Here is a 112,662-nt window from a genome sequence, read left to right as displayed (position 1 = left end):
ATGATGCCTGGTCGCTCAACGAGCTCGGCTGGATCACGGTAGATACCCTCAGCGCCGGGCGCACCATCACGACCCGTGCCCGGCAAGTGTCCGATACGGTGTTTCTGGGGCGATTTGCGGGTAACCCGAACGAGTTTCTCCTGATCGAGAATCGACAGGCTGTGCTTTCGGACACGGCCATGTTCAACCCGACGTTGCCGGAGGTGACCAATACGGGGCAGCCGTGCCGGCAGCGGTGTCCCAAGCTGCCCGGACTGCTGCTGTGGCACATCGACGTCGGGCAGATCAATACCTGGCGACCGCTCAATCGGATCAACTCCGGTACGACCCGGCCGCACGGTGTTGCCCTGGTCCAGGCGGACGGTCTCAATAACCTCCGGGTTCAGAGCAGCGCCCGAAACCGTGGCGATCGCGGCGATTCGTACCCGGGTCAGACGGGAAACACCCGCTGGTCCCTCACCTCGATACCGTCGGCACGGTCGAACCTCGGCGTCTATCCCGGCTTCATCCTCGATCGGATCGAGCAGCTCAATAATGGTGTGATGCGGTTCCGCTACCTGCTTCGGGAGCCGACCGTCGTCTCGGCTTCGGTTCCGGGCATCCGGGTCAAGGTGAACGGCCGCAGCTGGGCGCGTTACGAAGAAGCGATCGCAGCCGGCGAGCAGTTTGTGGTCGAGGCCGATTCGATTCAGACCAACCCTGATGGACGCACCCGCGCTCGCTACCTGGGCTGGAGTATCGGTGGACCACGAAGTCAGACGGTCATGAGCGGCGTCAAACCCGACACCATTACCGCGCTGTTCGCCGCGGAGCATCGCCTCATCGTGCTCGTTCAGGGCGGGGGACAGGGTGCCGTGACGGTCGGCCCCGCCGGCGGCGCAGCCCTGCCCGGTGGAGATTTCCTCCCCGCTGGCACGCCGGTCACGGTCACGGCGCAGCCTCAGGCCGGGTCGCTCTTCGTCGGTTGGCGCGGCGATACGGTCGCCACCAGTCAGACGATCACGCTGCCAATGGGGCGGCCGTACGATCTTGAGGCGTCGTTCGTGACGGAGGTTGCGGTCGGTGTGCAGGCGGCGACGTCCGAGATTCTCGGCACCGTGTCACTGACCGCCGATCAGCGAACCTTCCTCGACTTGCTGGGCAATCGGAACGGCATTTACGACGTCGGTGACTATCTCGCCTATCTCCGCCATACCGGTCAACCGGTTCCCGCCGCAGCGCTGCACCTGCTGGGGACAGAACGCCCGGCGGCTCGGCCGGGGAGGGAACCATGAGACGGGGTTGGCTCGGTCTGGCCGCAGCAGCTCTGCTGCTGGCTGGTTGTGGAGACTCGACTCCGCCGGTAACCCCACCGACGCCGGGGACGCTGACCGTCTCATACCAGGGCACCGGTGCGAGTGATGGGGCCATGTTGCTCGTGGTCACCGGAGCTGTCACTTCGGTGGAGCCGGTCGGCGGCTACCGAGTTGCCTCCGCACCGATCTCAGGCGGTGCGGAAACTCGGATCGTGGTGACGGGTGACTTGGTGCCCGGCGACCTGGTCCGCCTGGCTGTGCCAGACATCAGCAAGGCGGACGACTACGCGGCAAACGTGGAGGCGGTGGCGCATCGCGCCACCTATGCGCTGCAGGACCCACTGACTTACACGGCTTCGATTCGGCGCTGATCAGGATCGGGTTGCGTCGGCGCCGACCTGGCGAGGCAGCGCAGGCTCTTCCGGCGGAAGCTCTTCTCCAGGATTGACGAAGCGGTTGCGCTCGAGCCGGTACTGCTTTTCGTAGAGCTGGCGGTAGCGACCCTGACGAGTCAGCAGCTCCGCATGAGTACCCTGCTCGACGATCCGACCATCTTCAATGACCAGGATCTGATCTGCGCTCATGATGGTCGAGAGGCGATGCGCAATCACGAACGTCGTTCGATCCTGGCGGAGCTTGTCGAGTCCGTCCTGAATCAACGCCTCACTCTCGCTGTCAAGGCTCGAGGTAGCTTCGTCCAGCAGCAGGATGGCAGGCTCGGCGAGGATGGCCCTGGCAATCGCGATGCGCTGCCGTTGCCCGCCCGACAGACGAACGCCGCGCTCCCCGACGATCGTGTCGTACTTCTCCGCGAATCCTTCGACGAACTCGTCACAATGGGCAATCCGGCTGGCCCGAACTACGTCCGCCATGGTGGCGTCCGGTCGCGAGAAGCGGATGTTGTCGGCCACGGTGCCGTCGAACAGGAAATTGTCCTGCAGAACGATGCCAAGATGTTTCCTATAGCTGCGCAGCTGGAGTGTGGCCAGGTCCTGGCCGTCGATCAGCACGGCACCTGCCGTTGGCCGATTGAACGCCATGACCAGGCTCATCAGTGTACTCTTGCCCGACCCGCTCGAACCAACCAGTGCCGTCGTTGAGCCGGCCGGTGCGGCGAAGGTAATGCCTTTGAGGACGGGGACACCTTCGTTGTACTCGAACCAGACATCATCGAAGCGAACGTCGCCCTTGATGGTCGGGATCTCGGCGCGATCGGCGTCGAGCTGGTCCTCGGTGGCCATCTGTTTCAGTTCGCGGATTCGATCGAGCCCCGCGAACGCTTCCGTGACCTGCGTTCCGATCGAGGCGAGCTGAATCAGCGGTACCGCCATCATTCCGGTAAACAGCACATACATGAAGTAGTCGCCGATCGTCATGTCGCCGGCGAGGACCCGACCGCCGCCGACCACGATCATCAACGCCCCGATGGCGCCGACCACGAGCGACGAAAAGGCGCCAACCGCGGAAACGGCTGTCATGGTCGTTGCCACGTTTCGGAAGAGTCGGTGCGCACCGCGCGTGAACGCCAGCTCCTCGCGGCGCTCGGCGACATACGACTTGACCACTCGAATGCCGCCGAGTGTCTCGGTCAGCCGTCCGGTGACCTCCGCATTGATCTTGCCCCGTTCGCGGAACATGGGGCGAAGCCGGACGAATGCCAGAGCCATTCCGCCCGCAAAAAGCAGCAGGACCGCGAGGGTCACTGCAGTGAGTTGCCAATTGAGGGCGAAGAGGATGCCGAGTACGATGATTGCCGTGACGAGACCGCCCGTGATCTGCACCAGACCGGTGCCGACCAGGTTGCGAATCCCTTCGGCGTCGATCATGACCCGGCTCACCATCTGGCCGGTCTGGGTTGCATCGAACGCCCGAATCGGCAGCCGGACCGCGTGCTCCATGACTTCACGCCGCATCTCCGTGATGGCCCGCTGCGCGGCGACGCCGAGCACCCGGGTCAGCGAAAACGATGTGATCGCCTGGATCAGGGTCGCAACCACTGCCGCGCCTGCCAGGTACCAAAGCTGTTCATGTCGATCGGTCGGCAGCAGATTGGCCCAGAACCCCGTCGCGTTGACCGGCACCAGCACATGGTCGATCAGAAATTTTGACGTCGCGGGGAGCACCAGTCCGGCCACCCGGTTGATCAGCATCAGCACCATGCCGAGCGCCAACCGGTGCCGGTAGCGCCAGATCAGGGCGCGGGCCTCGCCCCACGCCGCCGAGAAATCGGTCTTTCGCTTGGCAGGGCCGGCGCCGCCCGACGCCGGTTGGTTGCTGTCGGCCGCACCCCGTCGGGCGGCACCACGACTGCCGGAGCTAATGCGCGCGTTCGACAGCGGACGCACTGGGGGCCTTTCCATCATGCGGTAGGGGTCGGAAGCGCCGAATCAGCTTCTCCCGCACCTCGAACATGATCTCGTAAAAAGTTGGGATCACGAGCAGCGTGAGGAGCGTCGATGTAATGACCCCGCCGATCACCGCCACGCCCAGTGGTGAGCGGAACGACGAGCCCTCTCCCGTGCTGAGGGCAATCGGCGTCATGCCGGCAATCAGGGCCACCGTGGTCATGATGATCGGGCGGAGCCGGATGCCGCCGGCCTCGATCAGCGCGTCACGAATCGACAGGTTCCGTTCCTCCCGCGCCCACTTGGCGAAATCGATCAGCAGAATCGCGTTCTTGGCGACGAGGCCCATGAGCAGGATCACGCCCATCAGACTCATGATGTTGATCGTATAGTTGGCGAAAGATAAGCCCAAGAGTACGCCAATGAGCGACAGCGGCAGCGACGCCATGATGGCAATCGGGTCCATGAACGATCCGAACTGCATCACGAGCACGAGGTACATCAGGAGGACGGCCGCGGCAAGCGAGAGGCCGATGCTCTGGAATGACTCGTTCTGGAACTCCTGGTCGCCACCTTCGGTCACGGTGATGCCATTGGGGCCGACGGCGCCCAACTGAATCCCCTGCGCGGCGAGGCGGGTGCGGACATCGGCAAACACCTCACCCGTCGAACGCCCGGCAACATTCCACTCGACCGCGATATTGGGCGATCGGTTCAGGTGGTTGATCGCCGCCGGCCCGTCGCTGTGGCTGATCTCGGCAACCTGCCCGAGCGGAAGCGTTGCCGGCGCCCCATTGGGGCCGGCAATGACGAGCGGCAACTGCGCCAGATCCGTCACGCGGGCCCGATACTCCGGCGCGAACCGGATCCGGACGTCACGGGTCTCGCCGGCGGGGTCGATCCAGTCGCCGACGTCGATCCCGGCGAAGGCGGGCCGAATCGACTGAGCTACAGCCCCGACCGTGATACCGAGTGCACCAGCAATCCCCCGGTTGAGGTCGACATTGACCTCGGGCTTCTGGCCCTTACTCGAGAGGCCCAGGTCGACCACGTTCGGCACCTGAGCAATTTCGCTCCGGATCCGTTCAGCCATGGTGTTCAGTGCATCGGCGTCCGCACCCTGAACGTTGAGCGCGAGCTGCTTCCGGCCGCCGCTGAAGTCGTTGGTGAAGACAGACGTCGTCGAGCCCGCGAACGGCGCCACTCGGTCACGCACTTCGGCCGCGATGATCTCCACGTCCCGGGCCGGGCGCTCATTCTTGGGGATCAGCCTGACGTACAGGTCCGCGACGTTGACCGACCCCGACTGGCCGCTGCCCAGAGTCGTGTAGGTGTAGCGGAGCTCCGGAATGCTCTGGAGCACGGCCTCGACCTGATTGACCTTCTGACGGGTATATCCCATCGTCGATCCCGGCGGCGTTTCGACCTTGACGAAGAACTCCGACCGATCGTCGAGCGGGAAGAAGGCCACGCCGACCTTTTTCCACTCAGGAGCGACTCGTTCGAGGCCGATGGCCAGGACCAGTCCGCCGAGGATACCAAGAGCCTTGAACCCGATCGATCGGTCGGTGCCAGCGGCCCAGGCCATCACCGCGATGCCGATCAGCGCGCCAAGCAGTGCCAGTAACCCCTTGCCGGGCAGGACGAACGACGCAACGAACGTCCCAACGGTCAGGATGACCATCGACAGCCGGTGGTCCAGCGCCCACGCGATCACCCGCTTGTAGGACTCCGCTTTTCGCTCGAACCACAAGTTGAACCGGTCGAGCAGACGGGTGATCCAGATCCGCTTTTCGGGTGGAACGTATGGGTCCGGCCAGTACGCGGACAGCATGGGGTCGAGCGAAAACGACACCAGCAGCGACACGGCGACCGCGCACGCGATGGTCAGCGCGAACGGCTTCATCCACTCCTCTGTCATGCCGCCCTGGAACGCCACTGGGATAAAGACGGCCAGAATCGCGAACGTCGTCGCCGTGACCGCCAGTCCGATCTCATCCGTCCCCTCGTGGGATGCCCGCCGGTGGCTTTTCCCCATTTCGACGTGGCGAACGATGTTCTCGCGCACCACGATGGCATCGTCGATCAGGACGCCGATCGCGAGTGACAGCCCGAGGAGTGACATCGTATTGAGCGTGAAGCCGAACCACCAGACGGCAATGAATGACGCCAGTACGGATACCGGGAGCGCCAACCCGGTGATGATGGTGGACCGCCAGGAGTTGAGGAACACGAAGACGACGAGCACCGTCAGGATGGCGCCCTCGATCAGCGTCTTCCCGACTTCCCAGACCGACTGCCGAACCCGGTCGCCCGAGTTGCGAATCAGATCGAGCGTCGCTCCTTCCGGCAGCTGCGCTCGGATCGCCTCGACTCGCGCCAGCACCCTGTCGCCAACGTCCGTCGTGCTGTAACCCTTGGCCTTCTTGATGTCGATCCCGACCGCCTCTCGGCCGTTGTACAGCGCGAGAGACCGGGCCTCGGCAACACCGTCCTTGACCGTGGCGAGCTCACCAAGGCGAATGACGCGCCCGTTGCGCTCCACCACGGCAATGCGGGCAAAGTCGGCTGGCCCTTCCGGTCGACCGCGGAGGCGAATCGACCGTTCGAGGTACTCACCTTCAATTCGGCCGATCGGCGTGGCCAGGTTCTGGAGTTGCAGGGCCTGAACGACCTGGCCGACGCTGACGCCGGCAGCCTGCAGGGCAGTCGGATTGAGCTCGACCGTCAGCTCCCGCTCCAGCTTGCCTGCCACAGTCACCTCGGCCACGCCCGCAAGGGCCCGCAGCTCGCGAGTGATGCCCGGGTCGGCAAGACGGGTTAGTTCTCCGGAGGACATCCCCGTCGAAGAGAGAGCCAGAGAGACGATCGGTCGGTCCGCATCGTTGAACTTCTTGATGATCGGCTCTTCCAGCTCGGACGGCAGGTCATTTCGGATGGTGGAGATGGCATCGCGGATATCCTGGGTGGCTTCCTGGATCGGCTTGCCGAACAGGAACTCGACCAGAATCACGCCAAAGGCGTCTTCCGAGGTGCTGGTGGTTCGCTTGACGCCCGAGATGCCGGCAATGGCCTCCTCGATCGGATCGACCACGTCCTTCTCGACGCCATCGGGTGATGCGCCGGGGTAGATCAGAGCGACCGTGACGAATGGTGGGTTGACGTCGGGAAACTCGTCGGTCTTCAGTTTGAAGAGCGCAAAGATCCCGGCCGTGACGAGCGAAAGCATCGTCACGATCGTGATGACCGGGCGCTTGATGGCAAAGTCGGAGATGAACACGGTGCTGTCCTCTTGTTACCGCGTAGCCGGAGACGCCGGGCGCTCGGCCGAGACCGATGCCCGCACCCGAGTTCCGGGCTGGATGCCGCGCGCCGCCCCGGTGATGACGGTGTCTCCGGCTGCGATACCCTCGATGACTTCGATCTGTTCCCGGGCCTGATCTTCGATACCCAGGGTCACTTCGATGCGCTGAGCAACCCCGCCGGCGATTCGGGTGACAGTCGGTCTGATACCACGCCGATCCACGGCCGATGTCGGGACCACGATCCCGTCGCGCTGCACGGTGCCGACCTGACCCTGCGCAAAGAGGCCGGCAACCAGGCGCCCGGAGGCGTTCGGCAAACCAACGGTAATGCGCACCTGACGGGTTGCTGGATCCACGGCGGGGTTGATCCGAGTCACTTTGCCTTCGAACCGGCGGTCGGGATACCCGTCGACCGCGAAGGGAACTGGCGTGCCCGGCTTGAGAGCTGACACCGCCGTTACTGGTACCTGGGCCTCGAGCCGGAGACTGTTGGGGTCGACCACGGTAATGAGGGCGGTTCCCGGCGACACATTGTCACCCACGTTGACATGGCGCTCGCTGACGACGCCACCGATCGGCGCCCGGAGCTCCGTATTGGCCAGCTGCTTGTCGGCCGCCGCCTGCCGGGCTTTGGCGTCCGCAAGCTGCGCTTCGGCGTTGAGCGCCAGCTGGCGGGCCTGCTCGAGTTCGCTCTCGGCAACCGCGCCAGCCTTGGCCAGCTTGTCGGCCCGATCCACGTTGCGATTGGCGAGTACCAGCGCCTCGGTCGCGGTCCGGACACCGGAGCGCGCCGACAGGGCCGCATCCCGGACCCCGTCGTCATTGAGACGTCCGAGCGACTGGCCGCGGGCAACCGGCTGGCCGGCCTCGACATTCACCTGGGCCACGGTCGTGCTCATCTCGGCGCGAATCGTCGCGGTCCGTTCGGCGGTCAGCGTGCCGGAGACCACGGGCCCATCCAGGATCTGGCGCTGCTCGGCGATGGCCAGATTCTCCGCGCCTACCAGAGCCGCCGGGGTCTCGACCGGTGCGTCCGCCGCGTTGGATCCGTTGCCGCAGCCCAGCAGGCTGAATCCTGTCAGGACGGCGAGGAGGGCAATGCTCTGCGGGCGACTCATGGGAGCCTCTGATTTCCAGTCGTTGCGGTAGCCGCGCGCGGCGCGGCCTGAGGTGGTGATGGTGCGGGGGCAGCCGAGGGCTGAACGATGCCTGCGTCTTGGGCACCCAGTGGCAAATCGGCGAGCAGTGCCAGGCGGACCTTGGCGATCTGGAGGTCACGGGCGGCCTGAGCGCGATTGGTTTCCGCCTGCTGCAGAGCGAGGCGGGCATCGAGCAGTTCCGTCTGGGTTGAAATGCCCTCACGGAACCTGAGCTCGGCAATCTGATAGGCGCGGGCAGCCTGGTTGGCGGTGCCTTCGCTTGCCGACCAGGCAGCGAGGGCCGCATCCCGCTGCGCCACGGCATTGTAGCCGTCGAGTGCGGCGGCCTTGGTGGCCTGCTGGTGTCGAAGCTTGGCCTCCGCAACGGCGGCCCGTGCCTGGGTGCGGTCGCCGCTCAGTCGGCCGCCGGTAAAGATCGGCACTTGCACACCAAGCGCGACGTTCCAGTCTGTCAGGAACTCGTCCCAGGCCGGGAACCCGCGCGAGGGATAGCCGATCCGGGTGTACTGGCTCGACAGGGTCAGCGCCGGGAGCCGCTGGGCGCGAGACGCCTGATCCAGTCCCTCCTGAGCGCGCACGGCCTCCGCCGCCTGACGGACCGTCGCCCGGTTGGCTGCCGCCGTGTCAGGCGAAGCGCTGGCCATCGCTGCAAGACTAGGTGTGCTGGCCAGGGCCGTGTCGGTCAGGGCGGTTGTCAGGACGAGCGGCTCATCGCCTCGCAGATCCAGATGCTGACGGAGGCGAAGGTGTGCCAGGTCCCGGCGGGCCTTGGCTTGGATCACGACGGGGCGCTGATTGTCCCGGGCAACCGTGGCCCGCAGCAGATCGAACTCGGGTACCGTCCCCAAATCGTGACGAAGTCGAGTCTGCGCCAGCGTGGTATCAGATTGCGCCAGCGCGGTCGTGGCGATCTCGAGCAGGCGGTCGCCCAGAACGGCATCGTAGTAGGCGTTGACGACATCGACGATGAGCTGGGCTTCGGCGGAGGTAACACCGATTGCTGCGCTCGACCGGCCCGCGTTGGCTGCCCGGATGTTGCCGAGTGTCCTGCCGCCGTCGAACACCATCTGGCTGGCGGTGAGGCCCAGGGTATAGGTGTTGCGCTGTCCGAACGGCAGGTTGCTGAAGGAGCCGAACGGATTGACCGTCGTGACGCAGGCAACGGATCGCTCCAATGCGTCGAGCCGGTCAGCGATCGGTCGGGTCGGGTCGGCGGCAAAGGCATCGCAACTCGACGGTGCGGGCACGCTCGCCGTGTCGGGCTCGCTCGAGCCAAAGACGTTCTCGAACTGTGAGCGCAGCTGTCGAGTGTAGGAAAGCGAGCCGCTCAGCTGGGGTAGCAGGCCGCTGCGGGCGACCTGATGCTGCCCCCGGGCTCGATCGACGGCCACGCGTGCGAGCGCGACGGCTTCGCTGGCCGGGCGAGCCAGGCGGAGCGCCTCCTCCAGGGAGAGCGGTCGAGCGTCGGTTGCCTGGCCAGTAAGGCCGGTGTTGAGCGCGGTGAGCAGCACCGCGGATGCGAACCACGGACGAAGGCGTCTCACCTGTCGGTCTCCTTGATGCCGAGGGCTCTCAGAAAGAGCGTGACGAACTGGTCAACGGTTTGATCAGGGGAGGGTCGATGCTGATCGGGGAAGAGGTCACCGGTCATCGCCTCGGCAAAAATGGCTCCCAGGAGAAGCTTGACCGATGCCTGAAGGTCGACATCGGTCGTGATGTGATTGGCCTGGCGGAGCGATTCGAGATAGCCTTCCAGGGCTCGCTGTGCGCAGGCAGCGTGGGTCTGGTCGGCAGGGAGAAGCTCCGGGTGCTCTTCGGCCTCTCCGATGGCCTTTCGGATCAGGCCGCGCTGCTCGTACAGTGTCTGGAAGACTGATCGAGCCCAGTTCCGGATATCGGTTCCCGGGGCCTCGCCGTGAGCCGGGAAGTGGCAGGCCGAATCCTCGGTGCCCGTGCTGGCGCAGTGGACCGCCTCGCGCAGCAGCCGCTCCTTCGACCCAAAATGCCGAAACAAGGTGATTTCATTGACCCCGGCTCGTTCGGCGATCAGTCGGGTCGTTGCGCCTCGAAAGCCGGTCTCGGAGTACACCCGGGCGGCGGCGTCGAGAATCCGTTCACGGAGTTCCATGGCGCGACAAGCTAAGGGAGGTGTGTCCCTGCAAGCAAGTGGCCACTTGCTTGCAGGTGTCAGGTCAGTCGCCTGGATCGCCCCCACGACAAACCACCCGACGGGTCCCTCCCCCAAGGCTGATTGTCTCCCGCCGAGGCAACGCTTCGCCGTACCTCGGTATCTTACTCTCGGTAACCGACAGGGGGCTCGGTGGGTACGGACACCTCGATCATCCGCGGAACGCTGGACATGCTGATCCTGAAGACCGTCTCGGTCGAGCCGATGCATGGTTGGGGAATCTCGGAGTCGATTGAGGCACGATCGGGCGATCGACTCAAGATTCAGCCAGGCTCGCTCTATGCCTCGCTCCACCGATTGACTCGTGAAGGGTGGATCCGATCGTACTGGGCCGACTCCCCAGCTGGCCGGCGGGCCCGCTACTACGCCCTGACGCCTGCCGGCGCGGGCCAGCTGCGTGCAGAGACCGAGCATTGGACTCGGCTCGTGGCCGGCGTTGCCCAAGTCATGGCTCTGTCAACCTGAACGGCGGAGGTGCGAATGAAGGCCAAGGACTTGTGGTTCCGGCTTCGCGCCGTGGTGTTCGGGCGGCGGCTGGAGCGGGAGTTGGATCGCGAGATCGACTTTCACCGAATCATGCAGGCGGAGAAGCTGATCGGCCAGGGATGGGAGCCGGCGGCCGCCGAGGCAGAGGCTCGGCGCCGTTTCGGCGGTGAGGTTCGGCCCCGACAGGAGATTCGCGACGCCTGGGGTGTCGGGTGGGTCCGCGACCTCGGAACCGATGTTCGGCAGGCGCTGCGGCAGTTCCGGCGCCGACCGGCCTACTCGGTACTTGGCGTGCTGACGCTGGCGCTCGGGATCGGTGCCACCGTGGGCTTGTTCGGCGTGGTGCGAGCCGTGTTGCTGCGACCGCTGCCGGTAGCTGATGAAAGCGCACTCCGCGTGCTCTGGATGGACACGAGCTGGCGCGGCGTCGAGTTCGACTTTCTGCAGGAGCGGACCAGCGCCTTCTCGCGGCTTGCTGCCTACGGCAGCGACGGCACGACCTTGCGCACCGAGGCCGGGAGTACGGTGCTGCTGGCCGGAGCCGTATCGGCTGAGCTTTTCGACGTGCTGGGCTCCGCTCCGGCGCTCGGGCGGACCTTCCGAGCCGGCGAGGATCGGCCCGGCGCTGAACGCGGGGTTGTGCTGAGCCACCGACTCTGGCAGCGACAATTCGGCGCCGATCCCGCGATCCTTGGACGGGCAATCGTCCTCGACGGACGATCGACCACTGTGATCGGGGTGATGCCCCGCGATTTCTATTTCCCCACGCCGGAGTATGACCTCTGGTCGCCGCTCGACCTCGACCCCGCCAGCGGACGGTATCAGGGTAACGGCTGGCTGGTGATCCTCGGCCGCCTCAGGCCGGGAACGACCCCAGCCCAGGAGCAGCACGAGCTGGCGACCTTCACGCAGGCGCTGGGCGAGCGCTTCACATACCCGGCGGCATGGGACAAAACCAAGGACGCCTCGCTTCGCACCTTGCGAGATTACCTGGTCGGTAACGTCCGCCCCGTCCTGTTGCTGCTGCTTGGCGCCGGTGCGCTCCTCCTCCTGATGGCCTGCGCCAATGTGGCCGCTCTCGTTCTGGCACGGACGACAGATCGGGGCGACGAGATGGCGCTCCGTGCGGCGCTTGGTGCGGGCCGCGCCCGGTTGGCGCGTCAGATCATTGCCGAGTCACTCACGTTTTCCGTGCTGGCCGCGGTCGTGGGTGTGGGGATTGCCCTGGCGGGGTTTCCGTTGCTGGTCCGGGGCCTGCCCCTTCGTGATGGCATGGCGACCATCGTGACCCTCGACTGGTCAATTCTCTTGACCTCCTTTGCGGTTGCGACCCTCGTGGGTCTGGCAGTCGCATTGGCGCCGGTGCGTGATGTGCTGCGCGGGGGCGGATCGGGCATTTCGGGAAGCCGGAGCGGCCTTGGCCTTGCGCGCGGCACCAGCCGGGCGCACGAGCTATTCGTGGGGATCGAGGCGGCGGTGGCGGTCATCCTCGTGGTGGGCGCGCTGCTGCTGGTTCGCTCCGTCTCACGGCTGCTGGCCATCGATCTCGGCTTCGAGACTGCGCAGGTGGTGGCAGTCGATGTGGTCGGCATGTCACTCGATCAGACGGATGCCGATCGAGTTCAGACGTATGCGTTGGTGGCCGAACGTGTCGCGCAGCTACCAGGGGTTGGCAAGATTGCCTATACCAGCCGCCTGCCGATTCGGGACGGCGGGTGGCAAGGTCCCGTCTCCGTCGAGGGCAACCCGGTGTTGCAGGGTACCACCGCCCCCAACAGCCTCTACCGACCGGTTTCCCCCAGCTACTTCGAAGCGATGGGCATCGCGGTGCTCCGAGGACGCGGGTTCGAGACGACCGACCGGACCGATACCCAGCCGGTCGCCATCGTCAGCGCCTCATTTGCGGAGCATGCCTGGCCAGGGCAGGATCCGATTGGGCGTCAGGTGCGCACTGGTGTCGCCGGCGTGGGCACCCCCATCACCGTCGTCGGGGTGGCCGAGGATGTTCGGAGTGAACGAGCAACGGGAGCCAATCCTTTCGTGCTCTACGTGCCCGACGAACAGCGCGGGTTTCCGGCCTTGAGCAAGACGATGGTGCTACGAGTGGAAGGCGCCGCAGCGCCCGTCTTTGCTGCGGTGGCGCGGATCGTCAACGAAACGGATCGGCGATTCGCGACGGCTCGTCCGGTCACGATGGAGGAGGTCGTTGCCGGATCGTTTGCAGAGTCGATTCAGCTTCGGTTTTTCCTGACGGTGTTCGCAGGCGTGGCGTTGGTGCTGGGCACCGTTGGGGTGTACTCTGTGGTGTCCTACTCGGTCGCGCGTCGCCGGGCTGAGCTTGGTGTTCGCATGGCGCTCGGCGCGGCGCCGGGGCAGGTGCTTCGCGAGGTGATTCTGCGGGGTGTCCTGCCGGTCGGCGCGGGTATCGCGGCGGGCTTGGTGCTGGTGCTGCTGCTGGCCCGGACAGCGTCGAGGTTCGTGTATGGGGTTTCTGCGTCGGATCCGGTCAGTATCAGTCTTGCTGCGCTGGTCCTGGCTGCCACCGGGCTTGCAGCGGCGGCAGTTCCGGCAACCCGGGCCTCGCGACTCAGTCCAATGGATTCACTGCGACGTGACTAGGCGTCCAGACCGGGGCATCCCGGACATTGACGAGGGGCAGGCCGAGTTCGGCCTGCCCCTCCCCGCACCTAGCGTGCTACCGAATTCGATCGTCTCCACCAGAGGTACACGGGCAGACCGAGCATGACGCCGCCCAGGCCGATGACGCCCTGAAGCGGGTTGTTGTAGACGGTGTTCAGAACGATGACGGCCGCCGACAGAACAAAGAGAATCGGGGTGATCGGGTAGAACGGCACCTTGAACGGGCGCGGAGCGTCCGGTTCCCGGCGTCGGAAGACGATCACGCTGAGCCCGCCGAGTCCGTAGAAAATCCAGCCGATGAAGACGACATAGGTGAGCAGAATGCCGAAGGTGCCGCTCATGGCGAGTACGGCTCCCCATCCGGCAATGGCGATGATGGAATTCGCCGGAGTCCCGAACTGGGGGTGAACCTCGCCCAGCTTCTTGAAGAAGATGCCGTCCTTGGCCATGGCGTAGAAGACGCGCGACGCCGTCAGGATGATGGCATGCGCAGCGCTGATGATCGAGATCAGGACCGGAATCGCGATCAGGCGCGCCGCGGTGGGTCCGAAAGTGTTGCCGACCGCATCGGAGGCCACCGTGGTGGAGAGGGAGAGCTTCGTGGGGCCGAGCCCGGCGACGTATCCGACGTTGGTCAGCACATAGATCACGATGATCGCCAGGGTACCGAAGACCAGCCCGCGCGGAAAGTTGCGCTGCGGATCCTTGACCTCGCCGCCGATGAAGGTGGCGTATTGCCACCCTTCGTAGGCCCAGAGCACGCTGATCATGGCCAGCAGGCCGCCACTCAAGAGCGTGGCATTCCAGCTGGGCGGCATGGCCTCGGTTACCTCAGACAATCCGGTGCCGAACAACGGGAGGGCGACAATCAGGAAGACCAGCGCCAGCGCCTTGGCCGCGGTTGCCACCGTCAGGACAGTCGCGCTTTGCTTGGTGCCGCGGAGGTTGAGGAATGCGAGCGTGCCCAGCACGACCAGGGCAACGACCTTCTTGCCCACGCCCGAAAGGCCTGGGAAGAGGGCGGCCATATTGTCACCCGTCGCGACGGCCAGCGCGGCCAGCGAGCCACTTGCGATCACGACGAAGAGCGTCCATCCGTACATGAACGCCCAGACCGGCCCGAACGCATCGCGGATGTAGGCGTAGAGGCCGCCGGTGCCGGTGCGCGTGCAGCCCAGCTCGGCGTACGTCAGCGCACCGAGCAAGGTCAGAATGCCGCCCACAATCCACACCCCGATGGCCATGCCGACATAGCCGCCAGAGTTGGCCATGACGCCGCCCGGGGTGAGAAAGATGCCCGAGCCGATGATGGTGCCCATGGTGATGACGGCCACATCCTTGGCCGTCAGGGTCCGCTTGAGTTCGTCAGACATCGCCAGCTCCACGCGCAGATGAGGACGACGGCAGCCGTCGCCAGATGTAATAGACCGGGAACGCGAGCAGTGTGGCACCGATCCCGATCAGTCCCTTACGAGGATCCTGGACCACCGTATTCAACACGATGGCGAATCCCGCCAGCACGAACAGGAGCGGCGTGAACGGGTAGCCCGGAACCTTGAACGGGCGGGGCAGGTCGGGCTGCTTGCGGCGGAGCACCACGACCGCCAGTCCGACCAGCGAATAGAAGATCCAGCCAACGAAGACGACGTACTCGAGCAGCACATCGAAGGTACCGGATGCGGCGAGTGCCGCGGCCCAGACACCGGATGCAATCAGCGCAACCGCCGGCGTTCCCCAGCGCGGATGCACCGTGGCCATCCGCCGGAAGAAAATCCCGTCCCTGGCCATCGCATAGTAGACCCGGGAACTGGTCAGCGAGTTTGCCTGCGCAGCCGTCAGCATCGAGATGATGATCGGAATCGCAATCAGGGTCCCGGCCATCGGGCCGAGCAGCCGGCTGGTGGCGTCGATTGCCACGCGGTTCGACGCCATCAGGTCGGCAGGACCGAGCGCAGCCGTGTAGGCCAGGACCGCGGCGACGTAGATCAGCACCAGTGCCAGCGTGCCGAGGGCCAGACCCCTGGGAAAGTTTCGCTGCGGGTCGATCGTTTCTCCCGCGACGAAGGTCACGTACTGCCAACCCTCGTAGGCCCAAAGGACCGCAATGACCGCGAGCCCTGCCGCGGTCAGCAGACTGAAGTCGAAGCTGGCCGGCCAGACCCGGTCGACCTGCTCGAAGCCGTTCCCCAGCAGCGGCAGCGCCACGATCAGCACGACGATGGCGCCGACTTTGAGGACGGTGCCGATGCTGAAAATGGTTGCGCTGCGCGAGGTGCCCGTCGTGTTGATGGCGGTAATCAGCAGGGCGAGCACCACGGCTAGGATCTGCTGGGCCAGGTCGCCCATCGGAATCAGACCGGCAATGTAGGTCGCGGACGCGACCGCCAGGGCCGCAACCGTGCCCGAAGCGATCACGACGAAGAGGGTCCACCCGAATGCAAAGGCGACCGCCGGTCCGAAGGCCTCGCGGAGATAGACGTACAGGCCGCCGGCCTTCGGGTTGGCCGCCGCCAGCTCCGCATAGCTGAGCGCACCCATGAACGAGAGCAGGCCACCGAGGATCCAGACCGACGTGGCCACCCCGATGGTGCCACCGGAGGCTTCGAGGACACGTCCCGGCACCAGGAAGATTCCGGATCCGATCACCCCGCCCACGGTCAGCAGCGCGACCGTTTTCGCGGTGAACACACGTTTCAGTTCCGCCATTACCACCGCCCCCGATCGCCGACTCGTTCGATGACACGTCCCAGCCGGTCGGCTGCGTTGCGCCAGTTGATTTCCACCGCTTCCTTTGCTTTCTCCGCATTGCCAGCCGCAATGGCGTTGATGATCGCCTTGTGCTCCGCCGCCGAGGTGGCGATCTCGCCGGTCAGGTAGCTCACATACAGCCGCTCATAGCGTTCCGCCTGCGGCTTGACCGAGCTATGCAGCAACAGCAGCCGTGGCCCCCCAGCCACCTGTACGGTGAGGTTGTGGAACTGTTCGTCGAGGTCCCAGAGTCGATTGTGGTCGGGTCGGCTCGCCTGGGCTGCCTTCTTGAAATCGTTGTTGATCGCGGTCAGACTCTTGACCAGCGTCTGACGCTGCGCCGCCGGCAGCTCGGCCGCGCTGGCTGCGGCGAGCGCTTCCAGTTGTGCGACGATATTGAATAGCTCGTGGGCATCCTCACCCGTGAGCGGGGCGACCGTCGGCCGCGATTGACGCATCGCGGGCGAGTCGACGATGTAGCCCTCCTGCTGCAGCCGCTGCAGCGCACCCCGCACCGGAGTGCGGCTGACCCCGAAGCGACTGGCGATGTCCGTTTCGACGAGACGGCTCCCGGGGGCCAGCCGCCCCAGTACGATGAGTTCCCTCAGCTGTTCGTAGACTTGTTTCGGCCGCGGGGCGCGCCGGCTCGGACGGGTGGTGCTCCGTTTGCGGGGGGTCATTGGGTCGGCCCACCCCTGCGCCGCAGGGCGGCGCCAGACACAGTCGAATGGCTTGCTTCGATTGTCACGGCAACTCCGTCGAAACGGGTGTCAGGATACCGCCGGCGCAAGCCACGAGTGGCGCGTTGCGCACCGGCAGTGCATCGCTACGATAATGCCTCGTGGTCGCGGTAACGAACAATGTTCAGGAAAACGGCGGTCGCGGGACAGGAGACGCGACGCGAAACAGATTTGTATACAAACTTACGAGCAAGGTCGGCACTTGCGCCAGCCCCGAACGAAGCCAGTAGGGCCGATCGGCCCTATCAGAGTGCTTGACAATGCAGCCGGTTGCGCGGACCTTGTGCGCCACATCCTATGAACCGTCGCATCCTCACTGCCATTGGCGGTCTCTTGCTGCTCGGCTCCGCCGTCGCCGTAGCTGTCCGCGGAGCGGGGCCCCTCCCGCCGCTTGGCCCGCTGCTCGACCCGGCGCACGGGGTCTGGGCCACCGCGCGCGCCGCGCTGCCGCTCGGCGAGCGCACCATCCGATCCCGAATCTTTGAGGGCGAGGTCCAGGCCGTTGTCGACGGGCGCGGAGTGCCCCACATCTATGCAGACGACGAACTCGACGCGTATCGTGCGCTTGGGTACCTCGTCGCCCGCGACCGTCTGTTCCAGCTCGAACTCCAGACCCGGGCTGCCGCAGGCACACTGACCGAACTGGTCGGCGCGCGCGCGCTCCCCCTCGATCGCGAGTCTCGCAGGTTCGGTTTCAGTCGCCTCGTCGAGCGCCGCTTGGCCGCGGTCGACAGCCAGAGTGGGGCATTTCGCGCCATGACGGCGTATGCTGAAGGGGTCAATGCCTGGATCGGGTCGATGCGGCCGGGTGACGTTCCCCTCGAGTACCGTCTGCTGGGCAAGCAGCCGGCCCGATGGGACGCCCGCAACACCTACCTGCTGCTGGCCCGGATGGCGTTGATGCTTGCCTACAACGATCCGTCGATCGTGAAGGCGCGCGCGGCCGCGCGGGTCGGCTGGCAGGCTGCCGAGGCTTTGTTCCCGGTCGAGGCACCGATACAGGAGCCGATTCAGCCCAACCCCGGAGACACGACCCGGGTCAGGTTCGGACCGATTCCACCTCCAGGCCCCCCAGACTCCGCCGCGGGGGCGCTGCTCGCCGGCTTCGATGCCCTGCCGCGCTGGCTCGCCGGAACCCGTGCCAGCGCCGATGATGCCATTGGGAGTAACAACTGGGCGGTGGCTCCCTTCCGATCCGCCTCGGGGCGGACCCTGCTGGCGGGAGATCCCCACCTCGAGCTGTCGCTTCCTTCGATCTGGTATCAGGCCCACCTGGTCGTTCCCGGCCAGCTCGATGTGGCAGGGGTCACGCTACCCGGCGCGCCGTGGGTCATCATCGGCTTCAACCGCGACATCGCCTGGTCTTTCACTAACACGGGCGCCGACGTCAGCGACTTCTACCGGGAGACCGTCGACGACGCGGGCGTTCCAACCACCTATCAGCTGGACGGAACCTGGCACCCGCTCGAGCTCCGGGTCGAGACCTACCGATCGCCCTCCGGGGCTGTCCTGGCCATCGATACGGTTCGGTTCACCCATCGCGGCCCGCTCTGGCAGGTCGATGGCGGATGGCTCTCGATGGCCTGGACGGTCTACCGGTCCGAGATGAGCGGCGCGGAGTTTCAGGCGATCGAGCGGGTCCGATCGGTTCCGGAGTTTCTAGCGGCCACAGCCGGGTTCGCGGTACCTGCGCAAAATATGCTCGTCGCCGATCGCCACGGTTCCATTGCGATCCGATCGACCGGGACGTTCCCGATCCGGCCGTATTCGGGGCGGGGCGATGTGATTCGGGACGGCTCACAGTCAGCCGCGGATTGGACGGCCAATCTGCCTCTCGCCGAGTATCCCTTTGCCCAGGATCCGCCGCAGGGATTCCTCGCATCGGCAAACCAGCAACCGGTCGATCCTGCCGCCAACTCGCGGTATTTCGGCGCCCATTGGTACAGCCCCTGGCGTGCCATCCGGATCAACGATCTGCTGCGCGCGGAGCCCGCCGTGACGGCCGATGTGATGCGACGGTGGCAGGTGGACCCCGGCAGTGCCCGAGCCGATGCCTTCATGCCGCACCTGCTCGGAGCCGGGCTATCGGCTGCCCGGCTTGCCGGGGCCCCCGACAAGGCGCGGGATGCCCGTGCGCTGCTGGCGGCATGGGACCGACGCTACACCCTGACGAGTACCGGTGCGGTGTTGTTCGAAGCGGTCATGGCCGAGCTGGCGCGGCGGACCTGGGACGAACTCGCCGGGCCAGATAGCGCCGTTCGGTTGCCGAATGAGGCGCCTCCCCGGCCGGCCGATGCGCTGCTGTTTGGTCTTCTCGGTCAGCCGCAGAACAGCTGGTGGGACGACCGGCGCACCGAGGCGACCATCGAGACGCGGGACGACATCGTCGAGATGGCGCTGGCCGCGGGCCTCGACTCTGTCATCGCAAGGCATGGTCCGCCCGGCGAGTCGTGGCAGTGGAACAAGGTGCATAGCGCCAATGTCCACCACCTCCTGCGCATCCCCGCGCTGTCGGCCTTGGGGCTGAGCGTGAGCGGTGGTCCGAGCACCTTGAGCCCCACCAGCGGGCGCGGAACCTTCGGGGCCAGTTGGCGTATGGTGGTGGAACTCGGCGCTGAGGTGCGCGCTTGGGGTATCTACCCCGGCGGCCAGTCGGGCAATCCCGTTAGCCGGCATTACCGGGACCAGCTCCCCGCCTGGCTGACGGGGCAACTGGACTCCCTGGTCGTGCCGGCGTCGGTAGACGAGTTTCCTGCCGGTACCCCGAGCCGCCTGACTTTCACGGGGGCCAGCCGATGATGGTGTTCTTCTGGCTGCTGGTAACGGCCAACGCGGCGGGATTTGGGACGCTCGCCGTGGGATGGTGGGCGCTTGCAGTCGTGGCCGTTGTGGCGGGGTTCGCGGCTCCGGAGCGGGCTCGACCGCTCGTGGCGGTACCGCTCGGTGCGCTACTCGGGTGGGGGATCCTGCTGTTTCGGAGTGCGCGGGTCGACAACTTCTCGGGGTTGACCGACCTGCTCAATCAGCTGCTGCCGGTGCCCAGTCTGGTCCTCGCCGCCCTGACGCTGCTGCTCAGTGTTGTGCTCGGCATGGGTGGCGCGATGGTCGGGGCGGCCCTGCGCAAGGTGCCGCCCCGGACCTAGCAGCTTGTTAGCGGCGCGTCGTAACGAGGATTGCCCCGCCGCCGTAATCGGTTCCATACTTCGTACTGGCGTTGGTGCCGCTCAGGTAGCGAATCTCCATGATCGAAATGGCGCTGATCTGGCGGAGCGTCTCGACATCGCCGTGCGGACTTCCATCGAGCACGACCCGCGGCCGTGGGGTCGCATTGGCCGATGAGCCGCTCATCATGGTGGTGGCGCCGCGGGTCCGGAGGAACGTGGGCCGAAGGCGCTGTACGATTTCCATTCCGTTCGAAACCTGATTGCGTACGTCGTCGATCTCGTCCATCGTGATGACATCAGGATTCCGCTTCGGTTTCTTCTCTTGCTTGGCTTTCTCGGGTTGGTCTTGTGCCACGGCCGGAGCCGCCGCCACCGATGCGGTCAAGGCGGTGAGAACGAGGAGCGCGGCAAGTCTTGCCATGGGAAACCTCCAAGGTCGAGACTGACAAGGTCGAGACTGAAAAACAGGCATCAGGCCTTGGGAACGAAAAAGAGGCCCGTCACCTTATTCTCGCTGTTATAGGCGATTTGCGCAACGAGTTCGGCGTGCTCGAATGTCAGGGGCACCAGAACCACGCGGATCGCTCCCTGTTCGACCACGGTTGGTGTTCCAGCTGCGCTGAAGGCGCCGACTTGTGTGGTCAATTGTTTCCAGGCATCAGCCAGCTTGGCAGCGGGCAGCTGAACCGCCATGGTCGAGTCCCAGGTGGCCGTCGCCTGCTCAAACTCGCCGGCGCGGAGATGACTGACCACCCGCTTGGCTCGCTCGATCACGTCGGGGTCCTGCCGGACAGCAGAGCCAGCGGGCCCGGACGCCGCGGCGCTCGAGAGCGAGGCGGGTGGAACCGCCGCGCCGATCCCGATGATGAGCGCGGCTGCAAGGATCGAAATATTCATAACGGCTCCGGCAAAGAAGGATCTGACTCTGACAACTCGTTCCCGCGGGCTCGCCCGCGTCCTGCCTGCGCCAGCGCCTGCTTGAGGGCATACTCGATCTGCCCGTTCAGGCTGCGGAACTCATCCGCTGCCCAGCGCTGCAAGCTTTCGTGCAGCGCCGGGTCGATGCGGATCAGAACCGACTTGCGTTCCGCCACGAGTCGACGGTCAGCTGTACAGCGTGCCGGTGTTGACGACGGGTTGGGTAGCCCGTTCGCCGCACAGCACGACCAGCAGGTTCGACACCATCGCGGCCTTGCGTTCGTCATCGAGATTGATGACGCCCCGCGCCGAGAGCATTTCCAGGGCGCTCTCGACCATCCCGACCGCACCCTCGACGATCTTGTAGCGCGCCGCCACGATCGCGGCCGCTTGTTGCCGCTGGAGCATGGCCTGGGCGATCTCCGGGGCATACGCCAGGTGGCTGATGCGGGTTTCGAGCACATGCACCCCAGCTTTTTCGAGCCGCTCCTGCACGTGTGTCTCGAGCAGCTTGGCCACCTCGGCGGGACTGCCACTCAGCGATGCCTCATCGCTATGGGAGTCGTACGGGTACGAGGAGGCCAGCTGCCGCAGGGCCGCTTCACTCTGAACCCGGACGAAGTTCTCGTAGTCGTCGACCTCGAACAGGGCGTGCGCCGTCTCAACGACCTGCCAGACGACCACCGCCCCGATTTCGATCGGGTTGGAGTGGCTGTCGTTCACTTTGAGCTTGGCGGTCTCGAAGTTCCGAACCCGAAGCGACAGCTTGTGTTTGACGGCAAAGGGATTGGTGTACCAGATCCCGGCGGTCTTACTGGACCCGGTGTAGCGGCCAAACAGCGTCAGGACTCTGGCCTCGTTCGGGTTGACCACGAAGATGCCACCTAGGAGAACCAGCGTAACCAGCGCGCCAATGACGGCCACGACCACGAGCGGTATGTTCGCCCTGGTGACTCCCGACACGAATGCCCAGGCGGCTCCGCCGAGGGCGGCCAGCAACAGGACCAGCATGAGGAGTCCGGAAGGAAGTCGCACTTCGCGTTCTTGGAACGTCGCCATTTCGGGGGTCCGGTTAGGGTGATACCGATATGATATCACTTTGCTATCCAGCGGTCAACCACGCCGTTTTCCAACGTTTGGGGCCGTGGGGTAGTCCAATTCGTCCGAACACCTCGACGAGAACCCTTGTTTGGCCGCTGCCGCTTTGCCCGTTGAGCCTGCGTTGTCGCTGCATCCTGCAGTGAAGGAAACCGACGATGTCGCGTTGGCCGCGCGCGGGGACGCCGCGGCGTTCGAGCGGCTGTACCACGCGCATGTGGCACGCGTCAATGCGCTGGCGCGGTGGCTGGTCGACCCGGCCGAGGTGGAGGATGCCGTGCAGGACGTCTTTATCCGGGTCTGGCAGAAGATCGGCACCTTTGCCGGGCAGAGCGCCTTCGGGACCTGGCTCCACCGTGTCGCGGTCAACGCCATGCTCCGACGCCGACAGGTTGCCGGGCGTCACCGGTCCCGCCACACGGCCGACGACCTGGTGCTCGACTCGATTGCCGCGCCGGTTCACCATCCGGACCTTCGGGTGGCCATCGAACGCGCCGTGGATGCGCTGCCGGCTGGGGCGCGGGAAATCTTCGTCCTCCATGACATGGAGGGATTCAAGCATGACGAGATTGCTTCGCTGCTCGGGATCGACCCGGGCACGTCGCGATCGCAGCTGCACCGGGCGCGGATGATGTTGCGCCGTGTCCTGGCGGCGTGAGTGGGAGGGCAACGATGAGCGAACCGCTGCATTCGGAATGGACCGATCTGCTGTCGGGGTATCTCGACGAGGAGCTCGATCCTGTCACCCGGCGTCGGGTTGCCGACCATCTGGCGGCGTGCGCCACCTGCCGGGAGGTGCTGGCCGATCTCGAGGAGATCGTCGTGGCCGCGCCGCACTACCGCGGCCGTGTTCCCGAGCGGGACCTCTGGACCGGGATCGCGAGCGCCATCGAAGCAGACCGGGTACGTCCGCTTCCGGTTGGTCGGCGCTGGCTGAGTGGCTCCGCCCGTCGCCTGCTGGCCGCCGGCATCACGCTGGCCGTGCTGGGCGGCGGCGGGGGGTACTGGCTGGCGCAGCAGAGTCGGGCGGGTGCCGCCCTGCCAGTGGCCGAGCTGCCGATAGCCGGGCAGGCCATCCCGGCCGGCTTCGACAGCGAAGCCTATGATCGCGCGGTCGCTGAGCTTGAGGAGGTACTGGCCGCCAATCGGAATCGTCTCGATACCGCGACCGTGCGAGTCGTCGAGGAAAGCCTGCGGACCATCGATGACGCCATTGCCGACGCACGCCTGGCAATCCAACGCGACAGCGCCAACGCGTATCTCAATGGTCAGATTGCGGCGCACCTGCGGAAGAAAGTGACGGTCCTCCGGCTGGCCGCCCGGGCCCTCGGTTCGGAAACTTAAGGACGGTATGGTGTGATGATTCCATTGACGATGGTGCTTCTGTCGACGCTCGCGGCGCAGCAACCGCGCTTCGATACCGATACGACGGTCGCGGTGCCGCAAGGTGCGCGGTTACGGCTGCAGAACCAGAACGGCGATATCCTGATTCGCACCTGGAACCGCCAGGAAATGCGAATTCAGGCAATGCACGCCGCACGGGCGCGCGTCGAGGTCGACGTTCGGGGCCAGATGGTCGACGTCCGGGTCCGAGACCGCCTGGGAATGCCGCGCGCCGTGGACTATGAGTTGACCGTGCCGGCCTCGATGGCGCTCGATGTGGGCGGAATGAGCGCCGAGATCTCGATCGACGGGATCCGGGCGCCGGTCAAGGCCAATACGCTCGAGGGCAACATCACCCTGCGAGGCGGGACGGAGTCGATCAGTCTGACGGCGTTATCGGGGCGAATCGAGGTGTCGGGAGCACGGGGTCGGCTCGAGGTGCGAGCGGTTTCGAACGATGTGGCGATTGCCGATGTGGAAGGAGACGTGATCGCGGAGAGCGTCAGCGGCAACATCGATATGCGGAACGTCGTGTCGCGGTCGGTCGATGCGCAGGTCGTGAGTGGCAACGTTGTCTTCCAGGGGCCGATCGACGATCGCGGCACCTATACGATGGTGTCCCACAGCGGCAACGTCACCCTGGCGCTGCCCGACAACGCCAACGCCACGATCGCCGCATCAGTCTCGAGCGGAACGGTGCGATCGAGTTTCTCGATGTCGAGCGAGCGTCAGAGCCGTCGTCTGACCCGGTATCGGCTCGGGTCCGGTACCGCATCGATCGACGTCGAGACCTTCAGCGGCAACGTCCGCATCCTGCGGACTGCCGAACTCGAATCACCGCGACCTTCCCGAAGGGACCGGGGCCGAGACCGGGATCGGGGACGGCCGGATCGGGATGAACACAGCCTCGAGGCCGGGATTTCTGCAGCAATCATGTCGAGTATCGACAACGGGAGGGATGAGCCATGAAAGTCGTCGTTGCGTTGGTCACGATCGGCGCTGCCTGGGGCGCAGCGGGCCTCGAGGCGCAGGACTTCAAGTTCGACCGCAATCTGGCGGAGGGACAGCGGTTTGCACTGCGGAATATCGTGGGCGACGTTCGGGTCGAAGGGACCAGCGGCCGAACGGTCCAGGTCGAAGCGGTCAAGCGCGAGGGTCGCTACGGCAACGCGGACGACGTCGAGATTCGGGCGGTCGAGATCGACGGTGGCGTGGCCATCTGCGTCTACTACCCCGGGCAGTACTCGCGCAGTGACCGGCGTCGGAACGACCGCGACGACCGCGAGGACCGCGACGACCGGGACAACAGGCGCAATCGCAACCGCGACAACAACGTCTGCCACCGTGACGGTCGCTGGAGCAGCAACGAGCGCAACGACACGCGGGTGGACTTTGTCATCAAGGTGCCGACCGGCCTCCGCCTCGACCTCAAGACGGTCTCCGGCGATGTCTGGGGCCGCAACCTCCGCGGCAGCATCGACCTTGCGACCGTCTCGGGCCACCTGGAACTGATTGACGCTACGGCTGACGTGCTCGAGGCCTCCTCGGTCAGCGGCAGCGTGGACCTCGAGGGGATCAGCGCTCGCGAGGTGAGCGCCGAAACCGTGAGCGGGAATGTCAACTACGCCGGATCGATCGAGGGAAGGGGCAGCTACGATTTCAAAACACTGAGCGGGAACGTGTTGCTGACGTTGCCGAAACAGCCTGACGCTCGCGTCTCGGCGAACACGTTCAGTGGTCGGGTGCGCTCCGAGTTTCCGCTTGAGCAGGATACCCGGCGTCGGCGGAACCGCGCCAGCGGGACCTGGGGCAATGGCGGCGCGCAGCTCGATCTGGAATCGTTTTCCGGCAACATCACGATCCGCACCACCCGCTAATTCCCTCTATCGTCGCTTCGGTCGCCCGGTGCAACGGGCGGCCGGGGCGTTCCGGGGCTGCCCTGCTCACGCCGTGAGCGAGCGCCAGCCGTGCATAGAACAGTCAGTGCGGCGTGATGAGCGCCTTGAGGACCGTTTGCTGTTCGACGGCGTGGAGCGCCTCGCCGGCTCGGGTCAGGTCATAACGGGCCGACACCATCTCGGCCCAGGGAACCCGGTCCTGGAACCGCGCCGCGATGGCCACGGCACGGTGGAAGTGTGAGAAGTCGGATCCCCAGCAGCCGCGGATCTCGACATGCTTGCGATTGATCTGCCCATGTGGATTGATCTCGACCGGGCCATGATCGGTATACTGTCCGACCACCACGACGCGGCCTCCGTCCCGCACGAGGTCGAGTGCCTGGGGCACGGCTTCAGGCCGTCCCGCGGCTTCGATCACGACGTCGACGCCGCGCCCGCCGGTCAGGGCTCGGACCGCCTCGGTCCGTTCCTCGGAACTCTGCGAGAGGCTCAAGGTATCGGTTGCGCCCATCCTCCGGGCAAACGCGAGTCGATCGTCCGGCGCGCCGATGGCAATCACGGTGCCGGCGCCGGAAAGCGCAGCGAGCGCAATGGCCGATTGCCCCACCGGTCCCACGCCCAGCACGGCAACACTCTGCCCCAGTCGAAGCTCAGCGCGATCGAGCGCGTGGATCGAGGTGGTCAGGCCGCAGCCGCCGCCGATGAAGGTCTCGGGCGCCAGGGCGCCGGGGAGCCGAATCATCTTGACGCCGGGCTTGATCCAGAGGTTGTCGGCCCAGCCGCCTAACGGTCCGTCCTTGGCGCCGTAAGTGATCCCGTAGACTTTGCGATGCGGGCATCGGGTCGTCTGCTTCGCCACGAGGCACTGATAGCACGCGTTGCAGGTTTCGTGGACATCGAGAAAGGTCACCACGTCGCCTTCGCGGAAAGGAATCCCGTCGAGGTCGGCGATGGGGCCCCCCAGTTCCACGATCCGACCGACCGAGACGTGACCGGGAATCAGGGGGTAAGGCACCCCGGCCAGGCGTCCATGGTGCAGATGGACATCGGTGCCGCAGACTTCGGAATACAGCGTCTCGAGGAGGGCCGCTCCCGGTTCGAGCTCGGGAATCGCGATCTCGGTCAGTTCGACCGCATGGTCAGGAGCGGGAATGATGGCAGCACGGCAGGAGCGCGACATCGTCAGCTTGCCAGCAGTTCGATGGTGACGCCGTGTGCCTGGCTGTCGGGAATCATCACCGAACGCCGGCCAAAGGCGGTGTGGGGCACGGATTGATCGTCGAGCCAGCGCCGTGCGGCCCCAAGATCCCGCACCGCGACCGTCAAACCGATGCCGCGGGCTTGGCCGAACGCCGAGGCAGGTTGGCCGAGCCGATGCGCCGCATACACTGGTGAGACAATCCAGATTCGGGTGCCCAGCAGGTCGAGCGCAATCCCGCCGGGGTGGGGGTGAACGCTGGCGCGGCCCAGCAGCCGATCGTAGGCCGGAGTGACTGCCGCCGGATCGGGGTGCACGATGGTCAGGGCCACGAGTTCCGTTGCCGCGTTGGCGTGACGCTGCCACTCCGGTCGCCAGACCAGCTCGGGTGTATGGTGCTGGCAAACGAAGCCGGGCAGGGCAGGCGTCGCCTCGGCCGGCAGCTGGGTGATCGTGAACCGGGCCTCGACCACCGCTCCGTCGAGCCGGACCGGACGGCTGAAGTCGAGCAGGTCTGAGGCCGCGATACCGCGGGCTCGTAGGGTGGCTTGGGTATGGGCCGCGTCTCGGGAGCCGTAGGCGATGCTCGCGAGCTGCTCGCCAGCTGCCAGTGTTTCCCGCCAGCGCCGATTTTCTTCCCGCGGCTCGACCACGGTCAGCAGCTCGAGGTAGGTTCGCCCCAGCATGACCGTGTGGTTGGCGGTTCCGAGTTTGGGGTGGCCACCACGCGCGGTGAGGGTAAAACCGAGCCGGCGGTAGGTCGCCGCTGCCCGATCGAGGTCCCGGACGGCGTGAACGGCATGGTCGAAATGGAGCATCGGATTCGTAGTCTCGAGTTGCGGTCAATCTATCCCGGACGATCGAGCCTTGATACCATGGGCGCGCCCGCCGAGCTTTGGGCAACCGTTCGGAGGAGGTTGTGTGATGCCGGAATTAGCCAATCCCCACAAGATTCAGCACCGGATGACCACGACGGCCCTGGTGCTCGAGGGCTACCGGGTGGTCGAAACGCTCGGCGTGGTGCTGGGTGTAACCGTCCGATCGCGGTCGATCGTCGGCTTTACGCTTGCCTCGTTTGAAACGATTCGGGGCGGTCGGATCAAGCGCTTTGTCGAGCTCTGTGAGCGGACTCGAGCCGAAGCCTTCGAGTTGATGCTCGAGCATGCCGAGCAGCACGGAGCCAACGCCGTTCTGGCCGTGCGCTACGATGCGACCGAGGTGATGCACGGCGTCACGGAAGTGCTCTGCTACGGCACGGCGGTGCTGGTCGAACCAGCGTAGGTGACGCATTCGTTTGCTCCGGGTCCGGGCCATTCCGGTACTCGTGGGCGGGGGCGGGCACGATATCATCGACGCGTCCCCGAGCCTGGAGTGCGTTGGTGTTGTCACGGATTCGGTCGGCCGCCGTTCTCGGTATCGACGCCTACCCGGTCGAGGTGGAAGTGGACCTTGCACCGGGCTTGCCTTCCTTCACGACGGTCGGGTTGCCGCACGGCGCGGTCAAGGAGGGCCGTGAGCGGGTGGCTGCCGCAATCGTCAACTCGGGTTTCGAAGTACCCCTCAAGCGCATCATCGCGAATCTGGCCCCGGCGGACGTTCCCAAAGCGGGCTCTGCCTTCGACCTGCCCATCGCGGTCGGCATTCTTGCTGCCAGCGGCCAGATCAAGCCGATAGACCTTGCCGGGGGCCTCTGCTTCGGCGAACTCGGCCTCGAGGGCGACCTGCGCCCGCTGCGAGGCACCCTGTCGCTCGTCTCGTGCGCAAAGCAGGTTGGCGCGGAGTGGATCGTTCTTCCGGAGCCGAACCAGCGCGAAGGCGCCCTGGTCGATGGCGTCCGGATTCTCGGTGCTCGGACCTTGCGCGACGTCGTTGCGCACCTGGAGGGACGATCGGAGCCGATACCCCGCTCGGACGAACCGCAAAGCGTCGTGACTCGGCCCGTCGACGAGGCCGACTTTGCTGAGGTTCGCGGACAGCGCGCTGCGAAGCGGGCCCTGGAAGTGGCGGCTGCGGGGGGCCACAACCTCCTCATGGTTGGCCCGCCAGGTAGCGGGAAGACGATGCTGGCGCGCCGCCTGCCGAGTCTGCTTCCCTCGCTCGATGCTGAGGAGGCCCTGGAAGTCACCAAGATCCACAGCGTGGCGGGCCTGCTGCCGGCTTGGGGCGGCCTCGTTACGGCGCGTCCCTTTCGCGCTCCTCATCACACTGTCAGTGATGCCGGCATGTCAGGCGGTGGCCAGCATCCTCGACCTGGTGAGGTGAGTCTGGCCCACCACGGCGTGCTGTTTCTGGACGAGCTGCTCGAGTTCAGACGTAACGTGCTCGAGGTCCTGCGTCAGCCGCTCGAAGACGGCCATGTCACACTTTCTCGCGCAGCGGTCAGTGTGAACTATCCTGCCCGGTTCATGCTGGCGGCCGCGATGAACCCGTGCCCCTGCGGGTTCCTCGATGATCCGGTCAAGGCCTGTCTCTGCTCGCCCGATCGGATCCGATCCTACCGAGCCAGGCTCTCGGGACCTCTGTACGACCGGATCGACTTTCATGTCTCCGTTCCTGCGCTGGCCTGGCAGGACCTTGCAGACCCCGCGCCCGTCGAGTCGAGTGCAGCCGTCCGCGCGAGGGTGGACGCAGCCCGGCTGCGTCAGCGAGCCCGATTGCGGGGTAGGCGAGGGGCGCGCACCAATGCGTACTTGCAGGCGCGCGACATCGATCGCTGGTGCCGGCCCGATGCGGAGGGGCGGCGCTTGCTCGAGGCGGCCATGCATCGATTGGGGTGGTCGGCTCGGGCCTACGCACGAGTGCTCAAAGTGGCCCGCACCGTGGCCGACCTCGAAGCAGCCGACGTCATCCGCGCACCGCACGTAGCGGAGGCGGTGCAATATCGGATTCTCGATCGATCGCGCCGGCCGGACGCCTAACGATCGGTCAGGTCGACTGCCAGACGTAGTCGGTACTGGTCCGGCCCGATCGAGCCGGCCACGGTGCGGAGCGGCAGCAAGTCGAGGAGCCGGATTCGATAGCCGTCCTCGGCCCAGGCCGTCGGGAGCGGATTGTTTACCAGAATGGGTTCCGCAGGGCCGCCGCCAAAGATCTCGAGTTCGATGCCTGCCTGTCCCTCGGTAACACACAGGGCATCGATCGGGCAGCGGGAATCGGCCACCACGCGGCGGAAGCCGATGATCAGCGGCGTACCGGCAACGCGAACGCTCTGATTCGGGGCCAGCTCGAACTCCTGTCCGAGTGCGACTTCCTGCGAGTCAGTGCCCAGGCAGCCGCTCAGGGCCAGCGTCAGGGTGAGGAGGAGGGTCAGCAACTTCATGGCCTGCAATATCCTTCGCGAACGAAAACGGGTGCTCGCACTCGAGGTACGGTTCTCTTTCAGTACGTAATCGGTGACCGGGATGGTTCAGGATTGCGTAGCTGCAACGACCGTACCACCGGTGGAGCCGCCTAAGTCGCTGTCACTGCAGGGCGTTAGGCCGAGGCTGTGTTGTTCCGACACGCCGTCCCGACACAGGCCTGGGGGCAGCCAGAGCCTAACGGGGGAGGGTGGTCAGGTCTCTCCTGGAAACGCAGCCCGCATCCGTTCGATGATGGCGAGTTCGAGGTTCCCAGTTGTGGCACAGGCAACCCGATCATTGCGCCCGCCCGGAACGTCGACCGCATCAGCGGTGATTTCCAAATTGATCTGGGACTTGTCGGGGCCGCCAGCCGCGATCCGACTGTGAAAGTTCAGGTAGACGTACCAGGTGTCAGCGTTAGGCCCGGTCAGCCCCTGGCCGCACGAGAAGTAGCGGGACAACGTCGTCTTGCCCAGTCTGCGAACCAGGCGATGTCGGACCATGGCAATCTGTCGTGGTGCGGTCTGGTCGTCTTTGATCTTGAGGCCCAGGTCATCCAGTGTCTTGAGCAGGACCCGATGAACCGAGTCTGCCGGGCCGGCGACGGCACCGCTGGTTCGACCGAGGTCACGATTGAAGTTGAAATTGCCCCACTCGGTTCGGGCCGACTCCTGAGCCTGAGCCGCCAAGGTGCCAGCGGTCAACAGGGTGGCCGCAGTTGCGATCAGTCCTCGCATCGGTGATAACTCCTCGGTGTCGGTCAACAGGTCGGGGTGCCATCAGTGCGACCCGCAGCTACTCGGCAGACCCTGATAGATTTGCACCCGTCTTACCAACGGGGATTGCCGTGGATCCGATTTGTCACACTCTCGCCGGTGCCGTACTGGCGCAGACTCGCCTTCGATCGCTGACGACTCGCGCCACTTTGACGTTGGTCCTTGCGGCCAACATTCCGGACATCGACATCATCGCGGCGTTCATGGGCCGCAACCTGGAGCTCCGGCGCGGCCTGACCCACGGGATACCCGCACTGATCGTCTGGCCGTTCATCGTCGCCGCCTTGATCTTACTCTACGACCGCTGGCGATCCAAACCCGGCGAGACCCGGGCCTCCTATCGCGGCCTCGTGATTCTCGCAGCCATCGGAACGGCCTCGCACCCGCTGCTGGATTTCCTGAACAGCTATGGCATGCGCTGGCTGATGCCGATGGTGGATCGCTGGTACTACGGTGATACGCTCTTCATCATCGATATCTGGATGTACCTCATCCTTGGCGTGGGCCTGGTGCTCGCTGTGCGGGCCCGTCGCCGAGGTCTGGCCGATTCGGCGCGGCCGGCCCACTGGGCGGTTGCGGCGGCGACCCTCTACGTCGCGCTGATGGCCGGGACGACCTGGCTCGGCCGACGAGCCGCCGGTGCCGAACTCGGTGAGGCGAAGCACCTGATGGTGGCAGCGGTGCCGGTCAATCCGTTCGTGAAGCAGCTCGTGGCCGACTATGGCGATCGGCTGATCGTGGGAACTGTACGGTTGCTGCCCACGCCGACGGTTCGACAGGAGCGGGAAGTGATGCGCGATGCACTATTCCCGGTCGCGATCCTCGCTGCGTCTCGGACCCGCGAGGGGCGGGCTTTTCTCGGGTGGGCCCGGTTTCCAGCGTCCGTGGCGCTTGGTCGCGACGATCTCGTGCGGATCTACGACCTGCGATACTCGGACGGCAGCGAGCCCTCGTGGGCCAGTGTCACCGTGCAGTGGAGTCTCGGGGGCCGATAGCCGCGACCAGACGGCCGAGCGCGGCGTGCGCCTGTCGGGCGGCGCGCTCGGCGGCGGCTCTCGAGGTCCAGGCGAATTGGACCTGCCCACCAAGAGGTACCTGCGCAAAGCGACCCAGGTCGGCGCCGATCACCGCGGCGACCTTGGGGTAGCCGCCAACGGTCGGCCCGTCGTGCAGAATCACGATCGGGTTGCCGTCGTCAGGCACTTGGATTGCGCCGAGGCAGGTGCCCTCCGAGGGCAAGGTGGCGCGGGTTCGCGGGTGAATCGTCGGCCCGGCAAGCCGTGACCCCATCCGGTCAGACTGGGGCAGAATTCGATACGGTGCGGAGACGAGGGCGGCGACGGCCCGCTCGTCGAACAGATGGTCGTGTCCTGCGCCCGTGATGCGGATCGGCGTCTCGGTCGGTGCGGCGATCGAATCTGCTGCCGTACCGGCTGGAGGTGCCGGGCTCGGCTCGCCCACGGGAAGCACGTCGCCGGGGCGGAGTCCCCGCCCGTGCCAGCCCCCCAGCCCGGTGGGCAGGTAGGTGGCTCGGCTTCCCAGCTGTTCCGGAACGGCCATTCCCCCCGAAATCGCGAGGTAGCCGAACCGGGTCTGCGGACCTGGCCCGAGGCGGAACCGGCTTCCCGCCGGGAGGGCGACGGTGGTTGCTGGCGGTAAGATCTGGTCTCCGCTCCGCCATTCGCCGACGGATCCCGTGGCAGCGACGAGAACCGAGTGGCTCGTCTCGATCTCGATCGGACCGAGCGTCAACTCGATCCCGGCGGTCGTCACGGGGTTGCCCACCAAGGCATTCGCGATGCAGAGCGCGGCGCGGTCCACGGCGCCCGACGGCGGGAGACCGATCGCCCGCTGAGAGGCCCAGCCGAGGTCCTGAATCGTGGCCAGTCCCGAGACGCTGCGAATCGTGAGGATCATCCGCCACTCGCCTCGAATCGGACCCGATCGCCCACGGTCAGCAGGGCGGGGGGCTGACGGTCGGGGTCGAAGAGCCGAAGCGAGGTGGTGCCGATGATCAGCCAGCCGCCTGGCGTTTCGGCCGGATACACCCCAGTCTGTGCCCCGGCAATGGCCACGGAGCCTGCGGGGACCCTGCTTCTCGGCGTCGCTCTCCGCGGCAGGACAAGGCAAGGGTCGAGCGGCTCGAGGTAGGCAAACCCTGGCACGAACCCAAGCAGCGCAACCTGATACTCCGGCGCGGTGTGTCGGTCGATGACCTCTGCGACTGTGATGCCGGCGGCTCGGGCAACCTCATCGAGATCCATACCATCGTACTGAACCGGAATGACAACGGTTCGCCCGACTCGTTCGGTTGGTGTTGGCGGCGCCAGCGTGAGCAGGGGAAGGATCCGATCCCGCAGCTCTTCGAAGGAGGTTTGGGCCGGGTCGAAGTGTACGGTCAGCGAGACGTACCCGGGGACCAGCTCGATCACACCGGCAAGTTTCCCGGCCTCGAGGACGGAGGCATGATGACGCACCACACGATCGAGTCCCGGCTGCAGTCGAGCACCGTACCGGATCACGATTCCCGCGTCGCCGTGCGGAGCGAGACGCGGTCTCATCAGGTCGCGAATGGCGCGACCTCGATACCCAGAATGTCGAGTCGCTCCCGGATGGCGCCGAGCACAGCGACAGCTGCGGAGCCGTCGCCGTGGACGCAGAGCGAGTCCGGCCGAACGATCCGGCGGGTGCCGTCGGTGGCAATCACATATCGATCGGTGATCATCCGCACTGCGCGTTCGACCATGGCGGGGATCTCGACCAGGATCGCACCGGGCTGGTCACGCGGCACCAGGCGCCCGTCGGATCGGTAGGCGCGATCGACGAACGCTTCGCGCGCTACTGCAACCCCCTCCGCTTCCGCCGTGGCCAGCATCGTGGTGCCGTCGAGCCCCAGCAGGATGAGATCGGGGTCGACGCTTCGGATGGCCCGTGCCACCGCGCGCGCGGTGGCCTCGTCTCGGGCGGCGCGGTTGTAGAGCGCACCGTGTGGTTTGACGTAGCGGAGTCGGGCGCCGTAGGCCGTACAGAAGGCGGCAAGGGCGCCGATCTGATAGATCAGGTAGGCCTCGATCTCATCCGTCGTGGCGTCGAGGTCGCGGCGACCGAATCCCTGCAGGTCAGGGTACCCAGGATGCGCACCAATCGTGACACGGCGTGCCGTCGCGCGCGACACCGTTTCCCGCATCACGACGGCGTCGCCCGCGTGGAATCCGCAGGCCACATTGGCAGAGGTCACCAGACTCAGTAACTCGGTGTCGGCTGTCAGTCGATAGCGGCCGAATCCTTCACCCAGATCCGCGTTGAGGTCGATCGTGCTCACATCGAGTCGGGCGGCGCAGGCGTCGGCGGGACGATCCGGAACGCGAAGTTCTGCTGGACCCACTGACGCACCGGCCGGTTGGCCTGGATCGCTGGCCGGAAGGACATCAGCGCGAGCGCGTTGCGCACCGAGTTGGTGAACTCGGGGTGGCTCGACTGAATCACCCGAATCGACAGGCTGTCGACCCGACCGGTGGAGTCGACCACGTAGTTCACGAACGTGGTACCCTCGACATTCTTGGCCAGGAGCTCGGCGGGATAGACCGGCGCCGCGCTGCGCGGATCGCGCACCACGGTCGAGTCGACTTCGATCTCGGTCAGCGCGGTCTCCTCTTCGAGGAGCGCGCCCGGCGGCAGGTCGGTTGGAAGCGGGTTGAGCAGATCGCCGGGCGGACCCAGCGCAATGGTCTCCTCTGGCTCGGCGTGTGCGAGCGGCTCTTCGGTTGCCCCCGAATGCTCGACCAGGCCGGACCAGTCGACCCCGCCGCCTCCGGCCGCCCCAGCCGGGCGATCCGGCGGTACGAAGAAAGTGACGATTTGATCGAACGGGCTCGTCTCGGTCGACACATCGTTCTGCGGCAGAAGAAGCGGAGAGACGATCAGTGCGTGGAGCACAAAGCTCGCCGTCGCGCCCATGTCCCAGGGACGCCCGGACGGCGGAAGCACACGAAAGTCAGCCATGGACGGAGTCCTCAGCGTCAACACTATGTAATCTATCCTGACGGGGGCAAGGGGGACCGGGTTTCGCGCACCGTGTTTCCGACAAATAATTTTATTTGACAAATAAAAATAATATGACTAGTCTTGTCGAATGCTGCGCGATCCTGCTGCTCAACTGATCACTGCTTATCCGATTCTCCATCACGCCTTGCGACAGCGCGAGCAGGTCGGGCAGGGCGGGGAGCGGGTCAGTGCGCATCAGGCCACCGTTCTGGCGCACCTCGACGCGGAAGCGGGGCAAACCCTCACCGAACTCGCCAACGCCCTCGGCGTGGCCCTCCCGACGATGTCGCTGCTGATGGATCGATTGGTGCGGGCCGGGATGGTGCGCCGTGAGCGGGATCCTGCCGACGGGCGCCGGGTGGCGCTGCGGCTGACAGAAGCCGGGGTGTCGATCGTCGCGGCTCAGTCGATGCTCGATCCCGCCCGGGTGCGGGCGCTGCTCGCGACCCTGTCGGCTCGCGAGCGGGAAGCCGGTGTCGAAGGACTCCTTACCCTGGCGCGAGCCGCCCGCCGCATGGCGGATGGGGCGGCCGGGTCATCGTCTTCCAAGCGAGGTGGTGCATGAATCGTCGTCAACGGCGTCGGCGCAGCCAGGTCGTGCGCGCCCTGGCGCTGCTGCCGTTGCTGATGACCGGGGCCCTCTGGGCTGTCGGGTCGCGACTCCCGGTTCGCCACGCCGAAGAGTCGGTTGCCTGGATTCCGGCGTCGCCTGAATCGGTCTGGCTGGTTCTGACGGATCTGGACGGCATGCCGGCCTGGCGTCGTGATCTGGCCAGCGTCGAGCGGCTCCCCAACGGAGCAGGCGCCGGCCTGATTCGTTGGCGGGAGGTCAGTGCTGCCGGCCGGCAGACCGCGATGGAGCGGTTGGAGGCGCTGCCTCCCGAGCGCCTGGTGGTCCGGCCCGCCGGGGTGGCAGACTCGACCCGGCGCTGGATCTATCGCCTGACTCCGAAGGATCGGGGTACCGAGGTGGTGGTGCGCGACGAGCGTGATGTTGCCAACCCGGTCCGCCGAGTTCTGGTGGGTGTCTTGGGGGCCGATCGGTCGACGATTGACGGTATGGCTGAGGATCTCGAGCGGCGCCTCGTGGGGCGAGCGGGGCAACTGGCTGCGCGGGGCCTCTGACGCCGATCGGTCAGTCGGGCTCTGCCGGCGGCACCAGATTGCATCGGATCAGCGCCCGTTCGAGGTAGATCTCGATCAGGTCGAAGTGGGGTGTCCGGGTTCGGTGGAACCACTCGTCGCGGCAGCCCAGCAAGCCGGCCGCGGCGAACAGTGCAGCCTCATCCCGGGCCAGCAGGTGACAGGTGCGCCGCCCGCGGAAACGGAAAATGTTCTCGTGGACCGCAATCCCGCCGGTTTCGGCCCACACTCGTGCCTCCACGACCTCGCGTGACGCGAAGTAGCGCCATTCGGCCCGGGTCGCGTCACTCATCGGCGCTGGGGCGGCGGCGCTGGCGTTTGGTGTCCCCGCGTTTCCGCTTGGTGGCCAGCCGGCGCAACTTCTCGGTGCGCGGAACGCGGGTGGCATGCCGAACCCGCGGCGGACGACGTGCCTGATCGACGAGCGCGGTCATCCGCGCCTCCGCCGCCACCCGATTGTGGAACTGACTGCGCGAGTCGCTGGCGACGATCCGCAGCCACCCGTCGTCGTCGATGCGACCGTGGAGAAGGTCCAGAACACGAGCCCGCTCTGCGTCGTCGAGCGCCTTGGTGGTGCGGACGTTCCACCTGAGCTCGACCCGAGTCGAGCTGGTATTGACGTGCTGGCCCCCCGGGCCGCCCGAACGGCTGGCCCGGAAGTCGAGTTCGTCAGGAGGAATCCGAAACACCGGCCGCGGCATCGTCGAAGTATAGAGTGCGGACCTCCGGAGGGAAGCGTGTTTCCCGAACCCTTGGGGACCGTTACGTTTCGGAGTGGGACCTGCGTGTGCGATCAGCGTTGGCGTCAGGAGTGTATGCGACTGTTCATGGCAGTACCGTTGCCGCCCGAAGTCGAGCGCGCGACCGTCGAGACAATGCGCCGGCTCAAGGCGGCCAACTGGCCGGTTCGCTGGGTTGGCGAGGACGGGTTGCACGTGACGCTCAAGTTTTTTGGCGAGGTTACCAGCGACCGAATTGATGTGCTGGCGGAGTTGCTCGAACGCGCGACCCGCGAGATGATGCCAGTCGCCATGTCATTGACCGGCCTCGGGTGCTTTCCGAACACGGCCAGGCCGCGGGTGCTGTATCTGGAGGCAGAGGCCGACACCGGCCTGGAACTCCTGCAAGATCGGATCGAGCGCGGCGCCGACGGGTTGGGCTTCCCGCCAGAAGGTCGGCCGTTTCGCCCTCACGTGACGCTGGGCCGGGTGCGCGAGGGGCATCGTCTGCCCAGCGGCTGGCACGATGTCGCGGCGGAGCTTGCGCCGGTGGCGCCCTTCCTGGTCGACCGGGTCGTCCTGTTCGAGAGCGAGCTGGGCGATGGGGCGCCCCGGTATCAGCCTCGGGCGGAGGCGCGTCTGCTCTGATGCTTGGCTGCCTTTCCCTCCCGGCTCGTTTGCTTGGCACAGCCCTCCTGGTCGGCGCTGGTTACCTTGCGTGGCAGAACCAGGCCACCATCAAGCGCTGGGTTCATCGGGTAACGGCCGAGACGCCGCGGCCGATCGATGGGGTTGCTCCGGAGGTGCGGAAGGCGCGCATCGTCGCCCGGTTCGACTCGTTGGCAGCCCGCCGCCTCGATTCCGTGAGGCTGAGCGAAACCGATGTCGAGACACTGGTTGCGGACGAGTTGACTCGTCAAGCCCGTGGCTATGCGGATAGTGTCCGGATCGAGTTCGGCAACGGCTCGGTTGCGCTGCGTGCGCAGGTCGATGCCGACCGACTGCCGCCAGGTGCGCTTGGCCCGCTGTCGGAATGGATCAAGGGCCGGCAAACCGTCGAAGTGCGCGGTGGACTCAGTCTCCTGCGGCTCGGCTCGGCCGAATGGCGGATCGAACAGGTCCTGGTGCGCGGGGTGCCGTTGCCGAAAGCCCTCTGGGAGAAATACATCGGCGTTCTCGTGGCGGGCGCAGCGTCGTCGCTGGTGATCCCGGTCGACGACTGGATCACCGGTCTCCGGGTGGCGCCGGGCTCACTCACCCTGTACGGGCGAGGGGCACAGCGATGAGACCCAAAGTGCTGGTCATCGACGATGAGACGGGGGTGCGTGAGGCCCTCCGTCAGGTGCTCGACTACGAGGGTATGGAAGTTCGGCTGGCCGCGTCGGGCGGCGAAGGCTTGACGCTGTTCGAGTCGTTTCGGCCGCATGTGGTGTTGCTCGACGTCAAGATGGCGGGGCTCGACGGTCTCGAGGTGCTGGCGCGGCTGCGGGGCGTCGACCCGGCGGCGACCGTGGTCATGATCTCGGGTCACGCGACGATCGCAACGGCGGTCGAAGCGACCCAGCAGGGCGCCTTCGATTTTCTGGAGAAGCCGCTCGACACGGATCGCCTGTTGGTTACGCTGCGCAACGCCATGTCGCATATTTCCCTGGCCGGGGAGAACGAGCGGCTCAAAGGGGCGCTCGACACCAAATATCCGATGGTCGGGTCGAGCGAGGCGCTTCGGAGCGTTCGCGAACTGATTGCCCGGGTCGGGCCGACTGACGCGCGGGTGCTCATCACCGGGGAGAACGGCACGGGCAAGGAATTGGTGGCGCGGGCAATTCACGAGGCCTCGCCCCGTCGCGACCGCGCCTTCGTCGAGGTCAACTGCGCCGCGATTCCAACGGAACTGATCGAGAGCGAGCTCTTCGGTCACATGAAGGGCAGCTTTACCGGCGCCGTCAACGATCGGCCCGGCAAGTTCGAGCTGGCCGACGGTGGCACGCTCTTCCTCGATGAGATTGGCGACATGTCCCTCTCGGCGCAGGCCAAAGTGCTCCGGGTGCTTCAGGAGGGCGTCGTGACCCGAATCGGCGCGGCGCGATCGAGCGAGATCGACGTCCGAGTCCTGGCGGCCACCAACAAGCAGCTCGAAACTGAGATTGCCGAGGGCCGCTTCCGCGAAGATCTTTTCTACCGCCTCAATGTGGTCCCGATTCAGGTTCCGTCGCTTCGTGATCGACGCGAGGACATCGGGGAGCTGGTCGCACATTTTGTCGAGCAGTTGGGTGGTCGTGCCGGCATGACGGCCAAGGTCTTCGCCCCCGAGGCGGTCGAGCGGCTCGAGACGCGCGGGTGGCCGGGAAACGTTCGGGAGTTGCGCAACGCGGTCGAGCGACTGCTGATTCTCTCGGGCCGAGTCGTGACGGCGGCGGATGTCGATCGCCTGCTGCCGGCTGCCGCGGCCACCTCACTCGACGCCGTGGAGGCCATCGAAGGGAGTTTCGAAACGTTCCGGCAGGATGCGGAGCGTCTCTTCCTGCTCCAGAAACTGCGCGAGCACGACTGGAATGTATCTGAGACGGCGCGGGCGTTGGCCATGCCGAGGTCCAACCTGTACAAGAAGATCGAAAAGCATCAGCTAACGCGGGAGTCACGATGACCTCGAACCAGCCGCGCGATTGGGACAAGGAGATGGCGGAGATCGATAAGATCATCGCGCAGACTCCGCCAGCGCAGCTTGGGGCCGGCAGCGGACCGGCAGCGCCCGCCCCGCGAACCGGTGCCGCCCCGGCACGCGCTCAGGCTCCGGCTGCGCCCGTGGCCGGGCGTGGGGCTCGGTTTTCGACCTGGCTGCGGGTCGGGCTCGGGGTTGCGCTGGCGGCGGCCATGACGCAATGGCCATACATCCACGCCTGCGGCCTGCCCCTGCTGCTCTATCTCGGCGCCGTGGGTGTTGTGCTGGTCAGCGGCGTCTGGGGTATGGTGTCGAGTTGGCACCGGCGAATGGCTGCTGCGCACATTGTCTCGCTTGCCGTGCTGATCTGGGGCGGCATTTTGCTGGCCGCCACACTCCTGCCCCGCATCGGCTACGCTGGGCAGGCCGCCCCCTGGTTCTGTTCCTGACCTGCCACCCGGTGGTCTGGGGTTGGCCGCGCCGTGGAATCGACTAGCTTGCCTCTGGATTGCCGACGGCCGGTTCAGTCGTCGGCCCAGGGCTAACTCTCTCATCTGACGTAGACTTCGATGGCCAAGACCTTCAAGAACTTCATTGCCGGCGCCTGGACGGCACCGTCCACCGGCACCTACTTCGAAAACCGTAACCCGGCCAATACCCGTGACCTGATCGGACGGTTTCCTGAGTCGTCCGCTCGCGATGTTGCCCGCGCGGTGGCTGCAGCCAAGCAGGGGTTCGAACGTTGGTCTCGGGTTCCCGCGCCGGCCCGGGGCGACATTCTCCGGCGAATCGGCGACGCGCTGGTCGACCGCAAGGAAGCTCTGGCCAACGCGATGACGCGCGAGATGGGAAAGGTTCTGGCTGAGACGCGCGGTGATGTCCAGGAGGCCATCGACACGGCGTACTACGCGGCGTCGGAAGGCCGGCGCCTGTTTGGTCATGTCGTGCCGTCGGAGCTCAAACGGAAGTGGGCCATGAGCTATCGGCGGCCAATCGGGGTCGTGGGCCTCGTGACGCCGTTCAATTTCCCGCTGGCCATTCCGACCTGGAAGATGTTCCCGGCGCTGCTGTGCGGGAACAGCGTGGTGCTCAAGCCTTCCGAAGACGTCCCCCATACGTCGAGCCTGCTGGTCGAGATTCTGCTGGAGGCGGGCCTGCCTCCTGAGGCGATTCAGCTGGTGCATGGCAAGGGGGCCGTTGGGCAGGCGCTCGTGGAGCATCCGGACGTTGCCGTCGTCTCCTTCACGGGGTCGACGGATACCGGGGCCAAGGTCGGTGAGACCTGCGGCCGGATGCACAAGCGCCTGTCCCTCGAAATGGGCGGGAAGAATGCGATGATCGTGATGGACGACGCCGATCTCGACCTGGCGCTCGACGGCGTGTTGTGGGGCGCCTTCGGCACGACCGGCCAACGCTGCACGGCAACCAGTCGGCTGCTGCTGCATCGCAAGATCCATGACCGGTTCGTACGGCGGCTGGCCGAGGCGGCCGAAGGTCTCATCGTCGGCGACGGTCGTGCACCCAAGACGCAGGTCGGCCCGCTGATTCACGAACGGTCACGCCAGAAGGTCGAACGCTACGTAGCAATCGGGGTGGAGCAGGGGGCCGAGGTCGTCGTCGGCGGTCGGAAGCCGCGTGGAGCCAAGTATCAGAATGGCTGGTTCTACCGGCCGACGATCCTGACGGGAGTCAAGCCCAGCCACCGGGTGGCGCAGGAGGAAATCTTTGGCCCCGTCCTGAGTGTGATCCGCTTCGGGAGCTTCGATGAGGCGGTTCGGATCAACAACGGCGTCAAGTATGGCCTGTCGAGCGCGCTCTACACGCGCGATGTGAATCAGGGCTTCCGGGCCCTCGAAGAACTCGACAACGGGATCACATATATCAATGCGCCGACCATCGGGGCCGAAGCGCATCTTCCCTTCGGCGGTATCAAGCAGACCGGGAACGGTCATCGCGAAGTTGGCTGGGAAGGGTATGAGTTCTTCTCGGAAACGAAAGTGTGCTATGTCGATTACTCCGGGACGTTGCAGCGCGCGCAGATCGACAATTACGACTGATCGTGTCCCGGCCTCGATCGTCTCCCCGGTTGCGGTCGCCCGACCGCGCGGGGTAGCTTGGATCCAACTGCAATCGGTGGGTTGAGGCCTACAGCCTATGCGTGCAATTCGGGTCGGCCCCGGTAAGGGTGGGTCGTCATCCGATGAAGGGTCTCTGGACCTCTACCTGCGGGAAATCAGCCGGTATCCGCTGATCCCGCAGGAGGAGGAGGTTCGGCTTGCCCAGCGAATTCGCCTGGGGGAGGAGGAGGCCCTCGACAAACTCGTGCGCAGCAACCTCCGGTTCGTCGTGTCGGTCGCCAAGAAATACCAGAACCAGGGTGTCTCGCTTTCCGACCTGATCAACGAGGGCAACCTCGGCTTGATCCGGGCCGCACATAAGTTCGACGAAACCAAGGGCATCAAGTTCATTTCCTATGCGGTCTGGTGGATCCGCCAGGCCATCCTGCAGGCTCTGGCAGAGCAGAGTCGCATCGTCCGCGTGCCACTCAATCGGGCCGGCGCGCTCCATCGGATTACCCGGCGCAGCTCCGCGCTGCAACAGGAACTGGGCCGGCAGCCCACGGCAGCCGAGGTGGCCGAGGGCATGGACATCGAGGTCGAAGAAGTCGAGAAGACGCTGTCGATCTCCCAGAATCATGTCTCGCTCGATGCCCCGCTCGCGCCCGGCGAGGATAACCGCCTGCTGGACTACCTTGCCGACACCCAGAATCCCGGTCCCGACGCGGAAACCTTCGAGCGGGCCCTGACCCAGTCGATCGAGGACGTACTCAAGGGTCTCAAGGAGCGTGAGGCCAGGATCCTTCGTCTCTATTTCGGCCTCGACGGTCCGGAACCGATGACGCTGGAAGAGATCGGGGCCGAACTTGGCATTACCCGGGAGCGGGTTCGGCAGATCAAGGAAAAAGCCCTGAGCCGCTTGCGGCACGTCAGCCGTTCCAAAGCGCTCGAAAGCTTTCTTACCTAGGAATCATGGCAACCAATAGTTCGTTCGATATCTCGACCGGCGCCGACCTGCAGGAAGTCGACAACGCGGTCAATCAGGCCATCAAGGAGATCGCGCAGCGGTACGACTTCAAGGGTACCAATTGTACCATTGAGTTTGATCGCGACAAGGCGGTCATCAAGCTTGCTGCGGACGACGAATTCCGGATGCAGCAGCTGATCGATGTGCTCGAGGCAAAGTGCGCCAGGCGTCAGGTGCCCGCGAAGAACCTCAAACGTGGCGACTTCGAGCCCGGCGCCGGCACGAGCGTTCGGTGCACGCTGACGCTGACGCAGGGCATCGACCAGGACACGGCCAAGAAGATTTCCAAAGGAATCAAAGAACAGGGCTTCAAAAAGGTCCAGACCCAGATTCAGGGAGACGAGGTTCGGGTCATGAGCCCCTCGCGCGACGAGCTGCAGGCAGTGATGGCCTTCCTTCGCTCGCAGGACTTCGGCATCGAACTCAAGTTTGGCAACTACCGCGGTTGAACTGCGTCTGGCCGGCCTGCTGGCGGCTGTCTTCGTCCTCGGCGGCTGCCCTCGGGTCGAGGTCGCGGCCTTTCCTGAGACCGAGACGGCGGAGCCTGCGGTCCGGGTCGGGCTTGGCCTTCCGGTCGCTGACATTGCCGTTGGGGGTGGCGGTCCGCTCATTCTGACCGGGCGCGACGGTGGCGGCCTGGTCGAGATTCCGGCCGGGGCGACGGGTGTTGTGGCTGGCAACGGAACGGCGGTCTGGGCCCGGGTTGGTGGCGTCCAGACTTCGGCAGCCTCCGCCCTGACCATCCGCGCAGCGGACACGGCCGGGACTGTTCGGGTCGGTGGCCGCGACTACCGCGGCGAGGTGCTGGTGACGCCCTCTCCGGCCGGTATCCAGGTCGTCAATCTGGTGTCACTCGAGGCCTATGTCGCCGGCGTCGTCAACGCCGAGATGGGACGTCGTGGCGCTCAGGATCTGGCGGCGCTCTACGCTCAGGCCGTGATCTCCCGAACCGTGGCGGTCCGCGCCCTGGGGCGTTACCGGGTGCGCGGTTACGACGTCATCAATACCATCGCTGATCAGGCCTATGCCGGGGTCGGGTCAGAGACGGACCTGGGTTGGGAAGCGGTTCGCGGTACCCGCGGTGAGGTCCTCACCTATAACGACGCGGTCATCGAAGGGTTCTTTCACTCGACCTGTGCCGGACAGACGGAAGATGTCGAGGCGGTTTTTTCCGGCGGGCCGCAGGCGTACCTTCGATCCATCGAAGACCGCGGACCCGACGGCCGCCCCTACTGCGCCATCTCGCCGCGCTACCGGTGGCGTGAAGAGTGGACCGGCTCGGCGCTGCAGGATTTGCTCGTGCGCCAGGGATCGGGAGGCGGGGGAGCATCCGTTGCATCGGATATTCGGGTCGCTAGCCGGTCTGGCACCGGTCGCGTCACCGGGCTTACGGTTGTGCGGGCCGGAGCGAGCGCCGCGGTCGCGGGGCAGAATGCCGTTCGCCAGGCACTCAGGCTGAGCGACGGTGGCTGGCTTCGCAGTACCCGCTTTACCCTCCAGGCCACCCGGTCCGGCGGCCGGCTGGTCACGCTGGTCGCGGAAGGCGGGGGCAACGGCCACGGGGTCGGGATGTGTCAGTGGGGTGCGCTCGGCCGGGCCCGAGCCGGGGCATCGTATCAGGAGATCCTCTCCGCTTATTTTCCGGGAACGGAACTTCGACGCCTTTTCTGAGGTCAATTGAGATGACGGGTCCACGTCGATCAGGCCCGCACATCCGGCCCGTGCCGGGTGGTCGCGTAGTCGAACAGGAAAGCCTTCAGGCCCCGGTGCGCCTCGGCATCATCGGAGGCGGTGCGATCGTACAGGTTGCTCACCTGCCGGTGCTCCGCAAGACCCGGGGTGTCAAGATCGCCGCGCTCTGCGATGTCGACTTGAGCAAGGCGCGCGCGCTGGCGCAGCGCAGCGGGATTCCGAGCGTCTACGACGATTTCGAGGATCTCCTGGCGCACGAAGAGCTCGACGCCGTCCTGATCGCCACCCCCAATCACCTCCATGAATCGCACATTCTCGCGGCGCTGTCGGCTGACCTCGACGTCCTGGTCGAGAAGCCCCTCGCGCTGTCCTCGGCCAGTGCGGAGCGTGTCGCACGAGCGGCCGACAAGCGCCAGCGTGTCGTAATGACCGGGATGACCCACCGGTATCGCCCCGACGTGCAGGCCGTCCGGAGTTTCGTGCAAGCCGGTGAGCTGGGAGAGATCACCAGCGTTCGAGCCAGCTGGCACCTGGCGCGCCCGGCGCGGGCACAGCTCGGCTGGCGCCAGAAGCTGACCCAGGCCGGGGGCGGCGCGATGCTCGACCTTGGGCTGACGCTGCTCGATCTGGGTCTCTGGCTGGGCAACAACCCGGTTCCGGCGCGCGTCAGCGCCAGCTTGAGCCGTCCCGGCGGCGATCGGAATGTGGAACAGTCGGGCAGCGCCTTCCTCGTTTGCGAGAACGGCGCGGCGATCTTCGTCGACGTTACCTGGCGACACATCGGGGAAGGTGAGCGATTCGGGGCCGGAATTCGGGGCTCGAAGGGCACCGCCGGGATCAACCCGCTGCAGGTCTGGAAAGAGCTGCACGGTGTGGCCCACGATGTCTCACCGACGGGGTCGTTCAGTCGGGAAAACGCCTTCATCGCTTCGTTCCGGGCGCAGTGGGCCCACTTCCTTGCGGCGGTCGGTCGTCGGGTGCCGGCGCCGTCGCTCGATGAGCAGGTTCTGGTCCTGCGGGTTCTCGAAGCGATCTACGAATCGGACGCCGAGGGGCGAGATATCGCGCTGTGAGCTGGCTGGCGTCGATTGTCCTGGCGGCCGGCCTGGCCGCGTCGTTGCCCCCGCAGGCAGGTCCGGCCGATTCCGTTCCAGGCAGTGAGTTGTCCGTCTATTTGCTCACCTTCGACCCGGGCGATCTCGTATGGGAGCGCTTCGGGCACAATGCCATTCGCATCGTCGATCATCGCGCCGGTACAGACGTCGCCTACGACTATGGTCGCTTCGACTTCGGGCGCACCTGGCGTGAGCAGGTCGGGTTCGTGGCCCGGTTTGCCCGGAAGGATCTTCGCTATTCGATGGGGGAGGCCGACGGCGCCCGCACCCTGGCAGCGTACCAGCGGTTGGGACGTTCGATCTGGTCGCAGGAACTCGATCTCGACCCTGATGCGAAGCTGGCAATGTACGATTTCCTTCGCTGGAACATCCGGGACGAGAATCGCTACTACGACTACGATTACTACCTCGATAACTGTTCGACCCGATTGCGTGATGTGATCGATCGTGCGGTCGGCGGGCAGCTCAAGGCCTGGGCCGACAGTCTGCGGACCGATCAGACCTACCGCTATCATACCCGGCGAACCACCGAGAACTCGGTCACGACGTACACCGCGCTCATGTTCGGGCTTGGCCAGCCCGTCGATCAGCCGTTGACCGCGTGGGGGGAGATGTTCCTGCCGATCATGATGCGGCCCTATCTCAATCAGCTGGTCATTCACGACGCTGCAGGGGGGAGTCGCCCGCTGGTCAGGGAAGAGTTGCATCTGGTGACGACGAGCCCGTACTCGATCGCGGCGGTGCCGTCATCCTGGCGGGAGGGATATCTGCTGGCGGGTCTGGTCGGCCTGACGGCGCTGGTCGGCCTGGGGTTGATCGGTCGGCGGCGCAGCTGGGCAAGGAACGGTTTCGGCGCGCTGGCCACGTTGTGGAGCTACCTGGCTGGTGTCGGGGGCATTCTGCTGGCGGGTCTCTGGGCGTTTACTGCCCATGCCGTCAGCTACCGGAACGAGAACGTGTTGCAGCTCAGCTTGCTGTCGATGGCCCTGGCCGTGATGCTGCCGGCGGCAGTTTGGCGGAACGAAGCTCGGCATCGGGCGGCGCTGCGGCTTGCGGCCGTCGTGGTGCTGCTCAGCATTGCGGGCGTGGTGCTCAAGATCCTGCCGGCGTTCCACCAGGACAATCTCGACCTGATCGGGTTGACCCTGCCGCTGCATCTTGGCTTGCTGGCGGGTCTGGCTGCTGTGGGTCCACGGCCGGCGACCTAGAGCGCCGCCGCTCGCGAGCCGTGGGCGGGCGATCACCCCGCATTGAGGCGCTTGAGGCCCTCCTGGGCCTCGGTGTACTGCGGAAAGGCCTTGATGGCGGCGCTGTAGAATTCTGCCGCTTTCTTGGTGTCGCCGCGGTCTTGGTAGAGCAGGGCGCGGCTGTACAGACCAAGCGCCTCGGTCGGCACGTCACGGGCGCGGGACGCTTGCGCGGCTGCCGCTGGCAGCGCGGGCAGTGCCGTGCCCTCCGTAATTCGGTCGGCAACAGATTGAATGATCCGGAACATCTGTTTCCGGTCGGAGAGCTTCGGGTCGCTGCGCACGACCTTGAGAATCTCACCCGTCTCGACGTCGATGATCCGGGCGTCGACCCGGAAATCGCCATACAGGTCGATGAACGTCCCCGCCACCATATAGCGGGCACCGACCAGCTTGCCGATCCGCGCCGCCGTTCGGGCATCGACCCGCTCCGCGGCGGCCAGGCCCTGCTCGTCGAGAAGCTTCTGAACCTGCTCGCGCTCGACCAGCCGCATCGAGGGATTCCGGGCCAGTTCCGACAGCACCATCGCCGCAATGCCTCGGCGCAGCGCGTCGAAGTCTTCCTTGTCGCGACCGTAGCTGCCGCCATTCTCGAACGGGAGGACCGCAACGCCGGGGCGGTTGTCTTGCGCCGAGAGGACGGCGGTGCCAAGCAGCAGCGCAGCACACAGGGTCAGCATTACACGGAACATGGTGGTCTCCTCATCTAGCAGGACCAGGTCGAGCCTTCGATTGCCAGGGCGACGTCGAAACGGCCTCCAAGCTCGATTCGACGCGTCTCCGCCTCGTCGAGCAGCCGTGCCAGGTCGTCGTCCGAATGACTCGGGTCGTGATGGAACAGCACCACCCGATCCACGCCTGCCTCGAGTGCCAGCTCGACCACCTCGCAGGCGGTTGAATGGCCCCATCCGGCTCGGCTGGCACGCTGCCGGTCGAAATACATGGCATCGTGAACCAGCGTGTGAGTGTCTTGCAAAAATCGTACGAACCGGGTCCAGTCGCCAGTCCTTCGAGCAACGGCTAACTCGTTGTCGGTCATATAGGTCAGCCCGCGGTGACCGGTCCCGAGTCGGATTGAGTAGCCGAGTGTAGCTCCCGGGTGGCACAAGGGTGTCGCTTCGACCAGAAAGCCGTCGAGGGCGCGTGGCTCGTTCCCGAACGGGCTGGCGGAAATCGAGCCGGCCAGGGCAGAGCGCGGAACCGGAAAGACGGCCGGGTCGAGCAGGCGGTCGATCACCTCGTCGAGGGACGGCGCGGCGCGTTCGGGTCCGAGAATCGTGAGGTGGAAACCCGGGTGATGGAGCGGCGCGAAGAACGGCAGCCCCTGGATATGATCCCAGTGAGTGTGCGACAACAGCAGCGTCAGGGATTGCAGGGCCGGATCGAGCGTCTGTCCCAGCAGCCGAATGCCGCTTCCGGCATCGAGTATCAATCGATGACCCAGACCATCCTCGAGCGAAAGGCAGGGGGTATTGCCGCCGACCCGAACGGTGCCGCCCCCCGTTGCGGGGATCGATCCGCGCGCACCCCAGCACCGGGCGGTCAGCGGCATGGTCAGGCACGCTGCGCGGCAATGCGCAGCTGGTCAGGTGCGAGCAGGACGATTTCTCGTCGATTGACCGCGATGACTTTCTGAACGGCGAGGCTGCGCATGGTTCGGGAGACGGTTTCCCGGCTCGATCCAACCATTTGCGCAATCGTGGCATGCGTCATCTTGCGGGTGATCCGCTGCCCACCCTCTTCTCGTGCCAGTTCCAGCAGCAGATGGGCAATCCGGCCGTTGACGTCGAGAAGGGCCATGCTGGCGATAGTCTCGTCGGCACGACGAAGGCGGCGGGTCATCTCTTTCAGCAGCGCGGCCCCGAGCTCGGGTGAGGCCCTGAGCCGGGCCTGGAAGTCCTCGCGCCGCAGCTGCAGCAGCTTGGCATCCGTCATCGCGATGACGTGGGCCGAGCGCGGTTCGTCGTCGAGCAATGCCATCTCACCGAAAAAACCGCTGCTGGCAAGGACCGAGAGGATGACCTCGCGGCCGTCCTCGGCAAAGACCGCGACCTTCACCTGACCCTGGGCGATCAGGAACATCGCGTCACCCGGCTCACCCTGGGTCACGATGACGGCCCCGCGATGGAAGTGCCGTTCCCGGAGGAGGCCGGACAGTGCCTGGGCTTCCTGATCGCTCAGGTGCCGAAACAGCGGCACGGTGCGTAGCACGTCGATCGGTGCGGTGGTCATGGCTGTTCAGCATAGGGCGAAGCGGGGGCCGAAGCAAGCGAATTGCGATCGGGAGCGGGTCGGCTGCCCCGATCGCGGAGGTATTCCGGGTCGGCTTGCCTCAACCGGAACCCGCGGCTAACTTTAGAGGCTTTCCCGGGGCCAGTAGAAGTTGTTACCGGGTAACGGTTTAGTCCAGTGGGAGTTGCTTGTGAAGCCGAATCTTCATCCCCTCTACAACAAGCTCGTCGGCAAGTGCGCCTGCGGGAACGCGTTCGAGACCCGTTCGACGGTGGCGGCGATCAGCGTCGAGGTCTGCTCGGTCTGCCATCCGTACTATACGGGCAAGCAGCGCCTGGTCGATACCGCAGGCCGGGTCGATCGGTTCCGCCGGAAGTACGGTGGTGGGGAGGCTGCAGCGGCGCCCAAGGAGTAAGCCGTGGAGGCCAAGCTCCGCCAGGCGCTGGTGCGGGCGGAGGTGGTCTCTCGCGAGCTCACCGACCCGGACCTCGCCAAAGATCCGACCCGCATTTCCGCCCTTGGGCGCGAGCACGCTCGGCTCGCGCCCATCGTGCGTTTGGGTGAGCAGTATCTGCGCCTCCGGGAAGACCTCCGTCAGGCCCGGGAACTCGAGCAGGCTGAGGACTCAGAGCTGGCCGAACTGGCCCGCCTGGACATCGAACGGGTCGAGGCCGAACTGGGGCAGATCGAGCCCGTGCTGGGCGACCTCCTCGTTCCGCGGGACCCCCTCGAAGATCGCAACACCATCGTCGAAATCCGGGCTGGGACTGGCGGCGATGAAGCCGCCCTCTTTGCCGGCGACCTGCTCCGAATGTATACCCGCTTTGCCGAGCGGCACGGACTCAAAGTGGAGACGCTGTCGCTGAGTGAGGCGGCGTTGGGCGGAGTCCGGGAGGCCGTGCTTGCCGTCAAGGGAGCCGAAGCGTACGGCTTGCTGCGCTGGGAATCCGGCGTGCATCGGGTTCAACGGGTGCCCGCCACCGAGACGCAAGGGCGGATTCATACCTCGGCCGCAACGGTCGCGGTCTTGCCCGAGGCCGAGGAAGTCGATATCCGGATCGACCCCCAGGATCTTCGCATCGACGTCTTCCGTTCGAGCGGACCGGGAGGGCAGAGCGTCAATACCACCGACAGCGCGGTCCGGATTACCCACTTGCCCACCGGCATCGTGGTTTCGCAACAGGATCAGAAGTCGCAGTTGCAGAACAAGATCAAAGCCATGGAGGTCCTGCGAGCCCGGTTGCTCGATCGGATGATTGCGGAGCAGGAGGGTGCTCGCGCTCGCGAGCGCAAAGCCATGGTCGGCACCGGCGACCGCTCGGCCAAGATCCGGACGTACAACTATCCGCAGAGTCGGGTCACCGATCACCGGATCAATCTGTCGGTGCACAACCTTGGCGACGTTATGGACGGCTACCTCGACGATCTGGTCAAGGCACTGCGCCTGGCCGGCCGCCGGGAAGCCGATGAGGGCTGAGCCATGGTGACGGCGCCGCCAACCGTCGAGCGAGCGCTCGCAGCGGCGACTGCGGTGCTGGCGGGCGTCGGTATGCCCGAGCCGCGTCGCGAGGCGTTGCGTCTGTTCAGTGACGTGCTCGAGCAGCCGGTGGCGGGGGTGTTGTCCGATCGCGGTCGTGATCTCGATCCTGACCTGGCTGCGCGCCTCGACCGGCTGGTGCGTCGGCGGGCGGCCGGCGAGCCGCTGGCATATGTCACCGGTTTGGCAGGCTTTCGCAACCTGGTGCTGCGGAGTGACCGGCGGGCGCTGATTCCTCGCCCCGAGACGGAAGGCCTGGTCGACCGGGTCCTTGCCGTGGGCAGCGGCGGGACCGTGGTGGACGTCGGCACCGGCACCGGCTGCATCGCGCTGGCGCTGGCCAGCGAGGGACGCTTCGACCGTGTGGCCGGGATCGATCGGTCGGCGGATGCGCTGGCGCTTGCGGCGGTGAACCGTCGCCGAACCGGAATCGGGATCCAACTGCTGCGGGGTGACCTTGTCGGGGCGATCGGTTCGCGGCGGGTCGACGTGGTGGTATCGAACCCGCCGTATCTCTCTCAGGCCGAGTATCTTGCAGTGGCGGGTTCGGTGCGGGATTACGAGCCGGTTCTGGCCTTGAGTAGCGGCCCGAACGGGCTGGATGCGACCCGGTTGCTTGCGCAGGATGCGGGGCGGGTCGTGGTACCGGGGGGCTGGCTGATGATCGAAATTGCCGCTGACCGCCCGTCGGAATCGGCTGCGCAAGTAGCGGAGGCTGGCTGGTCCGAGATTCGGATCGAAGCGGACCTTTTTGGGCGCCCTCGGTATCTGATGGCGCGATGGAGGAAGTCATGATTGAGGAACGTGCGCTCGACCTGGGCCGCCTGATCGGCCAGTCGACCGAGTATCAGGCCCTTCGTCGGTCGGAGCAGGCCCTCAAGGACGATTCCGAGACGGTGGCCAAGCTCGACCAGATTCAGACGCTGGCTCGGCAGATCGACGGGCTCGTTTCCCAGGGGCAGATGCCCGACGAGGCAATGACCCAGTCGTACGAGGAAGCGGTCAAGGCGCTCGAGCTGTCGGTGGTCGGGCAGGCCTATGTCGTGGCCCGCGCCAACTTCGACAAGCTGATGAACCGAGTCAATCAGCAGATGTCCGCCGGGATCGAGCGCGGCGCCACCAGCAACATCATTACGCTGGGCTGATGACCGGCGTGTTCGTCGTGCTGGAAGGTCCGGAAGGTGCCGGGAAAACCACCCTGGCGCGCTATCTGGCCGAGCGACTTCGCGCGGCGGGGATCGAGCCGGTTCTGGTGCGTGAGCCCGGAGGCACCACGGCGGCCGAAGCCTTGCGGGCCGAGCTGTTGCACGACGAGCGGGAGTGGACGCCGGAAGCGGAGCTGCTCTACATCGCCGCCGCGCGTGCGGACCTGGTGGCCAAGGTCATCCGTCCGGCCCTGACATCCGGTCGCATGGTGCTCTCGGATCGCTATGATCTATCGACCCATGCCTACCAGGTTGCTGGTCGAGGCTTGCCGGAGCCACAGGTCGCCTGGGTCAACCGGGCGGCGACCGGAGGCCTGACGCCGCGGCTGACCCTGGTGCTCGACGTGCCGCCTGCGGTCGGCCGGGAGCGACAGCTGGGCAGCGGAAAAGCGCAGGATCGACTCGACCGTGAGGGTGAGGCCTTTCACGAGCGGGTGGCCCAGGCGTACCGTGCGGCAACCGGTCCGGGCATCGTTCACCTGGATGCTACTCAGCGACCGGACCAGCTGGGTGACGCAGCATGGCAGGCCGTGGTGCGGGCCTGTCCGGACCTTGTCGGAGCGACGGTGTGACGCGGTTCAAAACATTCCTGGTCGGGCTGGTTGCTGTCGGCGCGTTCTTCCTGGGCGGCTGGTTGCTCCGCAAGGGCCTGACCCCGGTCGCGCCCGCGCCCGCTCCGGTGGCCTCGGTCGGGGGCACCCGCTTGTTCAACTCGGTGCTGCAGACGGTTCGGGCGTACGCGGTCGACTCGCTCGACGAATCGGGGGTCTATCGCCTGGCCGCGTCCGGCGTGCTGGGTGAGCTGGGCGATCCCTATGCAGGACTGGTGTCCGATCGTGATACGGCAGCGGCGAGGGGACGGATCGGTCCCGCACCGGTGCAGGGCCTCTACCTCGATCTCGCTGATGGGTTCGTCGCTGCGGTCTCAGTAGTGCCGGGATCGCCTGCGGCCGCGGCCGGGATCCGGTCGGGCGACGCGATCCTTCGGGTCGGCGAGACGAACATCCGGTCACAGTCTGCCGATGAGGTCGCCGCGCTGATCGACGGCAGGCCTGGTACGACAGTGTCCCTGCGGCTCGGTCGCGAGGGTGCAACGAGCGCCCTGCGGCTCGAGCTGACGCGAGGAAGTGTGCCGGCATTTCCGGACGCCACCCTGCAAACGCTGGAGGATGGCACCACCCATCTGCGTGCCTATCGAATCGATCGGGCTGCGATTGCTGCCCTCGAGGAAGCCCTGCGCGCCGGCGGGCCCGGGCGTCCCGGCCTGGTGATCGATCTTCGCGGTGCCGTCGAGGGCACCCTCGGCGATGCCGTGACCTTTGCCACCAGGCTGCTCGACCGTGGTCAGTCCGTCGTCATCGTCAGGCGGAGGCCGGCCGATGATTCGACGGCGGCTGCCGGTGACGCCGAGACCAGGCACGTCGACACGCCGGTCGTGGTCCTGGTCGATCGTGGCACCGCCGGCGCCGCCGAGGTCGTGGCTGGCGCGCTGCAGGATCATGACCGCGCCGTAATCGTCGGCGAGACGACTTTTGGTCGGGCCGGTCGAGCGTCCTTCTTTCCGCTTGGTGGCGGCCTGTCCCTGCGCCTCACCACCGAGCTGTGGGTCACGCCCAGCGGGCGAGTAATCCAGCGCACCTCGCCGCTTCAGCAGTCGGATGCCTCGGTTGACACCGTTGAGGTTCGACCCGAATTCCGAACCGGGGGAGGGAGGGTCGTGCTGGGCGGCGGCGGCGTGGTCCCCGACCGCGAGATTACCAGCACGGGAGAAGTCAGCACGCAGGCTGATCCGGCCATGGCGGTGGCGCGCCAACTGCTGGCCGGGGCGCCGGACCGGAAATCACTGATCGCCGCCCTGACCAGCAACTGATCGTGCCGCCCATTCCGATGACCATTATCGTCGGCGCCGGCCGGATGGGCCGGGGCCTGGGCCAACTCCTCGTCGATCGAGGGGCTTCGGTTCGCTTTGCCGTTCGGGCGCCCCGAAGCGGACTGCCGGCGCCCTTCGGGTTGCGCACCGATGCCGCCACGTATCGGGGTGGGAGGTGGATCATCCTGGCCACGCCCGACGACGCGATTCGGCCAACCGCTGCGGACATCGGTGCGCTCGGCGTCATCGCTCGGACCAGCGTGATCTTCCATCTGTCCGGTGCGCGTGGCACTGCAGACGTGCTCAAGCCCCTGCGGCTGACGGGTGCCGCACTCGGGTCGTTCCACCCACTTCAGAGTCTGGCTGTCCCGGCGACGGCTGTCGAACGCCTGCCTGGTTCCTTCGTCGGTATCGAGGGCGATCCGCGAGCGGTCCGGGCGGCACGACGGCTGGCGCGATTTCTCGACATGACACCCGTGGCCATTCCGGAACGCGGACGGGCCGCGTACCACGCTGCGGCCACCTTCGTTTCAGGCTACGTGACCGCCTTGTACGGAACGGCCGTGGAGATTGCGGTCGAGGCCGGAGTCGAGGCCCGGGCCGCCCGCCGCATGTTTCGTCCGTTGCTCGAGGGAACTGTGGCGAATCTGGGCTTGTTGCCGCCGGCGCGTGCCATGACGGGCGCGGTGCCGCGGGGCGATCTGGCAACCGTCGAAGCGCACCTGGCTGCGCTGCACGGCGAGCACCGCGAGGTCTACGCAGCGATGGGTCGTGCAGCGGCTGCGCTGGCCCGAACCCTGCCTGATGCGTCGCCCCGCCTGGACGCGATTGTGCGAACCCTGAGCGGGAAGCCTCGCGGACGCCGGTAGCTGCCGTCAGGCCGGCGGAGCAACCACCCGAACGCCCGAGGGAATCGCAAAGGTAAACGTACCGGCCGGGGTTGGTGCGTTGGGCCTGAGCCGACTCAGTTCGAGCACCCGCCTCTGGCCCGCACCCTCAACCAGCTCGATCCGACGCGGTAGTGCATCCTCCACCCCGAGCCAGATCCTGGCCCTGCTGAATGGCATGGTTGCCGTGCGCGGAACCAGGTCGATCACATCGACGCGCCGGCCATCGGCAGTATCCTGTCCGACATAGGTTGCGGTGTAACGCTCCCGCGGACGATCCAGCAACAGGGAAAGAAAGTTGGCGCCATACACCGGGTCGTTAGGGACCGGTGACCGGTAGACCACGTTTGGAGCGGTGCTTGGGGTATAGGTCCAGACGTGGTTGCCGTCGACGATGATGGCTTCGCCGGCCGGATCCGTGAAGCGCATCGCAAACCGGTTGGCTCCCGCCTGAATCACGACCCCTCGGCTCGTCAGCGTATCACCCTGCGAGCGATCCTCGATGGTCTGGACGAAATTGGCTTGGAGCGAATTCAGTCCGCGATAGATGCGGCCGGCCCGACCAACGATATCGGCCGCGTCCTGGGCCGATGCCTGTTGAGCCGCAAGCGCGGTCAGCAGGCCGACGGCGGCCAGTATCTGGATCTTGGAGCGATTGTGCCTGATTCCCACGCTTCGAGCCTCCTGACCGATTTCGAAACATCGCTTCGGCTAGGAGGATGACGACAGAGGGCCCCTCGGTCAACACCGATTATCGAGCGATCGGCAGTTCGAGCAGACTCCACCGCCCCGGCTCGTGGTGAATCTGAAGCTCAGCGACTCTGGCGTCGGACCGGGTTTCGCGGGAGACGTCGCCCCCGCCGTTGTAGTTCCGCTGAAAGTGGATCGAATTCGGCGACTGCACCAGCAGTCGTACCCGGCTGCCGGGGGCGAGACGCCGGCTGGTAAACCGAAAGTTGTCGATCACGATCCTGGCCGGTGTGCCGGGCGTGAGGAGGCGCTCTCGATCGAGCCCATCGCGGAACCGGGTTCGGAGTTGGCCTACAGTGAGCAGGATCGATCGGCCGTCCGCTGTAATCTCGTAGAGAACCACGTGCAGGTCCGTATCGCGAACCGAGGCCGTCAGCCAAAGCGTCAGCTTGGCAAATCCAGAGATCTCGGTTGCGCTGTCGAACACCGGTGTGTGGTAGATCGCGCCGCGTCCGCCGAGCTCGTTGGCATACCGCGGGTCGGTCAGGTTCGGGGCGGCCTTCTCTGCCTGGCCTGGCGCGGTGTCGAGTGGATCGTAGCGCCACCGGTCTGGGGCGGATGGCGCCGGTTGCCGCCGGCTCAAGGTCCCTGCCTGGGCTACGGAACCGGCGGCGTTGCCGGACGACGTCAGGTAGAAGGGCGTCGGATTCGCTCCGATCTCTTCCAGGCTGTCGGCGTGCTTCCACTCCTCGGCGCCGGTGACATAGTAGGCCACTCGTTTGGGCAAGCGGGCGGGGCGGGGCCCACCTTTGATGGTCCAGTCATACCAGTCGGCCTCCAGGTCACCCATGCTGAAGACGGAGCTGCTGTCGAAGGTCAAACCGCCAATGCTGGCTTGCGGCGTTCGGGTGCCGGCATGGTCCCACGGGCCGATCATCAGGACGTGCTTGGTCCTGGCTGTCGGAGACCCGTACCGCATATGGCGACGGTAGTGTTCGAGCGCGCCAATCTGGTTACCGTCATAGATGCCGGTGCGCGTGAAGATGGGAATCTCGAGTCGGGCCAGCTGCTCGGGCGATGGTGCCATGGAGGCCCAATACTGATCGAGGGTCGGGTGATCGATCCAGCGTTGAAACGCGGGTGACGGGTTCCCGGCAACCGAATCGAGCGCAGCAAACGGGGCGTGACTGAGGTAGTGAGCGCGGAAACGTGACTGCCAGAACGCCTGATCACCGAAGAGGTTGGGATGCGTCACTCCCCCCGACACAAAGGTGATCCACTGGGCCCAGTATGGACGACTCATGCCTCCCAGGTGAGGCACGTCGACGCCCAGGTAGGCTGATGCCGTTGGCGCGATCGTCACGAGATTGGGCGGAAACTCTTTGGCAATCGACCACTGATTGAAACCACCATATGACCCGCCCATCATTCCGATCCTACCGTCGGACCAGGGCTGCTTGGCCAGCCACGCAATCGCGTCGTAGCCATCGTTTGCGTCGACCGCGAACGGTTCGAACACTCCCCCTGAGCCGCCCCGACCGCGGGTGTCGACCACCGCCATGACATAGCCGCGCCGCGCGGCGGGTAGCACATGGGGGTGATAGCCGTCGGTCATATAGGGGGTCATGGCAAAGATGACCGGTCGCGGGGTGCGCGGACCGGGCGGGAAGTAGACTGTGGCGTTGAGCAGGACTCCATCGCGCATCGGAATCCTGACGCCGAACATGATCTCGAGATTCTCAGCGGATGCCTGCTGCGCCTCGAGCGTTTCGATGCTACCGGCGCCACCTGCGATTACGAGCGCGGTGAGGAGCGGATGGAGTCCGGCTTTCATCGTTCGCAGCATGTCACGTCTCCGGATCAGCCGGTATGGCTGTGTTCAGGGCCAGGATACTCGCCCGCGCGGACCTCGGTGGCGTAGCGTCCAACCGCATCACGGACGGCTGGCCCAAGCTGCGCATAGTGCTTCAGGAACTTCGGTTTGAAGCCCTCATTGAGGCCAAGCATGTCGTGGAGGACGAGGACTTGCCCGTCGCATCCGATGCCTGCGCCGATGCCGATCGTGGGGATCGATACGCCAGCGGTGACCCGCTCCGCCACAGGACCTGGCATCAGCTCGAGAACCATGGAAAATGCTCCCGCCGACTCCAGCGCTCGGGCGTCCTCGACCAGCCGGTCGGCCGCGCCCGCCTGTTTGCCCTGGATCCGATGCCCGCCGAGCTGGTGGACCGATTGGGGAGTGAATCCCAGGTGGCCCATGACCGGAATCCCCGCCGCCACCAGGCGAGCCACGGTTGGAGCGAACTCGACTCCGCCTTCGAGCTTGACGGCCGCGGCTCCCGTTTCTTTGAGGATACGTCCTGCATTGGCCACCGCACGCGCGGGCGAGACCTGGTAGCTGAGGAAGGGAAGGTCGACTACGAGAAGTGCTCGTTGTAAGCCACGCCGGACGATGCGCCCGTGATAGATCATCTGATCCATCGTCGCGGTGAGCGTCGTCTCTTCGCCCGTCAGGAGCGGAGCCACCGAATCGCCGACGAGCACCACGTCGACGCCGGACTGATCGACCAGGGTAGCGAAGAGTGTGTCATAGGCAGTGATCATCACGATGCGCTGACCGGCCCGCTTCATAGCGGCCAGCTCGAGCGTGGTGACTCGTTTCCGCGGGCCGGTCGTCGGCGTGTCCTGCAGATAGGCGCACATGGACTGCTTACTCCGAAGGAGGAAAAAGGACGTCGCCGGTGTCGGCGTTCTCGACTCGAATGGCGCCCGTTGGACAATAGGACGCGGCCTTGACCACGATCGACGCCGGCGCGCCGGCCGGGTCGATCACGGTCGACTGGACATTCTCATCGTGGCGGAAGACGTCGGGCGCCAAGCCAACACACTGTGCGTTGCCGACGCAGAGATCGCGATCGATCAGGATGCGGAGCTTGGGTTCAGGTGCCGTCATCGGTCCCACTCCACCGGAAGTGCCTTGAGCGAGCGGAACTGGATGCTCGGCTGATACTCCAGCGTTCCGGGACGGAGCCGGAGCGAAGGCAGGCGCTCGGCCAGCGCACGAAACACCTCCTGGCCTTCCACGCGCGCCAGGGTGGCGCCGAGGCAGTAGTGCACGCCTGAACCGAAGGACACGTGTGGATTGGGTTGCCGGGAAATGTCGAATCGGTCGGGCTGGTCGAACGCCTCGGGGTCCCGGTTGGCAGCGGCAATGAACCAGCGGAGGCGGTCGCCTGCTTTGATGAGCTGTGAGCGGAGCGGTACGTCGGCGGTGGCGATCCGCTGCGTCGACTTGACGGGCGGGTCATAACGGAGGCATTCCTCGGTTGCTACGCGGACCCGACCGGCGGGGTCGGCACAGAGCGCCGCCCACTGGTCCGGATGGCGGAGCAGCGCCAGAGTCCCGTTGCAGATCAGGTTCATGGTTGTCTCATGACCCGCAAACAGCAGCAGGGCGGTGTTGACGAGTACCTGGTGTCGGGTGAAGATACCGCGTCCCTCGGCCTCAGCCAGAACCGAGATGAAATCATCGCCCGGCGCGGCGCGTCGCTGATCGACCCTGGGCGCGACGTAGTCGATCATCCCGCGGATTCCCTCCATCAGCGGCTTGAAACGATACGACTCGCCCCGATTGATGTAGAGCAGCTTGTCGGCCAGGTCGCGCAGGGTGTCCTGATCCTCGGGCGGCACACCCATCATTCGGGTAATGACGCGAACCGGGAGCGGCGCGGCCAGCGCGGTCAGGACGTCCATCTCGCCCTGATCGACGACCTGGTCGAGCAGATCATGGACCGCAGCGCGGACAAAGGGCCGCCACTTTTCCATCGCGGTCGGCGTAAAGTACGCATGGACGGCCCCACGCATGGCGGTGTGCTCCGGTCGATCCTGCTCGACCAGCTGGTCGGCTCGGAAATCCCGGACATGCGCTGCAAGCGGAGCGTCCTCGGGGTCGATTGGCGGGTATGGCGGACGCTGATCGCTTCGGATCACGGCAGACGAGAACAGCTCGTTGTGACGGACCAGCCAGACCAAGTCGTCGTAACGGGTGATGACCCAGAGCTGATAGCGCTCGTTCCAATGCACTGGCGCATTGTCGCGGAGGTGACCAAGCAGCGGGTAAGGGTCTGCGATCACCTCGGGCGCGAACAGGTCGTCGAGGTCGTGATCCAGCGTCGTCATGATTCCGTCTCCGGTGGGGCGGCACGGTCGGGTCGGGGGCGGCGGGCAGCCTGCTCGGCTCGTGGTGCCAGCACGACGGTCAGGGTGCAGAGCTTGCCTCGGCGGGGGTGGCGAGCCTGGGACAGCAGGTCGATCAGCTCGTCCATGGTTCGGTTGACGCGGCGAAGGTCGGCCGGCGAGAGCCAGGCGTAGCGCCGACTGGCCCAGAGATTCCGCAGCGGGCCCTGACGTTCGGTATCCTCACTCGTGACCGCCGCGCGGAAATCGCGCTCGGCGGTTCGCAACATGCTGCGGACCAGGCGGGTAAGCGGATGGGTCAGTGGATCTCGGTGAGTCGGGTATCGCAGCACCAGCGGATGCCCGGCCAGATCGTAGACGGTTTCGTCGCGTCGACCCCGGCGGCGGATCTCGAGGGGAACCAGCAGTCCGACCGCCACCAGTCGGCGGATATGATAGTATAGGGCGTCGGCGGGCCGGCCCATCAGCTCCGCGATTTCGAGCGCAGAGCAGGGACCGGTGGCCTGAATCGTGTCCACCACTTCCTGGCGGACCGGCGATTCGAGGGCGGCAATCTGATCTCGACGCTCGATGATGTACGGGCGAGATCGGGTCCGTTGCGCCGATCGGGCGGCGCGCTTGTCAGAGCTTGACACTGTTGAAATATCGCACGAATCTTCAGCACCGCAAGAGTCGGGGTCGGGCAACCGACTGCAGGGCCTACTTCCACGTGGAGATCGTATGCGCGATTGGATCGAGCTGATGCGGAACTGGTCGGGGGACGAGGTCGTCGTCCGATACGATCACGCCGCAGACGCCTGGATGTTCATTGCTATTCACGCCGCCATCGGAACCCGATCAGTCGGCGGTGTCCGGATGAAAGTATATCCGGATCCGGTCGAGGGCTGGTGGGACGCCGTGCGCCTTGCGGAGGGTATGACGAACAAATGGGCTGCCATCGATGTGAACTATGGGGGCGGCAAGGGAGTCATAGCGCTCTCGCGGCCAGTCGAGGGTAATGAACGTACCGCGTTGCTCCGTCGCTTTGGTCGGATGATTGCGTCCCTCAACGGCCGCTACGGTTCCGGTCCGGATATCGGAACCACTCCGGCCGACATGGCGCTCCTCGCCACCGAGACGCGCTACGTCCACTGCTATGACTGGACCCGTAACGAGCCATATGATCCCGGGATCTACACCGCGCTCGGCGTCTTTGTCGGCCTCAAGGCCGGCTGGCGGTTCGTTACCGGATCCGAGCACCTGCGCGGTGTCCGGGTTCTGGTTCAGGGAGTCGGAGACACCGGCGCTCCGCTGGCTCGTTCGCTCAAGCAGGCCGGCGCAGTCGTGCTGCTCAATGACATCGACGCGAGGAAGGTGGCCACTCTTGCTGCGGAGCTCGACGCGGAAATCATCCCGGTTGAGCGGACCTACGAGGCGAAGATGGATATCTATGCGCCCTGTTCCGTCGGTGCCACGCTCGATGAGACGACCATTCCCGCGCTCCAATGCCGGCTGATTGCCGGCGCCGCCAACAATCAGCTGCGTGCGCCCGAGGACGGCGAACGTCTCCTGGCACGTGGCATCACCTATCTGCCAGACTATGTCATCAACGGGGGCGGTGCGGTGTCGCTCGCGATGGTCGATGAGGGCGCGGATTTCCCCGCCATCGAGGCCGAGATCGGAAAGATGGCTGCGCGGATCACCGGCATCCTCGAAGAGGCGCGGCAACGGGGCGAGTCGCCGGTGCATGCGGCGGATCGGATGGTGGCTCGACGGCTCGCGTCGGTGCGGTAGGCGGACGGCGGGCTGAGATGCTCAGGGGCGGGAGCCTTGGCGACTCCCACCCCGCTTGCTACCCTCCGCTATCCCAGCAGGTCGGCCCGTTGCTGCCAGTCGGCGGCCAAGCGCCTCGGCTACCGCACGAACCTCTTCGACGAGCAGACTGAACTGCTCAGGATAGAGGCTTTGCGCTCCGTCTGACAGGGCCTCGTCGGGGCGGACGTGGACTTCGATGAGCAGTCCATCGGCCCCGGCGGCAACGGCAGCACGGGACATGGGGCGCACCAGGTTGCGGCGTCCGGTGCCATGGCTCGGGTCGGCCATTACCGGCAGGTGAGAAAGCTGCTTGAGCGCCGGAATCACGTTCAGGTCGAACACGTTGCGCGTGGTTGCATCGGCGCCGCGAATCCCGCGTTCGCACAAGATCACGTTGGCGTTGCCCTCGGACATTACGTATTCCGCGGACAGCAGCCAGTCGGTCACGGAGGCGGTCGGGCCACGCTTGAGCAGCACAGGCTTTCCGGCCCGACCGGCGCGCTTGAGCAGGCCGAAGTTCTGCATGCTCCGCGCGCCGATCTGGATTACGTCGGCAACGTCGGCCACCGCATCGAGGCCGGCATCGTCCATCGCCTCGGTGACGACGAACAGACCGGTTTCGCGGCGGGCAGCATCGAGCAGGCGCAGGCCCTCGGCGCCGAGGCCTTGGAACGCGTAGGGGGAACTGCGCGGCTTGTAGGCGCCTGCGCGCAAACCGACCGCGCCGGCTTGGCGGACCGCTCGCGCCGTAGCGAGAATCTGTTCCTCATTCTCGACCGAGCAGGGACCAGCAATGATCGGAAGCTCGTCGCCTCCGATGGAGGCGCCGCCGGGGAGCCGGATGATGGTCGGGTCACTGCGCCAGCTGCGCGCCACCATCCGATAAGGTTTGCTGAGCGGAACGATCTGCTCGACGCCCTGCAGGGCCGCGATCCGCGCACTGTCGATTCGACCGTCGTGGTCATGCACGGCAAGGGCACGACCGACCAGCCCGCTGACGGGGGTGGGCTCGAGGCCCGCCTCTCGCACCAGGGCTACGACGCGGGCTTCATCGGCCGGCGCCGCATCCGCCCTGAACAGAATCAGCATTGCCTAGGCGGCAGCCTTCCCCGCGTCCTGCTCGCCCAGCCGGACGCCGACGATGGTGGAGACACCCGGCTCCTGCATCGTGACACCGAAGACCGCGTCGGCCGACTGCATGGTGCGCGGGTTGTGGGTGATCACCACGAACTGGGTGACCCCCTTGAACTCCTGCAGCAGATTGGTGAAGCGGCCGACGTTGGAGTCGTCGAGCGGCGCATCCACTTCGTCCATCAGGCAGAAGGGGCTCGGCTTGGTCAGGTAAATGCTGAAGAGCAGCGAGACGGCCACCAGCGTCCGCTCACCAGAACTGAGCAAGTGGATCCGCTGCGTTTTCTTGCCGCGCGGCGCCGCGTGGATCTCGATTTCGCTCTCGAGCGGATCGTCGGCATTGGCAAGACGAAGATCGCATTCGCCACCACCGAACAAGGTCTGGAAGACCTTGTGAAAATTGGCCTGCACTGCCGCGAACGTCTCGAGGAAGAGGGTCCGTGCGGTGCCGTCGATTTCCCGAATGGCCTGGAGCAGGGACTGACGTGCTGCGACCAGATCGTCGCGCTGTGAGGTCAGGAACTCCAGACGCTTCGATTCCTCGGCATGCTCCTCGACGGCGAGCGGATTGACTGGACCGATTGCTTCGAGCGCCTGGACCACGCGGCCCACCTCGGCCTCGAGCGTTTCGCGGTCCAGGTCGAGCAGTTCGACCTTCGGAAGCAGTTGATCGAACGGCGCCCGCCATTCGGTTTCGATCCGTTCCAGCACGCGTCGGCGCTGTCCGGCAGCTTCGGTGAGGTCCAGCTCGAGTCGATGGGCCTCCTCGTTCGAGACCTCGAGATCCGACCGAAGGGCATGTACCGTCTGCTCCGCTTCGCGGAGCGCGGCGGTGGCCGAGGCCAGCGCGCCCTCGGCGTGGGCGGAACTCTGCTCGAGTTCTGCCAGGGCTGTCAGCCGATCCTGCCGCTGATCGTTCCACTCGGCATGTTTGGCTTCGAGGGCTACGGCTTCCAGCTCGAGGGCACTGATTTCGGTCTGCAGCGCTTCCGATGCCTGTCGAGCGAGTTCGATCGTCTGATTGGCGCGGGTCAGGCGCTCGCTGGTTGCCCGGAGCTTCGCAGCAACATGGGCTTCCTCCACCTGCCAGTGGACCCGGGCTTCGCGGGCGGATTCCTGTTCGCCCTCGAGTGTGGCCAGCGACTGACGGGCAGATCCGATGGCTTCTTCTTCCCGAACCTTGGCAAGCTCGCCCTCGTGGAGTGCCGCGCCGACGTCGGACTGACGGCTCTCGGTGCGGGCAATCCGTTCGGTCAAACGCTCGAGACGGGTCCGCGCTTCCTGACGTTCCCGTTCCAAGGTCATCAGCAGGCGCGTTGCATCGTCTCGTGCTACCGTGGCCTGGCGCTCCTGCTCGCGGGCCTGCTCCATCACGGATTGCGCTTCGGCGGCCTGTCGCTCCAGTTCCGTCAGCTGCTCCCGGGTTGCGGAAAGCCGATCGAGGATGCGGTCGAGCCCGGCTTGCTGGGCATCGATTTCCTGCGTCAGGGCTTCGAGCTCTGCCCGACGGCGGATCGGTCCGGACGGCGCTGCCGAGCCGGCCAGCATCACGGCGCCGGTCCGCCGGCGGAAAACCCGGCCGGACGGGTGAAGGATCTCGGAACCACCCAGCAGGGTGTCGATCCAGGGAGCCGCCGGGCCTTCTGCAGACAGGCGACCCGTCAGTGGATGCACCTGACCATCGTGGCTTCCAGGTACCCCGGGCAGGAGTACCAGTGCTCCCGGTTGAGCCTCGTCGTACCAAGTCCGAATTTCGTCGAGGGCGCCGTCATCCCGCAGCAGGATGGCATGCATCCACTCGCCGAGCAGACGTTCGGCCAGTTCGGCGGCATCCCGATCGGTCCGGATGAAATCGCTGAGCGGGCCGAGCACCGCATCGCCGAAGCGCTCGCGGGCGGCAAGCAGGGCCTGGGCACCAGGAGCGAGCCCGACGCGGTCGCGCTCCAACTCTTCCAGGGCCTGTCGACGCGCCGAAAGCTGGGCAAGTTGTTCTTCGGCCGACCGGCGCTCGTCCCGCTCGGCCGCCTCGCGTTCGCGAGTCTCGGCCACCAGGTGCCGAGCCCGGTCGGCCGCCGCGGTAGCGATCAGGGTCTCGTGGCCGCGCTGCGTCACGTCCTGTTCGGCAATCCGGGTGCGCTCTTCGGCGTTGGCATGGTCCTGGTCCAGACCGGCGCAATGCGCCTGCTGCTGGGTCAGGCCGTCGCGCAGGGAGGCCAGTTCGCCCTCGAGCGCAGCCCGCTCGCCTTCGAGTGTGCGGAGCTGTTGCGCCCGGGTGTGAAGGGCCTGTTCCAGCTTGCGGACCTCGTCGCGATGCGCACCAAGACGCTTCCGGACCTCCTCCTCCGCATTGGCCCGTTCGACCAGCTGGGCCTTGATCGCCTCGTGCTCGGCCAGGGCGTCGGCCTTGTCGGTCTCGGCCTGCTCACGCTCGAGCGCCGCCTGTTCGGTACGAACGACCGCCTGCTGCCGCTCTTCTTCGTCGCGATCTCGCCGGGCGCGGGCGTGGGCCAGCCGTTCGGACGCTACCGCAAGGTCACCGTCGAGCTTACCGAGCGCGAGCTGCACCTGGGCCAATTCGCGCGAGACGGTGGCGCGATGCTCCTCGGCCGCGACCCGCTCGCGCCCGAGGGCTTCCTGGCGCGTGGTCGCGTGGCCCAGCTGTTCTCGCAGATCGGGCAGGACGGCCTTGAGCTCGTCGTGACGCGCCTGCATGCCGCTGACCCGCTCGCTCAGATCGGCCAGCGTCAGGTGCGCCAGGGTGATCTGCGTCGAGAACTTCTCTTCCGTCAGCTTCGCATGACGCTCGGCCTTGCCTTTCTGGCGGGCCAGGCTGCGAATCTGTGACTGGACCTCGGCAATCAGGTCCTCCAGGCGCTGCAAGTCGGTGGCGGTCTCGGTCAGGCGGCGTTCGGTCGAATGCTTCCGATCGCGGTAGAGGCCGATCCCGGATGCCTCTTCGAACAGCGACCGGCGCTCGTCGGCGCGATCCGACAGCAGCAGGTCGATCATCTTGGCTTCCATCACCACGCCGGCATCGCTGCCGAGGCCGGTTCCGCGCAGCAGATCGTTGACGTCGCGGAGGCGGACCGGGCTCTTGTTGACGAAATACTCGCTCTGGCCGGATCGGGTCAGCCGGCGGGTGATGACGACTTCGCCGAAGGCTATCGGCAGGGCGCCGTCGGTGTTGTCCAGGTAGAGGGACACTTCCGTGATGTTGATGGGGCGTCGGTTGACCGAGCCCTGAAAGATGACGTCCTCCATCTTGCCGCCGCGCAGCAAGCGGGCTGAGGTCTCGCCGAGGACCCAGCGGACGGCGTCTGATACGTTGGATTTTCCGCAGCCGTTCGGGCCGACGATTGCCGTGACACCATGGTCGAATTCGAGCGTGACATGGTCGGCGAAGGACTTGAAGCCGGAGAGTTCCAGCTTGAGCAGTTTCATGAGATATCCGGATGGAGCGTTCGCGTTCGTACGGGCAGAGCCGTAGCGACGCGCAGAAAATAGCCGGGCGGGGGAGCTTCGGGCTACTGCTTGAAGGGCGGATTCGTGAGGATGAAATACGGGCGGCCGAGCCGGCGACCCGTCTCTTCTGCCATGGGGCGGCTGTTGTACGGGCCGACCACCACCCGATATCCCTCGTCGTCGGAGGTTGGGTCCAGGACTCGGGCGGGGTACCCGGCGGCAACCAGCTGTTTCGCGAAGTCTCGGGACCACTCGGCGTTCTGGGAACTGCTGACCTGGAGGTAGAGCCGGTCCGTCGAGACGGCCTGGCTGTCGGAGCGGACGAGATCTCGGTCCTGGGCCACGAGAATCGACTCAGCAGCGGCAGCCGCCAGGGTCGCCCGGTCGCGGGGGATCCAAGTGGTCACCAGCCAGAAGTCGGCGGCACCGCCGTCGATGCGGCCAGTCTCGGGCTGGCCGGGACGGCTCAAGTCCAGGGTGACCAGGTCGCCGTCACGCCGGACCAAAAGGGTGCTGCCTCCAGCCACGGTGGGCAGGTCCTCGTCCCAGTCGGTTCGGACCGTCGCGGTCAGGCGACCGGTCGTCAGGTCGACGATCCAGGCCTCATCTTCCGAGCCAGCCTGGGCCAGCAGCCAACGTCCCGAGCCATCGGTTCGGACCCGGCGCGGGGTTCCCGGCAGGGAGATGGTCGACAGCCGGTCCTGGCCGTACCGGTCGAAGACTTCGATCGAGCTGTCGTCGTGGGCGATATAGATCCGGTGTCCCGATGGGCTGAACGAAACGTGGCGGGCCGGCGCACTGGCGCGGATGCTGGTGACCCGGAACGGATCGCTGGTCCCGTAGAGCTTGACCTCTCGCCCTTCCGGGATGGCCACCAGGTCTGCCCAGTAGCTCGCGGTCGGCTCTCCGTCTCCGACATCGGCGCTGTGTAGTGATCGGTCCGAACTCATCACGGTGAGTTGGCGGGGCGTGCTTCCGAGCACGGCGACGTAACGCTCACTCAACGTCGCAGTTTGAAACACAGGGTCCACGGGCAGCGGGACCCGGTACATGACCGGCACCCCACCCTCGTACCGGCTGACCCGCCGGCCGGCATTGATGGCGTAGACCGAGCCGTCGCCCACCATGATGGCCGTTTCCACGCCGGCCGACCGGGGCCGGACCGCTCGAGACTCGAGATCGACCGCGAGCAGGTTTTTTTGCGTATCAACGAGATAGAGGAGTCGGGCCTCGACATTGACACCGAGGACCCCGCTCACGTTGGGAACGTCCCCCCTCGTGCTCCAGATTGGCTGCTGGAGAGAGTCGGGGCGGTAGGCTTCGACCACACCGCTTCGGCGGGGCACTCGGATGAGGGAGACTTGCCCACCAACCGCTGGCAGGTCCGGTGGCGGCGCCGGAGGGTTGCCACCGCATCCGGCGGCAAACAGAAGGCCCGCGACCAGCGCTGCCGTCTGGATCGCGGGCCCAAAGCGGTGCTGCGTCGTCGTCAGAACGTCGGCCCCAAGCTGATGGTCCACATTCCTCCAATGGAACGCTGCAACGGAACCGAGTAGTCCAGCCGAAGAATCAGGATATTAAGAAGGTTTGTTCGCAACGAGAAGCCATAGCTGGTGAGCGGCGTTCGGACGCAGCCCGGCACGGCGAGGCCGGTCGCCGGATCGAATCGGCACGGCGCTGGGTTGGCAGCGTCGCGGCTCAGGTTGACCGTCATGCCGCGCTCCCAGAACACGCCGGCGTCGAAGAACACGGCTGCTTCCAGCGCAGCGGGGAAGTTCCCGAGGGAAATGATGCCGAGCCCGGGGGCAACCACGGGAAGCCGAACTTCCGCGTTGAACACGGCGACGCGTGAGCCGATCAGCCGATCGAACGATGGGCAGCCGGAGTACGAGTTCTCGTCGATCTCTTCCCGACATTCGTTTCGGCTCAGGGAGCCTCGGGTATAGCCTCGGATCAACTCGGTCTGGCCGCCGAAGAGCCGAAACCGGCTTTCGTCGCGCCCCATGCGGCCAAAGAAGAGACCCCGGGTTGCCAGCGTCATATTGCCGACCAGCCGATCATAGCGCCGCATGTCGGCGGTGACCGACGTGAACTGCCACCCCGACCCGATCACTTCCAGGTTCTGGCTGACCTCGAAGCGGGACCGGCGGCCCAGAAATGGCCCGACGTAGGCGCTGAGCGAGTTGTCGTGGACGTACGCCAGCGACGGCGCCAGATAGGTGATGCTCTGGACACGAGTCGTTTCCAGGAATGGTTCGCGGCTGGGAATGCCGGAGCCGAGGAAATAGGGCTCGCGGATCTGGAGGAGATCGTCCGTCAGGTTCGCAAAGCTGACCGAACTTTCGATCCGCGTGAAACGCGACAAGGGATAGTAGGCCCGGGTGGAGACGTCCCGCAGCACCAGGCGCCGGACGTTGGTGACGTAGGTGCCCTCTTGTTCGGTGGGCCCGGTTTCGAAGGTGCTGTAGTCGTAGAAGAAATACGGTTGCTGCTGGACCCCGACCGCCCAATTGAGCCGGCGCGACAGGTTGGCATACTGAGCCACGAACTGTGTCTCGGGCAGGCGTCCGTTGAGCTCGGCCCCGATGATCATCTGCTGGTTGGAGAGCATGTCGCCGAGGACGACGACGGCAGAGCCGGTGACGCCGCGTCCAAAGTTGTCTCGGACGTACCCGACGGTCGGTCGGGACACGTACTCCGGTCCGAAGCGGGCGCGATAGGGCCGATGAACGAACTCGGTCGTGTCGGGCACCGGAATGACCACCGAATCACGCAGGCGCGCGATGGTGACCGGAGGCGGCTGGCGGAGTGAATCGGGTACGGTCGGGAGCGAGTCGGTGCGTCGGAAACCGGTTTCGCCGCGATAGATCGACCGCGACTGCAGCACGCCTGCCGGTCGCGGGACGGTGTCCGCCTGCTGCGCGGGGCGGGGAACGAAGATCGGCTGCGCAGCAACCAGTACTGGCTGTCCCGACGCGCGCGGCCGCCACGGCTCCTGCTTCAGTGAACGGGGGTCGTTGACCGAATAGATGTCGTAGCTGGCCTGCTCGAAGTAAATGAATGCGAGCCGGTCGGCGCCGCGAGCCCATGACAGCACCGGAGACAGCGGTGTGATGCCCTGTGACCCGGTGTAGAACTGGGTCAGCTGGTACACCTCGCCATCGGCCATGTCGTACAGGAAGATATTGGCGACATTGTCTCGATCCGACACGAAAGCAATGGACTGGCCATCGGGCGCCCACTGGGGATTAGAGTTGCGACCCTCCTCCATGTTCTGCAGCAGTTCGATCCGGCCATCGTCGAGGTGATACAGCGCGATGCGCAGTCCACCCCAGACCAATGCGTCCAGGTCGGTGCCCGGGCCGCGGTCGGTCGCAAACGCAATCGTTCTGCCGTCCGGCGACCAGACCGGGTGCAGATCTGCGTACCTGTCGTTGGTCAACCGGCGCAGATCGCTGCCGTCGACGTTGATCGTGAACAGGTCGGACAAACCGCCGTCCAGGCCCGTAAAAACGATGCGGCTCCCATCCGGACTGAACGTCGGGGTCGTGACGCCAGCGAGGGGCACGGTGATCCGGCGGACTTCGCGGTTCCGCTCGGGGTCGATGATGACGATGTCGTCCCGGCCCGCGCGCTTGGCTGCAACCGCGAGGTAGCGACCGTCCTCCGACCAGGCGGCGGACGACGACATGAACCGGAAGGTTTCGTAGCTGCCGCTGAAGGTCGATTTGAGCAGCCGGCGGATCGGCCTGCCGCTGGTGCCGTCAGCCAGCCACAGGTCCATCGAGAAGAAGTCTTGCTCGCTGAAGAAGGCGACTCGGCTTCCGTCCGGCGACAGCGCAGGCGCCAGATGCCACTCGCCCTTGGACGTTTCCTTGGTGAGCAACCCCTGGGCCATGGACCGGGCCCGAACCCGGTTTTCGATTTCGGGCAGGTACTGACGGGTGACGGCATCGCGCCACTGCTCGATCAGTTGCTCGAACGACATGCCAAGGACGCGGCGCAGCGACATCTGGAGCCCGCCACCGACGGCATTCTTGGTGATGGCGCCAATGGCTTCATCGCCCCAGCGCTGGCCGATATAGGTGATGATCGCGTGGCCGAACTGGTAGGGAAACACCGTCATCAGCTCGCGGGCGGTCGGCAGCTTGCCTTCCAGGGCCCCGTCGCGGAGCCACATCGCCGTCTTCGTGTCAGTCGGTCCAAGCGAGAAGTACTCGGCCATGCCTTCGGCAAACCAAAGCGGCGCATTGGCCGAGAAGATGCCTTGAATGCCGGCCCCGCCACGGCCGCGTGACCAGATATCGAACTGAAACTGGTGCACCATTTCATGGGTCAGCACGTGTTCGTCGTCGGCGTAAAAACCCGACAGAGGAAAGACGTTCCGGTGCCGGAGAAAGTCGGTGAACCCCTGGGTGCCTTCAGGTACGTCGCCGCCCCCGAGGTTGGTCTGCTGGAAGTGGCTGTGGGAGGCGTAAAGGATGATGGCCTTTCGCTCCTCGAACTGATGGTTCAGGACTCGCGAAAGCCGGGCATAGGCCCGTTCGGCCATCCGGGCCATGTCCATGGCCGCTTCGCGTTCCTCCGGATAGTAGTAGACGTCGAAGTGCTCGGTCTGGACGATTCGGAAATCGAAGCGTCCATACTGGACCCGATTCCGCCCGAAGTACTGCGCAGCGAGTGCGCCGGGCAGGCCGGCCAGTAAGAGAAGGAGCAGGACGAAGCGGCGCATCGGTCAAACCTTTCGTTCCGCAGCCGATGCATACGCAACGGCGGGTGCATCGTTCCAGAGACGCTCGAGCTGATAAAAGGCTCGTGTTTCCGGATGGAAAATATGAACGACGAAATCGACGAAATCGAGCAGCGCCCAGCGGCCGGACTGAAGCCCCTCGACGTGGTGGGCGTCGATCCCGAGCTTGGCCATCCGGTCCATCACCGAATCGGCGATACCGCGGACATGGGCGTCCGAAGTGCCCGAGGCGACCACGAAGAAGTCGGCCGCGTCGGACAGCCCGCGCAGATCGAGAGTGATGATATCGCGTGCCTTGAGATCGTCTGCGGCGTCGAGGGCCGCCTGTACCGGCTTCGGGATGGTCGAACCTTTGGGGGCACTTGCCACGAGCGAGTCTCCGACGAGCGGGGCCGATTCCGCGCTCGAGAACGTAACGGAACGGTCAGACGGGGCGGACCGTGCTATCTCGTCTGACAATCGGTTTTCCGGCGCACCCTGACGGCCGGCGTATCGGAAGGTCGGCGGTTGATCCGCGAAACGGAAGGGTTGTCGGCCTGCCGGTTTGGGCAGGCCGGACAGGGCGATTCGGAACGATCGATTCGGGCGTTACTCTGCGGCGATGGTGACCTGGAGCTGTGCGGTGACGTCCGGATGAATCCGGATCGAGACGGGGTGGCTCCCAAGGTGTTTGATCGGGTGTTCCAGCTCGATCCGACGCCGGTCGATCTCGAAGCCCTGCTTTGCCAGGGCGTCTGCGACGTCTGATGACGTGATCGAACCGAAGAGCTTGTCGCCTTCACCCGCCTTGGCCGTGAGCTTGAGCGCGACGGCTCCCAGCTTGGCGGCCAGTGCCTGCGCTTCGGCCCGATCGGTCGCGGCGCGAGCAGCCCGAGCTTTGTGCTCGGATTCGATCCGGCGCTTGTTGCCCTCGGTGGCTTCGAACGCCAGGCCGCGCGGCAGCAGGAAGTTGCGCGCGTAGCCGGGCTTGACCCGGACCAGCGCGCCAGCTTTGCCCAATCCCTTTATGTCTTCACGAAGAATCACTTCAAGATGCATTGCCGCCTCCAGCGGTCGGAATGCTGCGGTTACGAAAATCGATCCAGGTGTCGGCGACCCCAACCATCACGATCGTTGCCAAGGCCATCGGTAGCACCAGTACCGAGGCAATCAGGACGAGCAGCTTGCCCGGCAGTGGCCACCGCTCGGTGGCGCGCAGCACGATGGCGAGGCCCCGGATGGCGTAGATGCCGCCCCACACGATCGCCGCCCAGGTGACGACGCGGCCGATGGGACCGCCGACGTTGAACAGCGCGAGTGCCAGGGTAAAGATAGCACCCCAGATGATGTGATCATTGAAGCGGAACTCGAACAGCGGGCGCGGCGGCTGCCCGATTGGCGCCGAGGCAATCAGGTGATACCAGCGCCACGCCAGGGCCAGACCCAGCATGCCCAGGAGCACCACGATGCCGGGGAAGGAGCGGGCCATCAGGGGAAGCGCCTCGGTCATCATCGCCGCCTGGGCCGGGTCGGCACCGCGCAGCCCGATCTCCAGCCCCCGCCGGAGATCTTCGATCAGCGCCGCGTCAATCGTGGCCATGGCAATGCCCGCCGAGCGAGCCCAGACCGCTGCTGCGCCCATGCCGGCAATCATGGCGGCGCCGGCGCGCAGCAACGTCGTGGCGCGCGGCAGCAGATAGATCAGCAGCACGAAGACCCCCCCGGCGGTGATGGCGACAGCCGTGAGCAAGCGGACCGATACGGCCGGATGTGCCGCATCGCCCAGGACTTTGAGCCCTCCGAGACCGGCCGCGAGCACGAGCCAGAGCCACTCGCGCGGACTTCTGGGCGGGCTGAAGGCCAAGAGCAGCGCGAGAGGCACCAATAGAAAAAGTGGTGGGGCAACCAGAAGGTATGCCACCACCACGAACGTCGTGCCGAACGCGGGGCGGCACCCCTCGGGGGGTGCCGCGGGCGAAGTCATCAGCCCGTATGTCCCTTGATGTAGGGCAGGAGCGCCAGGTACCGGGCCCGCTTAATGGCCACGGCCAGCTGCCGCTGATGCCGAGCCGTCACACCGCTCAGCCGGCGGGGCAGGATCTTGCCACGCTCAGTCAGGAAGCGCGACAGCAACTTCTCGTCTTTGTAGTCGACGATCCGGATCCGCAACTCGGCAAGTGGATCGCCCTTCTTGTGGCGGCTCATTCGTCGTCCTCCTCTTCGGAGTCAGCCGGCTTGACCGCCGCGTAATTCGGGGGAGTCGGCGGCTCGTCGTTCAGCACCACCAGATGACGCAGCACACTGTCATCGAGCTTGATGGCGCGCTCGAACTCGGGCAGCGAGCTCGATTCGGCTTCGAAATTGGCTACCACGTAGTAGCCGGAGTCATTCTTCTTGATCTGATACGCCAGCGCACGGCGGCCCCAGTGATTCAACTGCACCGATTCGGCGTTGCCGATCAGGGCGTGAAAGCCTGCGAGCTTGGCGTTGACGGCTTCTTCGTCCAGGGATGGATCGAAGATGTAGACTACCTCATACGGACGGGCCATGCACACCTTTCCTTTGGTCGTGTTCGCCCCGGGGCCGGTGCGTGAACCCGGGGAGGATGATTGGATAGCCTTTCATTATACACCCAGTGCACCTCCGGAACAACGGAACGGTCGAGGCGGGCGGTGGGCAACCCGCCAGCGGCGAGCGTCGGTCCGGAGCGTCCCTGGCCGGAGAGGCGTCCCGGGCTAGTTTTCGGCCATGCGCCTCGAATCGCTGCAGACCGGGCAACCGCGAACGATCAGTCGGGCCGGCCTTGATGGTCATCAGGGCGAAGCCCGGACCAGCACGGTCTGGAAAGAGCCGGTCGTCGGTCGGGTCTGGGCCGGCGCCCTGGGACTGAGCGGTGATGCCCCGGGGGACGATCCTGATCGAGCCCTGCTGGCCAGTGCAGCGTCTCACTACCCCGTTTGGCGGAAGGCCTGGGGGGTTCCCGACCTTGGGCCGGGAGCGTTCGGAGAGAATCTGACCATTTCCGGTTGGGATGAACGGACCGTCTGTCTCGGCGATCTATTCCTGATCGGGGATCTCAGGGTCGAGGTATCGGGGCCGGGCCGGCCGAGCGCCGATTTGGAGGTTCGGCATCGTCGGGGCGGCATCTGCGCAGAGATGGAGGCGACGGGGCGGTGGGGTTGGTACTTCAGGGTTCACAACGAAGCCTGGCTCGAGCCCGGGCTCGCCGTGTCGCTGATCGACCGGCCTTTTCCGCAGTGGCCCATCGACCGGGTGGCGCAGACCATCGCGGATCGGCGCGACGGAGCTGAACTCGCCGGCTGCCCGGCATTCTCCGACCGCTGGCGGGCGCTGCTGACCGTGGCGTAGCTGGTCGCCGTCTGCGATCTGGTCGCTGGTCCGTTTTCGGGATACTATTTTGGATACAATCTTTAAGGACCCTTCCATGCGTCTCGCTTCTCTGGCCGCGGTCTGTGCCGTGGCCGTGGTGGTGGCACCGCTGCCGGCTCAGCGCGCGGCCACTCATGCCCGCGAACTCGCGGCCATCGACAACGTCGTCACTTCGATGATGAAAGAGTGGCAGGTGCCCGGGCTCGCGCTGGGCATCGTCAAGGATGGCAAGGTGCTGTACCTGAAGGGGTACGGGTACCGCGACCTGGAACAGCAACTGCCGGTGACCCCGCAGACGCGGATGGCCATCGGTTCGAACAGCAAGTCGTTCACCGCGCTCTTAATGGGCATGCTGGTCGATCAAGGGAAGCTCGACTGGGACAAGCCCGTCAAGCAGTACCTGCCGGACTTCGAGATGTACGACGACTACGCCACCCGGAACCTGACGCCCCGGGATCTGGTGAGCCACTCCTCGGGTTTGCCCCGTCACGATATGGTCTGGTACGGGCGTGACGTTCGTCGCCACGACTTGCTGGGCCGGCTCAAGTATCTGGAGCCGACCACGTCGCTGCGCGGCAAGTGGCAGTACCAGAACCTGATGTTCGTCACGGCCGGGATCCTGGTAGAGCGGCTCTGGGGTCGCAGTTGGGAAGACCTGATCAGGGGCGAGATCTTCGGGCCGCTCGGGATGACGCAGTCTTTGCCCGGTACGACGGGGATCGACGGGCCCGGCGATTTCTCGTGGCCCTATCAGCTGGTGAACGACAAGATTACCCGGATTCCGTACCGGGTCATCGATGAAGTCGGGCCGGCCGGCTCGATCACCTCGACCGTCGAGGACATGGTGAAGTACATCCAGTTCCGACTCGATCGCGGCGCCGGTAGTCACAGGGTGAAGATCTCGGCAGCCCAGGAGAATCTGATGCAGTCGCCCCAGATGGTCGTCGGCGCGGCAGCGGGCGCAGTCTGGCCCGGGGTCGAGATGGTCAGCTACGGGCTGGGCCTTGGCGTTGGTTCGTATCGCGGCCATGGAATCGTGATCCATGGGGGTGGGATCGACGGGTTCATTTCGCAGATGTCGTGGATTCCCTCGAAAAACATCGGGGTCGTCGTACTGACCAACTCGGGGAATCCGATTCCAACCCTGGTTGTGGAGTCGGTCTACGACCGCTTGCTCGGCCTGCCGCCGGTCGACTACGCTGCGATTCAGCGCAAGGTCGACGCCGAGGGCAAGGCGCAGGTGGCCAAGGCGCAGGCCGAACACCGGGCCAGCCAGAAACAGGGTACCTCGCCGAGCCATCCGCTGGCGGCGTATGCCGGAACCTACCAGCATCCGGGGTACGGCAGACTGGTGATCCGGGAGGCTGGCGGCCGGCTTGCGCTCGGGCTCGACAAGTTGGAGGCGCCGCTCCGCCACTTCCATTATGACGTTTTCGAAGTCGATCCGACTATCGGTACGTCTTCGCTCAGTGGGATGGCGAGCTTCGGTTTGAACCTGAAGGGAGAGGTCGAGCAGGTTGCCCTGCCGCTCGAGCCTGGCGTCAAGCCGATCGTCTTTACGCGGGTCAAGAACTGAACCGACGGGACGAATCGGTGAGCCCGTCGGTGGCGTGCCTGCCGCCGACGGGCTTGTCGTTCCGCTGGCGACTCAGCGGGCCTTTGCGCGTGCGGCCGCGCGATCAATGTCGACTTCGATCGTGCGCCAGCGCCCCTGGTTGAACCGGAGGATGCTGAGTCCGCACCTGGCGATGTGGCCGGCCAGGATCGCAAGCCAGATATCGATCGGGTCGAGCGTGCCCAGTCGCTGGACGGTAAAGCAAATTCCGAGCGGGATGATGACCTGGGACGCGATCGAGATATAGAGGGGGCTCTTGGTGTCGCCCGTGCCCTGGAGGCCGCCGGTATAGGTCAGGGCCGCGGCGATGAACAGGCCGGAAACACTCAGGACCCGCAGCAACTCGACACCGATTTCCACCACGGCGGGTTCTGTCATTCCGAAGATCGCGAGGAGTTGTCTCGGAAAGACCAGGAAGAAGAAGCCGATGGCGGCCGCACCCGACAGCCCGTAGCGGGCCGCGACGCGAACGGCTTGATCCGCTCGGTCGGCTTGGCCGGCGCCGAGATTTTGCCCAGCTACTGTGGCGGCCGCCCCCATCAGGCCAACAGCGGTCCAGGTGATCAGCGAAAAGAGTTGCGAATACCCGATCGCGAAGGCTGCTTGCGCGGCGGCGCTCTGAGCCAGCGACCCGATGAACGCCAGCATCAGGACGCCGCCGACGTTCATCGCAATGCCCTGCACACCCGCCGGCAACCCGAACCGGAAGAGCGAGCGGATGATGCTCCAATCCGGTCCGTAACCCTGGCCGCGCGGGAAGCGAACCACCCAGTGTCCGGCCCAGAGCTTCCACAGCCCATACCCGCTGACCAGCCAGGCAGCGAGCACGGTGCCGATTGCCGCGCCGGCCGTGCCGAACGCCGGAATCGGTCCGAGGCCGCGGATCAGGACCACGTTGAAGATCAGATTCAGGACGGTCATGATGACGCCGAGGACCATCGGTGTCCGGGCGTCGCCGGCGGACCGCAGCACGCCGCTCAGCATGAAGAAGAGCAGCATCCCACCGCTGAACGCGAACATGATGCGCAGAAAGGGGAGGGCTTCTGCGGCAACCGCCGGCGTGGCGTTGACGAGGTCCAGGAGCCAGGGGGCCAGCACATACCCGAGAGGACCGAGAATGCCAAACGTCAGCACCACGGTGGTCAGAAACGCCTGGTAGACGACTCGGTCTACCCGTGATTCGTCTCCGGCGCCCGCGAAACGGGCCACCAGGACGCTCGCACCAGTATAGAGCGAAGAGATGAAGACGATGACGACGATAAGGATCTGCCAGGAGACGCCGATCGCCGCGTTAGCCGCGTAGCCGATCATGTGGCCGACCATCACATGGTCGACGATGCCTTGCAGTCCGCCTACCATGTTGGTGAGCATGGTCGGCCAGGCCAGCTTCCAGACGGCGGGCACCAGCGGGCCAGCGACGATCGACCGATCGTATCGGGCGCTCGGCCTGGCTTGCGATGCGGGCTCTGCCGGGAGGGTTGCCTGTGCGGTCGGGCCGGGGGGCCCGGTTCGGTCGGGATCGAGGCCGGTCGCGTCGCTGGTCATCGGTCGGAAAAGTACGGAGGGAGGTCATCCAGGCCTAGCGATCTGGGGTTTGGACCCCGGGTCACGGCCAGGCAACGCCCCGGGATCAGTTTCCGACCCGGTGCAGATGGGGTAGCGGTGGAATTGCCAATCCGGGGCCGAAGCATTAGCCTTTAGATCTGCTAAGTTGTTGTGTCACTTGCGATTCGCTTGATCTAACCCGCACCAGGGCGCCTGTGAAACTGGTCATCAAGCCGCTCGAGCGGGCCTACTTCGCGGTCACCGACCCGATCGTGGGATGGCTCCTCAAGCTCCGGGTTCGCCCGAACACGCTCACCACGATCGGCGCGCTCGTCGTGGTGCTGTCCGGGGTGGCGTTTGCGTTTGGCTGGATCCGGACCGGCGGGGCGGTGCTACTGCTATCCGGGGTTGTCGACACCTTCGATGGCGCGGTGGCCCGGCGGAGCGGTCAGGTCTCCAAGTTCGGGGCCTTCTATGACTCGACGCTGGATCGGGTCGGCGACGGTGCCACATTCATGGGGATTGCCGTGTACCTGCTGCAGGCGCCGGGGGTGACCGGGCGGGTCGAGTGGACGGTGGTCTGTATGGTCGCGATCGTGAGTTCGCTGATCGTGTCATACGCCCGGGCTCGCGCCGAGGGACTGGGCATCGACTGCAAGGTGGGCATCGTGCAGCGAGCCGAGCGGCTGCTGGCGGTCGGGGTGCCGACGCTGTTCCTCGGCGCAGGGTCGAACGCCATCGTCCTCAAAGTCATCGTCGCCGTGCTGGCGCTGGCGTCGACGATCACGGTGGTCCAGCGTTTCGTGTACATGTATCAGGTAACCGAAGGCCAATCTGACGGCGACACGCCGTCCGCATCCTAGAACGAACCAATTTGCGGTATGCTGGCCCGGCATCGGGCCGTTGACGAAAGGATTGAACGTGCCTCAAGGAACTCCTCGCCCCATTCAGCCCGCGACCGGCAAGCTCGGAGTGCTCTGCGTCGGGCTCGGCGCCGTGGCGTCGACTTTCATCGCGGGTGTCGAGAACGTCCGCCGCGGTCGTGCGCAGGCAACCGGCTCGCTGACGCAGCTGGCGACGATCCGCCTTGGCAAGCGCACTGACAAGCGGGCACCGCTGATCAAAGATTTCGTGCCGCTCGCGAAGCTGGATGACATCGTCTTTGGCGCCTGGGATCCGGTGCCGGATGACTGCTACCAGTCGGCGCTGCATTGCGGCGTGCTCGACAAGCACGAGCATGTTGAGCCGATTGCCGATTTCCTCAAGACCGTCAAGCCGATGCCGGCCGCCTTCGACCAGCACTACGTCAAGCGGCTCCAGGGTACCAACGTCAAGAAGGGCACCAAGCGGCAGATGGCTGATGAGCTCCGGAAGGACATCCGGGACTTCAAGGCCAAGAACGGCTGCGACCGGCTCGTGATGGTCTGGTGTGCCTCGACCGAGATTTTCATCACGCCGGGACCTGCGCACCAGACCCTGGAAGCGTTCGAGAAGGCCATCGACGCCAACGATCCGTCGATTGCGCCGTCGATGCTCTACGCCTACGCCTCGATCATGGAAGGGGTGCCGTTTGCCAACGGCGCGCCGAACCTGAGCTGTGACTTCCCGGCGCTCGAGGGGCTGGCGCTGGAGAAGAAGGTGGCCATCGGCGGCAAGGACTTCAAGACCGGCCAGACGATGCTCAAGACCGTGCTGGCGCCGATGTTCAAGGCCCGCATGCTCGGTGTGTCGGGCTGGTACTCGACCAACATCCTGGGCAACCGGGACGGCGAGGTGCTCGACGATCCTGAGAGCTTCAAGACCAAGGAAGAGTCGAAGCTGGGCGTGCTCGAGCACGTGCTGCAGCCCGAGGTATACCCCGAGCTGTACGCCAAGCTCTACCACAAGGTGCGGATCAACTACTATCCGCCGCGTGGCGACAACAAGGAGGGCTGGGACAACATCGACATCTTCGGGTGGCTGGGCTATCCGATGCAGATCAAGGTCGATTTCCTCTGCCGCGACTCGATCCTGGCCGCGCCGCTGGTGCTCGACCTGGCACTGTTCTTTGACCTGGCGCAGCGTGCTGGTATGGCCGGGGTGCAGGAGTGGCTCTCGTTCTACTTCAAGAGCCCGCAGGTGGCGCCGGGACTGTACCCCGAGCACGACTTGTTCATTCAGCAGACCAAGCTCAAGAACACGCTCCGTTATCTTATGGGCGAGGCCGCGATTACCCATCTCGGCGTGGAGTACTACGACTACGGCAAGGAGTGAGGTGCCTGGACGATGAAATACTTTCACCGGACTTCCGCTACGCCCGATGAGGTGGTTGCCAAGGCGGCCGAGTTTTTCGGCTCCCGGATGCAGCGAACGGAGGAAGGGGCGCGGCGGTTGCGGTTTGCCGGATCGATCGGCCAGCTCAGCGTGAGCGTGCTGGCCGAAGGCGGCCACTATACGCTCGTCACGGTCGAGACCAATCAGCCCGGCGAAAGCGAGATCGACAAGCTCGCCAAGCGGTTTCTGGCGATAGTGCACACGTTGGTCCACGAGCATCACGCGGTACGCGGCGCCTACTGACGCTCGAATCGCGATACCGCTGGAGCGGTCGGCCGAGATCCTCGGTCGGCCGCTTATGCGTTTGAAGGGTGCAACCGTATGACCGTGGGACGTCAGGAAAGAAAGGGCCGGTAGATGCCCGGCCTGCCTAACCTTTCCGCGGAGGCGTCATGGCGCGAGCAGCGAGCAGTGGCAAACGCATTCGATACGCTGTCGTTGGCCTTGGGCATATCTCTCAGGTCGCGCTGCTGCCTGCGATGGGCAAGGCCAAAGCCAACAGTGAGCTTGCTGCGCTGGTGTCGGGAGACAGGACCAAGTTGCGCCGGCTGGGACGCAAGTATCGCGTCAAGACACTGATCGACTACAAGGGATATGATGCGTTGATGGCCAGCGGCGATATCGACGCCGTGTACATCGGCCTTCCCAACCACCTGCATCGGGACTTCGTAGTTCGCGCGGCCCAGGCCGGGGTTCATGTGCTATGCGAAAAGCCCCTCGGTCTCGATGCGCGCGAATGCCGCGACATGATTCGCGCGTGTGAGCGCAGCAAGGTGCGATTGATGGTGGCGTACCGCCTGCATTTCGCGCCGTCCAACCTGCGTGCCATCGAGATCATCCGAGCCGGGGCGCTTGGCGAGATTCGGATCTTCGACTCGGTCTTCTCGATGCAGGTCGGGGCCGGGAATATCCGCCTTGGCCCGATTCGGAAGGGCGGGGGCACGGTCTACGACATCGGGATTTATTGTATCAACGCCGCGCGCTACCTCTTTCGAGCCGAGCCCGAAGAGGTTGTCGCGTTTCGGGGGAACAACGGGCAGAAGCGGTTTCGCAAGGCTGACGAAATGACTGGTGGAATGCTGCGCTTCCCCGGTGACGGCATCGCGACCTTTGTGAGCAGCTTCGGCGCAGCGGATGTCTCGCGCTACGAGGTGGTTGGCAGCAAGGGCAAGCTCGTGCTCGAGGAGGCCTATGGTTACTCGAAGCCGTCACGGCTTACGGTGACGACCGAGCGCGGGACCCGGATTCACGAGTTCGAGGCCAGCGATCAGTTCGCGCCGGAATTGCTCCATTTCTCCGAGTGCATCCTGAACGGCCGGATTCCGGGCCCGGCTGGCGAGGAAGGGTTGGCCGATGCCCGAATCATCGACGCCATCCATCGATCGGCGGAGTCCGGGCGGCCTGTTCAGCTGGCCCCGTTCCGGCGAACCCGGCGGCCGACTGCGGGCCAGATGCGACGTAAACCGCGCTCACCGAAACCACCGACCGTTCGAGCCGATTCTCCCCGCCGTTGAGACCGGGAAAAGCGGGGCTTCGCGGGGCGCGAAGGCCGGTCGCTTGACTCCTCGTGTCCCTGGGTAAATCTTTACAGATTCTCAGGTTACGCGCTCTAGCGATAGATCAATGGCCGCTCCGACAACGACACCCGCATCAACCCGGCCGATCCCGGCCGGACTGACCCGGACGCAACTCCACGAGTTGTACTACTGGATGCGCCTCACACGGTCACTTGAAGAGAAACTGGTCAACCTTTATCGGCAGACCAAAGTCGTGGGCGGCTTGTTTCGCTCGCTTGGTCAGGAAGCCGATTCCGTCGGCAGCGCCTACGCGCTCGATCGGTCCAAGGGCGACATCCTCTCGCCGCTGATCCGTAACCTCGGATCGATGCTGGTGCAGGGTGCCACGCCGGTCGAAGTGCTGCGTCAGTACATGGCCAAGGCGGAGAGTCCGACCCGAGGCCGTGAGCTCAACATCCATTTCAACGATCTCAAGCGCGGTTTTCTTGGCCAGATCTCGCACCTGGGCGACATGGTTCCGGTGATGTGCGGGGTCACGATGTCGTTCAAGATGCGGCGCGAGCCACGGGTTGGGATGGTCTACATCGGGGACGGTGCCATGAGCACCGGAGCCTTTCACGAGGGAATCAACTTTGCGGCGGTGCAGAAGCTGCCGCTGGTGATCATCTGCGAGAACAACGGTTACGCCTACTCGACCCCGATGTACAAGCAGACGGCCGTCAAGTTCCTGGTTGAAAAGGCGGCCGGTTATGGGGTTGCCGGCGACCAGGCCGACGGCAACGACGTCCTGGCGGTCTATGAGACCACCAAGCGAGCAGTCGATCGGGCTCGGGCCGGTGAAGGGGTCACCCTGATCGAGCTGATCACGTTCCGTCGGAAGGGTCACGCCGAGCACGACAACCAGTCGTACGTGACGCCCGAGGAGATCAAGGCGTGGGAAGCGCGCGACCCGATCGACCTCTTCGTTCGTCAGCTGGGCGAGAACGGGTGGGCGACGGCTGCCGAGCTTTCAGCTATGGATGAACGCATCATTGGTGAGATCGACGCTGCCGTAGCCCTGTGCGAGGATGAGCCGTTCCCTGCGCCGGAGTCGGCGCTGGGAGGCGTGATGGCGTCGCCCGACAGCGCCGAGCTCGAGTGGTACCGGAGGCTGTGACCGATGGCTGAGCGAACATATCTCGAGGCGATTCACGACGGGCTGGAGGAGGAAATGGCCCGCGACGAGAACGTCTTCATGATAGGCGAGGACATCGGAGCATTCGGCGGCGCCTTCAAGGTGACCGACGGGTTCCAGAAGCGCTTCGGCGGGGAACGGGTTATCGATGCGCCGATTTCCGAGGTGGCCATCGTCGGGGCAGCGGCCGGCGCGGCCCACATGGGCTTGCGGCCGGTCTGCGAGATGCAGTTCATCGACTTCCTGTCGTGCGCCTACTCGATCATCACGAACTATGTGGCGACGGCGCGGTACCGGGCTGACCTCAAAACTCCGATGGTGATTCGGGGTCCGTCCGGCGGCTACGTGCGGGGCGGCCCGTTTCATTCGCAGAACCCCGAGGCCGGGTACTTGCACACGCCTGGGCTCAAGATCGTTGCGCCCGCAACGGCGCGAGACGCCAAGGGCCTGATCAAGGCGGCTGTTCGGGATGATGATCCGGTGCTCTACTTCGAGCACAAGTATCTCTACCGTCGCATCAAAGACGAGTTGCCCGAGGGCGAGGAGATTCTCACCCCGATCGGCAAAGCGCGGGTGGCCCGTGAGGGCAAAGACCTGACCATCGTCACCTACTCGGCGATGGTCTGGAAGGCGCTCGAGGCGGCCGAGCGGATTGCCAAGGAAGACGGGGCGTCGGTCGAGGTTCTCGACCTGAGGACGCTGCTGCCGATCGACGATGCGGCCATCGTGGCGAGCGTGAAGCGGACCAATCGGGTCCTGATCGTGCACGAGGACACCCGGACCGGCGGTATGGCGGGGGAAATCGCGGCGCGCATCAATGAGCAGTGCTTCGAGTGGCTCGATGCCCCGATTCGTCGGGTCTGCGCGCACGACGTGCCGCTGCCCTACGCACCGACGCTGGAAGATTTTGTGCTGCCGCAGACGGATGACATCGTCAAGGCAGCGCGGTGGATGCTGGCTTACTGAGCAAACCGGGGCGCGCGGCGGACGCGTGACCCCCACGAGGAGTATACGATGGCGCGAATCGACGTAGTGATGCCGCAGATGGGTGAATCGATTGCCGAGGGCACCCTGTCCAAGTGGCTCAAGAAGGTCGGTGATACGGTCAAGCGCGACGAACCGATCTTTGAGATCTCGACGGATAAGGTCGATGCCGAGATTCCAGCACCGAGTGCCGGCGTCCTTGCAGAGATCCTGGTGACCGAGGGACAGACGGTTCCGATTCAGACGGTAGTCGCTCGTCTCGAGACCGAGGCCGGTGCGGTCGCGGCTCCAGCGGCGTCTGCGCCGGCTCCGGCAGCGCCGGCTGCTGCGACCGCGCCTGCGGCCGCGGCTCCGGCAGCGCCGGCCAAGTCTGCCGCGCCGGCAGCGCCAGCAGTCGCGCCCGCGGATGAGTCGCTCGAGGATCGGCTGCGCCGTCGGTCGACACCGGTGGTGCGGAAGATTGCGGCAGAGCACGGACTCGACATCGCCACGATCCCCGGTTCCGGGCTGGCGGGTCGGGTGACCAAGCAGGACGTTCTCAGCTTCATCGAGTCGGGTGGAGACGGTAAGACCGCGCCGGCTGCGCAGCCGAGTGCGCCTGCTGCGGCGCCGGTGGCGGCGGCCACGCCCGCGGCTCCGCCGGCTGGTGGTGTCGCCGTGATTCCCGGACCGGTGGTCGAGCCCTGGGACGGCGACCGGGTCGAGCAGTGGTCGCGGATCCGCAAGCTGACTGCCGATCACATGATCATGTCGCGGCGCGTCTCGCCGCACGTCTCGAGTCTGATCGAGATCGACTACACCCGGGTCGCACAGGTGCGCGCGAAGCGAAAGGCCGAGTTTGCGGAGCGTGGCGTCAACTTGACGTTCCTGTCGTTCGTGATCAAGGCTGTAGCCGAGAATCTCCGCCAGCATCCGATCGTCAACTCGGCCGTGATGGGCGAGTCGACCATCTTCCGCCGGGAGGTCAACATCGGGATTGCGGTCGCCCTCGATTGGGGCCTGATCGTCCCGGTCGTGCGTCACGCCGATGAGCTCAACCTGCTCGGTCTGGCACGCGCCATTCAGGACCTGGCCGACCGGGCCCGGAACAAGAAGCTCACGCCGGACGAAGTTCAGAAGGGCACTTTCACGGTCACCAACCCCGGGGTGTTCGGCACGGTGGTTGGCCTGCCGATCATCAACCAGCCCCAATCGGCCATCCTGGCCGTCGGAGCGATCGAGAAGCAGCCGGCGGTCATTACCCAGCCCGACGGTACCGATACGATCGCGATCCGGACCAAGGGCATCCTGGCATTGTCGTTCGATCACCGGGTCGTGGACGGTGCGGACGCGGATCGGTTCCTGGCCGATGTGAAGAAGTCGCTGCACACCGTGCCCGACAACGCCTGATCGGAGGGATTCGTGGCCCAGCGCAGCATCGAGGTTAATGGCGTCGCGTGGAACGTTTCGCCCAGTGGGCGGCGGACCCAGTACGCCAAGGATGAATTTTCTGTTGTCTTCGCGCGAGCCGACGGCAGCGAGGTTCGGGTGGCCCGCTACTCGCCGCTCGGCTCCAAGGCGCGCGAGGCGTCGCTTGCCGAGCTGTCGGATGCGCGGTTGACCACCCTGCTGGCCCGGTCGCAGCCGTCGTGGACGGCGGCCGAGATGGGATATCAGCGCTGAATTGAGTCAAGTCGCCGATCTTCACGCGCATAGCACGGCCTCCGACGGGATCAATCCGCCCGCGGAGGTCGTTCGTCTTGCTGCCGGGGCAGGGCTCGCCGCGATTGCCCTGACCGATCACGACACCGTCAACGGAGTTGCGGAGGCCCGCGCCGAGGGGGAGGCACTGGGGATTCGGGTCATCTCGGGCTGCGAGTTCTCGGTCCTCGGTGACTGGGGCGAGATGCACCTTCTTGCCTATGGAATGCCGGAAGGACATGCCGAGCTGGAGGCGACGTTCCGGCGGATGCGCACGAACCGGGATGATCGGGGCCGGGCAATGGTTGCCGCGATTGTGAAATGCGGGATCCCGATCGACTATGCCGAGGTCGAGGGTGCCGCGGCGGGTGCGCCGATCGGTCGCCCGCATGTGGCCCGCGTGCTGGTTAAGCGTGGTGTGGTCCGCACCATCGACGAGGCCTTCGTTCGCTTCCTTGGCCGCGGCAAACCCGGCTACGTCGGGAAGGTATTGCCCACCTTGGAGGAGATTACGGATCTGATCCGTCGGGTCGGCGGCGTTTCGTCGCTGGCCCATCCTCGGGATCGGGCCACGCGTGCCACGTTGCAGAGCTTTCAGGCGCGCGGCCTGGACGGCGTCGAGGTCCGACATCCGAGTCACAGCCCGAGCGTTCGCACCGAACTGGAACAGGTGGCGCGGGGGCTTGGCCTCCTGATGACGGGGGGGAGCGACTCCCACGGCGAGGTCTCGCCGAGTGCGACCCACAACCTGGTTGGCGGGGAACGGATCCCGATCGAATGGGTGGACGCGATCGAGACGCTCGCGGCGAGCCGGCGCAGCTGACTGTCCCCGCGTTCCGTGACATCGTCGTGATCGGCGGCGGCTGTTACGGGTCGTTTTATGCTGCGCAGCTGTCAGAGGCGGCGTCGCGCGGCAAGATCCACTACTCGTCCGTCATCGTGGTCGATCGTGACCCGGGGTGCCAGGCGGTTCGTGAGGGCCGGATTGCCGGCGCGGTCGTGTATGCGGAGGCGGACTGGGGCGGGTTTCTCGATGCCTTCCTCGATCGCGCGGCGCCGCCATCGGGTCAGCCCGATGATGCGATCGTGCCGTCGCCCCTGATGCCGCATCTCATGGCCGAATGGCTGGTTCGGGTTGGCCGTCGTGCTGCGCCTGGGCGATCGTTCGAGCCTGTTGTCGCCGAACAGCCGGTCGGGACGCCGTATGACCGGATCGGTCCGGGCGGCAACCGCTATGTCTCGTTTGCCGACTGGCTCTGCCCGACGCACTGCATCGAGCCGCACATCTGCCCCGTCATTCGCGCGCCCCGCACCTGGGAAATGACCGAGACGGTCGCGGCCTACACGGCGCGCCTCAATCGAGTTCGGGCGACGCTCGGTCCGGCGTTGTTCGTCACTCGCCACCGCGCCTACGGGGTCGGGATGTTCGATCTCGGCGAAGTGCGGGAAGCTCGGGGCTGGATGGATCGCGCGCTGGCAAGCGCCGGAGAAGTCGATCTCGTCGTGGGTACGATTTCCGCTTGCCACGGAGCGATCGGTCTGGTGCGTTGCGGGGCGGGGCCTGCTACAGCGTCAGGGCCAGGACCGTCAGCACCGCAATGAGCTGCCCGGCGAGCACGTCGCCCGGATAGTGCACACCAAGCGCTACCCGACTCCAGCCGACCAGCATGCCGAGTGCAATCAGGGGAGCGGTTGCCATCGGGAAGATCGTGGCGTAGGCTGCCGCCACCGCGAAGCTCGAGGCCGAGTGTCCTGACGGGAATGAGAAGCGGTCAGGGTCGGCGACGAGCGAATGTTCCGGTCGGTACGTCGAGGGGCGGTTGCGTACCACCAGTCGCTTGATGATCTGGACGATGCCGTGGGAAATGGCCAGTGCCAGGCCGACACGCCAGACTGTGCCTTGGGGCAGCCAGCCTGTCAGGAGAGGGATGATTGCGGCGCCGATCGTGAAGGCAGCGGAGCCGAGTCCGGTGATCCCCTTCCAGCAGCCACGGGCCAGGCGAGAGTGGTCCCGACCGAGCGACCACCGCAGGAAGAGACGGCGGTCATGGGCGTCCAGTCGACCCAGCAGGTTCGTCGTCATCTCGAATAACACCTCCATATGGCTCGCGCTCAATGATGGCGCAGCAGCATCAGGGTGCCGCGAAGGGCATGTCTCGATCGTGTCACGGAGGCGGGTGACCGGATCGTGACGCCTCGCTGACACGGGCGTTGGCGAGGCTCGCCAAGCTTCATCCGTGCGCGCACTGTACTTCACCGACACCTATCCGCCCCAGGTCAACGGGGTGTCCGTCGTCACGCATCTGTCCGTTCGGGGGCTGATGGCTCGGGGCTGGGACGTCGGCGTGGTGGCGCCCGAATATCCGGACACCGCGGACGTCTTCGGTGCGGCCGCCGATCAGGTCGTCATGACGCTGCCCAGCATTCCGTGTCCGGCATACCCTGATCTCCGGCTTGCGGCGCCGTCATGGGCCCGGGTCCGTCGCCTGGTGCGCGAGTTTCGTCCCGATGTGGTGCATTGCTGCACCGAGTTCGTGATCGGCTGGCTCGGTCGTCGCGCCGCACGGGCGGCGGGGCTGCCGATCGTCACGTCGTATCACACCGATTTTGGACGGTACCTCGCGTCGTATGGCGTCCCGGTGCTATCTGGCGTGGTCGACGGCTATCTGACCCGATTCCATCGCAGTGCGCACCAGACGCTGACGCCTTCCGGCGTGGTGCAGCGCGAGTTGGTCGAGCGGGGCATTCGGCAGGCGCAGGTGTGGGGTTGTGGTGTCGACGCCGAGACCTTTCGTCCCGACCGGGCGACGGCTGAATGTCGGGGGACCCTTGGCGGGGCGGGGCGATTCGTCTTCCTCCATGTCGGACGCCTGGCACCGGAAAAGAGCGTCGATCGGCTGCTGGCGGGATTTGCCCGGTGTCGCGAGGTCCTGGGCGACGATATTCGACTGGTGATCGCCGGCGAAGGACCGTCGCGACCGGAACTCGAGCGAATTGCTCCGCCGGGGGTCCAGTTCGTCGGCTTCCTCGATCGCGCGACCAGGCTGGCCGAGCTGTATGCCAGCGCGGATGCGTTTGTCTTTGCGTCTGAAACGGAAACGCTCGGCCTCGTCTTGCTCGAGGCCATGGCGAGCGGCCTGCCTGTTGTGGCCGTTCCGGCAGGCGGCGTGGCCGATCACCTGCGCCACGGCGTCAACGGCCTTGCCTGGAAGGGGGGCGGGGCGGTGGACCATCTGGCCAGTCACATGGTCGAGCTCGCGACCACGCCGAGCCTCCGAGAGTCGCTGGCCGCGGGTGCTCGGGCAACCGCCGCTGCCCTCACCTGGGATGTTGAACTCGACCGCCTCGACGCCATCTACCGCGGTTTGCTGCCGTCGCGCGCGCTGCCGCCATCGACGCTGGCGCCCTCGGTTCCGGTCCCGATCCGAGTCTGATTCATCCTCAGGCGTCCTCGATTCGATGTCCTGCAGGACCTGCCGAGCCGCCATGAGCCGGGGTTCAACCGGCTTATATTGCGAGCTGGCAAGGGCATGACAGTCTACGGAATCAGGGCTTCATCATGAACAGTTTCGACGTCATCATCGTCGGCGCCGGCCCGGCCGGCATGTGCGCCGGCATGTACGCTGGTCGGGGAATGCTGAACGCGGTCATCCTCGAGCGGGGCTTGCCAGGTGGCGAACTCCTCAACACCGAAAAGATCGAGGATTATCCGGGCTTCGAGTCGATCCTGGGACCGGACCTGGCGGCCAAGATGGCCAGCCACGCCGAGAAGTTCGGGGCGGATATCCGACAGGAAAACGTGGAGGGGATCTACCGCCTCGCGGATGGCACCTTCAAAGTCAGCACCGATTCGGGGACGGACTTCCTGGCTCCCACGGTGATTCTGACCGCCGGCGGCACGCCCACCAAGCTGGGGGTGCCTGGAGAAGTGGAGTATGCCGGTCGCGGGGTGTCGTACTGCGCTGTGTGTGACGGGGCCTTCTTCAAGGGCGAAACGATCGCGGTCATCGGCGGTGGCGACGCTGCGGTCGAGGAGGCTGATTACCTGACCCGGTACGCTGCCAAAGTGTACGTGATCCATCGGCGGGATGAGCTGCGGGCCTCTAAGATCCTTCAGGAGCGGGCCTTCAAGAACCCGAAGATCGAGTTTCTCTGGAACAAGCAGGTGGTCGAGATGATCGGCGAGCCGTCGGGGCTCAAGTCGCTCACGCTCCAGGACACCGTCGACGGATCAGCCTCGAGCCTGGCGGTCACGGGTGCCTTTGTCTTCATCGGTTTTACCCCGAACAGCGGACTGGTCAAAGAGCACATTGCTCATGATCCGAACGGCTATCTGATCACGGACGACCGGATGATGACTTCGATTCCGGGGTTGTTCGCGGCTGGCGACCTGCGGGTCCAGTTGGTTCGTCAGGTCACCACAGCGGTGGGCGATGCGACCACGGCAGCCATCGCGGTCGAGAAGTACCTCACGGAGCGGAAGTCGCAGCCGGCATGACGGCGGGGCTCAGTGTCATTCCGATCCTCAATGGCCAGTTCATGCAGAACTGCTATCTCCTGGCTGAGGAGGGGTCGACCGACGCCGTCATCGTCGATCCAGGTGAGGCGCCGGTGCTCTTTCTGGAAACGGCGGAGCGTCACGGGCTTACCATTCGTGAGATCTGGCTGACCCACGGTCACATCGATCATGTCTCCGGTGTCGGCGCGGTCAAGGCGGCGACCGGTGCACCGATCTGGATGCACCCGGCCGATCTTCCGCTCTACCGCAACCTGGCGCAGCAAGCGAGTTGGTTCGGGCTCGAACTCGACGATCCGCCGCCGGTCGACCATGAGCTGGCTCATGGCCAGACGTTGAGTCTGGGCACCACCTCGTTCGCGGTCCGGCATACGCCAGGGCATTCCCCAGGGAGTGTTTGCTTCATGGCGCCAGGCACGGTAATCGGCGGCGATGTTCTGTTTCAGGGGTCGGTCGGGCGAGTCGACCTTCCCGGCGGCGACTGGGAGCAGTTGCTCGGCAGCATTCGTGACGAGTTGTTTCCGTTGCCCGACGAGACGGTGGTGCATCCGGGTCACGGGCCGCGTACCACGATCGGTGCGGAGAAGCGCAACAATCCGTTTCTCCGCGATTTGGTCGACTAGTTCCTGCGGGGTGGCGGCGCCAGGGCGATCAGCATGACCGTGCGCTCCAGCGCTTGGTCGACTCCATGGGGCACCTCGGCCGGGGCCCAGACCAGCTGTCCCGCGCTGGCCTCGAACTGATGGTCGCCCACGGTCATTCTCGCCTTTCCGGAGAGGATCAGATACAATTTGTCCGCACCCCGATGCGTGTGGACGGCCTGATCTTGTCCCGGTTCGAAGCAGTTGAGTCCGGCAAAGAGCGTCCCGCCGCGAACCAGGTCGGTCTTGGTGTACTGGTCGGTCGAGAAGGCCGCTTCCGCCATCGGCAGCAGTAAGTAAGGGTTCACCATTCCGCGTACCCGTCACCTTTCACGTCGGTTCAGGTCAATGTCCTACCGCATCGAAAAAGATCCGCTCGGTGAGAAGCAGGTTCCCGCCTCCGCCTTGTACGGTATTCAGACTCTCCGTGCCGTCGAGAACTTTCCGATCTCGGGTTTGAAGCCTCTGCCGGCCTTCGTCGATGCCGTCGTGGGTATCAAGCGCTCGGCCGCCGTGACGCACAAGCAGACCGGTCGTCTCGACGCCAAGCTTGCCGACGCAATCGTCGCTGCGGCCGATGAAGTGCTGGGCGGTCAGCACCGCGATCAGTTCGTCGTCGATGTCTACCAGGCTGGCGCTGGCACTTCGCACAACATGAACTGTAATGAGGTGCTTGCCAACCGGGCCAATGAGATTTTGGGGGGCGCCCGCGGCAGCTATCAACCGGTGCATCCGAACGATCACGTCAACATGGCGCAGAGCACCAACGACGTGATTCCAACAGCCATGCGCCTTGCCACGCTGGCATCGCTGCCTGCGCTGCTCGAGTCGATGGCTGGGTTGGCCGCGACGTTCATGAAGAAGGGGGTCGAGTTCGACCACGTCATGAAGTCGGGGCGGACCCACCTTCAGGATGCGACCCCGATTCGGTTGGGGCAGGAGTTTGCGGCGTACGGTCGGACTGTCGAACGGCATCATCGGAAAATCGCGGAGGCGGCGCGCTGGCTCCGCCCGATGAATATCGGTGGAACCGCAGTCGGCACGGGGCTGAATGCCGAGGAGGCGTATCCGGGGCTGATGGTCGAGCATCTGCGGGCGCTGACCGGACTCGACCTGGAGGTCGCGGAGGACCGGATCCAACTGATGCAGTCGATGGGTGACATCGCGACCGTGAGCGGTGCGATCCGCGCGTACACGCTCGATCTCAACAAGATTGCAAACGATATCCGGTTGCTCGCGTCAGGGCCCCGGACTGGCCTGGCGGAAATTCTCTTGCCGGCGGTGCAGCCAGGTTCAAGCATCATGCCGGGCAAGGTCAATCCGTCGATTGCCGAGATGGTCAATCAGGTCTGCTACCAGGTTATCGGGCTCGACACCACGGTTGCCATGGCGGCCGAGGCGGGCCAGCTCGAACTCAACGTGATGATGCCGGTCATTACGCACAACGCCGTCTTTGCCATCAACATCCTGGCCAACGCGACCCGCCAGCTGGATGTCGAGTGCGTTCGCGGCATCGAAGCCGATGAGGCGCAATGCGCCTACTGGCTGGAGCGGAGCCCGGCGCTCGTCACGGCGCTTGCTCCGAAGATCGGATACGCCGAATCTGCCAAGCTGGCCAAGGAGGCCATCGCAACAGGATTGACGGTCAAGGCGCTGGTTACCGAGAAAGGGATTCTGGCCGGTCACGAGCTGGAGGATACTCTCGATCTCCGCGCGATGACGGAACTGGGGGTTCCCGGCGGCAAGGGGCTTCCAGGCGGAGGTTGAGGCGGACCCTGAACACCGGCAGGGCGGCGTACGAGTCCGAGCTTGAGGCGCCGCGTCCGCCGATCGTGGCGCTCGGGGTGCGTTTGCGGTAAGGCGTTGGTTCGAACCGGGGACGGGATCGGCGCGGTTTGCAGGCCGCTTGCCCGCGGGTGGCTCTCCCTTCCGGACGGGGCTAGATTGCGACGATGCGGATCACCACGTGGACGGAATACAGCCTGATCATCTCGATCCATCTTGCCAAACGGGGTGGTCGGGGCAGTTCGCCCGTTGCCGCCCGGGAATTGGCGGAGATCGAGCGGCTGCCGGCCGACTACGTCGAGCAGATCCTCTTGCGGCTCCGCCGAGCGGGAATCGTCGAGAGCGTTCGAGGCGCCCGGGGCGGCTACTTCCTGGCTCGTGAGGCCGCGACCATTACGGTCCGTGACGTGATGGCTGCGTCTGAGCACCAGACGTTCGAAATGAATTGTGCCACCCATCCCGTCGACTCCGAGCGCTGTTCGCCGACGAGCGGCTGTTCGATTCGACCCGTCTGGCAGGCGCTCCAGGTTCGGATCGACGAGTTTCTCGGCAGTGTCACCCTGGCGGACCTCCTCCGCGACGAGCCGACGCCGGAGTTCGTTTCCCTCACGTCGAGCGCCGGCAACTCGTAGCTCCCGAACCCCCGTGGTATCGGGTTCGTCCATGTCGAATCCTGCAGCAGATCTGATCCGCTATGCCCGGCACCTCACCTTGCCGGGCGTTGGTGTTGCCGGCCAGGAGAAGCTGCGGGCGGCTCGAGTCCTCGTTGTCGGCGTAGGCGGTTTGGGTTCACCGGCGGCGTTGTACCTGGCTGCGGCCGGGGTCGGAACGCTGGGCCTGGTCGATGCCGACCAGGTCGATCTCACCAACCTGCAGCGCCAGATTATCCACGGAACCGGGGCGATTGGCCGCTCCAAGCTCGAATCGGCCGCCGATCGCCTCACGGATCTCAATCCGACGACGAGGCTCGAACTTCACCCCGTTCGACTGTCATCCGGCAACGCGGCTGACCTGATCAGCGGCTACGATGTGGTGCTGGACGGGAGCGACAACTTCCCGACCAGGTACCTCGTGAACGACGCCTGTATCCTGGGGGGAAAGCCGTTCGTCTACGGCAGCATCCTGCGCTTCGAGGGGCAGGTCTCGGTCTTTGGGGCGCCTGGGGGACCCTGTTACCGCTGTCTGTTTTCCGAACCACCTCCGCCCGATCTGGTTCCCAATTGCGCTGAGGCGGGTGTGCTTGGTGTGCTCCCCGGCGTGGTCGGGACGCTTCAGGCCACTGAGGTCCTCAAGCTGGTCCTTGGAATCGGCGAGCCGCTGATCGGACGTCTCCTCTTGTATGACGGGCTCGCCGCCCGCACTCGGGAGATTGCCCTCCGACGGGATCCGTCGTGCGCGGTGTGCGGCAACGAGCCGAGCGTAACCAGGCTGATCGATTACGAGGCCTTCTGCGGGGTCGCTGCCCGAGACGCCAGCGGTGCCGAGGTTGCCCCGGCGGAGCTGGCCGCCTGGATCGATTCGGGGGTGCCGCTCGAACTGGTGGACGTTCGTGAGCCGTGGGAAACGGCCATCGGCGTCATTCCGGGCTCTCGCCTGATTCCATTGAACCAGCTGCCGGGACACTTGGCGGGCTTGGATCCGCGCCGGCTCTACGTCACCGTCTGCCACCGCGGTCAGCGCTCGTTGGCAGCTCAATCCCTGCTGGCCGGTGCCGGCTTTGAGGCCAGGAGCCTCCGGGGTGGGGTCGACGCCTGGTCTACCGAGGTCGACGCCAGCTTGCCTCGATACTGATCAGCCAGGTGGCCGAAAATCGGTTCACGCACTGTGCTTATCGGCTGGTTCGCTGCTGCAGTACCCCGACACTGTAGTCCGTTGCCTCGTGATCGTTGCTGCACTTCCAGTTCAAGCCTTTGACACCTTTCTGTTCGCTTTTTGGACACCCGGTCGGCGTGGGTGGCCGGATAGTACGGGTTTTCCAGGGAGCAGCAGGAAAGCGTGCTGTTCTTTGCAGTTATCCCGGCACTTTGGCCGGGAGCGGCCGACCCGGAGTGGCACCCCACTTGCTTTTCGAGGGGGTAACGCGACCCCTGCGTCCGATCACAGTGATCGGGTCGAACCAGACGCAGCCGTGGCGAGCAGCGACCCAGCTCGCGGTACCGTCGCAAGTCGATAACCTACAATCCGAGGCGCACCACGATGTCTGCTTCACTTCGTTCGCTCCGCTCGACCCTGATCGCCTTGGCTACGGCCGCGACGGTCGGTTGCTCCAACGACATGCTCGCGCCGGAACCGGTTGTCGAGTCCACTCCGAACCACCTGCTCGGCCTGGGTAAGGTCGTCAACGGCCTCGGCAACACCGTAAACAACACGCTCAATACCGTCAACAACCTGCTCACCGGCTTGGTCGCCTGCACCCCGCTGCAGAACTCGGTAACGACCAAGACGATTGGTCCGCAGGGCGGAACGGTTTCCGTCGGACAGTACACCCTGACGATTCCGGCCGGCGCCCTGACGCAGGCCAAGACGATCACGATGCACCAGGTGTCCGACACCGTCAACTCGGTGCGGTTCTCTCCGCACGGGCTCCAGTTTGCGAAGTCGGCCACGCTGACGATGGGCTACTCCAACTGCCTGCTCGCGCTGCAGACGCCGAAGCCGGTTCGGATCCTCTACGTCAGCGAGACGTTCCAGCAGCTCGAAGCGCCGACGTCGGTCGACAACCAGCTGACCAACAAAGTCTCGGCTGAGATCGACCACTTCTCGCGGTACGCGATTGCCTGGTAAACGGCAATCGACCGATGTCACCCTTACAACCGGATGAATCGGAGCGGCTTCCAGCCGCTCCGGCAGCGCGAGCGAAGTGGTGTCTCGAGCGCGCCGCCGAGGATGAACGCGGCGGCAGGACAGGAGACGCAGAGCAAGGTTACCTGACCGCCGCTGAGTGGGCCCGATCCGCGGCGGTCGCTGACATCGAAGCCGAAGCCCTGAGCCGGTTTGCCGTCATCAAGCACCACCAGGGACAGCCGGAAGCGGCCAGGCAGGCGGGGCTGCGGAGCCTGGCGGCGGCGCGATCGGCGCCGGATCGGGCCACCGAAGCGCAGACCCTCAATGTTCTGGCGGGACTGAGCCTCGAACGGGGCGAGCTGGATGACGCGCGGAAGCTGTTTGCCGACGCGCTACTGCTTGCTGCGCATCGAGAGGACCTGCGCGCCAAGATCGAGCAGAACCTGGGCATCGTCGCCAACGTGCAGGGCGACTGGGGTCTGGCCGAATCGCACTACCGGCGCGCGCTTGAGATCTACCGCAGGCTCGGCGACTGGCGGGGCGAGGCGATGGCCTGCCACAACCTCGGCATGATCAGCGCGGATCACCGCGACTATGCCAGGGCCGAGCAGTACTTCTCGGAAGCGATGGCGCTAGCCCGCTTGCTGCGCGACCGGCGACTCGAAGCTCTCTGCCTGCTCAATCGGGGCGAGATCCTGGTCGAGCGCCAGTCCTATGCGCACGCCGAGCACGATGTCGAAGGGGCCCGGACCATCTTCGTTGCCCTGGAGTCTGTGGTCGAGGAAGCGGATTGCCGACGGGTGCTGGGCGCCATTTGCGGGCACACCGGACAGCCAGAACGGGCGCTCGTTCACCTGACAGCGGCGATTCAGCTCGCCATCGATGCGGAAACCCCACTGACCGAGGCCGAGGCGTGGCGTGAACTCGGCTATCTCCGCGCGGCGCAGGGGCGGGTCGACGAAGCCTACCAGGCGCTGGAGGAGTCGGTCGCGCTGTTCGAACGGCTCGGCGCGCTTCAGGAAGTCGCGGAAGTCAGTCGGCGGTTGTCCGACCTGGTCTGATCCTTACGCCGCCCTGGCGAGGGCTTGGCCCCGCCATTGCTGTACACCGGCGCGCCTATGACCGGTTCTGCTCTGCCCCCCGTGCCACTGATGCCTACCCCGGCTCCCGAGCGGTTGCTTGGCGAGGCGGTGGAGCGAGAACGCGCCGGTGACTTTCCCGGCGCAGCAGCATTGTATCGACGCACCATCCGGACCGCCGAGTCTGCGGGTGATGCAGCATCGCACGCCATCGCGCTCCGACGACTGGCAGTATTGGCTCACTTTGCCAATCAGCCTGACGAGGCCCACACCCTGGCGCAGCATAGTCACGCCGTGGCGAGCGGGGCGGGGGATCCGATTCGCGCCGCCGAGGCGCTCAACGTACTCGCCGGTTTTGCGCTCGAGCGGGGAGAGCTGGATGCGGCGGAGGCGCTCTACGGGCAGGCGGGCGCCTTGGGCGCGGCCGATCGACTCCTGGCCGGTCGGGTGGCCCAGAATCGCGGCATCATTGCCAACGTCAAAGGCGACTGGGTGGCTGCCACCGATCACTATCGCCGCTCACTCGACGAGTTCGTCGCCGCGGGTGACGACCCGAGCTGCGCCATCGCGTACCACAACCTCGGCATCGTCACTGCAGATCATGGCGACTGGGACCGTGCGGACGATTACTACCGACAGGCGCGGGCCCTGGCTGAGCGAATTGGCGACGTGCGGCTTGGTGCATCGGTTCAGCTCAATGCAGCGGAAGTTCAGATTGCCCGGGGTCAGGGCGACGTCGCGCTCCGAGAGGCCAACGCGGCTCTCCAAGTCTTTACCGGGCTTGGGTCCGAGCTCGACAAGGCCGACGCGTATCGGGTGGTGGGAGCGGCGTACCGTCTGATGGGCCAGCGCCAGCTGGCGCAGGCCCGGCTGGTCGATGCGGTGGCGCTGAGCGAACGAACCGGATCGTCATTGGCGGAGGCCGCGGCGGTGCGCGAGCTCTCGCTCCTGTATCACGACCTGGGTCGCAACCAGGAGGCCCTGCGTGGACTGACCCGGGCCCACCGGCTCTTTACCCGGCTCGACGCCCGCCGCGAGCTGGTCGACATTGCCCAGAAGGTACGGACGCTCGAGGACACCTACCTGGCCGTGGTGCGGGACTGGGGTGGCTCGATCGAGTCGGCCGACAGTTACACCTTCGGTCATTGTGAGCGGGTGGCCCGGTTCGGCGTCCTAGTGGCAACTGCGCTTGGTGCGGATGAGATGGCCACCCGGACGGTTCAGCTCGGGGCCTACCTGCATGACCTCGGCAAGGTTCGGGTTCCGCATGAAATCCTCAGCAAACCGGGCCGCCTGACCGACGAGGAGTTTGCGGTGATCAAGCGCCACCCGGAGTGGGGCGAGGAACTGCTCATCGAGGTGGAGTTTCCCTGGGAGCTCAAGCCGGTGATTCGCTGGCACCACGAAAAGCTCGATGGAACGGGATACCCCGATCAGCTAGCGGGCGATGCCATCCCCCTCAGTGCGCAGATCATTTGTGTCGTCGATGTCTGGGATGCGCTGACCACGACGCGCAGCTACCGGGCTGCGATGGACCTCGACCGGGCGCTCGGCATCATGGCAGAGAGCCGTCACTGGTGGCGGCCCGAGGTGTACGCGGCGTTTCAGGCTTCCGTGCCCGCCGCCACGCCGGTCGATCCGGCGCGACGTCAGGAGCCGGTGTCCGAGTCCGGCGCCTGATCCGGGGGGCCAAGCGAACGCGCCAGGGAACCTAGAGTGCCCTGGCGCGTCGGTCGATCGGAGTGGGCGGGCCCACTGCATGCCTATTCCTGCCATGCCGAAGGGGGGACTCGAACCCCCACGGGTTTGCACCCACTGCGCCCTGAACGCAGCGCGTCTACCAATTCCACCACTTCGGCGCGGAACGCAAACCTAGAGGAGCCAAGCAGTTAAGGCAAGTCATGCGTTGCACCAGCCCGACACCCTTCCTATCTTCAAACAGGAGAGAGGTTTATGGCCAAGGGTGCCACGGCAGCAAAGCAGGCGGAGGGGCGGCTCTCGGTGGCACGGAATCCGCGGGCCACACACGACTATCACATCCTGGAAACGCACGAGGCGGGTATCGTGCTGTCCGGGACCGAGGTCAAGAGCCTCCGGCAGGGCAAGGCCTCGATCAAGGAGGCCTTCGGGGTGGTCCGAAACGGCGAGGTGTGGCTTGAGGGCATGCACATCACACCGTACGAGCAGGGCAACCGGTACAACCACGTGCCGGTTCGGACCAGGAAGCTGCTGATGCACCGTCACGAGATCGAGCGTTTGATCGGGGCGACTGAACAGAAAGGCTGTACCCTGGTGCCGCTCGAGTTGTATTTCTCGGGGGGCCGCGCCAAGGTGGCGCTAGCGCTAGGTAAGGGGAAGAAAGTGCACGATCGTCGGGAAGACCTGAAGCGCCGCATTGCCGATCGCGAGATGGCGCGCGGCTACAAAGGGCGGGAATGACACTCGGGGCGCTGGTTTGGCTGGCCGCCACCGGGCTTGCCGTTGCGCCGTCGGGGCCGGCAGCGCCGATGGCGTTGATCGTGGCTACCGCCCGGGGCGAAGCCAAGATCTCGGTCCGGTCGGATCCGGCCGCCGGTCCGGTCGTCGCGGCGAATTCACTAATTGCCTGGCTCGACGGCAAGGTGCGGGTTTCCGGCGCCTGGGCTGAAGTCGAAGTCGGCAGGCAACCGTTTCGGTTGCTCATCGGTGCGCCATACTACACGGTCGGGCCGGTGGTGAAGCCCTTGGTCGGAACCGCCGTCGTGCGGCGCGACACGCTCTTCCTGCCGATACACTTCGTGACCCACGTCCTTCCAGCTGAGCTCAAGACGCGCTATCGGTACACCGCCGGGGCCGCGCGCCTCGAAGACCTTGCGACTCCGCCAGCGGTGGCACAGCGGAGTGCGCCGGTGCGCGGGTCGTCCCCGCCGGTGCCGACGCCATCTTCGACGCCCGCGACGGCGGCCGTTTCTGCCGGCGGTGACGCACGCTACCTGCCGAATGGTTTGCTGCGGGGTCAGGTCGTTGCGATCGATCCGGGGCACGGCGGCGTGGATCCGGGCAACCCGGGCCTCTTTTTCCCGCGCGGTCTCAAGGAAAAGGACGTCGTCCTCCAGGTCGGTCTGCTGCTTCGGGAGGAGCTGCAGAAGCGCGGAGTCGGCGTCATCATGACGCGGACCACCGATACGCTGATCGATCTCCGGCATCGGGGCGCATACTGCTCTGATCGGTGCAACCTGTTCGTCAGCTTGCACGTCAACTCGCTGCCTCGACGTCCGGGCTACCAGAACGCCCGCGGCTTCGAAACCTTCTACCTCGCCGATGCCAAGACCGAAGATGCGGCCCGGGTGGCTCGGATGGAAAACGAGGCGGTTCGGTTCGAGACATCCAGCGATGGTCCGTCGATCGGCGGGCTCGACTTTATTCTGAAAGACCTTCAGCTCAACGAGCATCTGCGGGAATCCGCCCGTCTCGCCGAGTTGATGCAATCCCATCTGGCCGAGGTGCATGACGGGCCGAATCGCGGCGTCAAGCAGGCGGGGCTGATGGTGCTGACGACGGCGCGCCGACCGGCGGTGCTGGTCGAACTCGGGTTCAGCACCAACCGGGAGGACGCCCGACTGATGACGACGAGGGTCGGACAACGAAACCTCGCTCAGTCGATTGCGGACGCGGTGGTGGCGTATCTCCTCGAGTATCAACGGCGGGTTGGCTCGGTGGCCGTCGGCAGCTCGGGCGCACGGGAGTGACGATCGCGGGCGCCGCCGTCGAGTCGATTGCCCTCTTCGGCACTACCTTTCAAAATCCCATCATTCTCGCTGCAGGCACAGCGGGTTTCGGTCGCGAACTGGCGGAGACGATCGATCTCGAGTCATTGGGCGGAATCGTTTCCAAGGCGGTTTCTGTCGACCCGCGCGCCGGCAACCGGTCTCCCCGGGTCGGTGAGTTTCCCGGCGGGATGATCAATTCGATCGGGCTCGCCAATCCGGGGCTGGCCCAGGTGGCGGATGCGGAGCTGCCCTGGCTGATCCGGAACCTCGAGCGGGCCCGGTTCTTCGTCAACGTGGTGGGCTTTACCGAAGACGAGTATGCCCGCGTGGTGGCTGGACTCGATTCGCTTGGCGGGATGGCAGGCTACGAGCTCAACTTGTCGTGTCCGAACACCTCCGCAGGCGGGATCGAGTTCGGGGCTGATCCTGCGGCGGTCAGCCGGATCGTTGCCGGCTGCCGTGCCGTGACGAGGCGCCCACTGCTTGCGAAGCTGTCGCCAGCGCTGCCTGATATTCCCGGGATGGCGGCGGCCGCGGTCGACGCCGGCGCCGACGGAATCACGCTCGTCAATACCATGCCCGGTCTGATCTATGAGGGCGGTCATCCGCGGCTCGGCAACGGCAACGGCGGTGTCAGCGGGCCGGCTCTGCTGCCGATCGGGCTCCTGGCGGTGAGCCGGGTTCGCCGCCGACTCCCGGAGACGCCGATCATCGGCCTGGGTGGCGTCCGGACGGTCGAGCATGTTCATCAATATCTTGGAGCAGGAGCCAATCTGGTGGGCGTGGGCACTGCGGCGCTCGCCGACCCCCGACTACCGGAGCGACTGGCCCGCTCCTGGCACCGGCCGCGGGCGGCCTAACCTCACTTCACCTAGGCGGATCTCGTGGCGGAACTGATTCTCGCGCTCGATCTCGATGAGGGTGCTGCGGCGCTGGCTCTGCTCGAGCGGCTGCCCGAAACCGCCTGGGTCAAGCTCGGCTCGGTGCTCTTTACCAGCGAGGGGCCAACGCTGGTCCGGACTGTCAAAGCGCGAGGTCATCGCGTCTTTCTCGATCTCAAATGGCATGACATCCCGAACACGGTTCGTGGCGCGGTTCGGCAGGCTCGCCGACTCGGCGTGGACATGGTGACCGTGCACACCCTCGGTGGTGAGGCCATGATGGCCGCGGCCAAAGAGGAGGCAGGGGCTGGCCTCGCGGTGGTTGGCGTCACGGTGCTGACGTCGCACGATCGGGCGTCGTTTGGGGAGGTGCTGGGTCGCCCGATCGTGGTGGAGGACGAGGTGGCTCGGCTCGTGACGAGCGCCAGGCGGGCCGGGGTCGACGGGGTGGTGTCGTCGCCGGCGGAGGTGACTCGTGCTGCAGGGATTCTGGGTGCCGGGGCTATCCTGGTAACGCCCGGCATCCGGAGCGCGGCGGATCCGCGGGACGATCAGGCGCGGGTTGCCACGGTCGGTGAGGCCGTTCGGGCGGGAAGCACCCATCTGGTCGTTGGCCGGCCGGTGCTGCGGGCCGCTGACCCGGGGGCGGCGTGGAGGAATCTCGTAGGGGAACTGGCGTGACCTGGCTACTTGTCGTGCTGCTGGGGCTGCTGGGCGGTGGTGGCGGGCAGCCTTCGGACCTGGGCCACCTGATGGAAACGGCCCGGGCGGCCTTCGAGCGTCGGGATTTCGACGAGCTGATCAATAGTCGCCGGGCGGTCAGGCTCAAGCTGCCCGATCGGGCGGCGGGGGGCCTGGTGCGGGGGGCGGTTGCCTCGGCGGCCTTGCATGGGCTCGGGCGTCGGACCGATGATGTGGAAATCGTCGGCGTGGGTGCCGCGGTGGTGGAGCAGGGGCACGGCTACCTGGAACTCCGCCGCCGGTTCCGGGTCCGCGGCACGGCGGAAATGCAGACCCATCGGATCCTGATCAGCGCCCGGTGGGAGGAAAATTCCTGGCAGGTTACCGAGGTCTGGATCGCCCCGCTGGCGCCGGTTCCGTAGCGTTTCCCTAAACCTTGCGATAACTCATGCCCTGGGATAGCTTTACAAGCTACCCAGAAACCGGCGTTTTGAGAGGGAAGATGAAGGTACGTTCGAGTGTCAAGCCAATCTGCGAGCACTGCAAGGTGGTTCGCCGCCGGGGCGTGATCCGGATCATGTGCAAGCGCAACCCCAAGCACAAGCAGCGGCAGGGATAATCATGGCACGTATTGCTGGCGTCGACCTGCCGCGTGACAAGCGGGTGGAAACGGCGCTGACCTACATCTTTGGGATCGGGCTTCCCACCAGTCAGCGACTGATTGGCGAAACGGGCATCAGTCCGGACACGCGGGTCCGTGATCTCTCGGACGCCGAAGTGGCCCGCCTTCGCCAGATGATCGAGCGCTCGGTCCGTGTGGAAGGTTCGCTGCGGACCGAAATCGCCATGAACATCAAGCGGTTGATGGACGTGGGCAGCTACCGTGGCACTCGTCATCGCCGGGGCTTGCCGCTTCGCGGCCAGCGGACGCATACCAATGCGCGGACCAAGAAGGGACCGCGTCGGGCCATCGCAGGTAAGAAGAAGGCGACGAAGAAGTAAGCTATGACAGCTCCCGAGACTCCGACGGCTGCGGCAGAGACCGCGGCGCCCGCTGCCGAGAAGGCGGCCGAGAAGCAGGTTGCGCCTGTCGCCAAGGGTGGCAAGCGCGGCAAGAAAGTGGTCGAGGCCGAGGGCGTTGCCCACGTCTCTGCCACGTTCAATAACACCATCATCACGATCACCGACTCGCGCGGCAACACGGTCGCGTGGGGTACTGCGGGCAAGGCGGGGTTCAAGGGCTCCAAGAAGTCCACGCCGTTTGCCGCCACGGTGGCTGCCGAGGCGGTTGGCCGTGACGCCATGAACCTTGGGGTGCGGCGCGTGCACGTGCTGGTGCAGGGTCCCGGAAGCGGGCGTGAGTCTGCGGTACAGGCGTTGGCGTCGGCTGGCCTCCGGGTCGTGTCGATCAAGGACGTGACGCCGATTCCGCACAACGGCTGCCGTCCGCCGAAGAAGCGCCGGGTCTAACGCAGCTGCCTGGTTGCCACTGCTCCTCGAAGGTAGGGGGTAAGGTATATGTCGATTGATTTGACCGGTTTGGTCCGGCCCCATGTGGTCGAAATGACCCGCCGGGAGGACAACCCGAATGTTGCCGAGTTCCGGCTCCAGCCGCTGGAGCGGGGTTTCGGCCATACGCTGGGCAATGCGCTCCGGCGGATGTTACTGTCGTCGCTGCGTGGGTCGGCCGTCTGGGGCTTCCGCCTCGAAGGTGTCGTCCACGAGCACCAGACGGTGCAGGGAGTTCTGGAAGACGTGCATCAGATCGTGCAGCGCTTGAAGGCGCTGACGCTGGTGCTCGACGAGGATACCGACGAGGCGATTCTCCGGATTCGTCGCGAGGGCAAGGGACCGGTGTACGCTCGGGACATTCAGCCGAACGCCAACACGCGGATCCTCAATCCCGACCACTTGCTCTTTACCATCCAGGATGATCGCGAGATCAGCTGCGACCTCTACGTGAACAAGGGGCGCGGGTACGTCGAATCGGAGTTGCATCCGTCCGACCGGTCCTTCCCGGTGGATTTGGTGCGCATCGACGCGATCTACAATCCGGTCCGTCGGGCCAACTTTACCGTCAGCGAAACCCGTGTCGGTCAGCGGACCGACTACGATCGGCTGGCGGTCATGGTCGAGACCGACGGCACCATCACGCCGGAAGATGCGATTGCCTACGCAGCCGCTTTGGCGCAGGAGCATTTCCGGCACTTCGTCGAGTTCGGCAAGGTTCCGGCCGCACGCAGCTATGCGGCCGAGACGGCTGTGGTGCTCGGCGGACTCGCGGCGCAGCTGGGCCGGCTGATCGACGATTTCGGCCTGACGGTCCGCACCCTCAATTCGCTCAAGAACTCGAACATCCGGACCCTCAAGGATCTGGTCGAGTACTCCGAGAAGGAATTGCTCGACGTCAAGAACGTCGGGGAAAAGGCCGTGGCAGAGATCGGCGACCTCCTGCTGCGCGAAGGCCTCAAGTTCGGGATGAGTTTCGAGGAAGTCGACGGCGACCTCCGGGTCGTCAAGAGTGGGGTGGCCCCGACGATGGGCGCCGCCAACGGGAGTTGATAGATGCGACATCGTTCTAAGGGGAGACAGCTCTCCCGTACTTCGGAGCACCGGAAAGCCTTGCTCCGCAATATGGCCATCAGCCTCTTCCGGCATGATGCGATCGACACCACGGTTGCCAAGGCCAAAGAGTTGCGGCCGTATGCCGAGCGCCTGATCACGCTCGCACGGCGGGGCGACCTCCATGCGCTTCGGCTGGCCGAGCGGAAGATTCAGGACCGCGCCGTGCTCAAGCGGTTGTTCAGCGAGATTGGTCCGCGCTTCGCAGCTCGGCCCGGCGGTTACACTCGGATCCTCAAGCTCGGTCATCGGGTCGGTGATGGTGCCGACACGGCGCGGATCGAGTTGGTGACGGAGTGACGGCGTTGACGTCCGCCGTAGACGTGAAGAAGGGGACCTTCGGGTCCCCTTTTTTTCGGTCGGTTGGTAATGCAAAGGCCGGTGCGAGCGGGCGAACCGCCCTCGTACCGGCCAGCCCTGGGTCAGGCGACGGCCGCGGCCTGCTTGACAGGAGCCCGGTGCACCTTGTTGCTGCGGATGCAGCCGGTGCACACTTTGACGCGCTTCGGCTCACCGTCCACCAGCACACGGACGGTCTGAAGGTTCGGCATCCAGCGCCGTTTACGCCGATTATTGGCGTGGCTCACATGATTGCCGGTTGCTGGTCCCTTGCCGCAGACAGTGCAAATCCGTGCCATGGCGATCGTTCTCCGCTAGTTAACCAAGCCCTCAAATCTATGAGGCAGACTATTCCAAGGCAAGTCCGCGCGGCGCGGACACAGGGGGTGCAATGCCCAAAGCACTGATCACGGGAATCACCGGTCAGGACGGGTCCTATCTCGCAGAGTTCCTGCTCGAGAAGGGGTACGACGTCACCGGGGTGGTTCGGCGGACCAGTCACCACAGTTATGAACGGATCGAGCCGCTGCTCGACTCGATCCGGGTGGTAACAGCGGATCTGCTCGACCAGCACTCGTTGACCGAGGTGATCCGGGACGTCATGCCAGACGAGGTGTACAACCTGGCGGCCCAGTCCTACGTCCCGACGTCTTTTTCCCAGCCGGTGCTCACCGGGGAGTTCACCGCGCTTGGTGTGACGCGGATCCTCGAAGCGGTGCGTCTCGCCTGTCCCACGGCCAGGTTTTATCAGGCCAGTTCGTCCGAGATGTTCGGGAAGGTGCTGGAGACGCCGCAGCGGGAAACCACGCCCTTCTATCCTCGGTCGCCGTATGGGGTGGCCAAGGTGTACGGCCACTGGATCACGGTGAACTACCGCGAGTCGTACGGCCTGTACGCGGTCAGCGGCATCCTGTTCAATCATGAGTCGCCGCGTCGTGGCATCGAGTTCGTGACTCGTAAAGTCACGGATGGAGTGGCTCGGATCAAACTCGGCCTGGCAACGCAGCTCAAGCTCGGCAACCTGGACGCGAAGCGGGACTGGGGTTTTGCCGGCGACTATGTCGACGCGATGTGGCGGATGCTGCAGCAGCCCGAGCCAAAGGATTACGTGATCGGAACCGGGGTGACCCACAGTGTGCGGGATCTCGTCGAGTTGGCGTTCGGGCATGCTGGCCTCGACTGGCGCAAGCATGTCGTCACCGACCCCGCTCATCTGCGACCGGCCGAGGTCGATCTGCTGATTGCCGATCCGGCCAAGGCGAACCTCGAACTCGGCTGGCGGCCATCCGTGAGCTTTGCGGAGCTGGTGCGCATGATGGTTGATGCCGATCTCGAACGACTGGCGGCTGCTCGGTGAAGGTGCTGGTGACGGGGGCCGATGGCTTCGCCGGCGGCTGGGTGATTCGCGACCTGCTGGCGGCCGGGCACCATGTGATTGGCGCCGTGCGTGTCGGCGGAGGGCCGTCGCGTGAGCTCAACGAGTCGGAGCGATTGCGAGTGCAATGGGTCGACTTCGACCTGGTCTCGTCCGATTCTGTTGCGGCGCTGGCACGTTGGCCCGTCGATGCGGTGTTGCACCTGGCGGCCTTGGCGTCAGGCGCCGACGCTCGGCAGGACCCGGGCTATGCCTGGACGGTCAACGCGGCCGGAACGGCACGAGTGGCCGAGGCGTTTGGCCGCCCGCGGGAGGATGGACGCCCGTTGCCCCGTATGCTGATCGTGTCGACGGGGGAGGTCTACGGCCAGTCAGAGACCGCTCGGCCCTGGCTCGAATCGGACCCGCCGGCTCCGGTCTCACCATATGCCGCGAGTAAGCTGGGCGGGGAGATTGCCGCCTGGGAGGTGGCTCGGCGGACCGGGTTGCCCGTGATGGTGGCGCGGCCCTTTCCGCATACCGGGCCAGGGCAGAGCGACAAGTACGTCGTTCCTGCCCTGGCGCTCCGGATTCGGACGGCGCGGCGGATCGGAGCTCCCGCGATCAACACCGGCAATCTGGACCCGGTACGCGACATGCTGGACGTCCGCGACGTGGCTCGGGCCTACCGCCTCCTCTTGGAAGCGGGGCGGACGGGTGAGACCTATAACGTGGCGAGCGGTCAGGGCATATTGCTCGCCGACATCGTGGATCGGTTGATGGCGGCGATCGGTTGCCGCGTGTTGACCGAGGCAGACCCCGGCCTTACCCGGGCTCATGACATTCGTTTCCTGATCGGCGATGCCGGCAAGCTGTCCCGGGACACCGGGTGGCGGCCGACGATCCCTTTCGAACAGACTTTGAAGGACTTGGTCGATGCCCAAGCGGACTGACATCTCATCGGTGCTCCTGATCGGCTCCGGCCCCATCGTGATCGGGCAGGGTGCCGAGTTCGACTACTCCGGCACGCAGGCGGCGCGCGCGCTCAAGGAAGAGGGATACCGGGTCATCCTGGTCAACTCGAACCCCGCGACGATTATGACCGATCCGGAGGTGGCGGATCGGACCTACATCGAACCGGTCACTCCCGAGTGGGTCGAGAAGATCATCGCGCGGGAGCGTCCCGACGCGCTGCTGCCCACCATGGGCGGACAGACCGGCCTCAACGTGGCAATGGAGCTGTACCGCTCTGGGGTGCTCACCAAGTACGGTGTCGAGCTGATCGGCGCCAACGAGCGCGCGATCCGGGTGGCGGAGGACCGGGATGAGTTTGCCAAGGCGATGCGTCGGATCGGCCTGGCGACGCCTGAGGGCATGACGGTTCAGACGGTTGAAGACGGCCTTGCCTCGGTCGAGCGAACCGGCTTTCCGGCGATTCTCCGTCCCTCATTTACGCTGGGCGGTACCGGCGGCGGAATTGCCTACAACCGCGAAGAGTTCGAAGTCATGCTCAAACGGGGCCTCGAGGCCTCCCCGGTCGGGTCGGTGCTGGTCGAGCGCAGCATCATCGGCTGGAAGGAGTACGAGCTCGAAGTGATGCGTGACGGCGCCGATAACGTGGTGATCGTCTGCTCGATCGAGAATATCGATCCGATGGGTGTGCATACGGGCGACTCGGTGACGGTGGCGCCAGCGATGACGCTCTCGGATCGCGAGTACCAGGTGATGCGCGATGCTGCCTGCGCCATCATCCGGGAAATCGGGGTCGAGGCGGGCGGCTGCAACGTCCAGTTTGCCGTCGATCCGGCGACCGGCGAGCAGCTGGTGATCGAGATGAACCCGCGGGTGTCCCGGAGCTCGGCGCTGGCTTCGAAGGCAACCGGATTTCCGATTGCCCGGATCGGTGCGAAGGTGGCTGTCGGCTATACCCTCGATGAACTGCCGAACGACATCACCAAGACGACCCCGGCGAGCTTCGAGCCGGTGCTCGACTACGTGGTCGTCAAGATTCCGCGGTTTGCGTTCGAGAAGTTCCCGGCGGCGGACCCCGGGCTCACGACGCAGATGAAGTCGGTGGGCGAGGTCATGGCGATCGGCCGCACTTTCAAGGAGGCATTCCAGAAGGGTTTCCGCGGCCTCGAGATCGGGCGGTCAGGCTGGGTCATCGGCGAGACCCTGGCCGATGATCGGCTCGCCGACCTCAGTCGTGAGTCGATTCTGGCCGGTCTGCGCAAGCCGACGCCCGAGCGCTTCTTCCAGATCAAGCATGCGTTCCTGACGGGCGAGTCGGTGGAAACGATTGCCGAGTGTTCGCGGATGGATCCCTGGTTCCTCAACCAGTTCCGTGAGCTGGTCGAGGCGGAGCAGCGTTTTGCCGCGGAGTGGCCTGGGGTGAGCGGCTCCGATCCGGCTGCCCGCGCCCTGGTGCGGCGGATGAAACGGATGGGCTTTTCCGATCGTCAGCTGGCCGATCTGGTCGGCCTGTCCGAAACCGAGATGCGCCACCGCCGCTGGGCGCTGGGGGTCAGGCCCGTCTACAAGATGGTCGATACCTGCGCAGGTGAGTTTCCGTCGGCCACGCCCTATCTCTACTCGTGCTATGACGAGGAGACCGAGGCGGGCGCCGTCGGCGACAAAACCATCATCATCCTGGGCAGCGGTCCCAACCGGATCGGGCAGGGGGTCGAGTTCGACTATTGCTGCGTTCGCGCGGTCATGGCGCTGCGGCAGCTGGGCTATCGGACGGTGATGGTCAACTCGAACCCGGAAACAGTCTCGACCGACTTCGACATGTCGGATGCGCTCTACTTCGAGCCGCTGACGCTCGAAGACGTGCTCGAGATCGTGCACCTCGAGCAGCCGCTCGGTGTGGTGGTTCAGTTCGGCGGACAGACGCCGCTCAGGCTGGCGCGCGGGCTCGAAGCTGAGAACGTTCCGATTCTGGGGACCTCTCCGGAGGCGATCGACGCGGCGGAGGACCGCGGCCGTTTCGAGGCGCTGGCGCGGGAACTCGGGGTGGAGCAGCCCCCGAACGGGACGGCTCTCTCGCTCGACCAGGCGCTGATCGAAGCGGAGCGGGTCGGGTATCCGGTCCTGCTGCGTCCGTCGTACGTGCTGGGTGGGCGGGCCATGCAGGTCGTCTATGATCCGCAATCGCTCGAGGAGTTCTTTGCGGCGGCGATTCGGGTGGCGCCGGGGCATCCGGTGCTGATCGACAAGTTCCTGGAAGATGCCTTCGAGGCAGACGTCGATGCCTTGTCCGACGGGCAGCGGTGCATCATCGGCGGCGTGATGCAGCACATCGAGGATGCCGGGGTCCACTCCGGCGACTCGGCATGTGTGATGCCGCCGTATCTGATTACCGAGGCGCAGGTCGAGCAGATGCGCGAGTACTCCCGTCAGTTTGCCCTCAAGCTGGGGGTGGTTGGGCTGATGAACGTGCAGTACGCCATCAAGGGCGACCGCGTCTACGTGCTGGAAGTCAACCCGCGGGCCTCGCGGACGATACCCTTCGTCTCCAAGACCACGGGCGTTCAGCTGGCAAGTCTTGCTGCGCAGGTCATGACCGGGCGATCGCTCGAGGACCTCGGTGTGACGGACGACGTGCTCCATCCCTACGTCTCGGTCAAAGAGGCGGTCTTTCCGTTCAGCAAGTTTGCAGGCGTCGACCTGGTGCTCGGACCGGAGATGCGGTCGACGGGTGAGGTCATGGGAATTGCCGACTCTTTCGGGATGGCTTTTGCAAAGGCGCAGGTCAGCGCTGACGGCGGGCTGCCGCTGGGTGGCGCGATCTTCATCACGGTCAACGATCCCGATAAACCGGCGGTGGTGCCGATTGCGCGGCGGTTCCATGAGATGGGATTCCGGATCCTGGCGACGGAAGGGACCTCGCGCTACCTGCGCGCGCGAGGGATCTCGGCCGAGCGAACCCTGAAGGTGCATGAAGGCCGGCCGAACGCCGTCGATCTGATTGTCTCGGGGCAGGTCCAGCTGCTGATCAACACCCCGCTCGGCAAGCTGACCCATCGGGATGATCTCGTGCTCCGCCGCACGGCGTTGCAGCACAAGGTGCCGTACACCACAACGATGACCGCGGCCGCGGCCGCGTCGGACGCGATCATCGCGCTGCGGAGCCGCACCGGTCAGGTGCGGGCGCTGCAGGAGTGGCACGAGTTGGCTCAGAGCTTCACGGCGGAGCTCAAGGCGTGATCGGTGCGCGGGACCCCGGCTTCGTTGCGGCGCTGCGTCAGGCGGTGCGGGGCGAGGTACGATCGGACGAGTCGTTGGCGCGGTACTCCACCTATCGGATCGGCGGGCCGGCCACCGTGCTGCTGCCGAGCGATCCGGAGGACGTGGTTGCTGCGCTCGGGGTGGCGCATCGTGAGGGGGTACCCTGGTTCGTCGTGGGGCTCGGCTCCAACCTGCTCTTTCCAGATGAGGGGCTGGATGCGCTCGTCATCCGTCTCGGCAAAGGCATCGACCGCGCCGAGGGCGAGGGCGAGCGGTGGCGCTTCGGTGCCGGGCTCCCGGCTCCGCTGGCCGCCAGGAAAACGGCGCAGGCTGGCTTCGGCGGCCTGCACGTGATGGTGGGAGTTCCGGGGACGGTAGGTGGAGGGGTGTACATGAACGCCGGGTGTCACGGCGGGCAGTGGTCCGATGTGGTCGAGACGGTCGTGGCCGTCGACGGCACGGGTGCGACCCGGGTCTTTGCAGCGGGCGAGGTTCCCTTTGCCTACCGTCGGAGCGGTCTCGAAGGGTGGGTCGTGCTGGAGACCACGGTGCGCCTGGTGCCGACGGACGCAGCGCTGCTGTCCGAGCAGGTCGCCGACCTGTTTGCCTGGCGCCAGAAGGGCACTCCGTTCAATCAGCCCTGTTGCGGCAGCGTCTTCAAGAATCCCGACGGGTCCTCGATAACCGGCGCCGACGGTACGCCGCTGCGTACGGCGGGGCAGCTGATCGAGGCCGCGGGGCTCAAGGGAGCCCGTGAGGGTGGCGCGGAAGTGTCGCCGATGCACGCGAACTATTTCGTCAACACCGGCGGGGCCACGGCGGTGGAGGTCCGCACCTTGATACGGCGGGCGCGGGATACCGTGGCCGAGCGCTTTGGGGTTCGGCTCGAACCGGAAGTCAAATTGATTGGGAGAGCGGGGAATTATCTTCCGCTCGACACGGCAGGTGCGCATGGCTGATGTTTTCGTGCATGAATCGAGTTACGTCGATGACGGAGCGACCATCGGCGCCGGAACCAAGGTCTGGCATTTCAGTCATGTGATGCCGGGGGCGGTCATCGGGGAGCGCTGCAATCTGGGCCAGAATGTGGTGGTGATGCCCGGCACCCGGCTGGGTAACAACGTCAAGGTGCAGAACAACGTTTCGATCTACCAGGGCGTCGAGCTCGAGGACGACGTGTTCTGCGGACCGAGTTGCGTGTTTACCAACGTGCTCAACCCGCGCAGCCATGTATCCCGGAAGGACGAGTACCGTCGCACGCTGGTGCGCCGCGGGGCGACCATCGGAGCCAACGCGACCGTGGTGTGCGGCAACACGATTGGTGAGTACGCGTTCATCGGTGCGGGGGCGGTGGTTCGGGGGGATGTGCCGGCGTATGCGCTGATGGTCGGGGTGCCGGCCCGCCGGGTCGGCTGGATGTGCCGGTGCGGTGTTCGCCTTACCGTCGTCGACGGCAAGGCCGATTGTCCGTCGTGCGGGACGAGCTACCGGGAGCAGGACGGCTGCCTTGCCCCGGTTGACGCGTCCGTCTAGCCCCCCTACGCTACGGGTCCGGATGCCTGATACGTCCCAGAGCAGGGTGCTTGCTCGAATTGCCACTTCACGACCGCGGGCTGCCCTCCAGGGCGGTGCCGGTCGTTTCGTTTTCGTGAGGATGCCGTCGTGACCGTTCCGATGCTGGATCTGAAGGCGCAGTACCACTCGATCAAGGACGAGGTCGACCGCGCGGTCGCTTCGGTGATCGAGCGGCAGGAGTTCATCATGGGCCGCGAAGTTGGTGAACTCGAGCGGGCCGTTGCCGCGCTGTCGGCTGCCAGGCACGGGATCGGGTGCGCCAGCGGCACCGATGCCATTCTGCTGCCGCTCAAGAGCCTTGGCCTCGAGCCTGGCGACGAGGTCATCGCGCCGAGCTTCACGTTCTTTGCTACTGCCGGGGCGATTCACAACGCCGGTGGAACGCCGGTCTTCGTCGATATCGACCCGGTGACCTACTGCGTCGATCCTGAGGCGATCGAGGCGGCCATTACGCCCAGGACTCGGGCCATCGTCGTGGTGCACCTGTTCGGTCAGATGGCCGCGATGGAACGCATTCTGGCGGTTGCCGCGCGACATGATCTGCCGGTGCTCGAGGACGGTGCGCAAGCCATTGGCGCCCGTCGCAACGTCGACGGCACCTGGCGACTGGCCGGTGAGCTGGGCTGGTGCGGGACCTTTTCCTTCTTTCCGAGCAAGAATCTGGGCGGGTACGGCGACGGCGGTCTGATGGTGACCCAGGACGATGCCTTGGCGGACCGGTTGCGGAAGCTCAGGTTGCACGGCGGGGCCAAGCAGTACCACCATGAGGAGGTCGGCACCAATAGCCGGCTCGACACCCTCCAGGCCGCGGTTCTGCTGGCCAAGCTGCCCCACCTGGCTTCCTGGAGCGAGGGGCGTCGGGGGCGGGCGGCCCGGTACTCGGCGGCGTTTGCCGGGCACCCGGCCATCGCGACGCCCGTGGTCGACGGGGCCAACGAGCATATTTTCCACCAGTACACGCTTCGGGTGCCCCGGCGGGACGGGCTGCTGGCCCATCTGAAAGAGCGCGGCATCGGATGTGCGGTGTACTACCCGGTGGGATTGCATCTGCAGCCGTGCTTCGCGCACCTGGGATACCAGGCGGGCAGCTTGCCGCATACGGAAGCCGCCATGCGGGAGGTTATCTCGCTGCCGGTCTATCCCGAACTGAGTGACGAGGCTCTGGATCGGGTCGTGACGGCGGTGCGGGAGTACTTCGGGTGAGCCGCCTCAAAGTCGGGGTCATTGGGGCCGGGACCTGGGGTCGGAACCACGTCCGAACGCTGGCGACGATGGCCGGGGTCGAACTCGCGGCTGTCTGCGATACGTCTGAGGCGGTTCGGGCTCGGATGGCCAAGACGTATCCCGGGGCGCTGGTGACGGCATCGGCGACCGAGCTGCTCGACCGGGTCGATGCGGTCGTCGTGGCGTCGACGGCGCGTACCCACGCCGAACTCGGGATCGCTGCGATTCGGGCCGGCAAGCCGGTCTTGATCGAGAAGCCGTTTGCGCTGTCAGGGGCTGATGCCGCCGCCATCGTCGCGGAGAGCGAGCGAGCGGGGGTTCCGGCGCTGGTCGGGCACCTGCTCGAGTTCCACCCGGTCATCGACCGGCTCAAGCTGATGGTGCAGGATGGCTCGCTTGGTGAGGTCTTCTACCTCTACTCGCAGCGGGTCAATCTTGGCCAGGTGCGGCCCGACGAGAACGCGCTCTGGAGCTTTGGGCCCCATGACATCTCGGTGGCGCTCTATCTGATGGGCGAGGCCCCCGTGACCGTGTCGGCGCAGGGTCACTCGTACCTGCAGCAGGGCATCGAGGACGTGGTGTTCATGGTGATGCGGTTCCGGTCCGGGGTGGTTGCGCACGCGCACCTGTCGTGGCTCGATCCGCACAAAGAACGCAAGCTGACGGTCGTCGGCTCGAAGCAGATGGCTGTGTTCGATGACATGGCCCCGCGGGAAAAGCTTCGGTTGTACGACAAAGGAATCGACCGACCTCCGGAGTACGGCTCGTACGGGGAGAGTCTGGCCGTTCGGGAAGGGGACATTTGGATTCCCAAGATTCCCACGGCAGAACCTCTGGCACTCGAGCTCGCGCATTTCGTGCAGG

General features: G+C 65.6%; 115 protein-coding genes and 1 tRNA gene (2 of these 116 running past the window's edge). 71 read left to right on the top strand and 45 right to left on the bottom strand.

The genetic code is table 11. The annotated features are described in order from the left end of the window. Positions 1 to 1,274 carry the 3' portion of a M6 family metalloprotease domain-containing protein gene (locus KF785_10810; protein ID MBX3147248.1) on the top strand. It extends 1,051 nt beyond the left edge of the window, so only the last 1,274 of its 2,325 coding nucleotides appear in the window; its start codon lies beyond the left edge, outside the window; its stop codon occupies positions 1,272 to 1,274. Next, entirely contained in the window at positions 1,271 to 1,666 is a 396-nt protein-coding gene (locus KF785_10805; GenBank protein ID MBX3147247.1) for a hypothetical protein, read from the top strand. Before KF785_10810 ends, KF785_10805 begins: the two co-directional genes overlap by 4 nt. Here KF785_10805 and KF785_10800 read toward each other — a convergent pair whose 3' ends face one another. The 5 genes from KF785_10800 to KF785_10780 are packed head-to-tail and all read right to left on the bottom strand — an operon-like array spanning position 1,667 to position 10,233. After that, on the bottom strand, positions 1,667 to 3,655 hold the full coding sequence (locus KF785_10800; protein MBX3147246.1) for an ABC transporter ATP-binding protein: 1,989 nt from the start codon (positions 3,653 to 3,655) through the stop codon (positions 1,667 to 1,669). Beyond that, on the bottom strand, positions 3,612 to 6,920 hold the full coding sequence (locus tag KF785_10795) for an efflux RND transporter permease subunit (protein MBX3147245.1): 3,309 nt from the start codon (positions 6,918 to 6,920) through the stop codon (positions 3,612 to 3,614). Before KF785_10795 ends, KF785_10800 begins: the two co-directional genes overlap by 44 nt. Positions 6,921 to 6,935: 15 nt before the next feature. Further along, positions 6,936 to 8,063 carry an efflux RND transporter periplasmic adaptor subunit gene (locus KF785_10790; GenBank protein MBX3147244.1) on the bottom strand — a complete coding sequence of 376 codons (1,128 nt, stop codon included), beginning with the start codon at positions 8,061 to 8,063 and terminating at the stop codon, positions 6,936 to 6,938. Then, on the bottom strand, positions 8,060 to 9,649 hold the full coding sequence (locus KF785_10785) for a TolC family protein (GenBank protein ID MBX3147243.1): 1,590 nt from the start codon (positions 9,647 to 9,649) through the stop codon (positions 8,060 to 8,062). Before KF785_10785 ends, KF785_10790 begins: the two co-directional genes overlap by 4 nt. Beyond that, positions 9,646 to 10,233: a TetR/AcrR family transcriptional regulator gene (locus tag KF785_10780; protein ID MBX3147242.1), complete on the bottom strand. Its 588-nt coding sequence runs from the start codon at positions 10,231 to 10,233 to the stop codon at positions 9,646 to 9,648. The genes KF785_10785 and KF785_10780 overlap by 4 nt, the downstream gene beginning before the upstream one ends. A 231-nt stretch (positions 10,234 to 10,464) precedes the next feature. Here KF785_10780 and KF785_10775 point away from each other — a divergent pair, with 231 nt between their 5' ends. Together KF785_10775 and KF785_10770 are read left to right on the top strand one after the other, a co-directional pair. Further along, positions 10,465 to 10,758 carry a PadR family transcriptional regulator gene (locus KF785_10775; GenBank protein MBX3147241.1) on the top strand — a complete coding sequence of 98 codons (294 nt, stop codon included), beginning with the start codon at positions 10,465 to 10,467 and terminating at the stop codon, positions 10,756 to 10,758. Positions 10,759 to 10,773: 15 nt separating this feature from the next. After that, on the top strand, positions 10,774 to 13,398 hold the full coding sequence (locus KF785_10770) for an ABC transporter permease (GenBank protein MBX3147240.1): 2,625 nt from the start codon (positions 10,774 to 10,776) through the stop codon (positions 13,396 to 13,398). A gap of 68 nt (positions 13,399 to 13,466) precedes the next feature. On the opposite strand, the gene KF785_10765 is transcribed toward KF785_10770, so the two are convergent. From KF785_10765 to KF785_10755, 3 genes are read right to left on the bottom strand one after another with little or no spacing between them, the layout of a single operon-like run. Continuing rightward, a complete protein-coding gene (locus tag KF785_10765) occupies positions 13,467 to 14,792 on the bottom strand; it encodes an amino acid permease (protein MBX3147239.1) in 1,326 nt (441 codons plus the stop codon). Then, the gene (locus tag KF785_10760; GenBank protein ID MBX3147238.1) at positions 14,785 to 16,125 is read right to left on the bottom strand and encodes an amino acid permease; all 1,341 of its coding nucleotides are present in this window, start codon (positions 16,123 to 16,125) and stop codon (positions 14,785 to 14,787) included. Before KF785_10760 ends, KF785_10765 begins: the two co-directional genes overlap by 8 nt. Further along, entirely contained in the window at positions 16,125 to 16,847 is a 723-nt protein-coding gene (locus KF785_10755) for a GntR family transcriptional regulator (GenBank protein MBX3147237.1), read from the bottom strand. Before KF785_10755 ends, KF785_10760 begins: the two co-directional genes overlap by 1 nt. Positions 16,848 to 17,204: 357 nt before the next feature. On the opposite strand from KF785_10755, the gene KF785_10750 reads away from it, so the two are divergent. Together KF785_10750 and KF785_10745 are read left to right on the top strand one after the other, a co-directional pair. Then, complete coding sequence (locus tag KF785_10750) at positions 17,205 to 19,706, top strand: penicillin acylase family protein (protein ID MBX3147236.1); 2,502 nt, start codon at positions 17,205 to 17,207, stop codon at positions 19,704 to 19,706. Continuing rightward, positions 19,703 to 20,050: a hypothetical protein gene (locus tag KF785_10745; protein ID MBX3147235.1), complete on the top strand. Its 348-nt coding sequence runs from the start codon at positions 19,703 to 19,705 to the stop codon at positions 20,048 to 20,050. Before KF785_10750 ends, KF785_10745 begins: the two co-directional genes overlap by 4 nt. Before the next feature lie 7 nt (positions 20,051 to 20,057). Here KF785_10745 and KF785_10740 read toward each other — a convergent pair whose 3' ends face one another. From KF785_10740 to KF785_10725, 4 genes are read right to left on the bottom strand one after another with little or no spacing between them, the layout of a single operon-like run. Further along, on the bottom strand, positions 20,058 to 20,492 hold the full coding sequence (locus KF785_10740) for a hypothetical protein (GenBank protein MBX3147234.1): 435 nt from the start codon (positions 20,490 to 20,492) through the stop codon (positions 20,058 to 20,060). Between the two features lie 50 nt (positions 20,493 to 20,542). After that, the gene (locus tag KF785_10735; protein MBX3147233.1) at positions 20,543 to 20,968 is read right to left on the bottom strand and encodes a DUF3887 domain-containing protein; all 426 of its coding nucleotides are present in this window, start codon (positions 20,966 to 20,968) and stop codon (positions 20,543 to 20,545) included. Continuing rightward, entirely contained in the window at positions 20,965 to 21,165 is a 201-nt protein-coding gene (locus KF785_10730; protein ID MBX3147232.1) for a hypothetical protein, read from the bottom strand. The genes KF785_10735 and KF785_10730 overlap by 4 nt, the downstream gene beginning before the upstream one ends. A gap of 10 nt (positions 21,166 to 21,175) precedes the next feature. Continuing rightward, on the bottom strand, positions 21,176 to 22,048 hold the full coding sequence (locus tag KF785_10725; protein MBX3147231.1) for an SPFH domain-containing protein: 873 nt from the start codon (positions 22,046 to 22,048) through the stop codon (positions 21,176 to 21,178). A gap of 163 nt (positions 22,049 to 22,211) precedes the next feature. On the opposite strand from KF785_10725, the gene KF785_10720 reads away from it, so the two are divergent. The 4 genes from KF785_10720 to KF785_10705 are packed head-to-tail and all read left to right on the top strand — an operon-like array spanning position 22,212 to position 25,347. Beyond that, positions 22,212 to 22,745 carry an RNA polymerase sigma factor gene (locus tag KF785_10720; protein ID MBX3147230.1) on the top strand — a complete coding sequence of 178 codons (534 nt, stop codon included), beginning with the start codon at positions 22,212 to 22,214 and terminating at the stop codon, positions 22,743 to 22,745. A 14-nt stretch (positions 22,746 to 22,759) separates the two neighbouring features. Next, on the top strand, positions 22,760 to 23,431 hold the full coding sequence (locus KF785_10715; GenBank protein MBX3147229.1) for a zf-HC2 domain-containing protein: 672 nt from the start codon (positions 22,760 to 22,762) through the stop codon (positions 23,429 to 23,431). 12 nt (positions 23,432 to 23,443) lie between these two features. Beyond that, complete coding sequence (locus KF785_10710) at positions 23,444 to 24,439, top strand: DUF4097 family beta strand repeat protein (GenBank protein MBX3147228.1); 996 nt, start codon at positions 23,444 to 23,446, stop codon at positions 24,437 to 24,439. Beyond that, the gene (locus KF785_10705) at positions 24,436 to 25,347 is read left to right on the top strand and encodes a DUF4097 family beta strand repeat protein (protein MBX3147227.1); all 912 of its coding nucleotides are present in this window, start codon (positions 24,436 to 24,438) and stop codon (positions 25,345 to 25,347) included. The genes KF785_10710 and KF785_10705 overlap by 4 nt, the downstream gene beginning before the upstream one ends. Before the next feature lie 103 nt (positions 25,348 to 25,450). On the opposite strand, the gene KF785_10700 is transcribed toward KF785_10705, so the two are convergent. Together KF785_10700 and KF785_10695 are read right to left on the bottom strand one after the other, a co-directional pair. After that, entirely contained in the window at positions 25,451 to 26,548 is a 1,098-nt protein-coding gene (locus tag KF785_10700; protein MBX3147226.1) for a zinc-binding dehydrogenase, read from the bottom strand. A gap of 2 nt (positions 26,549 to 26,550) precedes the next feature. Beyond that, positions 26,551 to 27,384: a VOC family protein gene (locus KF785_10695; protein MBX3147225.1), complete on the bottom strand. Its 834-nt coding sequence runs from the start codon at positions 27,382 to 27,384 to the stop codon at positions 26,551 to 26,553. Between the two features lie 145 nt (positions 27,385 to 27,529). On the opposite strand from KF785_10695, the gene KF785_10690 reads away from it, so the two are divergent. Continuing rightward, complete coding sequence (locus KF785_10690) at positions 27,530 to 27,847, top strand: heavy metal-binding domain-containing protein (protein MBX3147224.1); 318 nt, start codon at positions 27,530 to 27,532, stop codon at positions 27,845 to 27,847. 98 nt (positions 27,848 to 27,945) lie between these two features. Next, positions 27,946 to 29,484 (top strand): YifB family Mg chelatase-like AAA ATPase, encoded by a 1,539-nt coding sequence (locus tag KF785_10685; protein MBX3147223.1) that lies wholly within the window; start codon positions 27,946 to 27,948, stop codon positions 29,482 to 29,484. Here KF785_10685 and KF785_10680 read toward each other — a convergent pair. Next, entirely contained in the window at positions 29,481 to 29,885 is a 405-nt protein-coding gene (locus KF785_10680; protein ID MBX3147222.1) for a hypothetical protein, read from the bottom strand. The genes KF785_10685 and KF785_10680 overlap by 4 nt on opposite strands. Positions 29,886 to 30,119: 234 nt before the next feature. After that, positions 30,120 to 30,644, bottom strand: coding sequence for a hypothetical protein (locus KF785_10675; protein MBX3147221.1), 525 nt, complete (start codon positions 30,642 to 30,644; stop codon positions 30,120 to 30,122). A 110-nt stretch (positions 30,645 to 30,754) separates the two neighbouring features. Between KF785_10675 and KF785_10670 the strand changes: the two genes are divergently transcribed. Continuing rightward, positions 30,755 to 31,678 carry a metal-dependent hydrolase gene (locus KF785_10670; protein ID MBX3147220.1) on the top strand — a complete coding sequence of 308 codons (924 nt, stop codon included), beginning with the start codon at positions 30,755 to 30,757 and terminating at the stop codon, positions 31,676 to 31,678. Here KF785_10670 and KF785_10665 read toward each other — a convergent pair. Genes KF785_10665 through KF785_10650 form a run of 4 tightly spaced genes read right to left on the bottom strand, consistent with a single transcriptional unit; the run spans position 31,647 to position 34,685 of the window. After that, entirely contained in the window at positions 31,647 to 32,600 is a 954-nt protein-coding gene (locus tag KF785_10665; protein MBX3147219.1) for a biotin-dependent carboxyltransferase family protein, read from the bottom strand. The genes KF785_10670 and KF785_10665 overlap by 32 nt on opposite strands. Next, on the bottom strand, positions 32,597 to 33,244 hold the full coding sequence (gene pxpB / locus KF785_10660) for a 5-oxoprolinase subunit PxpB (protein MBX3147218.1): 648 nt from the start codon (positions 33,242 to 33,244) through the stop codon (positions 32,597 to 32,599). Before pxpB ends, KF785_10665 begins: the two co-directional genes overlap by 4 nt. Next, positions 33,244 to 34,005, bottom strand: coding sequence for a LamB/YcsF family protein (locus KF785_10655; GenBank protein ID MBX3147217.1), 762 nt, complete (start codon positions 34,003 to 34,005; stop codon positions 33,244 to 33,246). The genes pxpB and KF785_10655 overlap by 1 nt, the downstream gene beginning before the upstream one ends. Beyond that, positions 34,002 to 34,685, bottom strand: a complete 684-nt coding sequence (locus tag KF785_10650) for an energy transducer TonB (GenBank protein MBX3147216.1) — start codon at positions 34,683 to 34,685, stop codon at positions 34,002 to 34,004. The genes KF785_10655 and KF785_10650 overlap by 4 nt, the downstream gene beginning before the upstream one ends. Before the next feature lie 130 nt (positions 34,686 to 34,815). Between KF785_10650 and KF785_10645 the strand changes: the two genes are divergently transcribed. Together KF785_10645 and KF785_10640 are read left to right on the top strand one after the other, a co-directional pair. Beyond that, positions 34,816 to 35,292: a MarR family transcriptional regulator gene (locus KF785_10645; GenBank protein ID MBX3147215.1), complete on the top strand. Its 477-nt coding sequence runs from the start codon at positions 34,816 to 34,818 to the stop codon at positions 35,290 to 35,292. Continuing rightward, positions 35,289 to 35,852: an SRPBCC family protein gene (locus tag KF785_10640; GenBank protein ID MBX3147214.1), complete on the top strand. Its 564-nt coding sequence runs from the start codon at positions 35,289 to 35,291 to the stop codon at positions 35,850 to 35,852. The genes KF785_10645 and KF785_10640 overlap by 4 nt, the downstream gene beginning before the upstream one ends. A gap of 10 nt (positions 35,853 to 35,862) precedes the next feature. On the opposite strand, the gene KF785_10635 is transcribed toward KF785_10640, so the two are convergent. Further along, entirely contained in the window at positions 35,863 to 36,162 is a 300-nt protein-coding gene (locus tag KF785_10635; protein ID MBX3147213.1) for a DUF4031 domain-containing protein, read from the bottom strand. Continuing rightward, the gene (gene arfB / locus KF785_10630) at positions 36,155 to 36,571 is read right to left on the bottom strand and encodes an aminoacyl-tRNA hydrolase (GenBank protein ID MBX3147212.1); all 417 of its coding nucleotides are present in this window, start codon (positions 36,569 to 36,571) and stop codon (positions 36,155 to 36,157) included. Before arfB ends, KF785_10635 begins: the two co-directional genes overlap by 8 nt. A gap of 126 nt (positions 36,572 to 36,697) precedes the next feature. Between arfB and thpR the strand changes: the two genes are divergently transcribed. The 10 genes from thpR (at position 36,698) to KF785_10580 (ending at position 46,347) form a co-directional block, all read left to right on the top strand. Beyond that, positions 36,698 to 37,237 (top strand): RNA 2',3'-cyclic phosphodiesterase, encoded by a 540-nt coding sequence (thpR, locus tag KF785_10625; protein MBX3147211.1) that lies wholly within the window; start codon positions 36,698 to 36,700, stop codon positions 37,235 to 37,237. Next, complete coding sequence (locus KF785_10620) at positions 37,237 to 37,875, top strand: hypothetical protein (GenBank protein MBX3147210.1); 639 nt, start codon at positions 37,237 to 37,239, stop codon at positions 37,873 to 37,875. The genes thpR and KF785_10620 overlap by 1 nt, the downstream gene beginning before the upstream one ends. Continuing rightward, the gene (locus tag KF785_10615) at positions 37,872 to 39,233 is read left to right on the top strand and encodes a sigma-54-dependent Fis family transcriptional regulator (protein MBX3147209.1); all 1,362 of its coding nucleotides are present in this window, start codon (positions 37,872 to 37,874) and stop codon (positions 39,231 to 39,233) included. The genes KF785_10620 and KF785_10615 overlap by 4 nt, the downstream gene beginning before the upstream one ends. Then, the gene (locus KF785_10610) at positions 39,230 to 39,697 is read left to right on the top strand and encodes a hypothetical protein (GenBank protein ID MBX3147208.1); all 468 of its coding nucleotides are present in this window, start codon (positions 39,230 to 39,232) and stop codon (positions 39,695 to 39,697) included. Before KF785_10615 ends, KF785_10610 begins: the two co-directional genes overlap by 4 nt. A 120-nt stretch (positions 39,698 to 39,817) precedes the next feature. After that, entirely contained in the window at positions 39,818 to 41,305 is a 1,488-nt protein-coding gene (locus tag KF785_10605) for an aldehyde dehydrogenase family protein (GenBank protein MBX3147207.1), read from the top strand. Between the two features lie 97 nt (positions 41,306 to 41,402). Further along, entirely contained in the window at positions 41,403 to 42,272 is an 870-nt protein-coding gene (locus tag KF785_10600) for a sigma-70 family RNA polymerase sigma factor (GenBank protein MBX3147206.1), read from the top strand. 5 nt (positions 42,273 to 42,277) lie between these two features. Then, positions 42,278 to 42,781, top strand: coding sequence for a YajQ family cyclic di-GMP-binding protein (locus KF785_10595; protein MBX3147205.1), 504 nt, complete (start codon positions 42,278 to 42,280; stop codon positions 42,779 to 42,781). Next, complete coding sequence (locus tag KF785_10590) at positions 42,762 to 44,003, top strand: SpoIID/LytB domain-containing protein (protein ID MBX3147204.1); 1,242 nt, start codon at positions 42,762 to 42,764, stop codon at positions 44,001 to 44,003. The genes KF785_10595 and KF785_10590 overlap by 20 nt, the downstream gene beginning before the upstream one ends. Positions 44,004 to 44,014: 11 nt before the next feature. After that, on the top strand, positions 44,015 to 45,097 hold the full coding sequence (locus tag KF785_10585) for a Gfo/Idh/MocA family oxidoreductase (protein MBX3147203.1): 1,083 nt from the start codon (positions 44,015 to 44,017) through the stop codon (positions 45,095 to 45,097). Next, a complete protein-coding gene (locus KF785_10580) occupies positions 45,094 to 46,347 on the top strand; it encodes a DUF4105 domain-containing protein (GenBank protein MBX3147202.1) in 1,254 nt (417 codons plus the stop codon). The genes KF785_10585 and KF785_10580 overlap by 4 nt, the downstream gene beginning before the upstream one ends. 32 nt (positions 46,348 to 46,379) lie before the next feature. Here the strand turns inward: KF785_10580 and KF785_10575 are convergent, their stop codons facing one another. From KF785_10575 to KF785_10565, 3 genes are read right to left on the bottom strand one after another with little or no spacing between them, the layout of a single operon-like run. Further along, positions 46,380 to 47,078, bottom strand: a complete 699-nt coding sequence (locus tag KF785_10575) for a hypothetical protein (protein MBX3147201.1) — start codon at positions 47,076 to 47,078, stop codon at positions 46,380 to 46,382. A 14-nt stretch (positions 47,079 to 47,092) separates the two neighbouring features. Beyond that, positions 47,093 to 47,938 (bottom strand): MBL fold metallo-hydrolase, encoded by an 846-nt coding sequence (locus KF785_10570; GenBank protein MBX3147200.1) that lies wholly within the window; start codon positions 47,936 to 47,938, stop codon positions 47,093 to 47,095. Between the two features lie 2 nt (positions 47,939 to 47,940). After that, positions 47,941 to 48,618 (bottom strand): Crp/Fnr family transcriptional regulator, encoded by a 678-nt coding sequence (locus KF785_10565; GenBank protein MBX3147199.1) that lies wholly within the window; start codon positions 48,616 to 48,618, stop codon positions 47,941 to 47,943. A 190-nt stretch (positions 48,619 to 48,808) separates the two neighbouring features. Between KF785_10565 and rpmE the strand changes: the two genes are divergently transcribed. Genes rpmE through KF785_10530 form a run of 7 tightly spaced genes read left to right on the top strand, consistent with a single transcriptional unit; the run spans position 48,809 to position 54,099 of the window. After that, positions 48,809 to 49,033, top strand: coding sequence for a 50S ribosomal protein L31 (gene rpmE / locus KF785_10560; protein ID MBX3147198.1), 225 nt, complete (start codon positions 48,809 to 48,811; stop codon positions 49,031 to 49,033). 3 nt (positions 49,034 to 49,036) lie between these two features. Continuing rightward, positions 49,037 to 50,095: a peptide chain release factor 1 gene (gene prfA / locus KF785_10555; GenBank protein ID MBX3147197.1), complete on the top strand. Its 1,059-nt coding sequence runs from the start codon at positions 49,037 to 49,039 to the stop codon at positions 50,093 to 50,095. A 3-nt stretch (positions 50,096 to 50,098) separates the two neighbouring features. Then, on the top strand, positions 50,099 to 50,950 hold the full coding sequence (prmC, locus tag KF785_10550; protein MBX3147196.1) for a peptide chain release factor N(5)-glutamine methyltransferase: 852 nt from the start codon (positions 50,099 to 50,101) through the stop codon (positions 50,948 to 50,950). Continuing rightward, positions 50,947 to 51,300 (top strand): YlbF family regulator, encoded by a 354-nt coding sequence (locus KF785_10545; GenBank protein MBX3147195.1) that lies wholly within the window; start codon positions 50,947 to 50,949, stop codon positions 51,298 to 51,300. The genes prmC and KF785_10545 overlap by 4 nt, the downstream gene beginning before the upstream one ends. Further along, positions 51,300 to 51,932, top strand: coding sequence for a dTMP kinase (gene tmk, locus KF785_10540; protein MBX3147194.1), 633 nt, complete (start codon positions 51,300 to 51,302; stop codon positions 51,930 to 51,932). Before KF785_10545 ends, tmk begins: the two co-directional genes overlap by 1 nt. Beyond that, positions 51,929 to 53,230, top strand: coding sequence for a PDZ domain-containing protein (locus KF785_10535; protein MBX3147193.1), 1,302 nt, complete (start codon positions 51,929 to 51,931; stop codon positions 53,228 to 53,230). Before tmk ends, KF785_10535 begins: the two co-directional genes overlap by 4 nt. A 17-nt stretch (positions 53,231 to 53,247) precedes the next feature. Next, entirely contained in the window at positions 53,248 to 54,099 is an 852-nt protein-coding gene (locus KF785_10530; GenBank protein MBX3147192.1) for a DUF2520 domain-containing protein, read from the top strand. A gap of 6 nt (positions 54,100 to 54,105) precedes the next feature. On the opposite strand, the gene KF785_10525 is transcribed toward KF785_10530, so the two are convergent. The 6 genes from KF785_10525 to KF785_10500 form a co-directional block, all read right to left on the bottom strand. Beyond that, positions 54,106 to 54,789 (bottom strand): outer membrane lipoprotein carrier protein LolA, encoded by a 684-nt coding sequence (locus KF785_10525; GenBank protein MBX3147191.1) that lies wholly within the window; start codon positions 54,787 to 54,789, stop codon positions 54,106 to 54,108. Between the two features lie 79 nt (positions 54,790 to 54,868). Then, entirely contained in the window at positions 54,869 to 56,653 is a 1,785-nt protein-coding gene (locus tag KF785_10520; protein ID MBX3147190.1) for a CocE/NonD family hydrolase, read from the bottom strand. A gap of 14 nt (positions 56,654 to 56,667) precedes the next feature. After that, positions 56,668 to 57,510: a 3-methyl-2-oxobutanoate hydroxymethyltransferase gene (panB, locus tag KF785_10515; GenBank protein MBX3147189.1), complete on the bottom strand. Its 843-nt coding sequence runs from the start codon at positions 57,508 to 57,510 to the stop codon at positions 56,668 to 56,670. 7 nt (positions 57,511 to 57,517) lie between these two features. Then, complete coding sequence (locus KF785_10510) at positions 57,518 to 57,760, bottom strand: ferredoxin (protein MBX3147188.1); 243 nt, start codon at positions 57,758 to 57,760, stop codon at positions 57,518 to 57,520. Further along, positions 57,757 to 58,986, bottom strand: coding sequence for a cytochrome P450 (locus tag KF785_10505; GenBank protein ID MBX3147187.1), 1,230 nt, complete (start codon positions 58,984 to 58,986; stop codon positions 57,757 to 57,759). The genes KF785_10510 and KF785_10505 overlap by 4 nt, the downstream gene beginning before the upstream one ends. Continuing rightward, positions 58,983 to 59,639: a helix-turn-helix transcriptional regulator gene (locus KF785_10500; GenBank protein MBX3147186.1), complete on the bottom strand. Its 657-nt coding sequence runs from the start codon at positions 59,637 to 59,639 to the stop codon at positions 58,983 to 58,985. The genes KF785_10505 and KF785_10500 overlap by 4 nt, the downstream gene beginning before the upstream one ends. Before the next feature lie 85 nt (positions 59,640 to 59,724). Between KF785_10500 and KF785_10495 the strand changes: the two genes are divergently transcribed. Next, positions 59,725 to 60,777 (top strand): hypothetical protein, encoded by a 1,053-nt coding sequence (locus KF785_10495; GenBank protein ID MBX3147185.1) that lies wholly within the window; start codon positions 59,725 to 59,727, stop codon positions 60,775 to 60,777. 21 nt (positions 60,778 to 60,798) lie between these two features. Here the strand turns inward: KF785_10495 and aroF are convergent, their stop codons facing one another. The 9 genes from aroF to rpsF form a co-directional block, all read right to left on the bottom strand. Next, positions 60,799 to 61,887: a 3-deoxy-7-phosphoheptulonate synthase gene (gene aroF, locus KF785_10490; protein MBX3147184.1), complete on the bottom strand. Its 1,089-nt coding sequence runs from the start codon at positions 61,885 to 61,887 to the stop codon at positions 60,799 to 60,801. A 3-nt stretch (positions 61,888 to 61,890) separates the two neighbouring features. After that, entirely contained in the window at positions 61,891 to 65,370 is a 3,480-nt protein-coding gene (locus KF785_10485) for an AAA family ATPase (GenBank protein ID MBX3147183.1), read from the bottom strand. Positions 65,371 to 65,453: 83 nt separating this feature from the next. Next, entirely contained in the window at positions 65,454 to 66,911 is a 1,458-nt protein-coding gene (locus tag KF785_10480; GenBank protein MBX3147182.1) for an SPOR domain-containing protein, read from the bottom strand. After that, positions 66,881 to 70,123, bottom strand: coding sequence for a PD40 domain-containing protein (locus KF785_10475; GenBank protein ID MBX3147181.1), 3,243 nt, complete (start codon positions 70,121 to 70,123; stop codon positions 66,881 to 66,883). The genes KF785_10480 and KF785_10475 overlap by 31 nt, the downstream gene beginning before the upstream one ends. Before the next feature lie 3 nt (positions 70,124 to 70,126). Beyond that, a complete protein-coding gene (rsfS, locus tag KF785_10470; GenBank protein MBX3147180.1) occupies positions 70,127 to 70,510 on the bottom strand; it encodes a ribosome silencing factor in 384 nt (127 codons plus the stop codon). Between the two features lie 219 nt (positions 70,511 to 70,729). Beyond that, entirely contained in the window at positions 70,730 to 71,179 is a 450-nt protein-coding gene (gene rplI / locus KF785_10465) for a 50S ribosomal protein L9 (GenBank protein MBX3147179.1), read from the bottom strand. Next, on the bottom strand, positions 71,169 to 72,104 hold the full coding sequence (locus KF785_10460) for a DUF2232 domain-containing protein (protein MBX3147178.1): 936 nt from the start codon (positions 72,102 to 72,104) through the stop codon (positions 71,169 to 71,171). The genes rplI and KF785_10460 overlap by 11 nt, the downstream gene beginning before the upstream one ends. Then, entirely contained in the window at positions 72,104 to 72,325 is a 222-nt protein-coding gene (gene rpsR, locus KF785_10455; protein ID MBX3147177.1) for a 30S ribosomal protein S18, read from the bottom strand. The genes KF785_10460 and rpsR overlap by 1 nt, the downstream gene beginning before the upstream one ends. After that, the gene (gene rpsF, locus KF785_10450; protein MBX3147176.1) at positions 72,322 to 72,669 is read right to left on the bottom strand and encodes a 30S ribosomal protein S6; all 348 of its coding nucleotides are present in this window, start codon (positions 72,667 to 72,669) and stop codon (positions 72,322 to 72,324) included. Before rpsF ends, rpsR begins: the two co-directional genes overlap by 4 nt. A gap of 199 nt (positions 72,670 to 72,868) precedes the next feature. Here rpsF and KF785_10445 point away from each other — a divergent pair, with 199 nt between their 5' ends. Then, a complete protein-coding gene (locus KF785_10445) occupies positions 72,869 to 73,489 on the top strand; it encodes an MOSC domain-containing protein (protein ID MBX3147175.1) in 621 nt (206 codons plus the stop codon). A gap of 76 nt (positions 73,490 to 73,565) precedes the next feature. Further along, positions 73,566 to 75,086 carry a serine hydrolase gene (locus KF785_10440; GenBank protein ID MBX3147174.1) on the top strand — a complete coding sequence of 507 codons (1,521 nt, stop codon included), beginning with the start codon at positions 73,566 to 73,568 and terminating at the stop codon, positions 75,084 to 75,086. 72 nt (positions 75,087 to 75,158) lie between these two features. On the opposite strand, the gene KF785_10435 is transcribed toward KF785_10440, so the two are convergent. Beyond that, the gene (locus KF785_10435; GenBank protein MBX3147173.1) at positions 75,159 to 76,670 is read right to left on the bottom strand and encodes an MATE family efflux transporter; all 1,512 of its coding nucleotides are present in this window, start codon (positions 76,668 to 76,670) and stop codon (positions 75,159 to 75,161) included. 215 nt (positions 76,671 to 76,885) lie between these two features. Here KF785_10435 and KF785_10430 point away from each other — a divergent pair, with 215 nt between their 5' ends. The 10 genes from KF785_10430 (at position 76,886) to KF785_10385 (ending at position 85,940) form a co-directional block, all read left to right on the top strand. Continuing rightward, positions 76,886 to 77,533: a CDP-alcohol phosphatidyltransferase family protein gene (locus KF785_10430; GenBank protein MBX3147172.1), complete on the top strand. Its 648-nt coding sequence runs from the start codon at positions 76,886 to 76,888 to the stop codon at positions 77,531 to 77,533. Between the two features lie 52 nt (positions 77,534 to 77,585). Further along, positions 77,586 to 78,923 (top strand): inositol-3-phosphate synthase, encoded by a 1,338-nt coding sequence (locus tag KF785_10425; protein MBX3147171.1) that lies wholly within the window; start codon positions 77,586 to 77,588, stop codon positions 78,921 to 78,923. Positions 78,924 to 78,935: 12 nt separating this feature from the next. Next, the gene (locus KF785_10420; GenBank protein MBX3147170.1) at positions 78,936 to 79,226 is read left to right on the top strand and encodes a hypothetical protein; all 291 of its coding nucleotides are present in this window, start codon (positions 78,936 to 78,938) and stop codon (positions 79,224 to 79,226) included. Between the two features lie 149 nt (positions 79,227 to 79,375). Then, the gene (locus tag KF785_10415) at positions 79,376 to 80,497 is read left to right on the top strand and encodes a Gfo/Idh/MocA family oxidoreductase (GenBank protein MBX3147169.1); all 1,122 of its coding nucleotides are present in this window, start codon (positions 79,376 to 79,378) and stop codon (positions 80,495 to 80,497) included. Between the two features lie 109 nt (positions 80,498 to 80,606). Next, positions 80,607 to 81,656: a thiamine pyrophosphate-dependent dehydrogenase E1 component subunit alpha gene (locus KF785_10410; GenBank protein MBX3147168.1), complete on the top strand. Its 1,050-nt coding sequence runs from the start codon at positions 80,607 to 80,609 to the stop codon at positions 81,654 to 81,656. Between the two features lie 3 nt (positions 81,657 to 81,659). Continuing rightward, complete coding sequence (locus KF785_10405) at positions 81,660 to 82,640, top strand: alpha-ketoacid dehydrogenase subunit beta (GenBank protein MBX3147167.1); 981 nt, start codon at positions 81,660 to 81,662, stop codon at positions 82,638 to 82,640. Between the two features lie 48 nt (positions 82,641 to 82,688). Continuing rightward, positions 82,689 to 84,047: a 2-oxo acid dehydrogenase subunit E2 gene (locus KF785_10400; protein MBX3147166.1), complete on the top strand. Its 1,359-nt coding sequence runs from the start codon at positions 82,689 to 82,691 to the stop codon at positions 84,045 to 84,047. Positions 84,048 to 84,059: 12 nt separating this feature from the next. Further along, positions 84,060 to 84,320: a hypothetical protein gene (locus tag KF785_10395; protein MBX3147165.1), complete on the top strand. Its 261-nt coding sequence runs from the start codon at positions 84,060 to 84,062 to the stop codon at positions 84,318 to 84,320. 1 nt (position 84,321) lies between these two features. After that, positions 84,322 to 85,161 (top strand): PHP domain-containing protein, encoded by an 840-nt coding sequence (locus tag KF785_10390; protein ID MBX3147164.1) that lies wholly within the window; start codon positions 84,322 to 84,324, stop codon positions 85,159 to 85,161. After that, the gene (locus KF785_10385; GenBank protein ID MBX3147163.1) at positions 85,116 to 85,940 is read left to right on the top strand and encodes a hypothetical protein; all 825 of its coding nucleotides are present in this window, start codon (positions 85,116 to 85,118) and stop codon (positions 85,938 to 85,940) included. The genes KF785_10390 and KF785_10385 overlap by 46 nt, the downstream gene beginning before the upstream one ends. On the opposite strand, the gene KF785_10380 is transcribed toward KF785_10385, so the two are convergent. Next, complete coding sequence (locus KF785_10380; GenBank protein MBX3147162.1) at positions 85,903 to 86,421, bottom strand: phosphatase PAP2 family protein; 519 nt, start codon at positions 86,419 to 86,421, stop codon at positions 85,903 to 85,905. The genes KF785_10385 and KF785_10380 overlap by 38 nt on opposite strands. Before the next feature lie 154 nt (positions 86,422 to 86,575). Here KF785_10380 and KF785_10375 point away from each other — a divergent pair, with 154 nt between their 5' ends. The 3 genes from KF785_10375 (at position 86,576) to KF785_10365 (ending at position 89,477) form a co-directional block, all read left to right on the top strand. Continuing rightward, entirely contained in the window at positions 86,576 to 87,772 is a 1,197-nt protein-coding gene (locus KF785_10375; GenBank protein MBX3147161.1) for a glycosyltransferase family 1 protein, read from the top strand. 125 nt (positions 87,773 to 87,897) lie between these two features. Continuing rightward, a complete protein-coding gene (trxB, locus tag KF785_10370; protein MBX3147160.1) occupies positions 87,898 to 88,836 on the top strand; it encodes a thioredoxin-disulfide reductase in 939 nt (312 codons plus the stop codon). Next, positions 88,833 to 89,477 carry an MBL fold metallo-hydrolase gene (locus KF785_10365; protein MBX3147159.1) on the top strand — a complete coding sequence of 215 codons (645 nt, stop codon included), beginning with the start codon at positions 88,833 to 88,835 and terminating at the stop codon, positions 89,475 to 89,477. The genes trxB and KF785_10365 overlap by 4 nt, the downstream gene beginning before the upstream one ends. Here the strand turns inward: KF785_10365 and KF785_10360 are convergent. Further along, positions 89,474 to 89,806: a cupin domain-containing protein gene (locus KF785_10360; GenBank protein MBX3147158.1), complete on the bottom strand. Its 333-nt coding sequence runs from the start codon at positions 89,804 to 89,806 to the stop codon at positions 89,474 to 89,476. The two genes, KF785_10365 and KF785_10360, sit on opposite strands and share 4 nt — an antisense overlap. Before the next feature lie 37 nt (positions 89,807 to 89,843). On the opposite strand from KF785_10360, the gene KF785_10355 reads away from it, so the two are divergent. From KF785_10355 to KF785_10330, 6 genes are all read left to right on the top strand, one after another. Further along, positions 89,844 to 91,262, top strand: a complete 1,419-nt coding sequence (locus tag KF785_10355; GenBank protein MBX3147157.1) for an aspartate ammonia-lyase — start codon at positions 89,844 to 89,846, stop codon at positions 91,260 to 91,262. A gap of 185 nt (positions 91,263 to 91,447) precedes the next feature. Next, positions 91,448 to 91,912, top strand: coding sequence for an Rrf2 family transcriptional regulator (locus KF785_10350; protein MBX3147156.1), 465 nt, complete (start codon positions 91,448 to 91,450; stop codon positions 91,910 to 91,912). Positions 91,913 to 91,943: 31 nt separating this feature from the next. Beyond that, positions 91,944 to 93,071: a molybdopterin-synthase adenylyltransferase MoeB gene (gene moeB, locus KF785_10345; protein ID MBX3147155.1), complete on the top strand. Its 1,128-nt coding sequence runs from the start codon at positions 91,944 to 91,946 to the stop codon at positions 93,069 to 93,071. Between the two features lie 405 nt (positions 93,072 to 93,476). Further along, positions 93,477 to 94,064: a hypothetical protein gene (locus KF785_10340; protein ID MBX3147154.1), complete on the top strand. Its 588-nt coding sequence runs from the start codon at positions 93,477 to 93,479 to the stop codon at positions 94,062 to 94,064. Between the two features lie 14 nt (positions 94,065 to 94,078). Then, positions 94,079 to 95,125, top strand: a complete 1,047-nt coding sequence (locus KF785_10335; protein ID MBX3147153.1) for a tetratricopeptide repeat protein — start codon at positions 94,079 to 94,081, stop codon at positions 95,123 to 95,125. A gap of 90 nt (positions 95,126 to 95,215) precedes the next feature. Continuing rightward, the gene (locus KF785_10330; GenBank protein MBX3147152.1) at positions 95,216 to 96,823 is read left to right on the top strand and encodes a tetratricopeptide repeat protein; all 1,608 of its coding nucleotides are present in this window, start codon (positions 95,216 to 95,218) and stop codon (positions 96,821 to 96,823) included. Positions 96,824 to 96,918: 95 nt separating this feature from the next. On the opposite strand, the gene KF785_10325 is transcribed toward KF785_10330, so the two are convergent. After that, a tRNA-Leu gene (locus KF785_10325) sits at positions 96,919 to 97,002 on the bottom strand. 94 nt (positions 97,003 to 97,096) lie between these two features. On the opposite strand from KF785_10325, the gene smpB reads away from it, so the two are divergent. The 10 genes from smpB (at position 97,097) to rplQ (ending at position 103,376) form a co-directional block, all read left to right on the top strand. Then, complete coding sequence (gene smpB, locus KF785_10320; protein MBX3147151.1) at positions 97,097 to 97,582, top strand: SsrA-binding protein SmpB; 486 nt, start codon at positions 97,097 to 97,099, stop codon at positions 97,580 to 97,582. Further along, positions 97,579 to 98,871 (top strand): N-acetylmuramoyl-L-alanine amidase, encoded by a 1,293-nt coding sequence (locus tag KF785_10315; protein ID MBX3147150.1) that lies wholly within the window; start codon positions 97,579 to 97,581, stop codon positions 98,869 to 98,871. Before smpB ends, KF785_10315 begins: the two co-directional genes overlap by 4 nt. Then, positions 98,868 to 99,752, top strand: a complete 885-nt coding sequence (locus KF785_10310) for a dihydroorotate dehydrogenase (protein ID MBX3147149.1) — start codon at positions 98,868 to 98,870, stop codon at positions 99,750 to 99,752. The genes KF785_10315 and KF785_10310 overlap by 4 nt, the downstream gene beginning before the upstream one ends. 24 nt (positions 99,753 to 99,776) lie before the next feature. Beyond that, positions 99,777 to 100,454, top strand: coding sequence for an orotidine-5'-phosphate decarboxylase (gene pyrF, locus KF785_10305; protein ID MBX3147148.1), 678 nt, complete (start codon positions 99,777 to 99,779; stop codon positions 100,452 to 100,454). After that, a complete protein-coding gene (locus KF785_10300) occupies positions 100,451 to 100,876 on the top strand; it encodes a hypothetical protein (protein MBX3147147.1) in 426 nt (141 codons plus the stop codon). The genes pyrF and KF785_10300 overlap by 4 nt, the downstream gene beginning before the upstream one ends. A gap of 80 nt (positions 100,877 to 100,956) precedes the next feature. Next, the gene (gene rpmJ / locus KF785_10295; GenBank protein ID MBX3147146.1) at positions 100,957 to 101,073 is read left to right on the top strand and encodes a 50S ribosomal protein L36; all 117 of its coding nucleotides are present in this window, start codon (positions 100,957 to 100,959) and stop codon (positions 101,071 to 101,073) included. Positions 101,074 to 101,075: 2 nt separating this feature from the next. Further along, positions 101,076 to 101,456, top strand: coding sequence for a 30S ribosomal protein S13 (gene rpsM, locus KF785_10290; GenBank protein ID MBX3147145.1), 381 nt, complete (start codon positions 101,076 to 101,078; stop codon positions 101,454 to 101,456). 3 nt (positions 101,457 to 101,459) lie between these two features. After that, complete coding sequence (gene rpsK, locus KF785_10285) at positions 101,460 to 101,924, top strand: 30S ribosomal protein S11 (protein MBX3147144.1); 465 nt, start codon at positions 101,460 to 101,462, stop codon at positions 101,922 to 101,924. Positions 101,925 to 101,972: 48 nt separating this feature from the next. Continuing rightward, positions 101,973 to 103,016 (top strand): DNA-directed RNA polymerase subunit alpha, encoded by a 1,044-nt coding sequence (locus KF785_10280; GenBank protein MBX3147143.1) that lies wholly within the window; start codon positions 101,973 to 101,975, stop codon positions 103,014 to 103,016. Positions 103,017 to 103,019: 3 nt separating this feature from the next. Next, positions 103,020 to 103,376, top strand: a complete 357-nt coding sequence (gene rplQ, locus KF785_10275; protein MBX3147142.1) for a 50S ribosomal protein L17 — start codon at positions 103,020 to 103,022, stop codon at positions 103,374 to 103,376. A gap of 122 nt (positions 103,377 to 103,498) precedes the next feature. On the opposite strand, the gene rpmB is transcribed toward rplQ, so the two are convergent. Beyond that, the gene (gene rpmB / locus KF785_10270; GenBank protein ID MBX3147141.1) at positions 103,499 to 103,714 is read right to left on the bottom strand and encodes a 50S ribosomal protein L28; all 216 of its coding nucleotides are present in this window, start codon (positions 103,712 to 103,714) and stop codon (positions 103,499 to 103,501) included. A gap of 92 nt (positions 103,715 to 103,806) precedes the next feature. Here rpmB and gmd point away from each other — a divergent pair, with 92 nt between their 5' ends. The 7 genes from gmd to KF785_10235 form a co-directional block, all read left to right on the top strand. Continuing rightward, positions 103,807 to 104,772 (top strand): GDP-mannose 4,6-dehydratase, encoded by a 966-nt coding sequence (gene gmd / locus KF785_10265; protein ID MBX3147140.1) that lies wholly within the window; start codon positions 103,807 to 103,809, stop codon positions 104,770 to 104,772. A gap of 8 nt (positions 104,773 to 104,780) precedes the next feature. Continuing rightward, a complete protein-coding gene (locus tag KF785_10260) occupies positions 104,781 to 105,722 on the top strand; it encodes a GDP-mannose 4,6-dehydratase (GenBank protein ID MBX3147139.1) in 942 nt (313 codons plus the stop codon). Next, on the top strand, positions 105,706 to 108,978 hold the full coding sequence (carB, locus tag KF785_10255) for a carbamoyl-phosphate synthase large subunit (protein ID MBX3147138.1): 3,273 nt from the start codon (positions 105,706 to 105,708) through the stop codon (positions 108,976 to 108,978). The genes KF785_10260 and carB overlap by 17 nt, the downstream gene beginning before the upstream one ends. After that, positions 108,975 to 109,958 carry a UDP-N-acetylmuramate dehydrogenase gene (gene murB / locus KF785_10250; GenBank protein ID MBX3147137.1) on the top strand — a complete coding sequence of 328 codons (984 nt, stop codon included), beginning with the start codon at positions 108,975 to 108,977 and terminating at the stop codon, positions 109,956 to 109,958. Before carB ends, murB begins: the two co-directional genes overlap by 4 nt. Then, complete coding sequence (locus tag KF785_10245) at positions 109,951 to 110,532, top strand: N-acetyltransferase (GenBank protein MBX3147136.1); 582 nt, start codon at positions 109,951 to 109,953, stop codon at positions 110,530 to 110,532. Before murB ends, KF785_10245 begins: the two co-directional genes overlap by 8 nt. A 129-nt stretch (positions 110,533 to 110,661) precedes the next feature. Next, on the top strand, positions 110,662 to 111,777 hold the full coding sequence (locus KF785_10240) for a DegT/DnrJ/EryC1/StrS family aminotransferase (GenBank protein MBX3147135.1): 1,116 nt from the start codon (positions 110,662 to 110,664) through the stop codon (positions 111,775 to 111,777). Beyond that, positions 111,774 to 112,662, top strand: partial view of a Gfo/Idh/MocA family oxidoreductase gene (locus KF785_10235; GenBank protein ID MBX3147134.1) — the 5' portion only. The gene runs 122 nt beyond the window's last position; only the first 889 of its 1,011 coding nucleotides appear in the window; its start codon is at positions 111,774 to 111,776; its stop codon lies off the right edge, out of view. The genes KF785_10240 and KF785_10235 overlap by 4 nt, the downstream gene beginning before the upstream one ends.

The sequence above is a fragment of the Gemmatimonadales bacterium genome (assembly GCA_019637315.1).
Lineage (GTDB): Bacteria > Gemmatimonadota > Gemmatimonadetes > Gemmatimonadales > GWC2-71-9 > SHZU01.
The sequence above is the reverse complement of the archived record's forward strand: the minus strand, read 5'-3'. Positions and strand labels throughout refer to the sequence as shown.

Excerpts from the sequence above, each read along its gene's own strand:
- KF785_10805 (MBX3147247.1), top strand. The coding sequence starts at position 1,271 with ATGAGACGGGGTTGGCTCGGTCTGGCCGCAGCAGCTCTGCTGCTGGCT.
- KF785_10800 (MBX3147246.1), bottom strand. The coding sequence starts at position 3,655 with ATGGAAAGGCCCCCAGTGCGTCCGCTGTCGAACGCGCGCATTAGCTCC.
- KF785_10790 (MBX3147244.1), bottom strand. The coding sequence starts at position 8,063 with ATGAGTCGCCCGCAGAGCATTGCCCTCCTCGCCGTCCTGACAGGATTC.
- KF785_10780 (MBX3147242.1), bottom strand. The coding sequence starts at position 10,233 with ATGGAACTCCGTGAACGGATTCTCGACGCCGCCGCCCGGGTGTACTCC.
- KF785_10775 (MBX3147241.1), top strand. The coding sequence starts at position 10,465 with ATGCTGATCCTGAAGACCGTCTCGGTCGAGCCGATGCATGGTTGGGGA.
- KF785_10770 (MBX3147240.1), top strand. The coding sequence starts at position 10,774 with ATGAAGGCCAAGGACTTGTGGTTCCGGCTTCGCGCCGTGGTGTTCGGG.
- KF785_10765 (MBX3147239.1), bottom strand. The coding sequence starts at position 14,792 with ATGTCTGACGAACTCAAGCGGACCCTGACGGCCAAGGATGTGGCCGTC.
- KF785_10760 (MBX3147238.1), bottom strand. The coding sequence starts at position 16,125 with ATGGCGGAACTGAAACGTGTGTTCACCGCGAAAACGGTCGCGCTGCTG.
- KF785_10755 (MBX3147237.1), bottom strand. The coding sequence starts at position 16,847 with ATGACCCCCCGCAAACGGAGCACCACCCGTCCGAGCCGGCGCGCCCCG.
- KF785_10750 (MBX3147236.1), top strand. The coding sequence starts at position 17,205 with ATGAACCGTCGCATCCTCACTGCCATTGGCGGTCTCTTGCTGCTCGGC.
- KF785_10745 (MBX3147235.1), top strand. The coding sequence starts at position 19,703 with ATGATGGTGTTCTTCTGGCTGCTGGTAACGGCCAACGCGGCGGGATTT.
- KF785_10740 (MBX3147234.1), bottom strand. The coding sequence starts at position 20,492 with ATGGCAAGACTTGCCGCGCTCCTCGTTCTCACCGCCTTGACCGCATCG.
- KF785_10735 (MBX3147233.1), bottom strand. The coding sequence starts at position 20,968 with ATGAATATTTCGATCCTTGCAGCCGCGCTCATCATCGGGATCGGCGCG.
- KF785_10725 (MBX3147231.1), bottom strand. The coding sequence starts at position 22,048 with ATGGCGACGTTCCAAGAACGCGAAGTGCGACTTCCTTCCGGACTCCTC.
- KF785_10715 (MBX3147229.1), top strand. The coding sequence starts at position 22,760 with ATGAGCGAACCGCTGCATTCGGAATGGACCGATCTGCTGTCGGGGTAT.
- KF785_10705 (MBX3147227.1), top strand. The coding sequence starts at position 24,436 with ATGAAAGTCGTCGTTGCGTTGGTCACGATCGGCGCTGCCTGGGGCGCA.
- KF785_10700 (MBX3147226.1), bottom strand. The coding sequence starts at position 26,548 with ATGTCGCGCTCCTGCCGTGCTGCCATCATTCCCGCTCCTGACCATGCG.
- KF785_10695 (MBX3147225.1), bottom strand. The coding sequence starts at position 27,384 with ATGCTCCATTTCGACCATGCCGTTCACGCCGTCCGGGACCTCGATCGG.
- KF785_10690 (MBX3147224.1), top strand. The coding sequence starts at position 27,530 with ATGACCACGACGGCCCTGGTGCTCGAGGGCTACCGGGTGGTCGAAACG.
- KF785_10680 (MBX3147222.1), bottom strand. The coding sequence starts at position 29,885 with ATGAAGTTGCTGACCCTCCTCCTCACCCTGACGCTGGCCCTGAGCGGC.
- KF785_10675 (MBX3147221.1), bottom strand. The coding sequence starts at position 30,644 with ATGCGAGGACTGATCGCAACTGCGGCCACCCTGTTGACCGCTGGCACC.
- KF785_10665 (MBX3147219.1), bottom strand. The coding sequence starts at position 32,600 with ATGATCCTCACGATTCGCAGCGTCTCGGGACTGGCCACGATTCAGGAC.
- pxpB (MBX3147218.1), bottom strand. The coding sequence starts at position 33,244 with ATGAGACCGCGTCTCGCTCCGCACGGCGACGCGGGAATCGTGATCCGG.
- KF785_10650 (MBX3147216.1), bottom strand. The coding sequence starts at position 34,685 with ATGGCTGACTTTCGTGTGCTTCCGCCGTCCGGGCGTCCCTGGGACATG.
- KF785_10645 (MBX3147215.1), top strand. The coding sequence starts at position 34,816 with ATGCTGCGCGATCCTGCTGCTCAACTGATCACTGCTTATCCGATTCTC.
- KF785_10640 (MBX3147214.1), top strand. The coding sequence starts at position 35,289 with ATGAATCGTCGTCAACGGCGTCGGCGCAGCCAGGTCGTGCGCGCCCTG.
- KF785_10635 (MBX3147213.1), bottom strand. The coding sequence starts at position 36,162 with ATGAGTGACGCGACCCGGGCCGAATGGCGCTACTTCGCGTCACGCGAG.
- arfB (MBX3147212.1), bottom strand. The coding sequence starts at position 36,571 with ATGCCGCGGCCGGTGTTTCGGATTCCTCCTGACGAACTCGACTTCCGG.
- thpR (MBX3147211.1), top strand. The coding sequence starts at position 36,698 with ATGGCAGTACCGTTGCCGCCCGAAGTCGAGCGCGCGACCGTCGAGACA.
- KF785_10620 (MBX3147210.1), top strand. The coding sequence starts at position 37,237 with ATGCTTGGCTGCCTTTCCCTCCCGGCTCGTTTGCTTGGCACAGCCCTC.
- KF785_10615 (MBX3147209.1), top strand. The coding sequence starts at position 37,872 with ATGAGACCCAAAGTGCTGGTCATCGACGATGAGACGGGGGTGCGTGAG.
- KF785_10610 (MBX3147208.1), top strand. The coding sequence starts at position 39,230 with ATGACCTCGAACCAGCCGCGCGATTGGGACAAGGAGATGGCGGAGATC.
- KF785_10605 (MBX3147207.1), top strand. The coding sequence starts at position 39,818 with ATGGCCAAGACCTTCAAGAACTTCATTGCCGGCGCCTGGACGGCACCG.
- KF785_10600 (MBX3147206.1), top strand. The coding sequence starts at position 41,403 with ATGCGTGCAATTCGGGTCGGCCCCGGTAAGGGTGGGTCGTCATCCGAT.
- KF785_10595 (MBX3147205.1), top strand. The coding sequence starts at position 42,278 with ATGGCAACCAATAGTTCGTTCGATATCTCGACCGGCGCCGACCTGCAG.
- KF785_10585 (MBX3147203.1), top strand. The coding sequence starts at position 44,015 with ATGACGGGTCCACGTCGATCAGGCCCGCACATCCGGCCCGTGCCGGGT.
- KF785_10575 (MBX3147201.1), bottom strand. The coding sequence starts at position 47,078 with ATGTTCCGTGTAATGCTGACCCTGTGTGCTGCGCTGCTGCTTGGCACC.
- KF785_10570 (MBX3147200.1), bottom strand. The coding sequence starts at position 47,938 with ATGCCGCTGACCGCCCGGTGCTGGGGTGCGCGCGGATCGATCCCCGCA.
- KF785_10565 (MBX3147199.1), bottom strand. The coding sequence starts at position 48,618 with ATGACCACCGCACCGATCGACGTGCTACGCACCGTGCCGCTGTTTCGG.
- prmC (MBX3147196.1), top strand. The coding sequence starts at position 50,099 with ATGGTGACGGCGCCGCCAACCGTCGAGCGAGCGCTCGCAGCGGCGACT.
- KF785_10545 (MBX3147195.1), top strand. The coding sequence starts at position 50,947 with ATGATTGAGGAACGTGCGCTCGACCTGGGCCGCCTGATCGGCCAGTCG.
- tmk (MBX3147194.1), top strand. The coding sequence starts at position 51,300 with ATGACCGGCGTGTTCGTCGTGCTGGAAGGTCCGGAAGGTGCCGGGAAA.
- KF785_10530 (MBX3147192.1), top strand. The coding sequence starts at position 53,248 with ATGACCATTATCGTCGGCGCCGGCCGGATGGGCCGGGGCCTGGGCCAA.
- KF785_10520 (MBX3147190.1), bottom strand. The coding sequence starts at position 56,653 with ATGCTGCGAACGATGAAAGCCGGACTCCATCCGCTCCTCACCGCGCTC.
- panB (MBX3147189.1), bottom strand. The coding sequence starts at position 57,510 with ATGTGCGCCTATCTGCAGGACACGCCGACGACCGGCCCGCGGAAACGA.
- KF785_10510 (MBX3147188.1), bottom strand. The coding sequence starts at position 57,760 with ATGACGGCACCTGAACCCAAGCTCCGCATCCTGATCGATCGCGATCTC.
- KF785_10505 (MBX3147187.1), bottom strand. The coding sequence starts at position 58,986 with ATGACGACGCTGGATCACGACCTCGACGACCTGTTCGCGCCCGAGGTG.
- KF785_10495 (MBX3147185.1), top strand. The coding sequence starts at position 59,725 with ATGCGCGATTGGATCGAGCTGATGCGGAACTGGTCGGGGGACGAGGTC.
- aroF (MBX3147184.1), bottom strand. The coding sequence starts at position 61,887 with ATGCTGATTCTGTTCAGGGCGGATGCGGCGCCGGCCGATGAAGCCCGC.
- KF785_10485 (MBX3147183.1), bottom strand. The coding sequence starts at position 65,370 with ATGAAACTGCTCAAGCTGGAACTCTCCGGCTTCAAGTCCTTCGCCGAC.
- KF785_10475 (MBX3147181.1), bottom strand. The coding sequence starts at position 70,123 with ATGCGCCGCTTCGTCCTGCTCCTTCTCTTACTGGCCGGCCTGCCCGGC.
- rplI (MBX3147179.1), bottom strand. The coding sequence starts at position 71,179 with ATGCATCTTGAAGTGATTCTTCGTGAAGACATAAAGGGATTGGGCAAA.
- KF785_10460 (MBX3147178.1), bottom strand. The coding sequence starts at position 72,104 with ATGACTTCGCCCGCGGCACCCCCCGAGGGGTGCCGCCCCGCGTTCGGC.
- rpsR (MBX3147177.1), bottom strand. The coding sequence starts at position 72,325 with ATGAGCCGCCACAAGAAGGGCGATCCACTTGCCGAGTTGCGGATCCGG.
- rpsF (MBX3147176.1), bottom strand. The coding sequence starts at position 72,669 with ATGGCCCGTCCGTATGAGGTAGTCTACATCTTCGATCCATCCCTGGAC.
- KF785_10445 (MBX3147175.1), top strand. The coding sequence starts at position 72,869 with ATGCGCCTCGAATCGCTGCAGACCGGGCAACCGCGAACGATCAGTCGG.
- KF785_10440 (MBX3147174.1), top strand. The coding sequence starts at position 73,566 with ATGCGTCTCGCTTCTCTGGCCGCGGTCTGTGCCGTGGCCGTGGTGGTG.
- KF785_10435 (MBX3147173.1), bottom strand. The coding sequence starts at position 76,670 with ATGACCAGCGACGCGACCGGCCTCGATCCCGACCGAACCGGGCCCCCC.
- KF785_10420 (MBX3147170.1), top strand. The coding sequence starts at position 78,936 with ATGAAATACTTTCACCGGACTTCCGCTACGCCCGATGAGGTGGTTGCC.
- KF785_10415 (MBX3147169.1), top strand. The coding sequence starts at position 79,376 with ATGGCGCGAGCAGCGAGCAGTGGCAAACGCATTCGATACGCTGTCGTT.
- KF785_10410 (MBX3147168.1), top strand. The coding sequence starts at position 80,607 with ATGGCCGCTCCGACAACGACACCCGCATCAACCCGGCCGATCCCGGCC.
- KF785_10405 (MBX3147167.1), top strand. The coding sequence starts at position 81,660 with ATGGCTGAGCGAACATATCTCGAGGCGATTCACGACGGGCTGGAGGAG.
- KF785_10400 (MBX3147166.1), top strand. The coding sequence starts at position 82,689 with ATGGCGCGAATCGACGTAGTGATGCCGCAGATGGGTGAATCGATTGCC.
- KF785_10385 (MBX3147163.1), top strand. The coding sequence starts at position 85,116 with ATGGGTGGACGCGATCGAGACGCTCGCGGCGAGCCGGCGCAGCTGACT.
- KF785_10380 (MBX3147162.1), bottom strand. The coding sequence starts at position 86,421 with ATGACGACGAACCTGCTGGGTCGACTGGACGCCCATGACCGCCGTCTC.
- trxB (MBX3147160.1), top strand. The coding sequence starts at position 87,898 with ATGAACAGTTTCGACGTCATCATCGTCGGCGCCGGCCCGGCCGGCATG.
- KF785_10365 (MBX3147159.1), top strand. The coding sequence starts at position 88,833 with ATGACGGCGGGGCTCAGTGTCATTCCGATCCTCAATGGCCAGTTCATG.
- KF785_10360 (MBX3147158.1), bottom strand. The coding sequence starts at position 89,806 with ATGGTGAACCCTTACTTACTGCTGCCGATGGCGGAAGCGGCCTTCTCG.
- KF785_10355 (MBX3147157.1), top strand. The coding sequence starts at position 89,844 with ATGTCCTACCGCATCGAAAAAGATCCGCTCGGTGAGAAGCAGGTTCCC.
- KF785_10350 (MBX3147156.1), top strand. The coding sequence starts at position 91,448 with ATGCGGATCACCACGTGGACGGAATACAGCCTGATCATCTCGATCCAT.
- moeB (MBX3147155.1), top strand. The coding sequence starts at position 91,944 with ATGTCGAATCCTGCAGCAGATCTGATCCGCTATGCCCGGCACCTCACC.
- KF785_10340 (MBX3147154.1), top strand. The coding sequence starts at position 93,477 with ATGTCTGCTTCACTTCGTTCGCTCCGCTCGACCCTGATCGCCTTGGCT.
- KF785_10335 (MBX3147153.1), top strand. The coding sequence starts at position 94,079 with ATGTCACCCTTACAACCGGATGAATCGGAGCGGCTTCCAGCCGCTCCG.
- KF785_10330 (MBX3147152.1), top strand. The coding sequence starts at position 95,216 with ATGCCTACCCCGGCTCCCGAGCGGTTGCTTGGCGAGGCGGTGGAGCGA.
- smpB (MBX3147151.1), top strand. The coding sequence starts at position 97,097 with ATGGCCAAGGGTGCCACGGCAGCAAAGCAGGCGGAGGGGCGGCTCTCG.
- KF785_10315 (MBX3147150.1), top strand. The coding sequence starts at position 97,579 with ATGACACTCGGGGCGCTGGTTTGGCTGGCCGCCACCGGGCTTGCCGTT.
- rpmJ (MBX3147146.1), top strand. The coding sequence starts at position 100,957 with ATGAAGGTACGTTCGAGTGTCAAGCCAATCTGCGAGCACTGCAAGGTG.
- rpsM (MBX3147145.1), top strand. The coding sequence starts at position 101,076 with ATGGCACGTATTGCTGGCGTCGACCTGCCGCGTGACAAGCGGGTGGAA.
- rpsK (MBX3147144.1), top strand. The coding sequence starts at position 101,460 with ATGACAGCTCCCGAGACTCCGACGGCTGCGGCAGAGACCGCGGCGCCC.
- KF785_10280 (MBX3147143.1), top strand. The coding sequence starts at position 101,973 with ATGTCGATTGATTTGACCGGTTTGGTCCGGCCCCATGTGGTCGAAATG.
- rplQ (MBX3147142.1), top strand. The coding sequence starts at position 103,020 with ATGCGACATCGTTCTAAGGGGAGACAGCTCTCCCGTACTTCGGAGCAC.
- rpmB (MBX3147141.1), bottom strand. The coding sequence starts at position 103,714 with ATGGCACGGATTTGCACTGTCTGCGGCAAGGGACCAGCAACCGGCAAT.
- gmd (MBX3147140.1), top strand. The coding sequence starts at position 103,807 with ATGCCCAAAGCACTGATCACGGGAATCACCGGTCAGGACGGGTCCTAT.
- carB (MBX3147138.1), top strand. The coding sequence starts at position 105,706 with ATGCCCAAGCGGACTGACATCTCATCGGTGCTCCTGATCGGCTCCGGC.
- KF785_10245 (MBX3147136.1), top strand. The coding sequence starts at position 109,951 with ATGGCTGATGTTTTCGTGCATGAATCGAGTTACGTCGATGACGGAGCG.